This window comes from Paludibacterium yongneupense DSM 18731 (assembly GCF_000422925.1).
GTDB lineage: Bacteria > Pseudomonadota > Gammaproteobacteria > Burkholderiales > Chromobacteriaceae > Paludibacterium > Paludibacterium yongneupense.
On sequence record NZ_AUGZ01000005.1, the window covers coordinates 1 to 113,198 of the forward strand.

The window sequence follows — 113,198 nt, forward strand, 5'->3', positions numbered from 1 at the left end:
TTGGAGTGGTAGTTCAGTTGGTTAGAATACCGGCCTGTCACGCCGGGGGTCGCGGGTTCGAGTCCCGTCCGCTCCGCCAAATTCGATTGTTCAAACAAACCCGTTTCGTGACGGGTTTTTTTGCGTCCGCCGTCCCTCCCCTCAGTCGGAGACACACCGCATGGATATCACCCAGGCTCGCATCGACCGCTTGATCGTGCACCGCGTCGGCAACAAGGCGCGCGACGAGGCCCTGTTTCTGACCGAGGCCGACAGCGCGCTCGACACCGATGCTGCCGTCATGATTTTGCACGGCTATCTGAAAGGCATCGTGGCCGAACGCCGCAAGTACCGCTTCCGTCACGACTCGGACATCAATCTGAATGAAGTCTTTCATTATTCGCGCCAGTTTTTCGGCGGCCAATGCGATTTCATCGAATTATCGCAGCGCGTCGCCCGCCACCTGTATTCGAAAACCCAGCACCCCAATATCGGGGCCGGCGATTTATTCGTCATTCTGTTTGCCGATCTCGACGGTCCGGGGTCGCGTGCCATCGGCATTTTCAAGTCCGAAGTGCGCGAAGAGTTTCTGACTCTGGATGAGAGCGGCGGCAGCTTCAAGCTCGGGCATGCCTCGGGCATCAACCCGAAAATGATAGACAAGGGCGCCTTGCTGCTGGAAAGCGACAATCTCGTCTACGCGCTGGACCGTGCCGGACGCGAAACCAAGTATTGGCAAGAGGATTTCCTGCAGGCCGAGCGCCTGCCCGATCCCGCCAGCAGCGGGCGCATGATGGCGCAGATACTGGAGTCGCTCGCGCAGGACATCGAAGATCCGCTGTCCCAGCTCAAGTTCAAGGAAAACCTGCGCACCTTATGCGACAGCACGCCCGAATTGTCGACTTCGCAAGTCACGGCGCTGGCCGACGACTATCTGGCGCCGCAGCATATCGCCGCGACGGTCAGCGAGGCCGCCGACCGCTCGGGCTTCGCCCTGGACCGGGAGGCGCGCCTGCCAAGCGAAGGACTGTATAAACGCATAGAGCGCAGTTTGAACAAGAGCACTCTCGGCCATGGCATCAGTTTGCTGTTGCCCTCGCAGTTCAGCCTGCAGCATATTCATTCGCTCGACCAGGGCGAAGACGGCATGGTCCTGACGCTGACGCTGAAGCGGCGCGAGTAAGCCGTTCGCAGACATCCATTTGATTTGACGGCAAATTGGCGCCGTCATTTTTTTTCTGTGCAATATAATAATCAATAAGGATACGCCTGATAAATTAGGTATTACACGCCACCGGCGCGCCCATCGTCAGGCACACGAAAGGCACGGACTTCATGGATCGCACCACCGCTGGCATGCCTTTTCTTGCGACCTACCCCGCCGATCACAAGGGTCGGCGGCTGGCGGCCATTGTGGTTACGATCTCGCTGGCCCTGTTTCTGGCCGCGGTCCCCTTTGCACGCGTGCAACTGCCGGCCGCCCCGGCCTTCATCCTGATCTATCAGTCCGCGCTGATCACCACCGATCTGATCACCGCCATCCTGCTCTTCAGTCAGGCCGGCATACTCAAATCGGGTCCGCTGCGCGTGCTCGCCTGCGGCTACCTCTACACATCCAGCCTCGCCGCCCTGCATGTATTGAGCTTTCCCGGCGTCTTTGCGCAGACGGGACTGATCGGAGGCGGAAAGCAAACCACAGCCTGGCTGTATATGTTCTGGCACGCCGGCTTCCCGCTGTATGTCATGACCTACGCACGCTTGAGAGCGGGCGCGGGGCGCGCACGGATGTGGACGCACTCCTCGCCGCCGCTGGCCGCGGCGACCCTGCTCTTCGCCGCCTCGTTCGCGCTGCTTGCAACGCACAGCGATGCGCTGCTGCCTCCCTTGATGCTTGGCAACCATTATTTCCTCGCCGAGACGATCGCCTCGGCCTGCGTCGTGATCGCCTCGCTGTTCGCCTTGCTCATGCTCGCGCTGCGGCGCGACAAGTCGGTGCTCGACATCTGGCTGATGGTGGTCTGTTCGGCCTGGGCCTTCGACTCGTCCTTGTCTGCGCTGCTCAATGCCGGGCGTTTCGACCTTGGCTTCTACCTGGGGCGCGGCTATGGCATGGTGGCGGCGACCTTCGTTCTACTGATGATCCTGCTGGAAAACAACACACTGTACACGCGCCTGGTGCAGCTACACATAAGCGAACAGCGCAAGACAGAAGAACTCACGCGCGCCCGCGACCAGCAGGCGCTTGCGCGCGATGCCGCCGAAGCATCCAACCGCACCAAGAGCGAGTTCCTGGCCAATATGAGTCACGAGATCCGCACTCCCATGAATGCGGTGCTCGGGCTCGCCTATCTGATCGAGCAGCGCCCCCTCGATGCCGAAAGTCTGAGTCTGGTGCGCAAGATCAGAAACGCCGGCAATCTGCTGCAAGCCATCATCAATGACATTCTGGACTTTTCCAAAATCGAGGCCGGGCGCCTGGAAATCGAGAACGCCCCATTCTGCCTGGCCGATGTCCTGAGTAATCTGGCCACCATCATGGCCAATAATGTCGGCGAAAAGGCGGTCGAACTCGCAATCTCGCCCCCGCCCGAGAACGCGCAGTATTTGATCGGCGACGCACTGCGGCTGGGCCAGGTCTTGATCAACCTGACCAGCAATGCGATCAAGTTCACGGAACGCGGCGCCGTCACCGTGGACGTACAAGAACAGGAGCAAGACGGCCATAGCCTGCTGCGCTTCACGATCAAGGACACGGGAATAGGAATAAGCAAAGAGCAGCAGGCGCATATTTTTTCGGCCTTCACCCAAGCCGACAGTTCGACTACGCGCCGCTTCGGCGGCAGCGGGCTCGGATTGGCCATCAGTCGGCAGCTGGTTGCAGGCATGGGCGGCGAAATCGGGGTCGAAAGCAGCCCGGGGCAAGGCAGCGAGTTCTGGTTCACCGTGAAATTGCAGCGCGCCCCTCCGCCGCGTTACGCTGCGCCACACCTGGTCGGTCTGCGCATACTGATTGCCTCTTCCAGCGCCATGCTGCGCGACAATCTGGCACAGACGGCACGCGCGCTGGGCTGGCACCCCACGACGGTGGATTCCGACCATCTGGCGGTCGATTACGTGCACGACAGTCTCGAACGGCATCATGGCTACGATGTCGTGGTACTCGACTGGCAGATGCCGTGGATGGACGGGCTGGCCGCGGCCCTGGAAATACGCCGCGCCGATCTCCACCATGGCGCCCTGCCGACCACCATCATCTTGTGCAGCGCCTTTGCCCGCGAAGAATTGCTGAGGCGGCCGGGAAGCGAAGCGCTGCACACGATACTGAACAAGCCGGTCACCGGGTCCACCCTGTACGATGCCGTCGCCGCCGCACGGATGGGGACAAACAGCGACCGGTCCAGCGTCAGGCTCCCGCGTCTGCCCGGCATCCGCATCCTGGTCGTGGACGACAGCGAGATCAACCGCGAAGTCGCACAACGCATACTGGAGGGCGAAGGTGCGCAGGTCTCGCTCGCCAGCAACGGCAAAGCCGCCATCGACGGCCTTCTGGCCGCGCCCGGCACGATCGATTTGGTGCTGATGGATGCCCAGATGCCGGTCATGGACGGCTACGAAGCAACGCGCGCCATTCGCCGACATCCGATTCTGGCGGATTTGCCGGTGGTCGCACTGACGGCAGGCGCCTTTCGCGAACAACAGGAGCAGGCGCGCGCGGCAGGCATGGACGATTTTGTCGCCAAACCCTTCTCGGTCGAGCAACTATTGCAAACCATATTGCGCCTGACCGGCCGGGTGCAGCCGGCGGCCAGTGGCGCCCGGCAGTCCCCCGCCCCCGAACAGGTTCCGCCGGCTCCTGGCCTGGCCCTGCCCGGCATCGATCAGGAGCAAGGCCTGCGTGCATGGCGCGACATCGAGGTCTACCACCGCTTCCTGCAAAAATTTGCTGCCGATTACGCGGACAGTGCGCAGACCCTGGATACGCTACAGCAGCAGGGCGATGTCGCCGCCGCCCGCGCACTGGCGCACAAACTCAAGGGGGCCGCCGGCAACCTGGCACTGAACGCGGTGGCGCAAGCCGCGGGAGAACTGGAGCTCGCGTTCGGGCGCGGCGAAGCGACCGAGACACCGTCATGGACACTGGCGGCGGCGCTGGCCGAAGTTTGCGACAGCATCGCCCGACTGTCGGGGCAAGCCGAAGCCCCGCCGCCCCCCGCCGTCACGACGCCACCGCTGGCGAACTTGCTGCGCGACTTGCAAACGGCCCTCGACAGCGACAGCCCGGAGCGGATCGATCCGGCGCTGGCGCCGTTGCATGCCGTTCTTGCCCCCGCTTCGCTGGCAAGCCTCCGCAGCCGCATCGACAATTTCGACTACCGCGGCGCCGAAGCCGTCGTGGCCGCTCTGATCGAAGGTCTCGATCCGGAACACGGAAAGGTAGGGGGAACATGATCCACGGCCCGATACTTCTCGTCGATGATGAACCCAATAATCTGGCGCTATTGCGCCAGATACTCGGCGACCACTATCCGCTCGTCTTTGCCCGCAACGGCATGGATGCGCTGGCGGCAGCGGCCAAGCATCGCCCCGCACTGATATTGCTCGACATCCAGATGCCCGACATGAACGGTTTCGATGTATGTCGCCGCTTGAAGAGCGATCCGCAAACCGAAGCCACACCCGTCATTTTCATCAGCTCGATGGCGGAAGTCGGCGACGAAACAGCTGGATTCGCTGCGGGTTGCGTCGACTATATCGTCAAGCCGGTGTCGCCCGCGCTCGTCCTCGCCCGCGTACGTACCCATTTGTCGCTGGTCAGGGCGACCGAGCTCGAACAGAGCCATCGTGACGCGATTCATATGCTTGGTGTCGCCGGCCACTATAACGACAACGACACAGGCATGCATATCTGGCGCATGGCCGCTTACTCGCGCGCGCTGGCCGAAGCCACGGGCTGGCGCACGGAGGACGCCATTCTACTGGAGCTGGCGGCGCCCATGCACGACACGGGCAAGCTGGGCACACCGGACGCCATATTGCGCAAACCTGGCCCCTTGACGGAGTGCGAGTGGGACGTCATGCGCATGCACTCCCGCATCGGCTACGATATTCTGGCGCAAAGCTCGGCCCCTGTGTTCCGGCTGGCCGCCACCGTCGCGCTCCACCACCACGAAAAATGGAACGGCAGCGGCTACCCGGCAGGGCTCGCCGGGGGGGCGATCCCCGAGTCGGCGCGCATTGTCGCCATCGCCGACGTCTTCGACGCATTGACGATGAAACGGCCTTACAAGGACGCCTGGCCGCTGGAAAAAGTCTGGGACACCATCGCCGCCGGTGCCGGCCTCCACTTCGAACCGCGACTGGTCGAGCACTTCATGGCCATACAGCCGCTCATCCTGGAAATCAAACAGCGCTGGGACCGCCTCGAGTAGCGGCCTCTCAGCGCAGACGGCGCATTTGCAACAGCACAAAGGCGATGACGGCAATGAAGAACATCAACACCCAGAACGGCAGCGCCATGCCGAGAAACGTCCAGTCGACTACCGCGCACTCGCCGCTGCCCTTGAAAACATTGACGACCACATCGTGCAAGGGAAAGGCGCCAAGCATGTATTCGAGCCCCGGGCCGCAGGATGGAACCTGATCGGCCGGCAAACTCTGCAGCCACAGCTGGCGTAAAGACACGCTGCCGCCGGCCAGCGCGGCCAGGACGATCAAGCCGTCCGCCACTTTCGCAGCGCCGCGCGCCGGGTTGAGCAGAGCGGCCAGCAAGGCCAGCAGGCCGACCATGATCACGCCTACGCGTTGAAAGATGCACAGCGGGCACGGCTCCAGACCTTGCACATGCTGCAGATACAAGGCCGCCCCCATCGCACCGGCACACGCGGCCGCAATCAGAAAATAGCCTTGTCGTCGGCTCGGAAATCGCATGTCGCTCCTTTCGTTCAAATCGGGTAAATCTAGTAGAAACCGGTATGCGCTCAAAGTTCCAGGAACGCGCGGATGCGCTCTCCCTGGTCCATCGCATCGCGGAAGCCCAGCGCAATGAGCTCGCGGCAGTAGCCGGGTTCGAACAGCAGATAGCTGGCCAGCGCCGAGCCGCGGCGATTGGTGCCGCCGGCCCCGTGCAGGATAAAGCGCAACACGGGCGGAAACAAGCGGAGATGGCGAAAGGCGATCGACTCCAGCGAGCGGCTGGGGTTCAAGGTCAGAACATCCACTCGCCGCAGATGGCTCTCCCCGACCTCGGCGCGCGCGCGACCGCTCCCGGCGAGGGTTTCGTTGATCCGCTCCAGACGCTCGAGGTCGAGCGCCAGGCTGTCCAGAAAGACACTATTGAGCAAATGGCCGAGCATTTGCGCCGGCGTCGGGTAGCGGTCGGAGAATCGCCTCTCTTCCTTGCTCGTGCGCTGGTTGCCAAGGCCGATGATGAATAGCTTGTCGGCCCCGAGATGCAGCGGCGGCGACAGCGGCGACAATTGGCGCACCGCCCCGTCGCAATAAAAACGCTGCGCCACGTCGACGGCGGGAAACAACAGCGGAATCGCACAGCTGGCCATCAGGTGATCGATGCCGAGCCGGTCGCGCACCCCTTGCCGCAGTTGCCGCGACCAGCCGTCCAGTTCCGGCCGCCCCTGGAAGAACGACACCGACAATCCGGTGCTATAGCAGGACGCGGTCAGGGCGAGAGCGTCGAGGGCTCCGGCTTGCAGCGCGAGGTCAATATCCGCCAGCGCCACCGTGCGTTCGAGAAAATCGCGCAACGGCGCGTTATCGAGCACACTGGGCGGGTTTTTCCACAGTCTGCCGCCGCTGAGCAGCGCCACGCCGAAATGGAGAAACGTCTTGAGAAAATAGGCGGGGCTCGATCGATAAACGTCCGAAATGTGCAACTGGCGCCAGGAGCGGGCCAGATCGACCGTGGCGGCGCGAAAATCACGGGCCCCGGCAGCCAGTCCGGCGGCATTGATGGCGCCGCCCGACGTGCCGCTGATAATGGCAAAGGGATTGCGGTGCGGATCGGGCAGCAGGCGCGCCACGGCAAGCAGTACGCCGACCTGATAGGCGGCGCGCGCCCCGCCTCCGGCCAGCACCAGTCCGATCTTAGTCTCGGCCGCCATGTTTCCTTTCGCGCATTCCGCTCGCTCCCTGCGGCAGCGGGTCCTTGCCGGGCGGGTGCCGGACAGGACCCGTAGCGCAGAGACCCGACGTGGCGGCGGCCCCTCGGCCGCCAGCCTCCAGATGAACAGAACAGCCGGTGCCGGCGAGCGGACTCAGGCCTCGCCCGCAACCATCAGTGCATCCACCCAGACCGAACCGATATGGGTCGCGCCACGGACCTGGGTATCGTTACCGATGGCGACGATACCCTTGAATAGCGCGTTCAGATGGCCGGCGATGGTGATTTCTTCGACCGGGAAGGCTATCTCGCCATTCTCCACCCAGAAACCGGCCGCACCACGCGAATAGTCGCCGGTAACGGTATTGACGCCCTGCCCCATCACCTCGGTCACCAGCAGGCCGCTGCCCATCCCGGCCAGCATCTGGGCGAGCGTATGGCCGGTGGAATGCACCATGAGGTTATGCGCGCCACCGGCGTTGCCGGTGGTCTTCATGCCGAGTTTGCGCGCCGAGTAGCTGCCCAGCATATAGCCGTTGAGCACGCCGGCGTCGACCAGGCGCCGCCCGCGGGTCGCGACGCCCTCGTTGTCGAAGGCGCTGCTGGCCAGCCCGCGCGGCAGGAACGGATCTTCGTCTATCGTTACGATGGGCGAGAAAATCGTCTTGCCGAGCGAATCGAGCAAGAAGCTGCTCTGGCGGTACAGGCTGCCGCCGCTGATGGCCGATACCAGATGGCCGATCAGGGACGAAGCGACATTGGCCTCGAAAATCACGGGATAGCTGCCGGTCTTGATGCGGCGGCCACCGAGGCGGCGCACCGCGCGCTCGCCTGCGATACGCCCCACCGTTTCCGCATCGAGCAGATCATCAGGATGCCGCGCGGCGCTATACCAATAATCGCGCTGCATCGCCGTGCCGTCGTCAGCCACCACCGCCGCCGAAACGCTATGTCGCGAGCTGGCGAATCCGCCGAGGAAACCGTTGCTGTTGCCGTAGATGAATTGACTGGCCTGAGCCGAAACGGTCGCGCCTTCGGAGTTCGAAATGCGCGCATCGACGCCGCGCGCGGCGCGCTCGCAGCGGCAGGCGATCGCGATGGCGTCTTCTACCGACAGGTTCCAGGCGTGATAGAGATCGAGATCCGGGCAATCGCGGGCCAACAATTCGGGTTCGGCCAGGCCCGAACAATCGTCGGGAGCGGTGTAACGCGCGATGTTGACGGCGGCGGCCACGGTGTCCACCAGTGCGGAGTCCGAAAAATCGGACGTGCTTGCATGCCCTTTTTTCTGTCCGAAATAGACAGTGACGCCAATGCCCTTGTCCTGGTTGTATTCGATGGTTTCCACTTGCTCCAGGCGCACGGAAACCGACTGACCCAAGCCTTCCGACACATCGACCTCGCTGGCCGTGGCACCGCTGCTCTTCGCCAGATCCAGCACCCGGGCCGCCAGAGTCTCCAGCGTTGAAACGCTATAACTGAAAGTATTCGCTGACATCGTGCCTCACGCTTTGGTGTTAAACACCCGGACTAATATTCGGGCTTTTCCGGTATCATACCAGCGTTGGAAACGAGATGAGACCGAGAGCAATGACGGATTACACACAAGATAGCCCAGACGACGAAATTATCAGCAAATCGCAACGCAAAAGAGATATGGATTCGCTGCAGGATCTGGGCAAGGAACTGGTCGAACTCCCCAATGACAAACTCAAGCGCATGGAGCTGCCCGAGGATCTGCTGACCGCCCTCCTCGACCATAAGCGTTTCACCTCGCACGGAGCGAAAAAGCGGCAGGAGCAATATATCGGCAAGCTGATGCGCGATGTCGACCCCGAACCTATCAGGCGGCAGGTCGCCGTCATCAAAGGGGATTCGGCCGAACATAATGCCTGGCTGCATCTGGTCGAACGCCTGCGCGAGCGGCTGCTCGCCGACGACGCGGCGCTTGCACCCTTCCTCGTCGACTACCCGGCGACCGACGTGCAGACCCTGCGTACGCAGATTCGCAACGCGCGCAAGGAACAACTGGAGAGCAAGCCCCCGAAGAATTTCCGCCTGCTGTTCCAGACATTGAAAGGCATCATTCCGGAACCCGGCCATTCCGCACCGGAAGAGGAACAGGAGTAAACACCATGTTCAGGATAGGATTGGTTTCGGTTTCGGATCGCGCCACGAGCGGTGTCTATCAGGACCGGGGCATCCCCTCGCTGCTCGCATGGCTGGAAACCGCGCTGGCGTCGCCGTACGAGGTGGAAACCCGCCTGGTACCCGACGAGCAGCCCTTGATCGAAGACGCCTTATGTACGCTGGTCGACACTCTGGCTTGCCATCTGGTACTGACCACGGGGGGCACCGGGCCCGCACTGCGCGACGTGACGCCGGAAGCGACGCTGGCCGTGGCCGACCGCGTCATGCCCGGTTTCGGCGAGCAGATGCGGCAGATCAGCCTGCATTTCGTGCCGACCGCCATTCTGTCGCGCCAGGTCGCGGTCATTCGCAAACAAACCCTCATCGTCAACTTGCCGGGGCAGCCCAAGGCGATCGAAGAGATCCTGCAAGGCATCAAGGATGAGTTCGGTGCCGCGGTGGTACCCGGCATCTTTGCGGCCATCCCCTACTGCATCGACCTGCTGGAAGGCCCGTATGTCGAGACAGTGGAATCGGTGATCAAGTCCTTCCGCCCCAAGTCGGCGCAGCGCCCCCCGCGACCGGCATGAGCTACCGCGCGCCGCCATGGCTGATCGGGGGGCACGCGCAGACCCTCTGGCCGGCTCTGCTGGTTCCGGTGCGCCGCCCCGGCTACCGGCGCGAAGAGTGGGACACGCCGGACGGCGCCCGCATCGCGGTCGATCGTATCGACGGCCGTGCCGACGCACCGCTGGTCGTCCTGTTCCACGGGCTGGAAGGCAGCAGCGACAGCCATTATGCGCGCGCCTTGATGAGCGCGGTCCAGGACCGTGGCTGGAACGGCGCGGTTCCGCATTTTCGCGGCTGCGGCGGCATGGATAATCCCTTGTCGCGCGCCTATCATGCGGGCGATGCCGCCGAAATCGAGTGGATCGTACGACGGCTGGCCGGCGAGCGCGAAGTGCCGCTGCTGGCCGCCGCCGTATCGCTCGGCGGCAGCATGCTGCTCAACTATCTTGCGCAGGCCGGCACGCGCGCCCTCCCGCATGCGGCCGTCGCCGTGTCGACGCCGCTGGACATGATCGCCGCCTCGACCCGACTCAATCGCGGACTCACGCGCATGATCTACACGCGCATGTTCCTCGCCACACTCAAACCCAAGGCACTGCGCCAGCTTGAGCGCCATCCGGGCCTGTTCGACGGCGAACGCATACGCCATGCAAGTACCTTCCGTGAGTTCGACGATCTGTTCACCGCGCCGCTGCACGGTTTTGCCGATGCAATGCAGTACTGGACGCAGACCAGCAGCAAGCAGAGGCTCGGCCATATCGCCCGCCCGACGCTGATCATCAATGCCCGCAACGACCCCTTTCTGCCCGAGCATGCCTTGCCGCGCCAGGATGAGGTCTCGCCGATGGTCGAGCTCGACTTTCCGCCTCACGGCGGCCATGTCGGCTTTGCCACCGGCCCATTCCCCGGCCGCATAGACTGGCTGCCGCGCCGTATCCTCGATTTTTTCGAGCGCCACCTGGCGCCCGACGGCGACGAGACGACGCCCAGAGCGCCCCACAGCGGCGAAGGTTGTCAAAGAGGATAGAGTTCTGCATGATTGTTCATTTGAAGCGCGAGCGCGAGCATGTCCGACATCCTTAACGCCATCCTGGCCACCAAGCGCGACGAAGTCGCTGCGCAACTGAGCAAGCGCTCGCTGTCATCCATACGCGGCGATGCGGAAGACCGCCATGGAGACCGCCGCGACTTTGCCGCCTCCATCCGGGCGCGCCATGCGCAAGGTCTGGCAGGCGTCATCGCCGAAGTGAAAAAAGCGAGTCCGAGCAAGGGCGTCATCCGCCCCGACTTCGATCCCGCCGCCATTGCGGAAAGTTACGCCGAACACGGCGCCGCCTGCCTGTCGGTACTGACCGACCGCAACTATTTCCAGGGCGATGCCAGCTTCCTGCAGGCCGCGCGCGCCGCCTGCCCGCTGCCCGTCCTGCGCAAGGACTTCATGGTCGACGCCTATCAGATCTATGAAGCGCGCGCACTCGGCGCCGACTGCATTCTGCTGATCGTGGCAGCGCTCGACGATGCGCGTCTTCGCGACTTCGCCGACTTGTCGCGCGAACTGGGCATGGCCACCCTGGTCGAAGTGCACGACGCGGCCGAACTCGATCGCGCGCTGCCGCTGGACTGCGAACTCATAGGCATCAACAACCGCAATTTGCGCACCTTCGAGGTCAATCTTTCCACGACGCTCACGCTGGCGCAGCGCCTTTCGGACGACCGCCTCATCGTCACCGAGAGCGGCATCGCCAGTCGCGACGATGTGCGCCTGATGCAAAGCCAGGGCATCAACACTTTCCTGATAGGCGAGACCTTCATGCGCGACCCGGTGCCCGGCGCCGCACTCGAACGCTTATTCGCTCCCGTCTGAGCGTTCCGCGCCCAGACGCAGGCGCTCGCGCGCAGAGAAGTGCTGCTGCGCCCAGGCCTCTGCCTGCCCGGGAGCCACGGACAACAGGCGATGATAGCGCTCGACCCGTTGCCGCCAGTTCGCGCGTTGGACATCCAGTTCGAACAGGCGCTGAGCGGCAGCGGACCCAAGCTGTGCCACGCGCAGCCGCCGGATTCCTTCGGCATCGGCTCCGCGTCGGCGCGCGAACGCCTCGGCCTCCGGCAACTCCACCGCCAGCAAAGGTTCGTGGCGCGCACGGCGCAGATCGTCGGGCAATGACGCTTCCAGCGCCTGCAGCCGACTCCTGTACTGTCCGTCGGGCAAGCCGCGGTCGCGCAGCGCGAGGCGCGCCGCCGTAAACGCGTCGTAGCGGTCGTCGCGGCTGAACAGCTCCGCACATTCCTCGACCGAAAAAAACACGCGTCTCAATGCATACCGTCGCTGCACGGCCCCCGCCACCGTCGCGCCTTCGAGCCGTGTCGCTGCCAGCGTCTGGCGATAAGCGCGATAGCGCTGGAGCAGTTCGCGCGAAACCGGCTCGGGCGGGGCGCCGCCGGCCAGCGCAATATCGAGCGACGCGTGTCCTGCGCCAGCGGCCGCTAGTGCGGGACACGCATGTGCGACTCCGGCAATGAAGCAGGCGACCAGAAGCCCGACCCTCATAGCCCGGCCTGCTGCAAACGGTTGGCATGCATGAGGTACAGCGCCACCGGGTCGATTTCGGATGGCGAGACCAGACCGAACATCTGGTTGACCTCGTTGGCGTGGTTCATGCGGTAGTCATCCCGGATGACTTCGCCCAGATGGGATGCGCAGCGCCCAACCAGCCCATCCGAGTCGTCGCTGCCAAAGGCCGCGGACGCCAGCCACAACAAGGGCAGATCGATGGGATCCAGCGGATTGGTCGCGATCTGGCTGCCGCTCCAGGAGTAGTAGCGGACGCCGTCGACCAGATAGTCGCCTTCGCCGCACGGCGTCGCAGGCAGGGCCTGAGGGAAAAGACGATTGAAGCGCGCGGCGCCGGCGCTCGTCATATCGGCCAGCGCCGCACGCCCCCGGGCCGTCTGCAGGGGTGAACCGAAAAACAGGTTTCCGAGTCCGAACAGCGTTCGACCGGAAAACGCCGCCAGCCGCGTCAACCAGGACGAGGCAGACGGGCCCGTAAGCAAGTCGGCGACTGCCGAGCCTTTATTGACGCCGCCGACCGAGGTTACCGAGGCGACGAGATCCGGACGCACCGCCGCCACATAGCGCGCGGTAGGCGCGCCCTGGCTGTGGCCGATCAGATTGACCTTGTCCGCCCCGCTGATCGCGATGATTTCCTCGACCTGGGCGAGCAGCTGCTCGCCCCTGATCTCGCTGGTATTGACCGGGTCGACACGCGCGACGTAGACCGTCGCGCCCTCGCGTCGCAAGGCGGCGGGAACCCCATAGAAATAATCGACGCCCAGTTCGCGATCGAATCCGAACAGCCCGTGCACCAGCACGATGGGGTAACGGGTCTCGGTATAGCCGCGCGCGTAAAGCGGCGGCGACGACAAAACTAGCACACACAGCAGCCAACGCATGCGCAACTCCGCCGGATTGATCTGCCGTCAACTTACCCCAACCACCATGCGCTGCAACTGTCCGCATGGGCAGCCGGGCGGCGGCCCGCAGCGCGGGCCCGCTATCTTCAGGCGAGCGCCACCATCTCGAAATCGCTTTTCGATATTCCGCAGTCCGGACAGCACCAGTCGTCGGGAATATCTTCCCACAGGGTTCCCGGCGGTATGCCCTCATCCGGCAAGCCCGATGCTTCGTCGTAGGTAAAACCGCACATGATGCAACGCCATTTCTGGAAATAAACCATGGTCCCGCCCTTTACTTGTCCGTCGTCGAGTTGGTGGCCGCCAGGGCGGCGCGGTAATGCTCGCAATGGCGCCGTTCGACGCCGGTCAGCGCAGCGAAGCGTTTGGCGGCAAGAGCGAGCAGCTTGCGGAAGTCTTCGGAGCGAGTGTCGGATTCATCCTGCCGGCTGTCCGTCCCGGCGGCGGCAAGGGCTTCGCCCTCGGCCAGCGCGGCGTCGCGAAACGAGGGGTACATCGTGCTGTACTCATGCGCCTCGCCCTCGATCGCCATTTCCAGTACATGCTGCGGCGTCAGCTGCGAACGCGGATAGAGCAGCTCGACATGCGCAAGCGCATGCTTGAGTTCCTGTTTGGCCGTTTCCTCAAACAGGCGGGCGGTTTCTTCGTCGCCCTGCTCGCGACAGAGGGTGGCGAAATGCAGGTATTTGACGTGGCTGGCCGCTTCGTCGGCAAACGCAGCGCCAAGGTTGGCCAGCGTGGGCGAGTCGCTGTGATGGGGATGCAGCGTCATGGCAATCTCCGGGTAGATTTGGAATGATTGGAACCGGGTCAGGCGTGCGCCGATCCGGTTTAATTTTTCTATATACTTCCCGTACATGATATCGCCAGACTATATTCGCATCAAGCCCAGGCCAGCGGCTCAAGCCGCTCAGGGTTCGCCTTCCCAATAGTCCAGATCGTCGGCCTGACGCTGCACGCGTCGAAACCCCACCCCCGTATCGTCGGTCGCCTTGGCCAGAAACTTGCCCGAATCCGGGTACACGACGATGTCGGGAAGCTCGGTGGTAGCGACCGACAGGTACTTGAGCGGCGAATCGGAGGTATTGATGATCTGGTGCGGATAGGCGGCGCCCGGGGGGATGAAAACCACATCGCCGCTCTTGAGCGGCAGCATCTCACCGGCAACGCGCAAGCTGCCGCTGCCGGCAAGGACGACGAATAGTTCTTCCTGGGCGTAATGATAATGATACGGGCAGGAGCGCATGCCGGGAGCGACGATATCAATCGACGCGCCAAGCTTGCCTGCCGCCGTTCCCGGCGCGAGACGCGCGCTCAACGCATCATAGAGCGGAGGCCGCTGCTCGCGCTCCAGCACCACGTCGTCGATATTCCGTATGAGCTTGCCGGCAAGCTCGCTTGCAGTCTGTTGCATGATGACTCCCGTCGCGATCGGCGCATTCCCGCGAAAAAACCGCGCAGGCCGCCTCTCGCCTCAATAATCCACACCGAGGAACATATAGCCGGTCAGCGTACCGCCGCGCGCGTTGCCCAGCCCGACGAACAACGGCCCGATCAAGGTATCGGCGCCGACGAAAACCGAGCCGCCGAGCAGCCATGGGCTGTTGCCGCGAGTGAGCCCGCGATCCCATACCTTGCCGCTTTCCAGCGAACCGCCGACATAGAGGCCGCTGCCGAGCGCGGAAGGTAGCGAGGCCGCCCGCCAGTAAGTCATCAAGCGTCCGAGCGCTACGCGCGAACCATACAACTCATTTTGCTGGTAACCGGACAAATTGAGAAAACCGCCAAGGAACTGCGGGTAGAAATCATGCCCGCTCCCCAAACCGTTCAGATTGCCATTCATCTTGACGGTCATGCGCACGCTCACGTCCTGGAAGGTCGTCACCTTGTCGGCGGTCAAGGCATAGTAGCGGGTATCTATCCCGCTACCCAGCGACGGCTCTGCAACATTGACCGCACTATTGAACAGATAGCCGCTGCGCGGCCAGCGCGGGTTGTCGAACTGGTCGACCACCAGCCGCCAGCGCATGCCGCGCTCGTTGATGTCCTCGCGCGGGACGGGATCGGTGGGCAGCGGCGTGCCGAGCGTATTCTGCGGGACATAATGCGACCAGTACGGTCCGGCGCGCATCTCGCCATATTTGCCGAGCGCGAGCCCGGCGTCGACGCCGGCCGACGTCCCATCCATCGTGACTTGCGCGTATTTCTTGTGGGCGGCGTCGAACAGCGGCCAGTTCTGCTCCTGATAACCGCCATAGGCCGCGACAAAGAAGGGGCTGGTGGCCGACATGGGCTGATAGAACTCGCTATGCAGCAAACGGGTGCCGCCGACCTCGATGTCATTGCGCCAGGATGCGCCGGCCGAGTTGATCCATGTCCGCAGGTGCGAAGCCATGAAGGTATAGTTCGACTCGCCCGGCGTACTGCTGTTCAGGCTGAGGCCGAAGCGCAGATAGTTGGGGCCGACCGACCGCTCGACCGGGTAGACTTCGAGCACATTGCGCCCGTCCTTGGGAGCGATGGAATACGTGAGGCTGTCGAAATCGCCCTGATCGAACACTTCATCCAGTTGTCGACGCGCGTCGTCCAGACTGATGCCGCGGGCGTCGCCCAGCAACTGTTCGAGAGCCGTCTTGTCGACGTACTTCGTCGGCGCCGCCACCCGGACCACATCGATATGCGGCTCGGCCGGCGCGACCAGCGCCGCCTTCCAGGCCGCATAGGCCTCCGGGGACAGCGACAGCGTGGCCAGCTGCGCCTTGAGCGGGGCCACGGCCGCTGCCCCGCGCTCGATGATGGCCTGATTGTCGGCGAAGGACGATGTCGAAAAGCCGTTCAGATCGGGGCGGATCAGGATATCGTCGCTGCCGAGCAGCGCCAGTTGCTCGCGCACATTGCGCGCGATGATCAGATTGCTGCTTTGCTCCAGCACGTCGAGCCAGGAGCGGATTTCATCCTTTTTCAGCAGTGGAGTGCCCACATCGACCACGATGACGCGATCGGCACAGCGTCCCTTGATGTCTTCGATCGGCAGATTGCGCGCAAGGCCGCCGTCGACGAGCAAGCGCTTATCGTCCTGCACCAGGTCGAACAGCCCGGGAACCGCCATGCTCGCGCGCAGCGCGGTGGCCAGCGATCCGTGATCGAAGACGACGGCATCCCCGTTGGACAGGTCGGTCGCAATCGCGCGAAACGGAATCGGCAAGTGATCGAATGAGTCGATACTGCGCTCATGCGTGAGTTTGCGGATGTATAGATCGATCAGTTGGGCGTTGATCGCGCTGAGCGGCAAACGCAACTCGCCATCGCGCGCTCCGACCGTGAAATCGAACAGGTTGCGATAATCTTCGCGCTTGCGGTTATACGGCACGCTGCTGCGAGGCGGGCGCCCCGACAACATGAGATCCCAGTCCGCCTCGCGAAACTCGCGCTGCATCGTATCCAGAGACTCGCCGTTGGCGTAAATCCCCCCGATCAGCGCACCCGCGCTGGTTCCGGCGATGCAGGATATCGGAATGCGGAGTTTCTCCAGTTCGCGCAGCACGCCCAGGTGGGCGAAGCCGCGTGCACCGCCCCCGCCAAGAACCAGACCGATGCGCGGCACGGGAGCACGCGGGCTGTCGCCGGCGAGAGCCGGCGTCGCGACCGCAAAGGCGCACAGCGCCAGGATAAGTATCTTTCTCGTCAGCCCCATGCTTCCGGCCCGCCACCAGAAAAGTGACGATTCTGACATCATCCATCGACAAAGGACAGCCCACCCTCGCCCCGGGTGGCCACCGCTCGCGGCCGCCCGGGGGCGCAGGCTAGAGTATTTCCAGAATACCGGCAGCGCCCATGCCGGTGCCGATGCACATGGTCACCATGCCGTAGCCCTTCTGCCCGCGGTTGCGCATGCCATGCACGAGGGTCGCGGTGCGGATCGCACCGGTCGCGCCCAGCGGATGGCCGAGCGCAATCGCACCGCCATTCGGATTCACCCGCGCCGGATCCAGTTCGAGATCGCGCATCACGGCCAGCGCCTGCGCGGCGAACGCTTCGTTCAACTCTATCCAGCCGAGATCGCCGAGGGCGATGCCTGCTTGCGCGCACGCCAGCGGCATCGCCACTTTGGGGCCTATGCCCATGATTTCGGGCGCAACGCCCTTGACGGCGAACGTCACATAGCGCGCGAGCGGCGTCAGCGCGAACTGCCTGAGGATGCGTTCCGACACCAGAACAACGGCCCCCGCTCCATCCGACATCTGCGAGCTGTTGCCGGCGGTGACAGAGCCTTTGGCATCGAATACCGTCTTCAGACGCGACAGGCCATCGAGCGTGGTGTCGCGGCGCGGGCCTTCGTCGGTGGTCAGCGTCCTGCGCTGCACCTGCACTTCGCCACGCTCGAGGTCGGGTCGACGGTATTCCACCTCCAGCGGCGCAATTTCACCGGTGAAGGCGCCTGACTCGATCGCCGCCAGCGCGCGCCGGTGCGATTCGAGAGCGAACGCATCCTGATCCTCGCGCGACACGCTCCATTGCTGCGCGACTTTTTCCGCAGTCAGACCCATGCCGTAAGCGATGCCGTAGTTCTCGTCTCCGGCGAAAATGGCCGGGTTGAGCGAGACTTTATTGCCCATCATCGGCACCATGGACATCGATTCCGAGCCGCCTGCGATCACGATGTCGGCCTCGCCCAGACGGATGCGGTCGGCCGCGATCTGCACCGCATTGATGCCGGAAGAGCAGTAGCGGTTGATGGTGATGCCCCCGACCGTGTCAGGCAGGCCGGCCAGCATTGCGCCGATGCGCGCCATGTTCAGGCCCTGCTGCGCTTCGGGAAAGGCGCAGCCGACCACGACATCGGAAATCTCCGCCGGGTCGAGCCCCGGCACCTGGGCGAGCGCGCGGCGGATCACATGCGCGAGCATGTCATCGGGACGAACGTGCCGCATCATCCCGCGCGGGGCCTTGCCGACCGGGGTGCGGGTCGCGGCTACGATATAAGCGTCTTGTACTTGCTTGACCATTTTCAGTCTCCTGCTCCGCGCGTTACGGCGCGAAAGAATGTGGCGCCGTTCAGTTGCGCAGCGGTTTGCCGGTCGTCAGCATATTGGCGATACGGTCCTGGGTCTTGCCGGTCTGCAACAGCTGCATGAACGCTTTGCGTTCCAGGTCGAGTATCCACTGCTCGTCGACCTCGGTTCCCTCGTCCACATCGCCGCCGGTCATCACCTCCGCGATCAGCGAGGCGATGGTGAAGTCGTGCTGGCTGATGAACTTGCCCTCCAGCATATTGACCAGTTGCCCCTTGATGGTGGCGGCGCCGCTGCGGCCCGCAACCGGGAACCGCTGCACGCGCAATGGCGCGCGGTAGCCGGACTCGGCCAGCGCGAGCGCTTGTGCCCTTGCCACGTGCAGCAGTTCGAAGGCATTGAATATCACGGTGTCGCTCGCGCGCAGGAAACCGATTTCCCGTGCCTCGAGTGCGCTCGTGCCGACCTTGGCGGCCGCGATGGCCATGAAGCTGTCCTTCAGCGCCGCCAGCACGTCGCCCTGGGCCGCCCGCGCCGCACGCAGGGCGAATTCCTTGCAGCCGCCACCGGCCGGCAGCAGGCCGACGCCGACTTCGACCAGGCCGACATAGGATTCGAGCGCCGCAACCACATGATCGCAATGCATCGCGAACTCGCAGCCGCCGCCGAAGGCATACCCCTGGATCGCCGCCACGGTGGGTACCTGACTGTAGCGCAAGCGCATGGCGGTATCCTGGAAGCGGCGAACGGCGCTGGAAATCGACTCCCAGTCGCCACCGAGGAAGGCCGGCAGCATCGACTGCAGGTCCGCTCCCACCGAGAACGGTTCTTCGGTCTGCCAGATCACGAGCGCCTTGAAACGGGCTTCGGCCAGATCGAGCGCCCTGTTCAGGCCTTCGATCACATCGGGGCCGATCGCATGCGCCTTGCTCTTGAAGGAAACGACCAGCACCTCGTCGCCACTGGTGAACGCGCGCACCCCTTCGTTCTCGAACACGGTCTCGCCGAGCGCCTCGACGCGCTCGCCGATGACGCGCGCCGGCGCCGGCTGGCGCCGGTAGACGTCGAGCGAAGAGCGCTGCGCGAGCGTCCCGTTGGCCGCATCGTAGGAGCCGCTGGCGAAATGCACGCCGGCGCGATCGCTCTCCAGCGCCCAGGCAGGGAGTCCGACCGCCGCCAGCGACTCTCCGGCAGCGATATCGGCGGCAACCCATTGCGCCACGTCTTGCCAGCCTGCCGCCTGCCAGCTTTCGAACGGTCCGACCGACCAGCCGAAGCCCCAGCGGATGGCGAGATCGACATCGCGCGCGCAGTGGGCAATATCGGCCAGATGGAAGGCGGTGTAATGGAATACATCGCGCGACAGCGCCCACAGGAAGCGAGCCTGCGGATGGGCGGACTCGCGCAAGGCCTTGAAACGCGCGGCGGGATCGGCCATTTTGAGGATGTCCTTGACCGCATCGTCCGCCTTCTCGCCGGCGCCGACATAGTCGCCGCTGACCGGATCGAGCACCCGCATCTGGCGCCCCTCCTTCTTGTAGATGCCGGCGCCGCTCTTGGCTCCGAGCGCGCCCGCCGCGAGCAGGCGCTCTAGCCATTCAGGAGTCTGGAACAGGCCATGCCAGGGATCGTCGGGCAAGGTGTCCCGCATGGTCTTCACCACATGGGCGAAAGTGTCGAGGCCGACCACGTCGGCGGTGCGGAAGGTGGCCGACTTGGGGCGGCCGATGCGGGGCCCCGTCAAATCGTCGACCACGTCGAAGCGCAGACCGTACTTGGCCGCGTTGGCCACCGTCGCCAGCATGGAGAACACGCCGATGCGGTTGGCGACAAAGTTGGGGGTGTCGCGTGCGCGGATCACGCCCTTGCCCAGGGTGGTGACCAGGAAGGTCTCGAGCAGGTCCAGCATGGCCGGGTCGCTGCCCGTGGCGGGGATCAGCTCGACCAGATGCATGTAGCGCGGCGGGTTGAAGAAATGCACGCCGCAGAAACGCGGCAGCAGCGCGGCGGGCAGAGCGGCGGCCAGCGCATTGATGGACAGACCCGAGGTATTGCTGGCAAACAGGCAATGTTCGCCCAGATGGGGGGCCACATTCCGGTACAGATCCGTTTTCCAGTCCATGCGCTCGGCGATGGCTTCGATCACCAGATCGCAGTCCTTGAGCAGATGCAGGTGTTCTTCATAGTTGGCCGGCCGGATATGCTCGACGACACCGGCGCAGGCCAGCGGCGAGGGCTTGAGCTTTCTCAGCCCGTCGATCGCTTTCTGTGCGATCGCGCTCTTGTCGCTCCCGTCCGACGCCAGGTCGAACAGCACGGTCGGCACACGGGCATTCGCCAGATGCGCGGCGATCTGCGCTCCCATCACGCCGGCGCCGAGCACGGCCGCCTTGCGTACGATGAATTTGGTTTGTGACATGGTTTCCTCGTTCTCTTGTGTATGCACACTCATCGGGGTGGCGGCGCCGTCCGCGGGGGTCTCCCGCTCCGGCGCCGCCCACGGCTCTTGCGGCCGCTACGCGTTCATGCTTCAGAAACGATAGTTGTAAGCCAGGCCCACCAATTGCAGGTGGGTCTTGTACGAGCCTCTGGTGGTTTCGCCGTTGCCGGTACAGTTGCTCGAAACAGGGGTGCAGTTGTCGCTGTAGTTCACCGTCGCGTTCTTGAAGAAGACATAGCTGTAGGCCACGTCGATCGAAGACTGCCTGGTGAACTTGTAGTTAGCGCCGAAAGACAGCCAGTAGCGGTCGCTGTCCGGCAAGGCCGGATGGCGCAGGCTGTCGCTAGGCACCGGCGACTGCTCATAGGCCACGCCGCTGCGCAACAGCAGCTTGTCGTTGTATTTGTAGTTGGCGCCCAAGGCGAACATGAAGGTGTTCTTCCATTTCTGGTCCACCGTCATATCGCCTTCGCTGGTACCCGGAAAGCGGACGTCGATCGTATTCATGTCCGAGTGGCCGGTCCAGGTCACGTCGGCCATCACCGCCCACTTGCTGTTCAGATCGTGATAGAAACTGGCCGACGCCGACTCTGGCGTCTCGACCGTCAGCGAGGCGTTCGATGTCTTGTGGGTGGCCGCCGCCTTCACCCCGGCGACCACCGCTGCGCTGGAGCTCACGTTGGAGTAGTCCCAGGTCGCGTTGCCGTCCAGCCGCTGGATCACCTTGGAGCGATAGGACAGGCCGAAGCGCGTGTGCTCGTCCAGCGAATACATATAGCCGAGGTTGTAACCGAAGCCCCAGCCGCTGGCAGACATATCGACCTGCCCGTCGCCGGTAATGAAACTGGCCAGGCCGCTGCCGGCCAGAATCAGACCCGATTTCACATCGACCGCCTTGGTCAGGTCGGCCTTCATGTATTGCGCCGACACGCCGAAGCCGAAGCTGTGGTGTTCGTCGAGCTTGTACGAGATGGACGGGTTGAAGTTGATCGTCTGCAGGTTCACGCTCTCCAGCGCGTAGCGGCCGGCCCAGGTGGTGCCGTAGTTGAGCTTGGCGCCGTAGGGCACGAAGATGCCGAGCCCTACGTGAATCTTGTCGTCGATCTGATGCGAATAATAGAGATTCGGGGCCACCACGGCCGACGGCGCGAAGGAGCCGCCGTTGCCGCCGCTGGTCGTCGTCCCGACCACGGTGGTGGAGCCGTTGTTGGTGAAACTGGAGCTCGGAATGACCAGCGTGCTGCCGACGGTGATCTGATCGCCGTCGAGGAAGGTCATCCCGGCCGGGTTGTAATAGAGGGTAGAGGCGTCGGCGGCTTCGGCGGCGTTGGCGTGGGCCGTGCCCTGTGCCGACACGCTCTGCGAGCCGAAATTGTAGCCGGATGCGAGGGCCGCAGGCGCGCCGCAGACGCCAAGCGCGCCGCCGATGGTCATGACAGACAGGCTGATGTGCTTCAGTTTCATGGTACCCCTCCAACATATCGTTTTATGTGTTAACCACGGTAAACCGGCGTTAAACGCCCGTTTCACCGGATACTACCAGAGAACGCAAGCCCGTCCATCAGAAAATCGAGCATTCGTTCCAAACGATCGTTTGACGCATGCCGCGATACAACAGCGCTCATGTCAAACGCTCGTTTTTTTCGAAAACCATCATGAAAACATCGAATTACAACAAATCGCCATACCGTGCGGATTGGAATGACGCCACCGCGGCGGCGTCCGCGCTCAGAAGATGAAGCGGTCGAGCAGTTTTTCGTCGTGGCTGGCCAGTGCCATGTCGAAATCGTCGACCATGATGACGTCTCGTTTGAGCTTGCGCGCGCGGGTGACGGCGTCGAACTCGTGCTGATCCACGTGCCCGTCCGCCAGCGCACCGGCCAGACGATCAAACTGGGTCAGCCCACGCAAGCGCCCTTCGCGCTGCAATTTGCGCAAGCGCAGCTCCATCGGCTCGGTCTGCAGGGTGGCGGCCAGCGCATGCGGCAGCACGCCCAGCGCATCGTTTGCATCGTCTGGCACATACATGCCGTGGGTCAGGCGATCGCGCGCGCCGCCGGGCTCCATCATGGCCCGCGCCACTTGCGTGCCGAGCCGGTCGGAAGGCGGGCTCAGGGTCAGGCCCCACGGAAAGATAATGCGGCGCAGCACCCAGGCCAGCGGGCGGTTCGGCAAATTCGACAGAAAGCCGTGCATGGCCTGCTGCACATCGTACAGCGCCTGCTCGGTCGCCCACGCCACCAGCGGCACATCGGCGGCGTGCCCCCCTTCCCGATGGAATCGCTTGAGCGCGGCGCTGGCCAGGAAAAGTCCCGACAGCATATCGCCGAGACGGGCCGACAATTTTTCGCGGAATTTGAGCGAACCGCCCAGGCTGAACATCGCCATGTCGGACAAGAGCGCGAACGCGCTGGCCTGCCGTGTCATGCGCCTGAAATAGCGGGCGGTCGGCCCGCCGACAGGCGCTTTGGCGAAACGCGAACCACTCAGGCCCAGCCACAGCGAACGCACCAGATTGCTGATCACGAAGTTGATGTGACCGGTCATCGCCGCATCAAAGGCCTTGCCGTCGTTTTCGCCGGCCGCGCGCATTTCCGCGAGGACGAAGGGATGGCAGCGGATCGCACCCTGTCCATAGATGATCATCGATCGCGTCAGGATGTTGGCCCCTTCGACGGTGATTGCGATCGGAATGGCCTGGTAGGCGCTTGCCAGATAGTTGCGCGGCCCGAGCACGACGGTCTTGCCGCCGTGCACGTCCATCGCATCGTTGATGACGCGACGCATGCGCTCGGTATTGTGATACTTGAGAATGGCCGACAGCACCGATGGCTTCTCGCCGTTATCGAGCGCCGACAGCGCCAGGTCCTGTGCCGCCTCCATTTGATACGTATTGCCGCCGATGCGCGCCATCGCTTCATCGACTCCTTCGAAACGGCCGATGGGCAGGCCGAACTGGTCGCGGATACGCGCATAGGCCCCCGTCGCGAAGCTGGCCATCTTGCCCGATGCCACCGACATCGCCGGCAGCGAAATGCAGCGTCCGACCGACAGGCACTCGACCAGCATGCGCCAGCCCTGACCGCAGTATTCGCGCCCGCCTATCACCCATTCGAGCGGAATGAAGACATCGCGCCCCCAGGTCGGTCCATTCATGAAGGCCGAACCGCCCGGATAATGGCGGCGCCCGATGTTGACCCCGACGTGCGAGGTCGGCACCAGCGCGCACGTTATGCCGATGTCTTCGCGCTCTCCCAGCAGATGATCGGGATCGAACAACTTGAATGCCAGGCCGAGGAGGGTTGCCACCGGCGCCAGCGTGATCCAGCGCTTCTCCCAGCTCACACGAATGCCGAGCACGTCGCGATGGGTCTCGCCGCTCAACGGATCGACATAGTCGCCGCGACAGATGCGACCGTAATCGGGGATGCTGCCGGCGTCGGAGCCGGCATGGGGACTCGTCAGCGCGAAGCACGGGATTTCTTCGCCGCGTGCCAGACGCGGCAGGTAGTAGTCTTTCTGCGCCTCGGTACCGTAGTGCTGCAGCAGTTCCCCCGGACCGAGCGAATTGGGAACCATGACAGACACCGCCGCCGAGCCGCCGCGCGTCGCGATCTTGGTCACGACTTTGGCGTGGGCATAGTTGGAAAACTCAAGACCGCCGTAGCGTTTCTTGACGATCATGCCGAGAAAGCCCTGCTCCTTGATATAGCGCCAGACGTCGGGCGGCAGGTCCTTGAGTTCGTGGGTGATCTGCCAGTCGTCTATCATCGAGCACAGCACTTCGGTCGGCCCGTCGATGAAAGCCTGTTCCTCGGCGCTCAGCTTCGGATCGGCGAAGCCCAGCAGGCGCTTCCAGTCGGGACGCCCCGAGAACAGATCGCGATCCCACCAGACGGTACCGGCGTTGATCGCCTCCTGCTCGGTCGACGACATCGTCGGCGTGATTTTCTTGAATACGGTGAACACCGGCCCGGTAAGGAAGGTGCGGCGCAGAAACGGAAAATTGAGAAGTGCGGCGACGGCGACGAACGCGCCCCATGCCGCCGGCGAAACGGCCTGGCCGCTCAGCCTGGGTAAAACGGCGAGCCAGACCGCGGCAGATGCGGTCCAGGCCCCGATCGGCGCACGAACGTACGCCAGCGCGCCCAACAGCAGCACAAGTACGAAGACTGCGAACATGTGTTGACCCCTCGTGTTGACCTCTTGTCAGCCATGGTCGGGCGCCACCAGTCCTGCCACCACAAAAGGAACGAGATGCTTGACGATCAGATCCGGATCGCGCGCCGTCACCACATGGCTGCGTCCGAAGATCTTGAGAACGTCGTTGCCGGCGAAAGCATTGAACATGACGCTGAACGCGAAATGCATCCGCCAGGCCAGTTCTTCCTCTTCGAGCTGCGGCAGCGCCTGATGAAAGGCGTGCGCGTAGCGCTGGACGAAGACACTGTACTGTTGCGAAATCGTTTCGCGCAGCAGGCGGTGGTTTTCCACCAGCGTGCGCGACAGAAGACGGACGAACAATGCGCCCCCGCGCGACGGGTCCTTGGACAAAGCCAGGCACGGACGAATGAACGTCATGACCAGCAATGCCACATCGCTAACCCGCCCGTCCGCTTCCACGGCATCCAGCTCGGACAGACAGGCCGCGATCAGCGGCGCCAGCCGGCGCATGAATACCGATTCGAACAGTGCATCCTTGGAACCGAAGTGATAGTTCACAGCGGCGAGATTGACCTCGGCCTGCTGGGTGATCATGCGAAGCGAGGTGGCTTCGAAGCCGTGCTCGACAAACAAGCGCTCGGAAACATCGAGAATCCGGGTCGAGGTATCGGGGCGGCTCGCTTCCATGGTCTCTTCCACTTTATGCGATTTGAGTAATGGTTTTGCCTTGTCCATTTTAGCTTTCGAACATGCGTTTCAAACTTACGTTTTAACTTGATTCATGTCAAGCGTTGCACACTGACAGATCGATGAATGCGTCATTTTCAACAGCACAAACGAGCAATATACCCCATTGAATTTAGCCGGGAGCGCAAGTGTGCACTGCGGCAAGCAATGCACGCACCCCCGGCAGGGGCACAGCCGGGCTCAGAGGCCCAGGCCGCGTTCCAGATCAAGCTGCAGATCGTCCGGATGCTCGAGGCCGACGGCCAGTCGCAACAGGCCCTCGCCGATGCCGGCCCGTTCGCGCGCCTCTGCACTCACGCGCGCATGGGTCGTCGATGCCGGATGGGTAATGGTCGACTTGACATCGCCGAGGTTCGCCGTGCGCGAGATGACCTCGACCCGGTCGACCACACGCCAGGCCGCCTCGCGCCCGCCCCGGACCACGAAAGACAGGACGGCGCCGCCCGCGCTCTGCTGGCGTTGCGCCAGCGCATGCTGGGGATGGCTCTCCAGCCCGGGGTAGAACACGCGCTCGACTTCGGGGCGCGACTCCAGCCAGCGGGCGACCTGCAAAGCGTTCGCGCATTGTTTTTCCATGCGCAGATACAGGGTTTCCAGACCGGACAGCAGCACCCAGGCATTGAACGGGGACAGCGATGGACCGGCCGTACGCACGTGCAGATAGACCGGTTCGACCAGCGCGTCGCTGCCGACGACGGCGCCACCCAGCACGCGTCCATGCCCGTCAAGATATTTGGTGGCCGAGTGCACCACCAGATCGGCGCCCAGCTCGAGCGGCCGTTGCAAGGCCGGCGAGCAAAAGCAGTTATCGACCACGAGAATCGCACCATGCTCGTGCGCGATGGCAGCCACCGCGGCAATGTCCGCCACTTCGGTCAGGGGGTTTGACGGCGTTTCCAGAAACAGCAGCTTTGTTTCGGGCCGCAGCGCAGCGCGCCAGGCGCCGGAATCCTTGGGGTCGACAAAGGTGGTTTCGATACCGAACTTCGAGAGCGTTCCGGCGAAGAGATTCAGTGTGGAACCGAACAGACTCTGCGACGAGACGATATGGTCGCCCGACTTCAGCTGACTCATCATCACCGCCTGTATTGCCGCCATGCCGCTGGCGGTGGCAATCGCGCGCTCGCCGCCCTCGAGTGCGGCCAGGCGCTGCTGGAATGCCGATACCGTCGGATTGGTGAAGCGCGAGTAGGTATACCCTTCGCGCTCGCCGAGAAACAGCGCCGCCGCGTCGGCGGCCGTGTCGAAGGTAAAACTGGACGTCAGAAACAGACTCTGACTGTGCTCGCCGAAACCGCTATGCTCGCGTCCGGCGCGAATCGCCAGGGTTTCCGGATGTAATGTTTTCGTGTCGCTCATGGCCTTGTCCCTGTACCGGTTGACCTCCCGGGTCCCGGCACTGTCGTTGTCAACCCGCCGCCGAACGGCATGCCCGGCGGCGGGACAAGGCCATTGTGCTCACATCAGGTTCTGTTCGGCAACGTTCAGGTTATGATCGATCAGTTGCGAAGTCGACTCCTCGTCGCGCGTCTTGGCACCAAGACGCGCGCTTTCGATCGCGTCGAGATAGGCGGCATCGATGTCGCCGGTGATGTATTGGCCGTCGAAGCACGAGGTTTCGAATTCGCGCAATTCGGGGTTCACACTGCTGACAGCCGCCATCAGCGCCTCGAGGTCCTGGTAGATCACGGCGTCGGCGCCGATTTCCTGCGCGATCTGCTCCTCGCTGCGGCCGGTGGCCAGCAATTCGGCGCGGGTCGGCATATCGATGCCGTAGACATTGGGAAACCGCACGGCGGGCGCTGCCGATGCGAAGTAAACCTTGCGCGCACCCGCATCGCGGGCCATCTGCACGATCTCGCGCGAGGTCGTGCCGCGCACGATCGAGTCGTCGACCAGCAGCACATTGCGGCCACGAAATTCGCTTGCGACCGGATTCAGTTTCTGCCGCACCGATTTCTTGCGCACGGCCTGCCCCGGCATGATGAAGGTACGGCCGATATAGCGGTTCTTGATGAAACCCTCGCGATAAGGCAGTCCGAGGTGATTCGCCAGTTGCAAGGCGCTCGGGCGGCTGGTATCCGGGATCGGCATCACCACGTCGATATCGATCTCGGGCAGCGTGCGCAGCACCTTCTCCGCGAGCTGGTCTCCCATGCGGATGCGCGCTTGATACACCGATGCGCCATCGATCACGGAATCGGGACGGGCAAAATAGACGTATTCGAACAGACAGGGCGCGTGCCGGATGTGTTCGGCGCACTGGCGCGCATGCAAATCGCCGCCGAAGGTGATGAACACGCCCTCGCCGGGTTCGATATCCCGCAGCAGGGTAAAGCCGGAGCAATCGAGCGCCACCGACTCGGAGGCCAGCATGAACTCGGTCTGGCCGGCGGGCGATTGCAGGCTGCCGAGTACCAGCGGGCGAATGCCGTTCGGATCGCGGAAGGCGACCAGGCCGTAGCCGGCAATCATCGCCACCACCGCATAGGCGCCGCGCACGCGGCGATGCACGGCGGCGATCGCGCTGAAAACGGCATCGACCGACAGCTCGAAGCCTTCGACCCGCTGCGCCAGCTCATGCGCGAAGACATTGAGCAGCACTTCCGAATCGGAGTTGGTATTGATATGGCGCAGATCGTGCCGGAACATGTCCGCCTGCAACTCATCGGTGTTTGTCAGATTGCCGTTATGGGCGAGTACGATGCCAAACGGCGAATTGACATAAAAAGGCTGAGCCTCGGCCAGACTCGACGCCGAGCCGGCAGTCGGGTAACGCACATGGGCGATGCCGGCGCAACCGAGCAGCGAGCGCATATTGCGGGTGCGAAACACGTCGCGCACCATGCCGCTGCCCTTGTGCATATGGAAGGTCTCGCCTTCGGCGGTCACGATGCCGGCCGCATCCTGCCCCCGGTGCTGCAGCACCTGCAACCCGTCGTACAACAACTGGTTGACCGGAGACTGCCCAACCACACCTAAAATTCCACACATCTCTGGCTCTCTTTCCAACTTCGCGTTACAGACAAAATAAAAGGCGGAAATCTTGAAGTGAAGCTATCAAGATATTCCGCCTGTGCACTACCCCGGATAACTGATGTGCTCGGCTAGAAGCGGGGGTAGCCATGGCCTCAATGACAAGGCCGCCGTCTCCAAGGGGTGCGCTAACAGCGCATTCCTCCATACGTCTTTTTCCGGCATGTGGGTAAGACCTCCGAGCAGGACCAACACCGTCGCCAGCACCAGGCCGCGCGCCAGACCGAAAGCGGCACCGAGCATGCGATTGATGCCGCCCAGGCCGGTCGAATCGAGAACCCCGGTCAGCGTGACGCGCGCAAGCGCCGTCGCCAGCCAGACCAGGAAGAAAACCAGGATGAACGATGCGACAACGCGCACGCCCTCGCTCGACAACGAGGCGGGCAGCCAGTCGGACACCGCAGGGGCAAACTGCTTCGCACACCAGAAAGCGATCAGCCACGAGCCCAGCGACAGCACCTCGGCGACGAGGCCGCGCATCACGGCCACGATGATGGAGCCCAATACGATAGCGATGACAATATAGTCGAAAACCGTCATGGCCGGCTCACAATAATGCCGGTCACGCCAGCGCGGGCCAGCTTGCGCAACACCGCGTCGGCTTCGGCACGCGAGGCGAACGGACCGACGCGGACGCGCGTCACCGGCCCCTTGCTGGTATCGACCTTGCTGAAGCGCGCATTCACGCCAAGCGCGGACAACTTGGCGCGCAGCGCATCGGCCTTGTCCTGGTCCGACAGGGCAGCCAGCTGAATCATCATGTGCTCGCCAGCCGGGGCGGCGGCCGCGCCTGGCGCGGCATCGGTCGCACCGCTGTCTCGACCTTCGAGAATCGCGGCCGGATCGGCATGGCGCACGGCTGCCGGGGCCGGCGCTTCAGCGCGCGGCGGATGCGCGGCGCGCCCGCTCGAGGCTTCGCGGGCCGGCTTCTTCGTATGGACGACAACGGGTTCGGTCTCGACCGCCGGCGCGGGCTTGACCGGTATCGGCGCCGCGCGCGTCGTCGGGGGCGCCGAAGCCTCGCCTTCGTCGGCCGCCATCGTCGACAAGGATTCAGGCAAGGCGGTCGCCGCGGCCGGGCGGGCAGCGGCGAGCGCGGTACCGGCGGAAGCCGGCAGCGGCGCCGACGCCGCTGCCGCCGGAGCGGAAGAAGCGGCGGCACCGAGGATTTCAACGGATTCGGGTTTCATCTGCTGCGCCGGCACCCTGCCGACCACGCGCCACAACACGGCCGTCGCAACCAGCACGAGCACGACCGCACCCACCAGGCGGCGGCGCGCGCGCTTCTTGAGCACGATCAGTTCTTCTTGGGCGGACAAACCTGCCATGCCTTCCTCAGCGGTGGGGTTCCCGGGCCAGCATGACCTCGGCAACCGTATGGAACGATCCGAAAACGACGATTCTATCATTCTCGGACGCTTGCGATAAGGCATCCTTCCAGGCGGACGCGACCGAAGCACAGACATGGACGCCGGGCACGCCATGCGCGGCCAGCCGCGCGGCCAGCGCCTGCGCACTCTGCCCGCGCGGCAAGTCGAGACCCGCGACATACCAGATGTCAAAGGCTTCGCGTGCCAGCTCGATCACGGCATCGACATCCTTGTCGGCGAGCATGGAAAATACGGCGATACGCCGTTCGGCATAGGGCAATACCCGCATATTGGTGACCAGGGCGCGCACCGCATGCGGATTATGTCCGACATCGAGCACGACGAGCGGTCGACCGGGCAAGACCTGGAACCGCCCGGGCCAATCGACCTCGGACAGGCCGCGCTTGATCGCCCCCAGCCCGACCGGCAGGCGTTCGTGCAGCACCGCGAGTACTGCCAGCGCCGCCGAAGCGTTGTCCAGCTGGTAGTCGCCACGCAGGGCCGGCAGGGGCAAGGCATGGCGATCGAATCCGGGCATGCGGAAAGACCATTGCTTGTCGAAACGGGCCGGCCCGAAATCGCGGCCGATCAGCCTCAGGTCGGCGCCGATGGCAGCCGCATGGTCGAGCAGGCTCTGCGGCGGGTTGGCATCGGCACAGATGGCCGGCCTGCCGGCGCGGAAAATGCCGGCTTTTTCAAAGCCGATCGCTTCGCGCGTATCCCCGAGATAAGCCTGGTGATCGAGGTCGACGCTGACCACGACCGACACATCGGGGTCGAAGATATTGACCGCATCGAGGCGGCCGCCGAGGCCGACTTCGAGCACGGCGACATCCACCCCCTGCTCGATGAAGACATGCATCGCCGCCAGCGTCCCGAATTCGAAATAGCTGAGCGAGACATCGGCGCGTGCGGTTTCGATCGCCGCGAATGCCGCCGTGACGGCGGAATCGGCCACCGGCTGCATGTCGATGGCTATGCGCTCGTTGTAGCGCAGGATATGCGGCGAAGTATAGGTTCCGACCTTGAAGCCCGCGCATCGCAGCATGGTCGACAACATGGCGCTGACCGAGCCCTTGCCGTTGGTGCCGCCGACCATGACCACGGGAAAGGCCGGCGCAAGCCCCATCCCGGCACGCACGCGCTCCACGCGCGCGAGCCCGAGATCGATTTCGGTCAGGTGCAGATTTTCAAGATAGGCGAGCCATTCGTCGAGGCTCGCGGATTGCATCATTGTCATTGCTGGATCAACCGCAAAAATATCGCTACGCCGGCTCAAGGAAACAGCGCAGATAAACAGCCAGTTGCCGTTGCGCCTCGCGTCCGGCCGAATCCGGCCACAAAACCAGGGTCATGCGCCGCCCGGCGCCGCGGACAGCCAGCACGATCAGCCAGGGCAGCACCAGACTGTCGTCCGCGACCTGCACTGCGAACCTCGTCCCGCCCCGCCAGAATACGACGTGGCCTCCGCCGTCCACCGTCACGCGCTCGGCCGCACGGCGCCCGCCCAGCCACCCGTCGCACCGCAACAGATAGCCGACGTAGAACGGCAGCGGCAACAGACAGATGGCGGCAGCGGACGCAAACGTCAAGAGCAGGCCGCACGCCAGCGCAGACACCGCCAGCACCAGCGCCAGGCAATAACGCGAAGGCACGGGCAGAAGATCGAAAGCCGCCATCCGCTGCCGCCGCATCCCCTTACTCCCCGACGGCAGGCATATTGGTGATGTCGCCTTCGACGCTGTCTATCACGGTCGAATGGATCTCGACATCGAACCACTCCCAGAAGGCCTTGAGCGAACGGTCGGCAGGCCACAGGCTTTCGTCCTCGTACCAGCTCGCAAGTTCCATCTTGAACAGGGTTTCATGCATGTCGTCGATACGGGACACGCCTTCTTCCGGATCGACGAACTCGGGCAGCAGAACGATGGTGCAATCGCTGCGCAGGCTGTCGAGCGTCAGATCCGCATCGTTTTCGGGCACCGCATTGAGCCAGTCGAGAAAAGGCTGCTTCGGCTTGATCACCGCCGCCGAACGATCGACAAAATACATGGTTATCCTTTCACTTCTCAATACTGTTGGCGTCGCATTGTAACAGCACGCCTGCCGCGACGCGAAGCCGCCCCGGCCTCTCATGCTACAATCGCCCTCATCGGATTTACTTGGCAATTCCAGCAATGGCACTCATCACAGTCGAAAAAGGCAGTCTCGCCTTCGGTCACCACACCCTGCTCGATCGCGTCGATTTCGCTCTCGAAAGCGGCGAAGTCGTCGGTCTGATCGGCCGCAACGGCGCCGGAAAATCATCCCTGCTCAAGGCCATCGCCGGCGTCATCGCTCTCGACGACGGCCGGATCAACCGCCAGGGCGAGATCCGTGTCGCCTATGTGGCGCAAGAGCCCGAGTTCGACAGCGGGCACACGGTTTTCGAAGCGGTGGCGGAAGGACTGGGCGACCTGAAAACGCTGCTGGCGCGCTACCACGAGCTGAGCCTGCGCCTCGAACACGACACGGACGGGGCCCTGCTCGACGAATTCGAGCATATCCAGCATGAGCTGGAAGCCCGCGACGGCTGGCAATTCGACGCCCTGATCCAGACCACGCTCAGCCACCTCGATCTGCCCGCCGACCAGCGCATCGATGCGCTCTCGGGCGGGTGGAAAAAGCGGGTGGCGCTCGCGCGGGCGCTGGCGTCCAAGCCGGATGTCCTGCTGCTGGACGAACCGACCAACCACCTCGACGTGGCCGCCATCGAATGGCTGGAAGGCCTGTTCAAAAACTACGCCGGCAGCGTGCTGCTGATCACTCACGACCGGCGCTTTCTCGACCACACCGCATCGCGCATCGTCGAACTCGATCGCGGCCTGATGCGCAGCTACCCAGGCAGTTTCGCCGCCTACCAGACACGCAAGGCGGAAGAGCTGGCCAGCGAAGAAGAGCAGAACCGTGTTTTCGACAAATTCCATGCCCAGGAAGAAGTCTGGATCCGCCGCGGGATCGAGGCGCGGCGCACGCGCAACATGGGCCGCGTGCGTCGGCTGGAACAACTGCGGCAACAGCGTAGCGCGCGGCGCGAACGCGTGGGCCAGGTCAACTTCCAGCTGGCGCCGGGCGAACGCTCCGGCAAACTGGTGGCCGAACTCGAGCATGTAAAGAAAGCGTACGACGGCCGCGTGCTGGTGCGCGATTTCACCACGCGCATTCTGCGCGGTGACAAAATCGGGTTGATCGGCCCCAACGGCATAGGCAAAACCACGCTGCTGAAACTGATCCTCGGTGAAATCCAGCCCGACAGCGGTACGGTTCATCTCGGCAGCAAGTTGCAGATCGCCTATTTCGACCAGTTTCGCGAACAATTGGACGAAAACGCGAGCGTGGTCGACGTCATCAGCCAGGGTAACGAATTCCTAGACATCGGCGGCAACCGCAAGCATGTCATGAGTTATCTGGAAGACTTCCTGTTTTCCCCCGAGCGCGCGCGCAGTCCGGTGCGATCCCTGTCAGGCGGGGAACGCAACCGCCTGTTGCTCGCTCGCCTGTTCACACGACCGGCGAATGTTCTGGTGCTGGACGAGCCGACCAACGACCTCGACATCGACACCCTGGAGCTGCTCGAAGAACTGATCGACGCCTATGACGGCACCGTGTTCCTGGTCAGCCATGACCGGACCTTCCTCGACAACGTGGTGACGCAGGTCATCGCCTTCGAAGGCGACGGCCGGCTCGAAGAGTCGCCGGGCGGCTATCAGGACTGGATCGACACCAAAGCCCGCATGGCACGGCAACAGGTGGCCGCGGCGCCGGTCGCCGCGCGCGACGAGGCCGCGAAAAAAGACAAACCGCGGCAAAACGTCGCCAAACTTTCCTACAATGAAACGCGTGAGCTGGCTGCGCTTCCCGACCACATCGCCGCACTGGAGACCGAGCAACAGGCCTTGAACGCCAGGCTGCTCGATCCGGCCTGCTATCGCGACACGCCGCTGGAAGCGCACGCCTGGCAGCAGCGCATCGAGGCGATCGAACTGGAACTGATCGAGAAGCTGTCGCGCTGGGAAGAACTGGAATCCAGACAAAAATGAAAGCCTCCATCGGTCTGTATCTCGCCGCCGCCGCCCTGCTCGCCTCGTGCGCGAGCCCGCCACCGCTCAAGACCGGCCATGCCGTACGGCCGCGTCCGAGTGCGAACGGCAATCTGTCCACCCTGAAGGCCGACGGCGCCGGTCGCGAGATCCTGATCTACACCCTGAGCCTGCTCGATCTCGACTACCGCTTCGGCGGCAGCAACCCCGAGGCAGGGCTCGACTGCAGCGGCATGGTCGACTACATCTATCGCAACGCGGTCGGCGTGAAACTGCCGCACAACGCGGCGCAGATCGCCGGCATCGCGCGACCGATCCCGACCGGGGACATGCAGGTCGGCGACCTGGTGTTTTTCAACACGCTGAACCGTTCTTTTTCGCATATGGGCATCTATATCGGCGACGGCAAATTCGTGCATGCCCCACACACGAACAGCCCGATTCGGGTCGACCGCCTCGATAACCGCTACTTCGCCGCCCGCTTCGAGGGCGCACGCACGCTGTTCAACTGAAAACGGCGGCGCCCGCCGTTTTCAGTCCTGCGAGAAAAAACAAGAAAACACTTGACCGCCCGTCGCGGAGTGCGTATAACTTACCTCAGCAAGATTTCAAGCAGCAGCTCCGAAGTTCATCGTCAGTCCCTCTTTTCAGCGGTACTTCCATTGCACAGTCCGGTTGTTCTTGATTATTTCGCCACCGAGCAAATGCTCAGCCCAGTCAATATTTACAAGGAATGAAAAATGGAACAAGGTACCGTTAAGTGGTTCAATGATGCTAAAGGCTTCGGCTTCATCACCCCGGATGCAGGCGGCGACGATCTGTTCGCTCACTTCTCCGAAATTCGCGCCGATGGCTTCAAGAGCCTGGCCGAAGGTCAAAAAGTGACCTACACCTCCGGCATGGGCCAAAAAGGCCCGCAGGCTACGAACATCCAGCCCGCTTAATCCGGTTGTCCGGCAAAGCTCCGGTTTGCGGAGCTTTGCCCGTGCGCAACGCGCACATTGATGGTTATCTTCGGCAGTACTCTGACTATCCCTGGTTGTCCATCAAGCCCCCACGCAGCACCGAGTGTCCCACCAAGCGATGCCCGCCCCGAACGGAGCAGCGCCCGAGCACGCCATTCGCAATGCAAAAATGAATATATATCAGATTTTGGAAAACATAATGATAATGAAAATTAGCCAGCTTAAACCCGGTTTTTTGATCAACGAACACAAGAATAACGGCGACGTCGAATGCTTCGAGGTCGTCAAGGTCAAACCCTTCGGCCGCAAGGTCGAAGTGACGTTCCGCTCGCTGTTCGGACTGGAAAGCGCGCTCTATCCGGCCGACGCTTACCTCAACGCCGCCGTCTGACCGCAACCCGCGCCGTCCGGCGCGGGGCTCGCCTTTCCCTCTCTGCCCTCCGCCGCGCAACACGCGCTGCCTTCCCGTACGGCACCCCCGCTCCATTGCCACCGGCAACCTGACACGAGCCGCACACGCCCGCGCAATGGGCCATAATCATGACAGGCAGCCTTTCGCCACGCCCGCGCCATGTCGCTCACGCGAGTGGTCGCGCGGTCCCGTGCTACAGCCAGGACAAGGAACGCCGCATGAACCCCATTACCTTTGCCATCGTCATCGCGCTCGCCGCGACAGGGGCCGTGTTCCAGCACGGCGCCAACCTTCCGCTCGCCATCGGCTTCTGGTTCGCCGCGGCCATCGTTTCCCAATCGCTGAAGATGGCGAATACCTGGCAGAAATTCGTCGTCCTGCGCGCAGGCCGTCTGCATGGCGTCAAGGGCCCGGGCTTGTTCCTGATCATTCCGGTCATCGACAATGTCGTCGCCGTCATCGACGAGCGCATCCAGACGACGGCGTTCAACGCCGAACAGGCGCTCACCCGCGACACGGTGCCGGTCAATGTCGACGCGATCATTTTCTGGCATGTGCACGACGCGCAAAAGGCGGCACTGGCAATCACCGACTACCGTCAGGCCATAGACCGTGTGGCGCAGACTTCGCTGCGCGAGATGATAGGGGCATCGATGCTGACGGCGCTGCTATCGGAGCGGCAAAAGGCCGACCTCGCCTTGCGCGAAAAAATAGGACAGCAAACCGTCGAATGGGGCATTACCGTACGCTCGGTCGAAATCCGCGACGTGGCCATTCCCGAGGCGCTGCAAGATGCCATGTCGCGCCAGGCCCAGGCCGAGCGCGAAAAGCAGGCACGCATCATACTGGGGTCGGCCGAAGCCGAAATCGCCAACAAATTCGTCGAAGCGGCGCGGGTCTATGCCGACCAGCCGATGGCACTGCAACTGCGCGCAATGAACATCATCTATGAAACGACGAAGGAACGCGGCACCACGATACTGATACCGAGCTCCATGGTCGACAGCATGAATCCCGGAGCCGCGCTGGCGCTGGCGCTCGACGGGCGCGCCACGCCTCCCGCGGCAACGGCCCCCAGTGCGCCGGTCGCATCCGGCAGCGAAAAGGGCTAGCCGGCGCCCCGGCGCCGCAGATGCGAACGCAAGGAATCGATCTCGTCGATCAAATCGAGCGCGAGCGCCACGCCGGGCGGGTTGATTTCCAGATCCTCCGACAGACGCCGCGCCAGATGCGCGCGCCGCAACGATGCGCCGCCGAAGCGCCAGTCGGCGGGAGCGCCCCCTGACGGGTCGAGCACCCCCTCCAGCACCCATTCGACAAGCTGGGACTCATCGGCCCCGCTCGCGCGGGCCAACTCGGACAAGCTCAGGCCGACATCCTCCTCGACCACCACTCCCACCAGGAGAGTCATTCGCGAAGACGTCATGGTCATCATCCTTTCAAACGGGCCCGGGGGTCGAAATCGAAGGCGCGCGCAAACGCCTGGTAAGCCTGGCGCTCGCTTTCGCGCGCGGCGGGAGGGAGCACGATGGTCAATACGGCGTACAGGTCGCCGACCGTTGCAGCGGGAATCCCGCGCCCCTTCAGCCGCAGACGCTTTCCCGCCTCCGAGCCAGGCGGTATCGTCAGCCGCACGGTACCCGTCGGAGTAGGAACATCCACTGCCGCACCCAGTGCGGCCTCCCATGGAGCGAGCGGCAGATCGAGAAAGACATCGGCGCCGTCCGCACGAAACAGCGGGTGCTCGGCAAAGTCGATTTCCAGATACAGGTCACCGGCCGCGCCTCCGCCTGCACCGGGCTCGCCCTGCCCCGCCAGCCGCAGATGCTGTCCGGCACGAACACCCCGCGGGATGGCTACATCGAGCGTGCGCTCATGCAACTGCACCCGGCCTTGCGCGTTGCGTTGCGGCACTTGCATGACGATACTGCGCTGCGCGCCGCGATAGGCATCGGCCAGGTCGATCACGACTTTGGCGTGCCGGTCGCGCCCTTTTGCATGCGTGCCGCGGCCAGCCCCGGCGCGGCCGAACAGCGCTTCGAAAAAATCGCTGTATTCGCCGCTGCCCGCCGTTTCGAAACCGCTCCCGCTGAACTCGAAGCCGGCATCCCAACCGGGCGGCGGTCTGAAATCCTGCCCCGTTTTCCACTCGCTCCCCATCTGGTCGTAAGCGGCCCGCTTCTCGGGGTCCTTCAATACCGCATACGCCTCGCCCAGCGCCTTGAAGCGGACTTCTGCGTCGGCCTCTTTGCTGACATCGGGGTGAAACTTGCGCGCCAGCTTGCGGTATGCGCGTTTGATATCGTCCTGCGTCGCATCGCGCGCGACGCCTAGCGTCTGATAGTAGTCCTGGAATTGCATGATGCGGGCCTCGTCATATTGACTGCCGGACGTCAGATGATATGTCCGGGAAACTCCCACACAGAATAGTCATACGAAGCAATCGCCCCTGCGACAGCGATACACCACGTGGACAGCGTCCTCCTATAGTGCACCCCTTGCGCCTTTTTCTCTAGAAACAGGGAGGCCATTTTCGCGACAAACACCCTGGTCGAGCCAGGTGCGGCATTTTGTCGCAGCCTGCCGTATGGGCCGGCACCGACCCGCGCCGCTGCCCGGCTCGCCGGCACTCGCTCCTGCGCCGCCGATTCGCCGTCCGCGTTTGCGCTGAGTCAAGTCAAGGGGCCATTGGGCAGCGTCAGAGGCTGGTTCTTCCTCACGCGACATGTTAGATTGCGAACGATTCCCATTCCCCCGGAGCTTACATGTACCTGTCTGACTTGCCAAAAGGAGCCGCGGCGACGGTCGAACACGTCGAAGACGCCACGGCATCCGATGCCATCGCCCAGCGTCTGCGCGACCTGGGTTTTGTCCACGGCGAGCCCGTCCGCATCGTGACGCACGCTCCCTGGGGAGGCGATCCGCTGCTCGTGCAAATCGGCTCGACACGCTTCGCGTTGCGGCGACGCGAAGCGCGTCGCATCGTCGTCAGCAAGGAGGCCGCATGAGCACCGCCAGTTTGCGCGTCGCGCTGGTTGGCAACCCCAACTGCGGCAAGACGGCACTGTTCAACCAGCTGACCGGCGGTCGGCAGAAGGTCGCCAACTACGCAGGCGTGACCGTGGAACGCAAGGAAGGCCGCTTCACCTCGCACTCGGGGCGGCAGGTGCAACTCCTCGACCTTCCCGGCGCCTACAGCCTGGAGGCAACGAGCCCGGACGAAAGAATCACGCGCGATGTGCTGCTCGGCCGCTACCCTGGCGAAGCGGTTCCCGACCTGATCGTCTGCGTCGCCGACGCCACCAATCTGCGGCTGCATCTGCGTTTTGTACTGGAAGTCTGCCGTCAGGGGCGGCCGGTCGTACTGGCCTTGAACATGATGGACGCCGCGCGCAAGCGCGGCATCGCGATCGACATCCCCGCGCTGCAGCAGCGGCTGGGACTGCCGGTGGTACAAACCGTCGCGGTCAAGCGCGGCGGCGCACAGGCTCTGATCGAGCTGGTGGACGGGTATGTCATACCCGCAGCGATACCGCATGAAAGCCCCGCCCCCGCCTCCGATCTGCATGCCGAAGTCCGAAGCCTGCTGGCCGCGACGGTGACGATGCCGCGCGCCACCGACTCGACCGACGATGCGATCGATCGCTGGGCGCTGCACCCGGTGTTCGGACTGGCGATCCTGGCACTGGTCATGTTTCTGGTATTTCAGGCCGTGTACTCGATAGGCAAGCCGATGACAGATGCGATAGGCGACGGGGTAGGCTGGATAGGCGGCCTGGCAGGCGGCGTGCTGCCGGACGGCCCCTTGCGCGGCCTCGTCAGCGACGGACTGTTCGGCGGCCTGGGCACGGTACTCGGCTTTCTACCGGAAATCCTCGTGCTGTTCCTGTTCATCATTGTTCTGGAAGAGTCCGGCTACCTGCCTCGCGCCGCCTTCCTGCTCGACCGCCTGATGGTGTCCGTCGGCCTCACCGGCCGTTCGTTCATTCCGCTGCTATCAAGCTTCGCCTGCGCGATTCCCGGCGTCATGGGCACCCGCAGCATCACCGACCCGCGCGACAGGCTGGTGACCATGATGGTGGCCCCGCTGATGACCTGCTCTGCCCGGTTGCCGGTCTATGCCTTGCTGATCGGCGCCTTCATCCCGGCACACCGCCAGATCATGGGACTGTTCAATCTTCAGGGCCTGGTACTGTTTCTGCTGTACGCGCTGGGCATCGTCGGAGCGATGGCCGTCGGCTGGGTGCTGAAGCGCAGCCACCGCGACAAGACCGAACACGCGCTGATGATGGAATTACCCTCCTACCGCTTGCCGAAAGCACGCGACATCGCGATCGGACTATGGGAACGCGGCACGATCTTCCTCAAACGCCTGACCGGCGTGATTCTGGCCCTGACCGTGCTGATGTGGGTGCTGTCGACCTTTCCGGCTCCGCCGGCAGGCGCGGTCGGCCCCGCCATCGACTACAGTTTTGCCGGCTATATCGGTCGTGCACTGCAGCACCTGTTCGCCCCGCTCGGTTTCAACTGGCAGATCAGCCTGTCGTTGATCCCCGCCTTTGCCGCCAGGGAAACCGCCGTCGCCGCACTCGCCACGGTATACGCCGTCAGCGGAGGCGATGCCAACACGGCCGGGCTCGGCCAGGCGCTGACCGCCCATATCACGCTGGCGAGTTCGATCTCCCTGATGGTCTGGTTCGCCTTTGCTCCGCAATGCATGTCGACCCTGGCCGTCATTCGCCGCGAAACGCAGTCCTGGCGCACGGTCGCGCTGTCCTTCTCTTACATGTTCGTCCTGGCCTATGCGGCGTCTTTGCTGACCTACCATCTCGTGGAGTGGTTCTCATGAAATCCGGCCTGCTACTGCAATATGTCCTGCTGGCGCTGCTCGTCATCGCGTGCACGCTCCAACTGGTGCGCAAGCTGGCGCCAGGCGCAACGCAACGCTGGCTGCGCACGGCCGCCAGCGCCTGCGCACGCCGGGGCCATGTCCGCGCGGCGCGCATGCTCGAGCATCTGCGGCGCGGCGGAGAATCGGGTGGACACTGCGGCGACGGCTGCAGCAGCTGCGGCAGCTGCGGCTCCGGCAAAGCCGAACAGACGCAAAGGATAGCGGCACCTGCTGCGCGCCCGCGCCCTTGATGGCCGCCGCCTGGCCAAGCCGGGGCGCACTCGTTCTGGGGTGCGCCTGGTACCAAAGTGCAGTATTCATTTTCGATAAGATATGTAAAATGTTGTTCGAAGACCTGTAAAAGAACATCATCAACTAACAAATCGAAAAGGAAAACCATGCGCCTTTTTCCGGCACTGGCGGCTGCGCTATCGGCCCTGACCGTACTCCCCGCATCGGCAACCGTTTTTGGCGGCAACTCCGTGAACCTCGTCGGTTCGGCCGCCCTGCTCGGCAACGGCAATCTGCAACTGGTCAACGATGCGAATTACGAAGCCGGCGCCGCGTGGATCACGGCACCGCTATCGACGGCAAGCTCGTTTACCAGCACGTATTCTTTCAGCCTCAGCAGCCCTTTCGCCGGCAGCCGAAGCATGGCTGACGGCTTTGCCTTCGCCTTGCAGGGCATCGGCAACACGGTCGTAGGCGGCAACGGGGGCAATATCGGCTACACCGGGCTGCACGCGGTGGGCTCGGTCATTCAGAGCTGGGGCAACAATACCGCCGGCATCAATACCGACGGCAATGCCTATGACACCAAAGCCGCGCCGGCCAATCTCGGGCATGCGAGCCTGGTTACCGGCACCGAAACGGTCAGCTACAATGCCGTGAGCCACCTGCTGAGCATGAATGGCGTTCTGACCGTCGACGGCGTCAGCTACACCATCAGCGACAACGCCTCGATCAATCTGGCGACCCGCTTCGGCTCGTTCATGTACGCGGGCTTCACCGCCGCCACCGGCGGCAGCTTCGCCGACGAACGGATCACCAGCTTTTCCATCTCGCCGGTTCCCGAACCCGAGACCTATGCACTGATGATGAGCAGCATGGGCATGATAGGCGCACTGGCCCGTCTACGTTCGCGCAAGAAAAAACAGCAGGCCTGACCGCCACCGGGCCGGCCGGGTCTCAGGGCGCGCCCTGAGGCCCGTTCGCGACGAAGCCCGGCCGCGCATGCAGGCGCTGGTAATAATCCCGCACCGCGCCGAACTCCGGTTTGTCGAATGGCGTCTGGTACCAGCGGTGGACCGAAAGGCCGAGCACGATATCGGCCAGGGTAAAAGCCGCACCGACGGCATGGGCGCCCGTCGCCGCCAACTGTGCATCCAGAATCGCCATCGCCTCTTGCCAGCGCGCGAGGCTCGATGCGATCTGTGCCTCATCCCTATGATCGGGACTTTGCCGCACCAGGGCATGAAAAGCATAACTGGCGGCAGCCCCCAGTGTTCCGGCCTGCCAGTCCATCCACTGTTCGACCAGGGCTCCCTGCCGCCAATCGACGGGCAACAGATCATCGCGGCCGCGCGAACGGGCGAGATACCGGCAGATCGCATTGGATTCCCATAGCACGAAATCCCCGTCGACAAGAACGGGGATCAGCCCGTTCGGATTCAAGCGCAAGAATTCCGCCTCCCGCGTCGAACGATAGCCGCGCCCCCAGTCTTCCCTCACATGCTCGATGCCGATTTCGGCGCAGGTCCACAGAACCTTGCGCACATTGATCGATGTCGCCCTGCCCAATATCCTGAGCATTCCTTCCCCTTTCGCCTTTAATGGCGCGCATGCACGCCCTCGATTCTGCTTCAGGATGCCTTCGCCTCGGCGCGCAGCCGGTATACGGACTCGCTGGCCGAATCATGGAATACGCGGCAATCATCCGAGGCCGACGTTCAAACCCGGATCGTCCCGTCAATCACCGTCACGCTATGGCCGCCGATCCAGGGTTGCCCGTCGACGTATTCGACCGATAGCCGCCCATCGCGCTGCAAGCACGTGCCCTGGCGCACCCGGTAGCCGCCAGCCAACGGGCCGTCCCGGGCCAGCAACACCCTGGCAATGCAGGCATTGGCACTGCCGGTCACCGGGTCTTCGACCCCCTGTCCGTCTTCGACATACAGCGCCCGGACTTCATAGTCTGCCGGACCGCCGCCGGCATGCCTGCCGTAGAGGGCGAGGCCATCGACGCCCGCCCCCGCGCACAGCGCGTCGAGCGCGTTGACGTCGACCCGGGCCCCGAGGCAGGCGGTGGCCGATTCCAGCGCGACAGCCAGCCAGCGAATGCCCATGTCGACCACAGCGGCCTCGCCCGCCCCGGGCAGCGCGGCATCGAGCAACGCCCGCCCGCCTGCCGACAGCCCGGACTGATGGCCGGGCGGCGCCAGAAAGGCCAGCGAACCGTCACCGGGCCGGTCGACCGCGACCAGGCCGACTCCGCACTGCTGCACGAGCCGGCCCGGGTTCCTCGGCTGCAAGCCGGACTCGAGCAAGGCATGAGCGGTGCCCAGTGTCGGATGCCCGGCAAAAGGGAATTCCCGGGACGGGGTAAAGATCCGCACCCGGTAGTCTGCCGCAGGATCGGTCGGGGGCAGGACGAACGTCGTCTCGGACAAATGCGTCCACCGTGCAATCGCTTGCATCTGTGCATCGTCCAGCCCCTCGGCATCGAGGACGACGGCCAGCGGATTGCCGAGCAGCGGCACACGCGTAAAAACATCGACCTGCTTAAAATGCCGGGATGGCGGCATGACATGCTCCTGAATTTAGCCGTCGCGTGCAAGGCGACCAGCAACAATGGCAAACCCATGCAAGAATGACGGGATAGCGCCGTCCCCGGGCCGACAGTGGCCCGGCCATGCCCCATCGTAGCGCAACCCTGTCCGGGCGGGAACCGCCACGGCGCATGCGGGGAGGCCAGGCACAATGCCCCCCCATCCGGGCCGTCACGCTTGGTGCTGCGCGTACCGCAGGCCGACGATGTGAATAGCCTGTTCGCCATTTTCGGCGACCCGCGAACTCTTCTGTTCAACCCGGCGGGGCCATGCCGCACGCGCGCCGATGCCGAAGCGCGACTCATGGCCTGGCTCGCGCACTGGTCGGCCCACGGCTTCGGTCCCTGGGCGCTCGCGCTCGAGGAGGCCTCTCCTTCAAGACTCTCGACAGGCAGCAGAGGATCAATCCCGGCTATCGGCCCGCGCCTGACGCATGGGGCCGGGAGCTGGCGGCGGAACAAGCGGCGGCAAGCCTCCGTTTCGGCTTCTTCACGTTGCAGCGGCCGGAAATATGGGCCACGGTACGCGAAAACCGTCTGGCTTCGCGCCGCCTGCTGGAAAAAGCCGGCTTCATACGAGTGGATAGAGGCGGCGACAGTCGCGAGGGGCCGGCCAGCCTTCTCTACCGGATACGGCCCCCTCTGCCGCCGCCCCACAGGAGCCCTGCCTTCGCTTGCCGTTTGCGACGCCGCCGTCAGGCACGAACGCACCGCCGTGACCGTAGGAATGCCGGAGAGCTGAATCCGGCTTGGGCATGACTCCCCATCCGCGTTATGATTGATACTCCGATTCGCGTAACCGTGACTCAAGGGGCACAAAAGTGGAATTATCCAAGCGTGTATTGTCCATCAATGAATCTCCGACCCTCGCCATCAACGCCAAGGCGCAGAAGCTGAAAGCCGATGGCCGAGACGTTATCATCCTGGCGGCAGGGGAACCCGATTTCGATACCCCGCAGCACATCAAGGATGCCGCCATCGGCGCCATCAACCGCGGCTTCACCAAATACACCCCCGTTTCCGGCACCCCCTCGCTCAAGCAGGCCGTGATCGCGAAATTCAAACGCGACAACGGCGTCGAGTTCACCGCCCGTCAGATACTGGTGTCGGTCGGCGGCAAGCAGAGTTTCTTCAATCTGTGCATGGCCTTCATCAACGAAGGCGACGAAGTCATCATCCCCGCCCCCTACTGGGTTTCCTACCCGGACATCGTCCTGCTCGCCGAAGGCCGTCCCGTCATCGTCGAGTGCGGTATCGAGCAGGGTTTCAAACTCGACGCCGCCCAGCTCGAAGCCGCGATCACGCCACAGACGCGCCTGCTGGTACTCAACAGCCCGTCCAATCCGACCGGAGCGGTGTATACGCTGGCCGAGCTGCAAGCGCTTGCCACCGTCCTCAAGCGCCACCCGCAGGTGTTTGTGGCCTCCGACGACATGTACGAGCACGTACTGCTCGGCGACACCCGCTTCTACAACATTCTCAATGCTGCGCCCGAGCTTGCCGAACGCGTGATTTTGCTCAATGGCGTCTCCAAGGCCTACTCGATGACGGGCTGGCGCATCGGTTACGCCGGCGGTCCGGAATGGCTGATCAAGGCGATGGAGAATATCCAGTCGCAATCGACCTCGAACCCGACGTCGATTTCGCAAGTCGCAGCTGAAGCCGCCCTCAATGGCGACCAGGGGTGTATCGCCCCCATGCTCGAGGCCTTCAACCAGCGCCACGATTTCGTCGTCTCCCGTTTCAATGCGATTCGCGGTCTGAAATGTCTGAGCGCAGGGGGGGCTTTTTACGCTTTTGTCGATGCGCGCGGCGCCATTGCAAACCTGTTGGCGGAAGGAAAAATAAGTGCCGGCACCGATATGGCACTGGCCGCCTATCTGCTGGAAACGCGCGATGTGGCGGTAGTCCCGGGCTCGGCCTTCGGCGCCGAAGGCTATTTCCGCATCAGCTTCGCCACCAGCATGGCCAATCTGGAAAAAGCACTGGACCGCATCGAACAGGCTCTGGCCTGACCAGGCAGGTCGCGTGCGCGGCAAGCCGCGCGGCCTTTCTTCCCCACTTTCCGGCAGGGGGATACAATCATGCGCAAATCGATCTTGCTGTTATGGCCGTCTTTTCTGATCGCGCTTCTGGCCAGCGTGGCATTTTTCTCCGTGTTCGACCCCCATGAATTAAGCCGTCACGGCGTCGTCCTTTTCAACGACGCCGTGACGGCCTATTCCTGCTTCATGCTGATTGCCTGGGGCTTCGGCGCCCTGAACAGCGCGATCGTCCTGTTCCTGATCAAGTCACGCCAGGACATCAACGGTTTCCCGCCGCTGGACCCGCCCCAGATTGCAGACGACGACGCAGGTCCGTGACAGGGGGGACGCTCCCCCTTGCATCAGAAAACCTTCAACCCCTTGAGCATCACCACCAGAATCAACAGCGGCGATACATAGCGCAGCAGAAAAACCAGCAAGCGGCACAAGCCCTGGTTGTTGAGCGCACCCTGATTGCTCAAGGCCAGCCGGGTGCGGTCGAGTCCCCAAACCCAGCCGGTGAAGATGCACAGCAGAATCCCGCCCAGAGGCAGCAAGACATTGGAGGTACAGAAGTCGAACAGGTCGAACAGGGTCATGCCGAACACCTTGAATCCGGCCATGCTGCTATTGGACAAGGCGCAGCCCGACCCTACAACCAGGAGTAGCAGCAAGGTCAGGATCGTGGCTTTCACCCGGCTCATGTGAAAACGCCCGCTAATCACCGAAACCGGCACTTCCAGCAAGGACAGCATCGCGCCGACGGCCGAGATCGCGGTCAGGAAAAAGAATACGACCATGAACAGATGCCCGAGCGGCATGCTGGCGAATACCGCCGGAATCGTGATGAACAGCAGCGACGGACCGGCAGCCGGCTCGAAGCCGAAAGCGAACACGGCGGGGAAAATAGCGAGACCGGCCAGCATGGACACAAACAGATCGGCGCACATCACGCGCAAGGTGGTGGCGGGAATGTTCTGATCGTCGCGGAAGTAGCTGCCATACGTCATCATGGTGCCCATGCCGATCGACAGCTTGAAGAAGGCGAGCCCGACAGCCGTCAGGACCACCCCAGCGCTGATCTTGCTGAAGTCGGGGTGGAACAGGAAACCGACCCCGGCCGAGGCTCCCGGCAGCATCAGGCTGCGGGCACCGACGACAAGCAGGAGCAGAAACAGCAAGGGCATCAGTTTTTTGGCGACCGCTTCTATCCCCTTTGCCACCCCCATCAGCAGAATGCCGGCGATCAGGGCCAGTACCAGCCATTGCCATAGCAAAGACTGCAGCGGGTCCGAAATCAGCTGCCCGAAGGCGGCCGAGGTCACTTTCGGGTCGTGCGTGACGATGCTGCTACCCATGGCCTTGAACACATAAGCGAAGACCCAGGCGGCAACTTCGGAGTAAAACGCCATGATCAGAAAGGCGGCTGCCACACCCATGACACTGATGACCCACCACGGCTGGCCGGCAGGCGCCAGCGTCTTGAGCGTGGTGAAGGCATCGGCCTTGGCCTTGCGGCCAAGCATGATCTCCGCGATCATGACCGGCAGGCCGACGACCAGCGTGGCCAGCACATACACGATCAGAAAACCGGCGCCGCCGTTGGTTCCGGTCAGATATGGAAACTTCCAGATATTGCCGAGCCCGACGGCCGAGCCCAATGTCGCGGCAAGGACGCCGAAACTGGAAGTAAAGCCATCGCGCGACTTGCCGGCGACAGCGGCTTTGTTTTTGTTCATGTCCCTCTATCCCGATAAAAACAGCCTGCCAGCGTCAGCGCGGGCAGGCCTTTTCCAAATTCAGGACAGATTCTGAAGGTTTTTTCGCTGGAGCGCAAAGCGGGGGTGGTCATTTCCGGCCCCCCCCTCCGTCACTCCCCCCGTCCCGACAGCAGGCGCGTCAGCGTCTGCAGCCAGCGGCAGCAGGTTTCGATCTGCTCGCCCTCGATATATTCGTCGGCGCGGTGCGCCTGTTCGATCGCGCCGGGCCCGCAGACCACGCAGGGGATTCCGGCCTCGTGAAAGCGGCCGGCTTCTGTCGTATAGGCCACGCCCTGCCCCTCAACCCCGCCACACAACGTATCGACCAGGGCCATCACCCGGCTCGCTGCATCGGCTTCGAACGGGGGGCAGTCGACCAGGGCTTCGAGTTCGATATCCGCTTCCGGGGCAACCTCGCGCATCTCGCCGAGCACGGTGGCAGCGTAGTCGCGCAAGGAGTCGACATAGCGCTGGTGCCGGTCGCCGGGCAGCCAGCGGCACTCGAACACGAATTCGCATTCCCCCGGAACAATATTGGCTGCCGTGCCGCCACGGACCATCCCGGTCTGCAAGGTCGCGAACGGCACGTCGTACAGGGCGTGCCGACGGCCGAATTGCGCCTCGGCATCGGCTAGGCGGCGGATATGGGCGATCAGCCGGGCCGCGTACTCGATGGCGTTGACGCCGCGCGGCGTCAGCGAGGAGTGAGCGGCACGTCCGGTGACGCGGCAGCGGTAGTGCGCGATGCCCTTGTGAGCGACGACGGGTACCATCGATGTCGGCTCGCCGATGATGCAACCGGCGACCTCGATGCCGCCAGCCTTCAAATCATCGATCAGGCCAGCCACACCCAGGCAACCGACTTCTTCGTCATAGGACAGCGCTATACCCAGCGGCTGTTCCAGCAAGCCGTTGCGCGCGAGTTCGACCCAGTCCGGCACCGATGCCAGCACGCAGGCGATGAAGCCCTTCATGTCCGCCGCGCCACGCCCATAGTAGCGCCCTTCGCGTTCCGACAGCACGAAGGGGTCGCTTTGCCAGACCTGCCCGTCGACCGGCACGACATCGCTATGCCCCGACAGCAGCAACACCGGCCTTCCTTCCGGACCGATACGCGCGAACAGGTTGGCCTTGCTGCGGTCGTCGTTGTAGGAGAAGCGGCTGGCTACGCCATGGCGCTGCAGATAGGCGGCGACCCATTCGATCAATGCCAGATTCGAATGCCGGCTGGTCGTATCGAACGCCACCAGGCGTTCCAGCAGTTCAAACGTAATGCGACTCATGCGCGATTCCCGAAAAAACAACAGACTCGAAGCATAAAACGAAGCGGTGCCTTGTGACAAAAAACCCTGCGTCAAAAATACGCGAGCGAGGCGTCGAACGCCTCCCTGATGTCGCGCCCGGCATCGTCGCGGCGAAAGCAGACATGCAGCGTTTTGTTCTCAAGTATCTTTTCGCCGAAGTCGACACGGCTGCGCTCGGCTCGCAGCGGCGGCGTGTTATTGAGCAGATACGCCATCACGTTGCGGTCGATGATCGCCGCATCGACCTGCCCGGCGAGCAAGGCATTCAGGTTGGCGTAATCGCTGACGGCGGAACGCACCGTCTGCCGGTGCGTGACAATGCGCTTGTCGAGAGCCTCGGTATTCGCATAGCCGGCAACGACGCCGAGCGTCAGGCGCGACAGGGACTCGGCGCTGCTCCAGTGCACGGGATGGTCCTTGCGGATGGCAAGACCGACCTGGCTGCTGCCCAGCTCGCCGCTGAACAGGCACGTCCCGGCACGCGATCGGGCGCGGTAGGCGGGAAAATAGCCGACGAAGCCCGCCTCTTTCATCCCGGCCCATTGCGCTTTCTGCCAAGGCAGAAATTCGACTCTCAGATCGTAGCCGGCACGCGCGAGCACATGCCGCACCAGGGCGACCGTTTCGCCCTGCCCCGGCAGCGAAGCCCCGCTATAAGGCGGCCAGTCCGTCGATGCCAGTCGCACGACGGGCTGGGCGGCGAGGGCGGCGCGCCCGGCCAGGACGAGAAAGGCAAGCATGTACCCTGCACGCGGCAGGGACGAACAGGAACGGCTAGCGGATCGAAACATGGTCGCTCCCCCCATGCATGGAGCTGGTCTGAAATATGACTTGGCAAATCGCAATGACGCCATTATAATTCGTCTTCTATGGCGGGTCTCCCCGCATTGTGCAACAGCCAACCTGGTCAGGTCCGGAAGGAAGCAGCCAAAGCTGTACCGTACAAGTGCCGGGGGTCGGGCTCGCCACCCCTTCTTTTTCGTCGTGGTTTGCGCCGCGTCAAATCATCCCATTGTCCTTACGAATTAGAAGCTGCTAACATCTTGCAACGTTAGTGCCACCTATAATAGCCCCGATGGGGCTAAATTTTTTTAAAATAAATATACCATTGAATTATTTTGCTATTTTTAAATTGTCGGACACACGCCGATAACCAATTAGAAGAGCAATTGCTTTAAGAGAGGAACACTCATGAAACTTTTCGAAAAAATTGCAAACCCGCGCGAGATCCGCCGCAAGCTCGGCCTCAACCAACAGGAGTTCTGGAGCCGAATCGGCGTCACCCAGTCCGGTGGCTCCCGCTACGAGAGCGGTCGCAACATGCCCAAGCCGGTGCGCGAACTGCTGCGCCTGGTCCATGTCGAACAGATCGACCTGTCCAAGGTACGCCGCGAAGACTTCGAAATCGTGGAATACCTAAAGGAAACCCATCCCGACCTGTACAAGAGCCTGCGCAAAGCCGTTCGCGCAAAACTCGAAGCCCAGGAAGGCGGCGCCGAAGCCATCGCCGGCTGATGGCCGTCTGTCGGCGCGGACCCCCGTCCGCGCCGGCGGGTTTTACTCTTCTCCCGAACTCCGCACCAGCAATACCGGAATATCGGCCTGTTTCATCACCCCTTCGGCCACGCTGCCCATCAGTATGTGCATGAGCCCGCTCCAGCCGTGGGTGCCCATCACCAGCAGGTCCGCCCCCCATTCGTTGGCATCTTCCATCAGCACCGTCGCGATCTTGTCGCCCCAGCTTTCCAGAATCTTGATCTGCGGCGTCAAACCCTCTTCGCGCGCATGCGCCTCGGCCTGGGCCAGCACCAGTTCTCCTGCCGCTTTGATCGACTTCTGCAGTTCGCTGGCATCGAGAAACTCGGTCCCCCCCCAGCCAAACTGCGCAAGATCGACCACATGAACCAGGCGCAAGGAGGCACCGCTTTCCCGCGCCAGCTTGCAGGCTTCCTGCAACGCCAGATTCGAAGTCTGACTGTCGTCCACCGGCACAAATATACGTTGATACATACGCGACTCCTTGTGTGTACTCCGCTCGCGCGCCACCCGGACGCATGCGGTTATTTGTCTTGTCGCTTCCAGTTTAGCAAAACCCCACTAGATGTGGGGCTTTCAAGTGCATGATGCCCCTCCCCCGGAACACCACCACATACTCCTACACTGCGCACCAAACTGCTAGACTGCGAGCCATTACACGGAGAGCCCACGTCATGGCACGAGTCCAGATCGATCTGCCCGAGAACCTGCCATTCGAAACCGTCCTCGATATCCGCATCGGCGACATAAATTATGGCAATCACATGGCAAATGATGCAATCTTAAGACTTGCACATGAAGCCAGATTACGACTTCTGAAGACGCTTGGCTACAGCGAGCTCGATATCGAGGGTGTCGGCATCATCATGAGCGACGCGGCCATCAGCTACCGTGCCGAGGCTTTTCACGGTGACCGCTTGCGCTTCAGGCTCGGAGCTGGCGACAGCGGACGTCATGGTTTCGATCTCGTCTATCACGTCGTCGATGACAGCAGTGGACGTGAAGTGGCAAGATTGAAAACAGGGATCGTGTTCTACAACTATTCGACCAAAAAAATCGCAGCGATGCCCGAGCGTTTTCTAGAACGACTCGCCGACGCAAAACAGGAGAAGGAGTCGATCAATGCGCAACTACCCCACTAACAGCCCCGACGCGATGGCACGCCTTATCGCCATGTTCATGATTACCGACGGCGACATCGATCCGCGCCGCATCGATGTGCTGGAAAAAGTCCGCGCTTACGATCTGCTGGGCATAGACCGCAAGCGATTTACCCAAGTGTTGCGCAATTATTGCGACGACATCAGCGATGAAGCTGAGCAAGACGGCGTCATACATCTGATCGATCGCGCACGCATCGACACGATGCTCGAAGAAGTGGCCGACCATGGCAAGCAGCTGGTCACCTGTGCCCTTGCCATGCATGTCGCCAAATCGGATGGAGAGATCAGCGAAGCGGAAATCACTCTGCTGCGACACATGATGCGCAGCTGGCAGATCACTCTGGACGACATCGGTTCCAGGCTCCTCAAGAAAGCCTGACCGTGTCGCAGCGATTCAGCGGCACAGCCGGGTACATCGCCACGGAAGAGCTGGCGCTCGCGGTCAATGCCGCCGTTACCCTGCAGCGCCCCCTGCTGATCAAGGGCGAGCCCGGCACAGGAAAAACGCTGCTGGCGGAAGAAGTGGCAAAGAGCCTGGGGCGCGAGCTTATCGTATGGCCGATCAAATCGACGACCAAGGCGCAACACGGCCTGTACGAATACGATGCCGTATCGCGCCTGCGCGATTCGCAACTGGGCGACGCCCGGGTGGCCGACATCGGCAACTACATCGTCAAAGGGACGCTGTGGCACGCTTTCGAAGCGGAACGCGCGCCGGTGCTGCTGATCGACGAGATCGACAAGGCCGATATCGAATTCCCCAACGACCTGCTGCGCGAACTCGACCAGATGGAGTTTTTCGTCCACGAGACGCAGCAGTTCGTCCGTGCGCGCCAGCGGCCTGTCATCATCATTACATCGAACAACGAGAAGGAATTGCCGGACGCATTTTTGCGACGCTGCTTTTTCCATTACATCCGCTTTCCCGACCGCGACACCATGCAGGCCATTGTCGACGTCCACTTTCCCGGCATCGACGCCGCCTTGATCAAACAGGCGCTCGAGGTTTTTTTCGGCTTGCGCGACGCACCGGGACTGAAAAAAAAGCCCAGCACCTCCGAGTTGCTCGACTGGATCCACCTGCTGCACAGCGAGCACATCCCCCCGGAGGAGCTGGCACGCCGCCACGGCAAGACCGAACCGCCCCCCCTGGCTGGCGCCCTGCTGAAAAACGAACACGATCTGCACATGCTGGAAAGGCTGGCGCAGGCGGCACGCACGCATTGGGACTGAGTATGCAATGGGATCTGACCGCGTTCGCACGCCATCTCGAAGAGCGGGGCAAAAGCCGCCTGACCATCAAGGCCTATCTGCGCGACGTCGCAGAACTAGAGCGCCAGTCGCGCGGGCGCGCCGCGCACGACATCACGCGCCAGGATGTCGCGCACGGACTCGCGGCTCGGCACGCGCAGGGGCTGTCCGCGCGCAGCCTGGCTCGCATGCTGTCGGCCTGGCGCATGTTCTGCGACTGGCTGGTCGAACGAGGCGAGCGCACGAGCAATCCCTGCCTCGGCCTGCACGCTCCCAAACAGGGAAGGCGCTTGCCCGGCGCGCTACCGGTCGATGCCACCAGCGCGATTCTGGATGCGCTCCCGACCGGCACGGCGCTCGAATTGCGCGACAAGGCCATGTTCGAATTACTCTATGCCTCGGGCCTGCGCCTGACGGAACTCACGGCGCTCGACCTCGCGGATGTCGATCTGGAGCAGGAATTGGTCACCGTACGCCACGGCAAGGGCGACAAGATGCGCATCGTTCCGCTCGGGCGCGCCGCGGCCACGGCGATCGCCGCCTGGCTTGCCGTGCGCCGCAGCCGCGACGCGGCCATGTTCACCACCCTGTCGGGCGGGCGCCTCGGCGCGCGCCAGGTCGAAAAACGGCTCGCACGCTGCGGCGAACGCCTGGGCGCAGACCGGCATCTGCATCCCCATATGCTGCGCCACTCCTTCGCCTCGCATCTGCTGCAGTCGTCCGGCGACTTGCGCGCGGTACAGGAACTGCTCGGCCACTCGAATCTATCCACCACACAGATCTACACCAGCCTCGACTTCCAGCATCTGGCGCTCGTCTACGATGCGGCGCACCCGCGCGCGAAAAAAAACGGCGACTAGACACGCCCTGCTACGCCGTCGTTTTCACGTCGTTGCGCACGCCGCCGGGCAGCCCGGCTTTCTGGGCGTCGGATCGGCACGCGACGATGTCGGCATCACGGTTTCCTGCTGGAGCGATCCGGAATCGATACGCAACTGGAAAAACATCGCAGAGCCCCTGATGGCATTCCGCTTGCACGGCACGGCTCGCGCATGTCGAGCGCGACCACGCGATGGCAGTGCGCACCTGAGCCGTGCGGGGCCGGGCATCAGGCCATCGCCACGTCTTCGTCCAGCCATTCGATCAGCGCGGCGAGAGCGCACTGGACGGTCTGCTCGCGCACGGCCGCACGATCGCCCTCGAAACGGCGCAGGAAGGCCCGACTCTCGCCCCCGGCTCGGGCGAGACCGAACCAGACGGTGCCGACCGGTTTCTCGGCACTACCGCCGCCGGGGCCGGCGATACCCGATACGGCCAGCGACCAGTCGGCGCCCGAAACAGCCAGCGCGCCGGCACTCATTTCACGCACCGTGCGCTCGCTGACCGCTCCGGCGGCCGCCAGCGTGGACGCGCTGACACCGAGCAACTTTTGCTTGGCCTCGTTGCTGTAGGTAACGAAACCGAAGCCGAACCAGTCGGAACTGCCGGCAATATCGGTCAGCGCCGCGGCGATCAACCCGCCGCTGCAGGATTCGGCCGTGGCGACGCTCTCGCCGCGCGCGATCAGGCGCCGCCCGAGGCTGGCGGCGATATCGGAATGAGTCATGCGATGTTCCTGTGTTGCACTGGGCAAAACCCGATTCTACCCATCCCTGTCAGCCGGCGACAGCCGGAACAGGGACCGCGGCCTCATGCCCCCTCTACCCGACAGCCGTCCGCGCCGACATCAGGCCCGGGCGCGCGCTTCGCAGGCGACGGATGCCCTTCGTCCGTCGGCGAGAGCCGCCAGAACAAACAGCAGCGCCAGCCCCCACAGCACCGTCACCATGAACGGGGGGCCGAAGCGATGCATGACCAGGCCGGTGGCGGCGCCGCCCGCACAACTGCCCACGTTCCAGGCCAGGGCGATCAGCCCCGAGGCGCGCAGCAGCGCCTTGCCGCTGAAATAATCGCCGCAAGCGACCAAGGCAAGAGTGTAAACGCCCCCGGCCACGCCTCCCAAGACAAACAGATAGATCTCCCAGGCCGGCGACCAGCCGATCAGAGCGGGTAGCAGAGGCAGCAGCAGGCACAAGGCAAGGCCGCAGCAAAGATGGGTACGGCGGCGCCCATAGCGATCAGCCAGGCAACCGACCGCGAACTGCAAGGTGGCATCCCCCAGAAACACCAACGAGGCCGCCGCCAGCGCTTGCCCCTGCCCCAGACCGGCGGCAAGGGCCGCCAGGGGCAGAAAGCTGAACGTCACCGTATCGAAAGCGGCAAAAAAAAGCGTTGCGACGATGATGACCGGGGCCATCCATACAATGCCCGACCAGGAAACGGCATGTTCTTTCGCGCCCGGTGCGACCGCGGCATCCGCCAGGCCGGTTCCGCGAGGCTCGTCCCGCGCGACCAGAATACCGGGTGCACCCAGCAGGAAGACAAGGCCGCACAATACGAAAGCGCGCTGGGGGTAAGCGGCAAGCCAGTCGGTCAGAATGGGGCCGAGAACCTGGCAGGAGGTGAAACAGGTGGTATAGATGGCGACGATCCGTCCGCGCACGGCGTCGCCCGGCAACAGGTTGATCCACGCCTCTCCGAGTACGAACAAGGGGGCCATCGCCATCCCGAACGCGAAGCGCAGGCCGAACCAGGCCACAAGCGACGACGTGTACTGCAAAGGCACGACCGAGGCCGCCGCCAGCAGCAGACACGCCAGCATGACGCGACGCCGCCCCAGAGCCTGCGTCAACGACGGGGCAGCGAAGGTGGCGAGCGCGCCGCCAAGTGCCGTCGCTGCCGCCATCCAGCCGATGATATCCGGCCCGTAGCCGCGTGCGCTCAGCACGAGCGCAGTCAATGGCATCGTGCTGCCCAGCCCCAGTCCCAACAAGGCAACGCTAAATGTCACGGCCAGAAAATCCAGCCAAACCCTGCGCTCCAGCATTCCTATCTCCTGTCCTTGCCAAGCTGGCGCAACCGCCCGCGCGTGAGGGGACGAACACCGATCTTACGGTCTGGCGGCCACCGTGGACAGCCTTGCCTTCGCGCATTGCACGCCTCGCTCGACATGCGTGTCATAATACAGACAGGTACCCCAATATAAGTCATCCATGGCGAAATGGTTGCCACGCCCATGTCGCCACGCGAGGGAGCCCCATGCCAGAAGTGCGTCCGTCTACCCTTCTCATTCTGCTTGCCACCGCGCTCTGTGCCTGTGCGACGCCGCCGCGCCCGCTCCCGGCAGCCGATACGTTCGCCTTCGCCAATCGTCTCAGCTGGGGGGCGAACAGCGCGAGCCTGCGTCAGCTAGAAACCGAAGGCGCCGACGCTTACCTTGGGCACCAACTGCGCCCCTCGCCGGATGCCGAATTGCCCCCCGCCGTACAAAGCCAGGTCGCGGCACTGGAGATCAGCCGCAAACCGATGACCGTGCTGGCGAGCGAACTGGAAGAGCAACGCAAAACGGCCGACGCGATGGGCGACGAAGGACAGAAAAAGGCGGCACAGCAAGCTTACCAGCAACATATGAACCAACTCGCGCGCGAGACCGCCACTCGTTCGCTGTTGCGCGACCTCTACTCGCCGCAGCAGTTGCAAGAACAGATGACATGGTTCTGGTTGAATCATTTTTCCGTCCATCAATATAAAGGCCCTTTGCGCTTCATGCTGGCGGACTACGAAGACAGGATCCGCTCGCATGCGCTCGGTCGGTTCCGCGATCTGCTGGAACTGAGTTCGCACCACCCGGCCATGCTGGTCTATCTGGACAACAACCAGAATGCGCTCGGCCATCTCAACGAGAATTACGCACGCGAGTTGATGGAACTGCATACGCTGGGAGTCAACGGCGGCTATAGCCAGCACGATGTCCAGGAACTGGCGCGCATCCTTACCGGACTCGGCGTCAATCTTGCCGGGCAGCCACCGCACCTCAAACGCGACTGGCAGAGTCAGTACTGGTCCCGCAACCTGGTCGAATTCAATCCCGCCCGTCACGACTATGGCGACAAGATATTTCTCGGCCATCCGATACGCGGCCGCGGCAGCGACGAGCTGGAAGAGGTTCTGGACCGACTCGCACGCCATCCGGCCACGGCCCGCTTCCTCAGCCGCAAGCTCGCGCTGTATTTCACCGGCAACGCCCCGTCCCCTGTTCTGCTCGACCGGCTCGCACAACGCTACCTGAGCAGCGACGGTCAGATCGGCGCCGTTTTGCAAACGCTGTTCGAGTCGGCCGAGTTTCGCGCTTCGCTAGGCAAGGATTTCAAGGATCCGGTCCACTATGTGGTGTCGGCGGTGCGCCTTGCCTATGACGGCAAGACCATTCTCAACGCCGACCCCATGCTCGGCTGGTTGAACCGGATGGGGGAAGCGTTCTACGGCCACACCACCCCTGAAGGATATCCTCTGACCGCATCGGGCTGGGCCAGCCCGGGGCAGATGAACACCCGCATCGAAATTGCCAAAACCATAGGCAGCGGCAACGCCGGACTGTTCCGCAGCGCCGGGCCGGCACCCGTCGAGCGCGCGGCGTTTCCACAGTTGTCCAACGCCCTCTACTACCGCTACTGGCAAGCCTCGCTCGGACCGGCAACGCGCGCCGCGCTGGAGCAGGCGCAAACGCCACAGGAGTGGAACACCTTTTTGCTGGCCTCCCCGGAATTCATGTACCGCTGAAGGAGCCCCGCCATGAACCGACGTCAACTCTTACAGACGCTGAGCGCCGTACCGCTCGCACTCTGCTGCGGCCGTCTAATGGCAGCAAGCGCACAAGCCCCGCGCTTCTTGCTTGTTTTTCTGCGCGGCGGCTACGATTCGAGCAATCTGCTGGTGCCGGTGACGAGCGATTTCTATTACGAATCGCGCCCCACCATCGCCATTCCGAGACCGGGGAGCGAACCGCTCGGCGCACTGCCGCTGGATTCGGACTGGGGACTGCACCCGGTTCTGGGCGAAACCATGCTCCCCCTGTTCAGGGCAGGGCAACTCGCCTTCCTGCCCTTCGCCGGCAACGACGACCTCTCGCGCAGCCATTTCGAGACCCAGGACAGCATGGAATCGGGGCAAGCGCTCTCCGGAGCGCGCCACTATCAATCCGGATTTCTCAATCGCCTGGCCATGCTATTGCGAGGCCGCGAGGCCATGTCGTTCACGGACCAGTTGCCGCTGATTTTTCAGGGTGCCCGGCAAATCCCGAATATGGCTTTGCGCGAGATAGGGAAACCGGGGCTGGATCCGCGCCAAAGCCGTATCATCGCCGACATGTATCGGTCTACCCCCCTGGCCGGGCCGGTGCTCGCCGGTTTCGCCGTCAGGGACGAAGTCGCGCGCGACATGAGCGCGGAAATGGCAGCGGCCAGCCGCAACGCCGTCTCTGCCAGGGGCTTCGAACTGGAGGCACGCCGCATCGCGGCCTTGATGCGCGAGCGATACAGCCTGGGTTTCGTCGATATCGGCGGCTGGGACACGCATGTCGGCGAAGGGGGGGCCAGCGGCTACCTGGCGGGACGGCTGGACGAACTGGGACGGGGGCTGGCGGCATACGCCGAGGCGATGGGTCCGGTCTGGCGCGACACCGTCGTCGTCGTGGTCAGCGAATTCGGCCGGACGTTCCGTGAAAACGGGGATCGCGGCACCGATCATGGACATGGCAGCTGCTATTGGATACTCGGCGGCCGGCTCAAAGGCGCGCGCATCGCAGGCGAGCAAACCCGCGTCGCGGCAGCGAATCTGCTGCAAAACCGCGACTATCCGGTTCTCAACGACTACCGGGCGCTGCTCGGCGGGATCTTCTCCCGCCTCTACGAACTTTCCCCGTCGCAGCTGGACAGCGTGTTCCCCGGCGCTAAAGCGCAAGACCTCGCCTTGTTGTAGATCGCTGGTGACGGCAGGCTTGCCATCGCCTCGCGATGGATATATCGTATAGACACATCGATTCGATATATCCATCCGTGAAAATGCTGGAAACACTGATTCTGGGCTTTCTGAACGAAGCCGACATGCACGGCTACGAGCTCAAGCTGCGCCTGTCCGCGCTCGCCTCTCATTACCGCAAGATCAGCGACGGAAGCCTGTATCCGGCCTTGCAGCGCTTGCTTGCCGCCGGCCGTATCGAGCCGGCGCCGTCAGCCGGCGCCGACGCGCGCAAGCGCACGACATATCGCCTCACGGCGGCAGGACGGGAACAGCTGCTCGCCACCCTGGCCCGGCCCGGCGAACACGACATCAGCGACCGCAACCGCTTCTTCGGCCTGCTCAATTTCCTGCACTACCTGCCACTCGGCGCTCAGCGCGCGATTCTCCGCCGGCGCAGGCACTTTCTCGACCATCCGCAGCCTTTCAATCCGCCCGCGCATTCAGTACCCACGCTTTTCCGTGCGGGAATGCTGACAATGGCACACGCTACCCGACGCGCAGAAATCGAGTGGCTGGAGCATGCGCTCTCCACACTGGGCGAAGAACAGGAGACACTGCAATCATGAACCTTGCGACCACCCTCTCCTTCAGCGGAGTCATGCTCGCCGCCACCGCCGCCCCCGGGCCGGCCATGTTCTACGCCCTGGACTGCGGGACGCGGCGCGGCCTGCGCCCGGCGCTGCTCGCCGCCTTCGGCGTGAGCCTGATGGCCGTCGTCTATGCGGCACTCGCTCTGGCCGGCCTGGCCGCCGTGCTCAGGCACTATGGCGAACTGTATGGCTTGCTGCGCTGCGGCGGCGCACTGTATCTACTGTATTGCGGCTACCGCGCGCTCAAGGCGTCCGGTCGGACCGGCCAAGAGCCGCCCGACACCGTACGCCCCGCCCCGGGCACGCAGCGCAGGCTCTTTCTCGATGCCGTGCTGCTTGGCGCATCCAACCCCAAGGGCATCCTGTTTTTCGCCGCGCTCTTCCCCCAGTTCCTGCCGCGCAACCTCGTGCCCACGGACTCGGTTCTGATCCTTGCCATCACCTTTGCGAGCAGCATGGCCGGCATGATGTCGTACGCGGCAGGAGGCGCAAGCTTCGCCCGCGTCTTGCGCCGACCGCAGGTACGCAAGCGGGTCGCGCGCACGACCGCCTTGATCTATGGCGCGTTCGGACTTCGCCTGTTGCTGGACAGAAGCTGAGCCCGGCTGCCGGTGCTGCGCCCGGGTCCATCTAGCGCAACCAGTGTTCGGCGAGCTTGCGGAACTCTCCGCTCGCGCGCGACAGATGCAACCACTGGTCGACATACTCCTTGCTCGCAGCATCGTTGCGCGGCAGCAGGAAAGCATCCTCGCTGTACTGCAGGGGCTTGTCCGGATTGACGGCGCACAGTCCGGGCCGTTGCCGCTGCTGCACGATGGCCTCGGCGGCCTCAGTGACAAAGACATCGGCCTTGCCGGCCAGAATCTGGTCGAAAATCGTCAGGTTTTCGGCATGAACGGTCAAGCGTGCCGTCTTGAAATTAGCGCGGGCGAAGCGCTCGTTGCTCCCTCCCGGATTCGTGATGACCCTGACCCCGGGTTTATCGATATCGGCCACGCTCTGATAGCGTTTGGCATCTGCGCAACGCACCAGCGGGGTTTTGCCGTTGACCATGTACGGCTTGCTGAATGCGGCTTTTTTCTGGCGCTCCAGCGTCACTGAAATGCCGCCGACAGCCATATCGCACTTGCCGGCCGTAAAATCGTCCATCAAGCTGTTCCAGCTCGTCTTGACGAAAACGACCCGAGCCGGCAGCGTCGCCGCCAGGGACTGGACCAGATCGATATCCAGCCCTTCGTAACGGTCGCCGCCGAGGGCGAAGCTGAATGGCTTGTAGTCGCCCGGCGTACAGACCCGAAGCACTCCACTCTTGATGACGTCATCGATCATGCCGGCCTGTGCGTACGTACTGCAGACAAGCGCCGACAGCAAGGAAAGTGTCAAACCCCATTTCATGGTACGGTCCCGTAAAATTGATGAAAACGGGCTAGCAAAATCCGCTCCAGCGAACCTGGCACCCTATCGATCGAACGGCCGCGACAGCCAGCCGTCGCCGCAGCCACGACTATAGCAGCCGTGCACCGCAGTGTGACGCCGACAATACAGAAAAGGCGCCTTCACTATGTGCGCATACCCGAATCGAAGAAGGAGGCTGCAGCGGGGTCATGATATTATTGCCGCGTTTCGCGGGTTCAGGCCGCTTCGCCCCCCCGCCGACCGACCGGGAGAAATCGATGGAAGACGAATTGCACTGGACCGACCTGCAGCCCGGCACGGGCAAGGCGGTCGTCAAAGGCGCGCTGATCACCACCCACTATCGGGGCTTCCTGCAGGATGGCACCGAGTTCGATTCATCGCACGCACATGGCAAACCGTTTCAGTGCGTCATCGGCAGCGGGCGCGTGATCAAGGGCTGGGATCTCGGACTGATGGGCATGCGGGTCGGCGGCAAGCGTAAATTATGGGTACCGGCCCGGCTGGCCTATGCCGACAGGCAGGTCGGAGCCCTGATCAAGCCGGGATCGGACCTCCTGTTCGAGATCGAACTGCTGGAAGTCCTGACCCGCGACGATTGAGCCTTCCACCGCGCCCGACGCCCGGGTGCAATCAGATACAGAGCGGAGCCGCTGTGCCGCTGCCCGCGCCCCCATAGCCAGACCGGGCTCCGGCGTCGACAGCCCCTCGCCACGGCAAGGCGTCGCCCCCGCCGCGCAGAGGGTTTCAGGAATTGACGCCGTGCGCCCCGCAGGACGGCCCCTTTGATTCTTGTCCTGGCATTAGTAGACGGCAGGGGCTTCAGGGCACATCGAACGACACCGATCGTCATCGTGGGCTGTCACGATGACACCGACAGGAGCAGACCATGAATGATGTACACATGCCCACGCGTTGCGCCTGGGCGGGCCAGGATGCGCAAATGCAGGCCTATCACGACAAGGAGTGGGGACTCCCGCTGCGCGACTCGCGCGCGCTGTGGGAGATGCTGATGCTGGAAGGTTTCCAGGCCGGTCTGGCCTGGATCACCGTGCTGCGCAAGCGAGCGGCCTTGCAACAAGCGTTTGCCGGTTTCGATCCGGACAGGGTGGCGGCTTTCGACGAAGACGATGTACTGCGTCTACTGCAAGACGCGGGCATCATCCGCTCGCGTGCCAAGATAGAGGCCACCATTGCCGGGGCCCGCATCTACTGTGCGATGCGCGATCGCGGCGAAGATTTCAGCGATTTCTGCTGGGCTTTCAGCGGGGGGAAAGCCCTTACCGGCGATGGCCAGACGGTGCTGGCGCAAAGCGCGCTTTCCACGCAGATATCGAAAGAACTCAAGCGGCGGGGCTTCAAATTCGTCGGCCCGACCATCGTCCATGCCTGGCTGCAGGCGGTAGGCATCATCAACGACCATGCCGTCGCTTGTTTCCGCCGCGATGAGATTCGCCATTCGAATATCGACCCGCCGTGCGCCGATGGAAACTGAAACGATAACGGCGCCGCCAGTAAATGCCATACTGACGGCGCCGCTGCGGCGATACCATCGCACAGGCTTGCAACACCCTTAAGCCAATAATCAAAATCCGGAATCGACGGGTATCGCATTGCCCGGTTGCCGGTCGCTCCAATAGTCACGATAAAAACTGACAAGAAGGCTGCTAAGAGGAGAAACCATGCGTCCGGGCGGATAAAGTGCAAACACTCCACCATGGGGCAAACTCCACTCTGGCAGCACCTTGCACAAACGCCCGGCAGCAAGATCTGCCACGACACTCAATTCGTCGAGAACCGAAATTCCCATGCCCTGACGCAACAAGGCACACAAGCCCTGAGTGGAGTCGGTTCGCATTTTCTGACTCATCTGCACCACCCTGCGCCCTTCCAGCGGATGAGAAAACGTCCAGGTCAGCGAATGAGGAAGAATCGACAGATTAATCCACTCATACCTCGTCAGCGCCTCAGGCGAGTCGGGCACCCCCACTTCATCCAGATAAGCGGGCGCAGCCACCAGATACTGGGCAAAATCTTCGAGCTTGACCGCTCGTGACGAGGAATCCTGCAAGCGGCCCAGACGAAAGGACAGGTCGATCGCCCCTTTGACCATGTCGCGGGCCTGATCGGAGACTTGGACGTCGAGCGCCACCCGCGGATAGCGTCGCGTGAATGCCGCCAGCACTGGAGCCAGCCGGTGCTCGAGAAATTCGATGGTTGCACTGATGCGTAGGCGTCCGTTGGTCTCGTCGAAGCGAGTGCACACGGCACGCAGCGTGTCCTGCAGGGCCTGCAGCAGAGGCAGTGCCTCTGCGTACAAGCGGTGACTCTCGGGCGTCGGAGCAACAAGACGGGTCGTGCGCCGGAACAAGGTCACTTGCAACTGCTGCTCCAGTCGCGAAATGGCAATACTGACACTCGCCTTGCTCGCATTCAGTCGTTCCGAAGCGCCGGTAAAGCTTCCCGCTTCATAAACTGCGGCAAACACATGCAACAGATTGATATCAGGAAGGCTCATGCTGCCCCCCGCATAGACTGACGCGGACGGATTGTTTGCAATTGCATAAAAGTGATTTTCGTTTTATGTGGTTTATCTATTCTTAAATCATATTTATGATGACAGATAAATCTCAAATTTTTAAATATAAATCTGTAAAAAAATAAGCACAGAAAACGAACGCCATCGAGGCATTGTCATTTTATGGTCTAACCACAGTTAAATCCTTATACCCTCGGTGTAATTGACAGGCAAGGGATACAAACGTCGCCAGCGCAGATATTACCGGGGCACCCGCACGCGCCTGCAAATATGGCATTGCCATTCATAATTTCGGATGTGATTATCATTTTCCATATCCAAAACAATCATTAACGGCTTGCACGGCACTTTGGCGAAGACCATAAAAGCAGGGCTTAATCAAAGCCATTCCACTTTCGACAAATCCTGACAATGATTAAGTGCATCAACGTTTCCGACCTCAGACCGGGCATGTACATTCACGATCTGAATTGCGGCTGGATGGCGCATCCCTTTTTGTGGACGCGTTTTTTGTTGCGGGCTGAAAAAACAATTGGGCTAATCGTCGCGGCGGGAATACAAGAAGTCTATATCGATACCAGGAAAGGTCTGGATGAACCTCATGCGCCGACGATGCATGAGATCAGTAGAAAGCAGGACAGCGAAATCATCGACTTCGCGCGCGCGCATCCCCCTCTGGAACGCAAGGTGGAAATCAGCGGCGAGATGGTGCATGCACGGCGCATTCACAGCGAGGCCAGGCTGGTCGTGCACGGCATTTTGCAGGACGTCCGCATGGGGCGGCAGGTGAAGCTGGAAAAAATCCACCCTTCGATCGAGCATCTCACCGACTCCATCTTGCGCAACAGCGGTGCCCTGCTCTCGCTATGCCGCATCAAGAACAAGGACAATTACACCTTCTTGCACTCGGTCAGCGTCGGCGCGCTGATGGTCAGCTTTTGTCACGCACAGGGCATGGAGCGGGAAGCGATGCATCAGGCGGGCATCGGCGGCATGCTGCACGATATCGGCAAGATGATGATTCCGGACGATATCCTCAACAAGCCGGGCAAACTCAGCACGATGGAGTTCTCGCTGATGAAATGCCATGTCGTGGAAAGCCGGCGCATTCTGGAGGCGACCGAAGGCATTTCCGCAACGGCGGTGGATGTGGCGGCCCAGCATCACGAGCGCCATGACGGCAGCGGCTACCCGTTGGGCCTGAAAGGCGGCGAAATCTCGCCACTGGGGCAGATGGCGGCTATTGTCGACGTCTACGACGCCCTGACCTCCGATCGCTGTTATCACCAGGCGATTGCACCCACCGATGCCTTGCGCAAGATTCTCGAATGGTCCCGCTTCTACTTCGACCCGGCGCTGGTGCACGTCTTCATGCGCTACATCGGCATCTATCCGGTCGGTACGTTGGTGAGGCTGGAAAGCGGCAGGCTGGGCGTGGTGGTCGAACAGAACGACAGCGACCTGATCTCACCCAAGGTCAGGGTGTTTTTCAGCAGCAAGAGCAATACCCATATCCGTCCGGAAGTCATCGACCTCGCCCACGGGATGGGCTCGGGGGGAGGCGACAGAATCGTTCGCCACGAATCGCCGAAGAAATGGAATCTGAACCCCGGCTCTTTCCTGTAGGCCATGCCCGAAGCAACGTCGTCAAGACCCGGAAACCGCATCGATCGCGGTCGCCATGTCCACGGCCGCCGTCACCTGTCGCGGTCAAGCAGCCATTCGACCCCGATGAATGCCAGAATGACGTATTTGAGTTTCCACACGAGCCAGAGTACGGCGGCCACGATGAGGGCGAGGACGACGGGCAGATGCAGGAACAGGTGCAGGACGCCGGCAAGGACGGCCAGTATGATAATCGAGAACATAAGGTCTGTCGGTTTGTGCCGCATGGCAGCGTAAAGCGCCGGTGTGTGATCCTGGCGCAAGAAGGGCGTCGCGGCATGCCGCGACGCCACAACCGGCACCGGGCGGGCGGCGTACCGCACCCGGCCCGGTGACCGCTTCCCGCCGTTATGTCCGACAGGACGCGGATAGTCAGAACGGGGCGTCGATGTCGACCACGGCGATAAGCTTGTGGTTGACGAACTCCTTGATCCCGAGCCCGATCAGTTCGCGCCCGTAACCGGAACGGCGAACTCCGCCGAACGGCAGGTCAGCCTTGACCATCGTCGGGTGGTTCACATACACCATCCCGGTGGAGATCCTGGCCGCCACTTGCGCACCATGCCGTTCGTCGGCAGTAAACACCGAGCCGCCGAGTCCGAATGGCGAATCATTGGCGATGCGTACGGCCTCGTTTTCGTCTGCGGCACGGAACAGCATGGATACCGGTCCGAAGAACTCCCAATGGTAGGCCGGATTTTCCGGCGTAACATCGGTGAGAATGGTGGGCTGCACGAAGGCGCCACGAACCGGCACCCGCGGGCCGACTTCAAGCGCCGTCGCCCCATGCTCGACCGCCAGCCGGATTTTCACCTTGACTTCATCCGCCGCTTCCTGCGACGACAAGGGCGCCAGGGTCGTGGCCGGATCGAGGGGATCCCCCGCGCGCAGGGCGGCCACACCGTCGACGTAGCGCTTGAGAAATTCGTCATAGACGGCATCGACAATGATCATGCGCTTGGAAGACACGCACACCTGGCCGCCATTCCAATGACGACCAAACACCGCCCATTTGACCGTTTTTTCAAGCTCGGCGTCGGCCAGCACCACGAAAGCATCGGCACCGCCGAGCTCCAGCGTGGATTTCTTCAAGGCCTTGGCCGCCTGCTGCGCGACCAGCGCGCCCGCGCCCTCGGAACCCGTCAGCGCCACGCCGTGTACGCGCGGGTCGCCGAGAATCTGCTCGATCTGTGCACGCGTGGCATACAGATTTTTGAAGCCGCCGGCAGGCAAGCCGGCGTCGCGCATCAGACCGTCGAAGGTCGCGGCGCTCTGCGGGACATTCGACGCGTGCTTGAGCAATATCGTATTCCCGGCCGAAAGCTGCGGCGCGATGATGCGCGCGATCTGATAATACGGGAAGTTCCAGGGCTCGATGGCAAGCAGCACGCCCAGCGGTTCGTGCACGACGCGAGCATTGCCGATGCCGGCATCCGCGACCGGCAGCGTCTCGGGCTCGAGCAGACGCTCCGCATTGCGCGCGTAGTATTCGAAGATTTGCGCCGACAGCTCCACCTCGGCCTCGGCTTCGCCGATCAGCTTCCCCATTTCCAGCGTCAGCTTCTTGGCATACTCAAGCTTGTTCTGGCGCAGGATATCGGCAGCGTTTTGCATGACGCGGGCGCGTTCGGCAAACGAAGTTTCTCTCCACTGCTGAAAAGCGGCATCGGCACTGGCGATTGCGGCCGCCACTTCCTGGTCCGTTGCATCAGGAAACGACTTGACGTGCTCGCCGGTATAAGGATTGGTTGTTGCATAACTCATGGATATACCCCTTCCTGCGACGAACGCGCGACTGGGCTCGCCACAGGTGAAATTGCACGGAATCATCGATCGCAGCTACCTGCCGACCGACACTATTCGTAGACAGCTATCCCAAAATACTAACGTCATATTTTTTATTGTATCAATCCCCTGCTCCCGCACGGCACACACTTCAGCGCCGCCCGGGCTGCGGTGCCTTTGACATCGCGCACTCGCCGCCCGCCAGACGATTCCTTCCGCATGACAAAACGATCATATCATTGCATAAGCAAAGAAACTAGAACGAACGACTTAGGGCGTGATGCGCTTCAGAACATTTTCCCTGTGCTGCGCCCAATGCGCGAGGCCGCCGACAAGGTGCATGCCCAGCAATACCACGAAAAGCGTGGCAGCGAGCGAATGCGCGCCCCCGAGCAGGTGCGACAGCCCGCGGTTGTGGCTCAGCAGGACGGGAAGGTCGAACAAGCCAAAGAAACTGGCGCTCTGGCCGGCCGCATTCGTTTTCAGCCAACCCAGCAGCGGAACACCCAGCATGCACAGATACAGCAGGCCATGGACAGCCTGTTCCGCCCGCTGCTTGAGCGACCCGGCCGGATTGACCGACGGCGGCAGCACCTTGCGTGTGCGAAGCCGGTTGACGATGCGCAGCAGCACCGCCAGCAGAACGGCAATGCCGAGCGAGCGATGCAGTGCCATCAGACCTTCGTTGTCATCCAGCAACCAGCCCACGATCAGCGTCGAGATCATCAAGCCGGCCACCAGCCAGTGGAGAAGAGACACCGACAGCGGGTACTTTTGCCTGGCCGCATTTTCCATTGTTGTCACCCCTGAGCAGAAAAATCGTTGCATGAAGACTAGTTGAGAAGGTCGTGGTAATGTTTCTTGGTCGAATTCATCTGGCGCAATGCGTTTTTGGCCGCAGCCAGATCATTCGCCTTTAGCGCGAGATCAACACGGGCAAGCCCCTGCTCGAGCTCCTGCATCCCCTGCTGGTAAGTGGCGGGGTCGCTGCTGAAATTGATATGGCTCGCGCTGCCCACGCTCGCATGCAAGCTCGCCATGTTTTTCCCGAACTCGGCGATCGTGGTGCTGGCCATGGCCGCATTGTACTCACGCCTCATGTCTTTCATCACCTGCTTGACCTCGTTCCCCAGCACAGTGGGGCTTAGCGCGGCCATGCCCAGACCGAACACGCAGGATGCGATGATAAAGCGGCGTTTCAGAACAACGGCTCCTGTACTCATTTGCCTACTCCTTCGTTTCATTCAATACGGCCTCAAGTCTGCCGCCGCCTGGCGACGCAGGGCAGAGACAGCTCGGCACTCCTGTGTCGGCAGAGTCGGCACCGCCTCTCAGTCACCGCCACGTGGCACAGGATGCGGCAGACAACTTAGCCCAGACTTAGCCCGCCGATAAAAAGCAGTCCGCAAGCCGGGGGATGAGCCCGCAATAGAGAAACAGGCACAGCAGGATGAAGGGACAGGCACAGCAGAATGAGGGGGCGCATCATCTGACGAGCGCCCCGATCCGGGCAGGGGAATGCGCGGGGGGGATACGACGGGCGCCGGGCGCCCCCCGAGGCAAACGCGACTCAGTTTTCGATATAAGCGGACATTTCCGGTGCGACGGCACGCGCCTGAAATTCGACGATGGAATAACTGGCGAGTCCGTGCAATGCAAACGGATCCTGCGCCAGCAGGGTCTGAAGATCCTCGCGCGACAGGCCTCGCGCCAGGATGACGCCGCCGGCACGCGGAATCTGCGGACCGGATGCAATGAAGACACCGGCCTGATACTGACGTTCGAGAAAAGCGCGATGCGCGCTCAATTGTTCATCCACCTGGTCAAGACTCCGGGTATACGTCAGCAAAACGACAAACATCGAATCCTCCTATCGTGATGGCAAAGGCCGCCGCCTGGTGTGGCGACGGCGTGCACCGTGCGTGCGGCACGGCGGAACGCACGGATAGCTTAGGTGCAACGCCTGAGGCTCGCATTGTAAAAATGCGACGCCATGCGCTGCGAGGCAAAAAAGCGGGAGGGGCTCTCGCCGACGAAGGACTCGAACTCGCGGATGAAGTGCGCCTGGTCGTAGAACCCGTGAGCGAGCGCCACGTCCAGATAGCGGCAGCCTCCGCTCAGCGTCAGCTCGCGCAGGGTGTGCTGAAAGCGGGCGGTTCGCTGAAACGCTTTGGGGCTGCAACCGATTGCACTCTTGAAAAGGCGTTCTAACTGCCGACGCCCGAGTCCCAGCGCGGCGCTCACCTCTTCGATGCGAATCGCGGCATGATCGTAATACAAGCGTTCGACCGCATGATCGATCACGGGGTCGTGACGAGCGAAACGCTCCAGACAGGCGAGCAGCCAGGTATCGAGCAAGGCGGCCTGCTCATTCAGCGTCGGCGCGGCCATCAAGCGGTAGCCGATATCGGCGGCGTTGCGCCCCCAGACGTCTTCGACGGACAGGGGATAGTCGATTCCGCAAGCGGGCAGCACAGGGCACAGATGCCGCAGGCCGCCGGAACGAACCCGTACCGACAGAAAAGAAAAATCCGAGTCGGCCCGCACTGTCAGCGGACGGGAGCGCAGGTAGCCCAGATGGGCAGACGGGGCATCCTGTGCACCGCCGTTTACGGGCGACACCACGAAGGGACGGCCGAGGTGAAAAAACACTTCGACCCCCGTTCCCGGAAACAGGGACGGCAAGGCCATCCCCGCCGGGCCGGATGAAATCCAGTAGCGATCGATATGTTTGCGCAACAGCGGGTGAGGCAAAACCCATGCCTGCACAAGGCTCATGGCCATATCGGAGCTCCGTCGCGAGCTGGCCTTCCCACACCGTTCATCGTGCCTCCCGGTTGGCGATCGGTTTGCGCGAGACCGCTAAGGCAGACTCAAACCGGACAAGACATCGAGCACCCACTGCGTCGGGCGCCCGATATTCTCCGCGCGGCAAGCGATGCCGAGTTCGCGCCAGAGCGCGGGTTGCAAGGGGCGAACCGCGATTCGCTCGTCGTTCAGCGGGGCGGACGCCTCGTGCGGCAGCAAGGTCGCACCGTAACCGGCGGCCACCAGACTCTTGATCGCATCATTGTAGTTCAGCTGGATGCGCGGCAACGGATGCTGATCGGCGGCGGCAAACCAGCGCGAGGTCAGTTGCGTGAGCCGGGTGCTGCCATCGTTGAGAATCAGCGCTTGCGCGGCAAGCCATTGCGGCGTGACCTGTGCCGGACACTGCCAGTGCGCGGGAAGGAAGGCAAGTACCGGGTCGCGCCGCCACGGCACGATGGTTAGACCGGCCAGCGCAGGCTGCGGCAGCGCGACCAACCCGACATCCAGCGTTCCCGCCGCGAGGCGCGCGAGCGTTTCCTGTGACGTGAGTACCGCGACCTGGACATCGATGGCCGGATGGCGCTGCCCGAGGACTTCCAGGGCTTGCGGCAACAGATGCGCGATCGCCCCGGTCGAGGCGCCGATACGTACCCGCCCGGCCAGGCCCTGCACCTGTCGTCGAACATCCTCCAGCGCCTGTCCGGCCTCATCCAGCAGGTGGCGCGCGCGCTCGATCAGGGTTTCGCCTATGGCCGTAGCGTGCACCTGTCCGCGTTTGCGCGACAGCAGCGCAGCCCCGATGCGGTTTTCCAGCTCTGCGATGTGCAGACTGACGGTCGGCGGCGCCAGGTGCAAATCGCGTGCCGCAGCGGCAAAGGAACCGTGGTCGGCGATGGCGACCAGCGTACGCAATCGATCCAGGCTGATTTCGCGCATAAGGCTTCCTGATTCAGAAATTCTGAACGTAATGGTCACGAAACTAAACTTTTCATATTCTACCCATACCGGCAAGCTGGAGGCCAGTTCTCTCACCGCAGCAAGCTCGGAAGGAGCCGTAAGCATGACCTCCCCCCTCGTTTTCATCGATGGCGATCAAGGCACTACCGGATTGCAAATCCACGCCCGGCTGCAAGCTCGCCGCGATTTGCGCCTGCTCACCTTGCCGGCTGCCGAGCGCAAGGACCCGCGCCGCCGGGCACAAGCCATCAACACGTGCGACATCGCCATTTTGTGCCTGCCCGATGAGGCGGCACGCGAAGCCGTGGCTGCCATCGCCAACCCGGCGGTCAGAGTGATAGACGCGAGCTCTGCCCACCGCACGCAGCCGGACTGGGTCTATGGCTTTGCCGAGCTGAATCCGCGACAGGCCGAACGCATCGCCGGCGCACGCCGGGTCAGCAATCCCGGCTGCTATCCCACCGGAGCGATAGCGTTGCTCCACCCGCTTCTCCAGGCCGGGCTGCTGCCGCACGACATCCGGCTTTGCATTCATGCGGTATCCGGTTACTCCGGACGCGGGCGCAGCGGCGTAGAGGAGCACGAAGGCAAGGATGCCGGCCAGGCCTGTGCCTTCCAGGTCTATGGCCTGGGCCTCGCGCACAAGCACACGCCGGAAATCCGCTTGCATGCAGGACTCTCGCGGCGCCCGCTATTCGTCCCGGCCTATGGTTCTTTCCGTCAGGGCATCGTATTGACGATCCCTCTGGATCGGGAACAGCCGGGAGCCACCCTGGACGGCGCACAGTTGCATGCCGCCCTCACGCACTACTATGCCGCAGCGGACAGCGTCCATGTCATCGCGCAGAACGAGGCACGGGCCATGACCCGTCTCGACCCGCAGGCACTCAACGGCAGCAACGACTTGCAACTGGGCGTATTCATCAATGAGGAACATGGACAATTTCTTCTGTCGGCGGTATTCGACAATCTCGGCAAGGGAGCCTCCGGCGCGGCGGTACAAAACCTCGATTTGATGCTGACGCAATGGAAAAATTGACGGGCTCCTTGCCAGGATGACGGACAAGCAGCCATTCTGACGTTATATTCACACCGTCGGCCTGCTCCCGAGGGGCCGGTGGATTGCCGCCAGAACGCAAAGAGTCCCCCATGACAGGAATAATGCGCAGGGCCGCACTGGCGGCCTGCTTGGTGCTGGCCGCCAGTGCGGCCCTGCCGCTACCGTCGCTCGCCATGACGACCGGCACTCGCCCGCGCCCCCTGCCCATCACCCCGATGCCGGCAAGCCGCGGCGATGGCGATGTGACCGGCATCACCCGCCTGGATGCCGTTGCCGGTGTGGACCGCTACCGACTGCGCTATCGCAGCGACGGGCTGGCCATACAGGGCTATCTGGTCATCCCCAGGGAAATCGCGGGCCGGGCCGCCGTCATCCTGTTCGCGCATGGCGGAAGCGACGATCCCGGCAGGCCCGGCCTGCCCTTGCTCGACTACCTGACCCGACTCGCCGCGAGCGGACCCTTCGTGGTATTGGCCACCGACTACCGCGGCAGCGCGGGCAGCGAGGGGCACGACGAATTCGGCGGCGCAGACGTCAACGATGTCGTGAATCTGCTCCCGATCGCGAGACGCCTGGCAATGGCCGATGCCGACAGGGTCGGCATGCTCGGCTTTTCGCGCGGCGCGATAGACACCTATGTCGCCATCCGCCGCGGTGCCCCCTTGCAAGCGGCCGCGGTGGTCAGCGGCCCGACCGACCTCGCTCGGACATACGAACAAACCGGGCTGCGGGTACGCACACAAATCAGCGGCATGCTGGGCGGAACGCCGGAGCAAAGACCGGAAGCCTACCGTCTGCGCTCCGCGCTCGACTGGCCGGAGAAAATCGGCATTCCCCTGCTTATCCTGCATGGCGACAAGGACGACAGGGTCGCGCTGACCGGGGTCCAGAGGCTGGATGCCGAACTTACCGCATTGAACAAGCCGCACCGCCTGCTCGTCTTCCCTGGCGGCAAACACATGCTGCACAATTTCGGCGCGCAGCGCGATCAGGCCATCGCAGCGTGGTTCAAACAACAGTTGAGGATAGACCCGTCCCCTCGTTCCGATCGACTCGCCTCAGGAAAGGCTGGCGATCAGGGGAAGGGTCACGACCGAGATCAGAGTCGTGATGGCGACGCCGCGCGAGCAGAGAGCGTCGTTACCGCCGTACTCGATGGCCAGTAGCGAAGGCATGTTTCCGATCGGCATTGCGAGCAGCAGCACCACCAGTTTCGGCAAGGGCGATTCCCAGCCCAGAGAATCAAAGACCCACAGTGCCAATAGCGGGAAAGCAATCATCTTGAAAAAGCAAAAAATCCATAGTTTCACATCGCTCAGCAGCGAGGCGATCCTCAACGTTCCGAGCGACATACCGATCAGCATCATGGCCAGGGCCACCGCGCAGGAGCCGAAATACTCGGTCGAACTCAGCACGACCGGAGATATCCGGATATTGGACAGCAGCAGCACAATGGCAAGCAGGCAGGAAAATGTGCCGGGGTTGAACATCTTGCGGACCACAGCCCAGCGCAGGAGCCCCCTCAGCCCCTCCTTTCCGCCCTGGATCACATTGACGCCATAGGTGTAAATCAGCAGGTTATATATCACGATGAAAATGGCGACATAAGAAACCATCAGCGGTCCGAACACGGACTCGACCACTGGGATGCCGATGAAACCGATATTGGAGAAGACGAACATCAGGGAATAGACCGGAGCATCCCGCTTCGCCCCCGCCAGGGCGGTATAGAGCCGGGATACCGCAATCAGGGCGGCATAGGTCAGAACCGCGACCAATAGCACATGAAAAAAAGCGAGCAGCGAGGTCCCGCCCCCGCTTTTCAGGGGGCCGAGAATGATCAAGGCCGGATTGAACAGATAGATGATCAGGCGTGAAATCTGACTGATGCCGTCTTTGTTGACCAGATTCTTCCTGGCGCAGACATAGCCGGAAAAAACCAGAATCATCAGAACGAACATTTTATTCAATATGACGTGCAAATCCATTTTAAACCCTGATCATCCTCGTTCGTGTCGGCATCGGAAATGATAGCCGAAAACTCCCTGTTTTCAGCCGGTCCGGCCACCAGACAGGTCTAACGGTATACTGTACACGATCTTTTCCGCCCGGATTCACTTTGTTGCAAGCACGGTCGATCCGCGCCCGATACGGAACAAGCGCACATCGCCCGGGCCGCGATCATAGCGGGTGCGCGAGGGTCTGCCCAAGCTGCTGCCACAGGTAGGATGCGGCCGGCGACAAGCGTCGTCCGACGCGACAGAGCAGCTGATTCGGCAAACCGGTCGCCATCGGATGATCGATTGGCACCGCGCACAACAGATGGGTGGACGATAACGGACGCGAAGCATCCGACGACATGAATGCGACCCCGAGCCCCGAAGCCGCAATGGAGCGTGCCGCCGAAAACAGATTACAGCGATACGAGGCCGCCAGATGCACCCGCTCGGCATGAGCAAGGGTATTCAAGTAACGCTGTGCGCCAAAATGATCCGGCATGAAAATCAGACGCTGCTGAGCGAGTTCGGCGATGGTCACGCTGTGGCGGCCCGCCAGTGGATGATCCTGGCTGACGACCGCGCAAAACGGCGAGCCGCGGAATGACTTGACCTTGAGTACCGGATCGAATTCGTTGACCCCGGTACACAGCCCCATATCCACGATGTCGTCGCGCACCATGGCGGTGATGTCGGCGGTCGAACCGCATTTCAACTCCAGCACGATATCGGGATAGCGCGCGCCGAAAGCCGTCAGCGCCTTGCCCATCAACCGGTCGAGAAAGCCCTCCCCGACGCCGATGGCCAGGTGTCCGCGCTTGAGCTGGCGAAACGCCTGCAACTGGACGGCCAGTTCCTGTTGCCGTTTCTGACGGTCGCGATAGAAGCCGACCAGATGCTCGCCGATTTCGGTCAGGGCAACCCCGCGCCCGCGCCGCTCTATCAGCGGCATGGCCAGCTCACGCTCCATCTGCGCGATCTGGCGACTGATGACGGAGGCATTGATTCCCAGCTTGTCTGCGGCAGCGCGAATACCGCCATGGCAGGCCACTTCGTACAGGTAGCGGATCTGCCTTTCGTCCACCTCGTCCGGTGCGTTTTTCAAGCGCATGCCAGCTCCCCACTGTTGACTTATAAGCAATTAAAACCGTGCGTATACGTCATGTAAAGGTCTATTTGCCGAATGATAGACTCGAAATCGTTACCACTATCCAAGGGCTAGCCCCATGAATAATCAAAGAAATTTCTGTTCACTTGAAGATGTTTCCGATCTCGCCGACGGGTTGGCCCTGATTCGTCACAGCTTGCACCGCTACCCCGAGCTGTCGAACCAGGAGCAGGAAACGGCCGAGCTGGTGGCCGACAAGTTGCGCGAATGGGGTTACCAGGTCAGCCGCGGCATCGGCGGCTATGGCGTGGTCGGCACCTTGAAACATGGCAATGGCGCGCGTCGGGTCGGGATCCGTGCCGACATGGATGCCCTGCCGATTCAAGAACTCACCGGTCTGCCCTACAGCAGCCAGCGCGACGGCTGCATGCACGCGTGCGGCCACGATGGCCACACGGCGGTATTGCTCGGGGCAGCCTGGCAGCTGGCCCGCACCCGGCGCTTCTCCGGAACGGTCAACCTGATATTCCAGCCGGCCGAAGAAACAGGCTTCAATAGCGGCGCCGAACGCATGATCGCCGACGGCTTGTTCGAACGCTTTCCTTGCGATGCCATTTTCGGTCTGCACAACCACCCCGGCTATCCATCGGGAACCTTCATGTTCCGCCCCGGCCCGTTCATGGCCGCCTGCGATACGGTCACGCTGACGATATACGGCAAGGGCGGGCATGCCGCGCGCCCGCATCTGGCCGTCGACCCCATCGTGGTGGCCAGCAGCCTGGTCATGGCCTTGCAGACCCTGATTTCACGCAATACCGACCCGACCGAAGCGGTGGTGCTCACCGTCGGCGCCTTTCATGCCGGCCATGCCGCCAATGTCATCCCCGAATCCGCCCGCCTCGAACTGAGCGTACGCTCATTCGCCCCCGACGTGCGGCGCATGCTGGAAACCCGGATCCGTGCACTGGCCACGCGTCATGCCGAGAGCTTCGATGCCCGCGTCGAGATCGACTATGTACCCGGCTACCCGGTATTGGTGAACGACGCGGACGAAACCGAGTTTGCGCGCCAGGTGGCCGAAGAACTGGTCGGCGCCGAGCATGTGGTGGCCCCGTTCCCGGCCATTGCCGGCAGCGAAGATTTCGCCTATTTCCTTCAACAGCGGCCCGGGTGCTTCGTGCGCATGGGCAACGGCGACAGTGCGATGCTGCACAACGCGGCTTATGACTTCAACGATGCCAACCTGGCGATCGGAGCCGCTTACTGGACCCGCCTGGTCGAGCGTTATCTGGCTCGCTGACGCCTTCATATTCATCAGGAGTATTACATGCAAGCAAAAGGGGTCTCTCAGCGCAAAATCATTGTCGCCGCCGTTTTCGGCAATCTGCTGGAATTTTACGATTTCACGGTATATAGCTATTTTGCGCTGGCAATCAGCAAGTTGTTTTTCCCGTCCAAAGACGCCGTCGTATCGATGTTGCTGGCTTTTTCCGCCTTTGCCATCGGCTTTGTCGCGCGCCCCCTCGGCGGCTTCGTGCTCGGGCATTACGCCGACCGACACGGTCGCCGCGCCGCGCTGACGCTGACCATCATGCTGATGGCCGCGGGTGCCGCCATGATAGGTCTTGCGCCGACCTACCACAGCATTGGGCTGGCCGCTCCGATCACCATCATTCTGGCGCGGCTGGTACAGGGCTTTGCCCAGGGCGGCGAATTTGGCGCCGCCACCGCCACCCTGTTGGAAACCGGTGCCGATAGCAGCCGCGGCTTCCGTGCAAGCTGGCAATTGGCGAGTCAGGGAGCGGCCGCACTGCTCGGCTCGAGCGTTGCCGCGATCCTGTCGTTCTGTCTGTCGGCCGACGACCTGGCGGCCTGGGGCTGGCGCGTCCCCTTCCTGCTTGGCACCTTGATCGTTCCGGTGGGTATTTATCTGCGCCGCCACATTGTCGATGAACCGGTTCAACCCAGCGTCGCGAACAAGCCGGCTTTGCAACTCAGGCATCTGCGCAACTGGCTGCTAACCGTGTTCTCCATCATGGGCATGACGGTTTCCAGCTATATCATGATGTACTACATGCCAATCTATAGCATCCAGCAGCTAGGGCTGTCGCCCAAGCTGTCCATTCTGGTCGCCATCGCCGCCAGTATCATTTCGCTGGTGATGTGCCCGGTTTATGGGGCCTGGTCTGACCGGCTGAAAAAGCGCAAACCGCTGGCCATCATCGGACGCAGCATGCTGTTGCTATTGCTGTACCCGGCATTCTGGGTCATGAATCAGTTTCCGTCCCTGCCGGCGGTCATGGCGGTCATGGTCGTGCTGATGCTGTTCTACACCATGGGTTCGGCGCCGGCCTACGCCTTGATGCCGGAGAGCTTTCCCAAGTCGATCCGCGCCGGCTATATGGCCAGCGCCTACGCCATTGCGGTATCCGTATTCGGCGGGACGTCGCAATTGGTCGCAGGATGGCTGTTGCATATCACCGGAAACAAGATGGCGCCGGCCTGGTATATGATCGGTTCGGTATTGATTTCACTGCTGGCGGTCAGTCTGTTCGACGAGACCGGTGACCGTCCGCTGGACTAGCCCGAAGGATGCGTAGCCACGCCTCCCGCCGCACCAAGGTGCGGCGGGAGGACGCACCGGGGGCTTTCAGTGGCGTTGAACGTCCTCGATTTTCAGCATTTCACACAGCTTCATCGAGAGTTTCTGCGGATCGAACTTCGGAACGTAGGCATCCACGCCCATCGCCTCGCCATGCCGCTGATTGGAGTCGCCGGACAAGGACGAGTGCATGAGTACCGGGATACCGGCAAAGCGCGCATCCGACTTGATGTGCTTGGTCAGCATATAGCCATCCATTTCCGGCATTTCGACGTCGGTCAAAACCAGTTGCAGCGTGTCGACGAGTTTGCGGCCATTCATCTCGGCCTGGGCGGCCATTTGCTGCAGATCTTCCCAGGCGTTCATGCCGTTGATGGCTTGGGCATATTTGATATTCATCGCGTCCAGCGTGCGCTCGATCTGCTTGCGTGCGACGATGGAGTCGTCGGCAAAATACACCATCCGGTGTTCTTTGGTCGGCGCCAGATTGGCGAACAAATACGCATCGTCCATCGGCGATGTTTCGGCCAGGATTTTTTCGACGTCTATCATCATCGCCAGCGTATTGGGCTTCACCTCGGTCACCGCCGTCACCAGACCTCCCATGCGGTTGGTTATCATATCGGGCGGCATTCGCATCGCGGACCAGTCCAGCCGCAATATGGTGTCGACCGACTGCACCAGGAAGCCCTGAGTATGACGGTTGTACTCGGTCACGATCATGATGTCGGGGCGGCCGTCGGTCACGATGCCGGTATACTTGGCCAGATCGATTACCGGCACGAGAGTGCCGCGCAGACTGACCATGCCTTCGACTGAAGACGGCATCTCCGGAGCGGCCGTAATTTCGGGAGTACGCATCACTTCGCGCACCTTGAATACATTGATGCCGAAAATTTCCTCGCGCCCCGTTCTTTGATCCTTGCCCAGCGAAAACAACAGCACTTCAAGTTTATTGGTACCGGCAAGCTTGGTACGGGCATCTATTCTTTTAAGCAGCTCCGACACAGCACCCTCCGCGACGTCTTTTTAAAATACCGGCGATTCCCAGGCAAGCAGCGGGAACATGATTGCAATCATAACAAGCAAAAACGTCAACCAGAATACATGCAGGGTTAAATAACGGCCCGACTTGATTTACCTCTCCGTTTCAATGCGATTCTGTACGAACTCCATCCCTGAAAGCAGGGCACAGTCCCTGGAATACCCGCCCGGAACAGGCGACATCCGCGCAGGGGTTTCTGCGCGGTAAGGATAGGGTAAGTCGCTGCCCCCTAACATTACCCCGGAGTCCCGCCATCGCGAGCGAGAGCAGTGGGACGCCACCCCGCATGGCAGATACCAGAGGCAGAAGGGAGCGTACCGTGGACTATGCCGTCACCCCCCGGGTCCCGGGGCAGATCAGGCAGGATCGACAGTATGGGCGCAGGGCGAACTCAGCCTGAACGTCCTTATCGTTGCCCTGCATGCAGGTAACGAGGAAGCGGCACGACAGGCCTATGCCGACATAAAATTCGAAGCCATGGGGATCAACAGCCCGGCTCTCGATGACCTGGGCAGGGCTCTGCAAACCGGCAATATCGAACAGGCAAAAACCCTGCTGCAGAACATCATGCAAACACGGACCGCCTCCCCGCCCTATCGGCAGGTGCAGCAAGACGCGGCAGGAACGGCATCAAGCGTTCCCACCCTGATCGGCACCCGAATCGACACATCGGCATGAAAATCGGGGCGCTGCGGTGCTCATCCGGCTGCTGCCTGCTGCTCCAGCCAGCGATCGAAATGCGCGAGCTGCTCTTCGAACACGGGTAACAAGCCTTTCGATTTGTCCGGATGGCCGGATTTGGCCGCCATCTCGATCGCCTCGGCCGAAGCGCCGAGCGCAACCGCCCCCACCATGCGGCTAGCACCCTTGATCCTGTGCGCGGCCCACGTGATTTTTGCGGAGTCGAGGCTCTCCAGCGCATGGCGCAAGACATCCACGTCGTCCCGGTTCGCCTGCTGAAAGTCGCACAATATCGCGTATTCGATGGACAGGTCCCCGTTGCTGTACACCTCGAGCATGGAGCGGTCGACCGGCGATTCGGGGGCGGCGTTCACGTGTCCGGAAATGGCTTCGGCTTCGGCTTCGGCAGCCGGATCACCGGCGCAACCGGCTACGTGCGGTTCGCTCAACCACTTGTCCAGCATGGCGGCCAGAGTCGTGATCGCCAGCGGCTTGGTCAGGAAATCATCCATTCCGGCCAGGAGGGTCTTTTCCCTTTCCTCGGCACCGGCATTCGCCGTACAGGCAACAATGGGAATCCGACCGCGCTCGGGATGTGTGGCCTCGTGCCCGCGCACCATCCGCGCAAGCTGGTAGCCGTCAACGTCGGGCATATGACAATCCGTCAGCAACAGACAATACTTCCCGCTCAGCCATTTCTCGAAAGCCTGTTTCCCGTCCACGGCCAGATCGACCGGATAGCCGAGTTTTGCCAGTTGCAAAGCGGCCAATTTGCGGTTGGTCGCATTGTCTTCGGCAAACAGCACCGGCTGCTGTTTGCGCTGCGCCATCCGTGCGCTATCCGTCTCGGCAAGAACCGGCGGCAGCGCATCCACCGTATCGCCGTCGAGCGCGATATCCGCGACAAGAGTCAAAGAAGCCCGTGTTCCAACCCCGGGATCGCTTTCCAGTTCCACCCGCCCCCCCATCAATCCGGCAAGGCGACGACTGATGGCAAGACCCAGCCCCGTGCCGCCGAAACGGCGCGTCGTATCGGACTCGGCCTGGGTAAACGGCTCGAAGAGACGGGCGAGATTGTCCTTGGAAATACCGATGCCCTCGTCGATGACATCGAAACGAAGCGTTTGTGCCGTACTGCCCTGCTGTTGCACGCTCACTCCCAGGATAATTTCGCCTTCATTGCTGAATTTGACCGCATTACTGATGAAGTTGCGCAAAATCTGGCTCAGCCGCAACGGGTCGATCCGGTGCGCCGCCGCCAACTGCGGCGCGACGCGCAAGCCGAGTTGCAAGCCCTTCTGCTCAGCGGCCTGAACGAACAGTTCGCGCACCTGCTTGAGCAGCGGCAAGATGGCCGTGGGCCGTTGCACGATTTCCAGCTTGCCGGCTTCGATCTTGGTAAAATCCAGAATATCGTCGATCAGGCGCAGCAGTGACTGCGCCGACTCCTGGATGGTGGCGACAACGTCGCTCTGTCTGGCGTCGAGAGCACTCAGCGACAGCAACTCCAGCATTCCCATCACCCCGTTCATCGGGGTGCGGATTTCATGGCTCATCGTCGCCAGAAACAGGCTCTTTGCACGATTGGCCGCCTCGGCCAGGTCGCGCGCCTGCAGCAGGTCGAATTCGGCCAGCTTGCGCTCGGTACTGTCCAGGCAAGCCAGAATGGAACCTTCCTGCGGCCGGCCGGGAAATAGCAACACGCCCTCGACCTGTATCCACAAAGGATGGCCGCAACGGCTCGAGCAATCGAGCTCGCAACGCAAGCGGCATCCCGAGTGAGCCATGGCTTCCAGCTGCCCGGCCATCTCGGCCCATGCGCCAGTGGATGCCATCAATTCCTCCAGCCGCATGCCAGGCAAGCCCTCCCGCTCCGCGGACCAGATATGCTCCGCCATCGCGTTGGCGCGGATGATGCGCCATTCGGCGTCAAGTCGAAGCAAGCCGACCGGCGAGGCGGCATAAATGGCTTCTTCCTGTTGCAAAACCAGACGCAGTTGCGACTCCGACTGCCTGCGGCGGAGTTCTTCCTCGAAAAATCCGTGAATGCTTTCGTAACTGCGCAAGGATGCAATCACGGTGGTAAACAAGCGCTGCGCGGTCAACTCGGTCTTGGTTTTGTAGTCGTTGATATCGTAATCAAGGATGACGCTACGCTCAGGGGCCTGGCCGGGCTGCCCGGTACGCAGAACGATGCGCGTGCTGTGATTATCCAGCTCCTCGCGAATACGGCGCACGAGCAACAGGCCGGCATCTTCGGACTCCATCACGACATCCAGCAGAATCAGCGCGGTGTCGGCATGCTCGGCCATGCAGGCAAAGCCTTCGTCAGCCGAATACGCGCTCCGGAAGCTCAGCGGACGGTTCTTGTAGCAAACATCCCTGAGCGCGAGGCGGGTCGCATGATGGATATCGGGTTCGTCATCGACGATCAGGATCTTCCAGGCGGGCATATCCCCCGCGAGGGCCTGTGTGGGCTCGTCCTCGCTGATCAGCCATTCCGGCTCGTCCTCATCCCGGCTTTGCCCGCCCCTACCCGCCTCATCCGTCATCAATGCTCCCCCAGCCATTGCTGCCAGGGCCGTGTTCAGCCCCAACCCGCTCGACAGCCGTCGCCCCAAATCGGCGCGGCGATCCGGTTATGATGTTCAATTTCCCATTACATTGTAAGCAAGACCGAGCAGGATTGTGGTATCACAATAGCAAGGCACCCGTCCGGACGCTCGATGCTGGCGGCGCGGCAATACCCGAACAGCCCCGTTGCCTTATAATTCGGGGGCACAACCGCAACCGCCAAAAACAGAACGTGAACGTCGCCCCCCCAACTGGAGGCAGGAAAGGCCTCAAACGGATCATGCGAATAAAAGCAACGCTTATCGGCGGCATACTGGCATCCGGGCTTCTCGCACAGCACCCGGCAAACGCTGCCGGCCCCGCCTGCCCACGAACCTTCACCCTCGCATTGCACGAGCATGGCCTGCTTTATGACGACACCACGCATACCGGCATCGACACGGATGTCGCGGAGGAGTTGATACGGCGCAGCGGTTGTCATTTCGCGGTCAGCGTGATGCCGCGCGCCCGCATCTGGAAATTGCTGGAAACCGGAGCCCTCGACTTTAGCCTCTCCGGCATCGCCGATGCCGAGCGCGATCAGTACGCGAGCTTCGCCTGGTATTTCGCCGACAAATTCACCCTGATCGTCCGCAAGGATGCCAATGTGCACAGCGTGGCCGATTTCGAGAACAACCCTGCGCTCAAACTGGGCGTGATTCCGAGCTTCCGATACAGCGCGGCCATCAACCGCGTGGTCGACAGGCTGAATGCCCGAAGCCGCGTACTCGACACAAAAACCTATGACGCCTTGTACAAAAACCTGGCCTTGGGGCGGATTCAGGGCCTGATCATAGAACCGTTCGATTTTTCCGATCTCGACCAGTATCGGGTCCGCCATCTGGTGCATATCGTCGAGACGGACGATACGCCGACGCCACATGGAGTCATCATGTCGAAGAAAACGATTGCCCCGGATCAAGTGGCTCAATGGCGGATGCTGGTGGACGCTATGCGCGCCGACGGCACCTTGCTGCGGATATTCCGCAAATATTTCACCCGCGAACAGGCTGAGGCCATGGTAAATAACTGACATTTTCCGCCCCTTGCCCGGCGCGGTTCGGTTCTCCCCCATCCCGGACAGGGGGCACGCTTTCAGGAGCGCCAACGCACGCACACACCATGCGACAATGCCCGGCGCACTTTCAACGACCGGGCGCCGCCTCATCGCGCAGCGGCCCGTCATGACCCCATGATCGAACATCGACCCAATGCTTGAAATACCCAAAAACATGTGCCGCCATATGTTCGATGGCATGTCGCGCAATGTTCAATATTTCGAATCGCGATTCTTTCCGTTCGGACTGGTTGCCGTCATCGGCTTCCCCCTGTACTACTTCATCTGGCATGACGCGTTTCCGCAGCCTTACGAGAACCTTCCGCTGCGTCTGCTGGGCAGTGCGTTGTTTGTTCCGGTGATGCTGACCAAATACTGGCCCGAGCGGCTGCGGCGCTATCTGCCGTTGTATTGGTCCCTGGCGACGTTCTATGCTCTCCCCTTCTTTTTTACATTCATGCTGCTGAAAAACAATGGCAGTGTGCCCTGGCTGCTATCGGCACTGACCGCCGTTTTCTTGATGGTCTTGCTGATGGACTGGATCAGTCTATTTATCCAGTTTATCGGCGGCGTCGGCTGCGCCTGGCTGGCCTTCAGGCTGAGCGGGCCATCGGTGGATTCGGTTTTTTTGAATCTGGATTACCTGCCAGTCTATCTATTCGTTCTTGTTCTTGGCGCGGTTGCCAACTACAGCTCCGAAGTGGTCAAGCAAGAACGTCTGCGCGCGATGCAGAGCACGGCGAGCATGATCGCTCACGAACTCCGTACGCCGCTGCTGGGCATCAAGGCCGGCGCCAGCGGCGTCAGACAGCATCTGCCGGCCCTCTTGGCCGGTTACCGCCAGGCCAGGGACGCGGGACAAGCGGTGGAACCGATTCGCGAGATACATCTCGAAGCGATGCGCAGCGTGATGGAACGCATTGAAGGAGAAGTCAATTACTCCAACATTGTCATCGATATGTTGCTGGCGAATTCAAAACCCTTTTCTTTCAAAAACATCCCCCATGGCACCTACTCGGTGAGCGAATGCATAGAGCTGGCGCTGAGTCGCTATCCGTTTTCCTCCGAAAAAGAAAGGAGGCTGGTGACGTGGGAAAGGGTCCAGGACTTTTCGTTCAAGGGCAATGAGCTTTTGCTGGTGCATGTGTTTTTCAATCTGATAAAAAACTCTTTGCGCCATATCGCCATGGCAGGAAAAGGCTCGATTATTATCCGCACGGAAGTCGAAAACGGCACGGGAAAAATTCTGTTCATGGATAGCGGGCCAGGTATTCCGGCCCATGTGCTGCCGCATATATTCACCCGGTTTTATTCTTGGTCCTATGGCCACGACGATGGCTCTGGCGCAGGAATTGGGCTAGCATACTGCCGAAGCGTCATGCAGTCTCTTGGAGGCAACATTACGTGCAGATCGATGCAGGGCAAATACAGTGAGTTCACCTTAACCTTTCCTGCGATAACAGATTGATGCTAAGAAACGAGATTCTCCCTTTTTATTTTCCGTCGACGGTGGCCTTCGTCGACGACAGTCACGATTTTCTCGTCAACCTGAGCCTGCAGCTTGACGGCAGACTTGCGTTCCGGCTCTTCGACTCCCCCGTCGATGCTTTGCTGGCACTGAACGGTAAACCGGATCGTAAATCCCTGGTCGAACGTTTTTTCTCCCCTTCGCATCAGAGCGACGATAGCTCGATGTCGCATCAGGTCCTCGACATGAATCTGGACAATATCGTGCGCGAGGTACATAACCAGCGACGATTCGAACAGATTTCGGTCGTCGTGGTCGATTACGACATGCCTGAAATCGATGGACTGGAATTCTGTCGCAACATCAAGGATCCCGGGGTAAAGAAAATACTTCTGACCGGCAAAGCCGATGAAAAAATCGCCGTACAAGCGTTCAATCAGGGCATGATCGACCGTTTTTTCTTGAAACAGGATTCCGATGTCATCCCCATGCTCAACCGCTCCATCGTCGAGTTGCAGCAGGCCTATTTCGCGAGCATGGCCCGCACGGTGGCAGAAACCCTGTACCTGGGGCCGCATCCGTTTTTACGCGACGAGTGCTTCGCGGACGAATTCCACCGCCTCTGCAAGCGCCTCGGTATCATTGAGTTTTATCTGACCGCGACGCCGGACGGCTTTCTGCTGCTGGATGCGGAGGGTGCGGCAACGCTACTCATCGTCAAGACGGAGGAAGGGCTGCGCAGCCATTTTGAAATTGCCTGCGATCAGTCTGCGCCGATCGAGCTGCTCGATCGCCTGAGCAGCAACAGCGTCGTACCCTATTTTCCGAATCCGGAGGGCGAGTACCTGCCCGACTGCGGCGACTGGGAATCCTGCCTTTATCCCGCCACGCGACTGCAAGGCAAAGAATGCTATTACTACGCCGTCGTACCGGCTCCGGCCGGAGCCCGGCTGACAGATATTCTTTCCTATAACGCCTTTCTGCGATGGGCGGACGGACAAGGGGGGGGACAACAGCCCCCCTCTCGACACGCCTGACGACTAGGCTACAGCTACCTGCGGCATGGTTTCGGCATCCTGCGCATTTTTACGCCGCGTCGAAGCCCATGAAGACAGGGCGACGTCTTCACGGATATCCGCGCACACATCGATGATGCGCTCCAGTTCTTCCGGGGACAGGGTGCAGTTGATCGACAACCTGATCATCGCCCGGTTTTTCGGGGTGGCCGGAGCGCAGAACACTGAGCCGAATATCCCCCGCGCCTCCAACGCATCCCGCAGCACGATGGTCTGGCGCTCGGTTCCCGATTCCAGCGCGATGATCTGCGACTGGCTGCCATTGAGGTTATACCCGAGCGCGTCCAACTCCCGGCGCAAGTGTGCCGACTTGGCATGCAGCTCTCTGCGACGCCAGTGCTCGCGCCGGATCACGGCCAGGGTTGCCTCCAGCCCGGCGACTTCGTGCGGCAGCAGGGTCGAACTGAAAATAGCGGGGTTGGACTCGAACTTGAAATATTCGCTGAAGGACTCGGAACACGCAATGAAGCCGGCACGACCGGCAAACGCCTTGGCCAGACTCGCCGTGCGAAAGTGCACCTTGTCGCACAATCCCAGTTCCGCCACCATGCCCTCGCCTTGCCGGCCATGCGTACCGAGCGAATGCGATTCGTCGACCACCAGCACGCAGCCGTGGCGAGAGCCTGTCGCGACCAGATCCGGCAATGGGCACACACTGCCGTTCGTACTGTAGACGGAATCGACCATAACGACGCCGCAGCCATTTTTCAGTATCTGACGCTCCAGGTGTCCGATATCGTTGTGGTGAAACGGCACGGCGCGAGCGCCGGCACTGCGTATTCCTTCCCACAAGGACATATGCGCCATCATGTCGATATAGACGGGCGTATTTTCGTCGGCGATGGACTGCACCAGCCCGGTATTGGCAGCAAAGCCCGATTGGCAGAGCACGCCGGCCGGCGCTTGCATGAAGTTTGCCAGGCGAGCCTCCAGATCGAGAAGCGGGTTGCTCCCGTGCAGGAAGATGCCCGACATCAACAGTCCATTGCCGTTGTTCATCAAGCACTCCGCCGTCGCCCGCAAAATCTCGGGATGCCGGGCCAGCGACAAGTAATCATTACTACTGAGGTGCAAGGCATCGTCCCCCGGGCATCGACCACGCATGATGTGGCCGCCATCCCAGGTGTTCTGGACACGGTCGCGGTAATAGCCCTGCATGCGGCGGGCGAGAAATTCGGGCTCCGGAGCACTGCGCACAGGCTGGGGACGAAGAAAAGGGGTGACGTGATTATTCATGACTGGCGTCCTTGAGAAAGAAGCGGTTGCCGTTACCCCGTGTGCGGATGCGGCACGGGGGAAGCGAAGACGGCGTGCGTTGGCGCCGTCGTGCTCCCTGAATAATCTATCCCAAGTTTCCTGCCATTCGTCGTACGGTCGGACAAACCTGGGGCCGTCGACACCACAACCCGATGCTCACGCTCTCCCGGCCAAGGGCCTGGCGCGGCCGCCGCACACGGCACCGGCCAGGCCCGCATGAAGAATGGCGGCGACCCGCCTTGCGGCATCTCGAGCTCCGCCCCGCCCCCAGCGACGGCCATACCCGATTTACCCTGCCGTTCGCCATGCAGCCTGTTTTGTCGCGCTTATTACACATCTTTAATATTATTAAAATATTTTAATTGAGTATTTTTTGTATACACGTTTAAACTGAACCGTAAATTTATGAATTCTGCCTTTTATATAATCCGATGCCCCGTACAGGGCGGCGAATAAAACGGCACGCATATGGGGACAGGCAGCGCATGACTGAATCCGGATACGGGATTGAAGATTTTTACCATGTCGCAGCCGGTGCGGCCGTACTCGCGAGCGGAGGGGGCGGCAGCTATCACGATGCACGGCAGATCCTCGACGCCTTCGCCGCCACCGGCTGGCAAGGCACGGTTCCGGTAGGCGATTACGACGGCGCCAGCGCTTGCGCCGTCCTGGCCGTCATGGGATCTCCCGATGCGGCGCAGAGCATGACGCTGGCCGATATCACGTACTCGATCACCAATACCGTCAATCGTTTCGAACAGGCAACCGCCACCGCCCTCGACTGCGTGATTCCGGTTGAAATCGGCCCGATCAACTCCATCGTGCCGCTGATCGCCGCCGCCCGCAGCGACAACACCATAGCCTGGGTGGTTGACGGCGATGGTGCGGGCCGCGCCGTCCCGCAACTGCCGCAGACAACCTATGCCGGGCGGCAGGACTGGGACCCCAGTCCCTGCGCGCTCGCCAACGATGCCGACACGGCAGGGGACGTCGAATCGGCGGTACTGAACGCCGACAGCGCCGCCCGCGTCGAGACGCTGGCCGGCGGTGTCGTCAGCGCCTTTGGCAGTTTCGCCGGTATTGCGCTATGGCCATCGAATGCCGGTAACAATTATGCCTTGACCGGAAATTACCTGGCCGGAACGCTCGGGCAGGCGCGCGAGCTAGGCCGCTTCATGAGCCGCTTGCCGCAGACACAGGCACTGGCGGACAAAATCGTCGAGCTGACCGGACGCCATGCCGTGCCCCTGCTGACCAATTTCTATATCACGTCCATCACGCAATCGACGACGGGAGCGTCGCTGGACACGGGCACCATCCGTCTGGACAACACCGCCGACCCGCAAGCCAGCAGCGAAACCCACTACCTGTACAACCTCAACGAAAGCCTGATCCTGTATTCGAGCCAGAGTACGACTCCGGACGCGCTGGCGCCAGACTCGATCTGCTATTATTGCGAGAGCACTGGACAGGGCTTTTCCAACGCCAGCGACGATCTGGCGCCCTATTTCGACTCGAAAACCGGCAACAGCACAGGTGTACCCATCAGCGTGATAAAAGTGGCAGCCGCCCCCCGGTTTTATACTGCTCCCGGCGTACTGGCTTCGTTCGCCGGCCTGCTTCGCGATATGGGATATGCCGGAGCACTCCCCTATTCGGTGTGACACGGTGTAAAGGGCAGGAGATGGGCAATTCGGATGTCAACGAGAAGCGGCTGTTGCTTGCGCTAGAAGCCGCCGGGCTGGACCTGTGGGAAAACGATCTGATCAGCGGGCATGTCAGTTGCCGGGCGACCAAGACGTTCGCCGAGCTCGGATACGATGCCGCCGAGTCCTGCGCCTATGTGGACCAGATGTTCACCATCATTCACCCCGACGACATAGAAGTCGTCAAATCGGCAGTGCACGCGCACCGTTCAGGCTCGACCCCGAGTTACCGCTGCGAGTTTCGCTTGCGGGCCAAGGATGGCAGCTGGGTATGGTACGCCAATTACGGCCGGATCATGGATGAGGCGGATGATGAACTCGGCATGCGCTTCATCGGAGTCACCTTCAACATCCACGACAGAAAGCGCCGCGAAGACGAACTCAGGCAGATCAACGAGCAGTTGCAACGGCAAAACCGCGAGCTCGACCAACTGAACAGCCGTCTCAAGACCCTGTCGAGCACGGACTTGCTCACCCAATTGCCGAATCGCCACCCGCTGCTGGAGCGCATGCAGGAGATGCTTGACGCGCGCCAGCATGGCAGCGGCACCGGGGCGTTGCTATTCATCGACATCGACAACTTCAAGACCATCAACGACATGCTGGGGCACGATATCGGCGATATCCTGTTGCGGCAGGTCGCGACGCGCCTGCAACGGTGCGTGCCGGCCAACGCGACGATCGCCCGCTTCGGTGGCGACGAATTTCTTGTGCTGCTGGAGTATCCCTGCGTTCGCCGGACCGATGCGCAGCAGCATGGCAAAGTCGTGAGCGACAACATCATGCGGATCTTGTGCGAGCCCTTTCACCTCGGCGCGCACCAGTTCCAGACATCGGTCAGCATCGGGATTTCGGTCATCTTCGAGGAAGCCCAAACGCAGGAAGACATTCTCAAACAAGCCGACATCGCGCTGTACCAGGCCAAGAAAGCCGGACGCGGAACGGTGCGTTTTTTCGATCCGGAGATGTTGCAGGCAATCGCCTCTCGCGCGACGCTCGAGAATGATCTGCGCATTGCGATCGAACAGGGTCAGTTCCAGCTCTACTACCAGGTCAAGGTCGACACCAGCGGGCGCCCCCTGGGCGCCGAAGGCCTGATCCGCTGGCAACATCCGACACGCGGACTGGTGCTGCCTGCGCATTTCATTCCGCAGGCGGAAGAAACCGGATTGATCCTGCCTATCGGAGACTGGGTGCTGGAGACCGCCTGCGCGCGCCTCGCCGCCTGGCGCGGCGAGGCGCTGACGCGCGACCTGATATTGTCGGTCAACGTCAGCGCCCGGCAATTTCGCCACACGGATTTTGTCGACAATGTCCTGAAATGCATCGAACGCCACGGCATCGACCCCCGGCTGCTCAGACTGGAGCTGACGGAAAGCGTACTGCTCGAGAATGCCGAGCAGGCGATCGCCTCCATGCGTCGCTTGAACGCCCTCGGCGTCCTTTTCTCGCTCGATGACTTCGGCACCGGCTATTCGTCGCTGCAGTACTTGAAACAACTGCCTCTCGACCAGATAAAAATAGACAAATCCTTCGTGCACGATCTGCGCGACAACAGCAGCGACAAGACCATCGTACGCGCCATCGTCGACATGGCACGTACTCTCGAAATCGATGTCATTGCCGAGGGCGTCGAGACATGGGCGCAGTTCGATTTACTGCTGCGCCATGGCTGCAATAAATTTCAGGGGTGCCTTTTCGGAGAACCGGCTCCGCTGCAGCACTTCGAAACGTCGCTGCGTGGCGCGGTGCACAGCAACGCAGAGTAAGGAAGAGCAGAAGTCTTATCGGATGTCGCAAAAAGGCCACCTGGACAGGTGGCCTTTTTGCCGTTCGAAAACGTTCCTCAAACTGGATCTTTTTTTTCTGCACGCGCAGAACCGGTCTGCGACGGTGCTTGCAGGGCACATATCAATGATTGAAGTATGAGCCTGCCTATCAAAACTATATGACATCTTGACATTAATTACAAATGAATATCACTATCTGCACACACCCGCAAGCCGGACACCGGCCCATGCCCTACTCCATCCTGATCGACCCCAGCAAGGTCGGGGTCAACACCCTGCGCGTTCCCGGCCCGTTGATCAGGCTCCACACGGCAGCCTGTTCTTCGTACAGACTCGCACCCGGCATGCAATCAACAGGCAAGACGATCCGATAACCGTTCAGGGCTGCCGCCGTTGCCGTGTGCAGCACCGCGCCGATGGAGGTGGTTCCGCACACGATGACGGTCGTGACGGCCCGTGCCTGCAAGGCCTGGTTCAGTCCACTGCCGAAGAATTTGTCGACGCCGGCCTTGACCAGCACCTCATCTTCGCGCGGCGCCACGGCAGCCAGGATCGTTGCTCGCGATCCCCCCACGGTAGTGCTGTAGAACACAGGGAGGTGTGCGGTGCGGGCCATTGCGAGAAATGCCGCCATGGCGGGCACGGCATCGATACAGCGCGGGCGTAGTTCCCGGTTGCAGGTTGCCTGTTCGATATCCAGTAGCAGCAAGGCACTGGCGCCGGTTGTTACGGTCACGGCGGCCAGAGCGGGCGCCGGCGGGGGTACGACAGCATTCCAGGCATCGATGATGCTGGCGGCCTGGACGCCATGAACGGCAAGGGTCAGCGCCATGATGGCGGGCAAGCGGCGAAGCAGAGGCATGATTTGACTCCGGCATGGGCAAGGCCGGGGGCGCCGCCCCCGGGACGCCTGCGAGACGCAGGAGGCAGGTCGGGCACGACGCAGGAAATACCGCCCCGACCTGCCGGGCATGCAGCATGCCCCCTCCTTTTACAGACGAGCCCCGTTGTCCTTGATGACCTGCTGGTACCAGTAGAAACTATCCTTGCGGACTCGGCGCAAGTCCTTCACATCATTTTCGTCGCGGTTCACATACACAAAGCCGTAGCGCTTCTGATAACCGTTCAACCAGCTCAGAATATCGGTAAACGACCACGCGCAATAGCCGATCAACTCGACGCCATCCGTGATCGCCTGCTTGCAGGCGCTAACATGGCTTTCGAGATAAGCCACCCGCCCCGCGTCATGAACGCGGTCGCCCTCCTCAAGCCGGTCGAACTCGCCCAGTCCGTTTTCAGTAATCATCAGCGGCAAGGCATAGCGCGAGGCCAGACGCCGCAGACCGATGCGCAGCCCGGTCGGATCGATTGCCCAGTCCCAGTTCGATGTTTCCAGATTCGGATTGGGGTGGGTCTTGTACAAACCGGGAACACCACTGGCCGGGGTGCTGCCTTTCTTCCCGGTGGTATTGATACGCTGCAAGGTCTGCCCGTCGAGCCCATTATCGGTATAGGTCAGCGTCTGGTAATAGTTGACCCCGATAAAGTCCGGCACGCCCCGCTGCAGGATCTCGAGATCGCCGGCGGCAATGTCCGGCGCTTGCCCTGTCGCCTGCAGGCAAGCGAGCGCCGCCGACGGATAGCGCCCGAAGCAGTAGCTGTCCAGCCACCAATGGTTGGTGAATTCCTCGGCATTTTCGAAGGCCAGCATATCGGCCGGGGCGCACGATGCCGGATAGGCAGGGGAATACGCAAAGCTCGGCCCGATCAAGCCGGCGGGCACATGGCGGCGAAAAGCGGCGATCACCGTCGCATTGGCAAGAAAAGCAATATGATTCGCGGCGAAAAAGCGCTTGCGGTCCTGCACGGCAGGCGGATGGGTTCCGAGCAGGTAGGCATTTGTCAGATTGTAGTTCTGCTCATTCAGCGATACCCAGTACTTCACCTTGCCGGCAAAGCGTTTGAACAGGGTGACGCAGTAGTTTTCAAAATCGGCGATGATGCGCCTATCTTCCCAGCCGCCATATTCATCCTGCAAAGCCTGCGGCAAGTCCCAGTGGTACAAGGTCAGCACGGGCTCGATATCATGTTCAAGCAGACAATCGATCAGCGCCTCGTAAAAGGCAAGGCCGGCCTCGTTGACCTCGCCGCGCCCGGCGGGGAAGATCCGCGGCCAGCTGACCGAGAAACGATAGGCTTTCAAGCCCATTTCTGCCATCAGGGCGATATCGTCCTTGAAGCGGTGGTAGTGGTCGACGGCCACGTCACCATTGCTGTTCTGGAAGGTATTCCCCGGCTGCTGGCTGAAACGGTCCCATACCGACGGTCCCTTGCCATCCTCGTTCCATGCGCCTTCGACCTGATAGGCGGCGGACGCGGCCCCCCACAGAAAGCCTGCGGGAAATGCTTTCAGCTGCTGATGGTGCATTGTTTCTGACTCCTTCCATGGCCTGTCGGTTCGCGCGGCGTCCCAACGGCCGGATACGAAATTATAGAATTCGCAGCATGCATCAGCGTTAGAATTCCCGCCAATGATTCATATTCCAATATACAAGTCCCAGGAGGAATAATGGAATTACGTGATCTGAGGGCCTTTGTCACCTTGGGCGAAGTACTGCACTTCAGCCAGGCCGCGTTGCGCCAGCATGTGACCCAGTCGGCCTTGAGCAAGCAGATTCGCAGACTGGAGCTGGAGCTGGGCGGACATCTGTTCGAACGATCCGCCAACTCGACCCGCCTGACCGAACTCGGTCGCGCGCTATATCAGGACGCGCGCAGCGTGATCGAAAAGAGCGATCAGTTATTGCGCAGCGCGCGCGACATCCAGGCAGGGATCAGCGGCACCTTGCGTATCGGATTCGGTGTCGCGACCAAGACACTGGTCCCGGCGGCCATCGCCCGTTTCCGGGAGAAACGGCCACTGGTCAAGATCGAACTGTGCGACCTGTCGACCCACCATCAGATGGTCGCATTGAACGATGGCGTGCTCGATCTCGGCTTTTGCCGCCTGCCGCCGCCGCAGGGCTGGTCGGCGCTGCCGGTACTCACGGCCCGGTTTGTCGCGGTACTGCCGGCCTCTTATCGCGACATAAGCAGTCTGAGCGATCTCGCCGCCAGACCCCTGGCGCTTATCCAGCGCGCAAAGGCACCCTCCTTCTACGACCACTTCATGAATCACGCCGCCTGCGAGGGGCTGCGTTTCAGCGACATCCAGCCGGTCAGCGACTTTGCCGCCGCCGTCGCGCTGGCCGCAGCCGAAGTCGCGTGGGCCATCGTTCCCTCTTCGACAGCGATAGAACACGACAGGGTCAGAACGCTGACGCTGGACGCGCCGGGAGCATCCTGGACGATAGGCCTGATACGCCCCCCCGGTCGCGACAGCCCGCTGCTCGATGCGTTCTGGGCGATTGTGGCCGGGATGCGCACGAGCTGAGGGCCGCCGTGAGCACGCCGCTCGCCGCTGCGGACTCTCATCGGGCATCCATTCGTTGCCGGCATCGCTCGCATAAGGCCGCGCCCCTCTCCACACGGACAAGCTAAGCGCAAACCAGTTGCACGAAATGGTCGCGGACCCGGTCGTCCAGGGCCGGGTTCCAGGCGAGCCCCAACTGCCAGCTCGTGTCCGCCGCATCGAGAGGACGCAGCCGGACCTGCTGCGGCGCAATGCTCTGCGCACTCATCGGCACAATGGCCTTGCCGACGCCGGCCGCCACCAACGCGAGCACCGTCTGGATATCGCCCGCATAGTGATCAACCTTCTGCGGCTCCGCACAACACTGCTCATGATAGTGGGCGATCTGCCTGGCCAGCCCCGGCCCCCTCTGCGGCAACAGGGCAATCAAGGCCCCGTCCGTCCACTCCGCCTTGTCGTCGGGGGTAGACGCCGGCAGCGCGAGGGCCAGCCGGTCGGTCTGCAAGGCGACGCAACGCAGCGCCGCCGGCACAGGCAACCGTACAAAGCCCAGTTGCAGCTCGCCGGACAGCAGAGCGGCCACCTGTTCCGCCGACGACATATCGTCCAGTCCGATCACGATGTCGGGATAACGGGAGCGAAAAGCCGCGACCCACTTGGGGGCCAGCTCGATCGACGATAGCCCGAATCCGATCGCCAAACGCCCGATGCGTCCTTGCGCGGCCTGCCGTGCCCGCAGCCAGAACGCATCGGATTGCCGCAGCAGCCCTCCGGCCTCGGCGTGCAGATAACGGCCGAAAGCGGTGAGGGTCGTGCCGTGCCGCCCGCGTTCGAACAAGGGGGCGCCGAGGGAATCCTCCAGCAAGCGGATCTGCTTGCTCAGCGCCGGCTGGCTCAGGCATAGCCGTTGCGCCGCGGTGCCGAAATGCAGGCATTCCGCCAGCGTGTCGAACGTCTTGAGCAGTTTGAGGTTCATTCCATAAGGTTATCACAAATGGAAAACAGATCATTTTACGCAATGATGCCGACGCGATGTAATGACGGTTCCCTCTTCCATGAAAGACAGACCATGACCAGCCCAAGCCTCTGCGCCGCGACGGTGCAGTTCGAAGCCAGGCCAGGCGACAAAGCCTACAACCTGCAACGCATCCATCATTTCATCCGCGAGGCCGCAGACAGGAGGGTGCAGATGCTGGTTTTTCCCGAGATGTGCATCACGGGCTACTGGTTCATTCGCAAGCTTGCGCGTCACCAGCTCGACGACTTGGCCGAACCCGTGCCGTCCGGCCCCTCGCTGGGCGAGATCAGACGCCTGGCCAGACACCATCAGATGCTGATCGGAGTCGGCCTGCTGGAAGCGGGCAGCGATGGCAGACTATATAATGCCTACGCCGTATGCATGCCGGACGGCGACGTCCATTGCCATCGCAAGCTGCACGCGTTCGAGCACGAGGACATTGCGAGCGGCGATCGCTTCACGGTGTTCGACACGCCGTGGGGCATCCGGGCCGGCGTGCTGATCTGCTGGGACAACAATCTGATCGAAAACGTACGCGCCACGGCGCTGCTGGGCGCCTCGGTCCTGCTGGCCCCGCACCAGACCGGCGGCACAAACTCGCGCAGTCCGCACGCGATGAAACCGATTGCGCTGGAGAAATGGGAAAACCGCCAGCAGGATCCGGCGGCGATGGAAAGGGAGATACTCGGCCCATCCGGCCGACAATGGCTACTGCGCTGGCTGCCCGCACGTGCGCACGATAACGGAATGTTCGTGATTTTCAGCAATGGCATCGGGCGCGACGACGATGAAGTCCGCACCGGCAATGCAATGCTGCTCGACCCCTATGGCCGGATTCTGGCCGAGACCCGGGCGGCCGCCGATCGCATGGTCACGGCCCGGCTCGATACCGGGCTGCTGCCCCTGTGCACCGGCCGTCGCTGGCTGAGGGGGCGGCGGCCCGAGCTCTATGGATTGCTGGCCGAACGGCGCGGCGACGAGCGCGACGCCCGCGCGGCGCGCTTTTCCGTCGACCCCGCCGCCATCGATCCCGGATCGGCGACGACCGGGTCCCGATAGGCAGCGGGTGCCGGATCACGCAGGCAGGACATAGGCGCGGACGAAGACGTCGAGCGCCCGCCCCACGATCGGCGCCACCTCGACATCCGTATCGACGTCCAGCACCCCGAGCAGTATGGGCAGGCGGACCTCCGCTTCCAGCAAGGCGATCAATTGCTTGGCGACGACGACTGGATCCGCCTCGCGCAGTTTGCCCTCCCGCATCCAGCTTTCAAGGATGGCAGCCAGCCGTTTCAACACTTTGAGCGGGCCGCGCTCGTAGAACACGCGCCCGATATCGCTGGTCCCGGCTTCCGCCAGCACATTGCGGTTGATGGTGACAAACTCGGAGCTGAACATCACGCACAGTATTTTTTCGCCCAGGGTGCGCAAGGTGTCGGCCACATCCGCGCCATCCATCGACTGCGACAGGATGTCGTTCATATAGGCATCGGCGCGCTGGGTGACCACTTCTCCGAAAAGATCTTCCTTGGAGCGGAAATAGCTGTAGAGCGTCCCCTTCGATCCGCCAAGCCGGGTGGCGATCTCCGACATGGAGGTCCGTTCAAACCCGTTTTCCCGAAAAATCTGCGCGGCGGTCTCGATTATTTTTTGGCGGCGTGTCTCTTTTTTCGTTCTCATCACTGACCTTTATTCGACCCTGTTCTTCATTTTACTTGACAAGGGCAAGCTGTCAATCAAATATATAACCGTACAGTATGGTACGATTTATAAGAATGGCAGCCACCCCACTGCCGCAAACAACAGGAGAAACGCGATGCTGACGACCATTCACGCTCCCCCGCCGCAGAGGGCGCGGTCTGCCACCCTTGCTCCAGCGTGGGCCCATGGCAGCCTGCCGGACGGAAAAACCCATGCCCCCCATGCAGTACCTGCGCATGAGCCGCAAAACAGGGAGGGATGGCGATGATAAACGACAGCGTCAACCCCAGCGCTGGACAGGACTACTGCGCCGCGCCGGCATCGGACGAGCTGAGCCTGAATGTCCTGATCTTTGCCATGCAGTCGGACACCCCGTTACCCGCACGGCAGACCCTGGCCGACATCAATGCACGGACCGACAGATTGCGCCGCTCCGCTTTTGATGGACTGAGCAAGGCTCTGCAGGAAGGAAATATCGAGCGCGCGCGACAGTCGCTGGACGCACTGGCCGGCCCGGGACAGCGGCGGCGCGCGGCCTCCGGACAGGACGCCCCCCAGGCTCCCAGGCCATTCGGCCCGCTCGGTACGCAGATCGACACCACAGCCTGAGGCAGGCGAGGCGAACGCATTCGCCGCAGTGGCGCGCAAGACCGGAACGAAACCCCACCAGCCGTCATTGACAGCGGATGTTTCGTTTCAAAAAACGACCATACTGTACGGTCTAAAAGTACCGATAGCAACCGGGCTGACCATGCATTGGTCGGCAGTTAGCGGCTATCATGAAAGGAAACACAAATGGCATTACTTATACTATTCGGGTTCGCCATCGCCTACGATGAGGCCTATCAGTGCTGGCTCCGCTTCCGTGCACACAAGGACACGGCGGTCAGCCTGCAATCGACGCGATGACGATCTTTGCGGCGAGGACAGGCCGGCAGAAGGCGGGCCGTCCGCTGCGCCGGTTTCCCGTTGTCGGTCTTGCACATAAAGACGATACGCAAGTGTTCAGTAAGTATTACTGGCCTAAAGTGATGAATGACGTCACAGGCATGCGGAACGCCAGCCTCTCGCATTAAGGCGGCCAAGCCCAACCTCCGCATGTGGATGACAATCGAGTCGCGCGTGAACCGGCCCTCTACGGGCAAGCCTGCGGATCGGCGCTCACGTGGACGACGGGACACACTCAAGCACGGGACGAACCATGAAGACAGCACACAACAACAGACAAGACATATGGGGCGTAACGGCTATGGCTGCGCTACTGACCCTCGCCGGCGCCGCCCGCGCCGATGCGGGCGACACGGGGGACACGGGCGACGCCTCCGCGCTGAGTGTCAGCATCGGTCTCGGTGTCGGCTACGCCCCCAAATTCCCCGGCAGCGATCGCAGCAAGGGCAAGGTTCTGCCGATGCTCAAGCTCGACTATGGTCGTTTCTTCGTAGGCGGCGAAGAGTCGGGCAGCCCCGGCTTCGGCGTAAAACTACTCGACAATCCGCACTGGAAGGCCGGCATCGCCTACTCTTTCGATTTCAGCAAGCCACGCCAGGAATCCGATGACGAGCGCCTGAGCGGACTGGGCGATATCGCCAGAACCAGCCATATCAGCGCTTTCGGGGTATATAAACGCGACTGGTATGCTCTGGGCACAAACGTCTCGACCGCCGGACACGGCGAGGGCACGCGCATAGAGGCTTTCGCCAAGGCCAGCTATGACCCCGCCCCCAGGCTGACATTGAGTGCGGGGCCCAAGCTGGTCTGGGCGGACCAGAAGTATAACCAGACATTTTTCGGAGTCGATGCGGGTCAAGCATCGCGATCCGGGCTGGCCGAGTACCATCCCAAATCCGGCATCAATTCGATGGGGCTGGAGTTCGGCGCAGACTACAAGCTAGATAAAAACTGGCTGCTCCTGTCGCACCTGACGCTAACCCGCTTGCAAGGTGATGCCGCGACAAGTCCGATTACCGAGAGAAAAAACCAGCAGTCCATCAATTTCATGGGACTTTACCATTTCTGACCGCAGCAGCGGCAGGGCGGGACCGCGCTGAGCGCGGCGCCCTGAAATAGCGCGACACAGGGCCACTATTTCGCGCCGGCTATGCTAGGCTTGCTATTCTCCCGTCCTTCTCATGCGCCAGCGCTGCCGCAAACAGCCCGACTTCGATGCAAGACCACACCCGATATCAACCTGTCACAGAAATCCCGGGCCTGGTGCTGGGCGAAGCGGTATTCGCGGACTTCGATTTTGGCCGGCATTTTCACCTTGACCTGCATATCGGCCTGGTAAGCACGGGCTGCCAGCGGCAGCGTTTCAATGGCAAGACCTTCTATCTCACCCCCGCCCGCATTTCGGTCATGCCCGCGGGCGAGATCCACGACGGCAGCCGCGCCGGTGACGCCGCCTATGCTCTCAGAACCTTTCGCCTGTCTCCCGATCTGCTGCGCGGCTTGGCGGAGGAGCTCATCGAAACCGGGCGCGAGCCCTGGCCCGCCGGAGCGATGCTGGACAACCCGCGTCTGGCCTGGAATCTGCTGCGCCTGCATCACGCCCTGGGCCAGAAGCGGATGTCTACATCGCTCGAAGTCCAATCCGCATGGCCAACTCTGCTCGGCCACCTGTTCGCCCTGTCGCACGGACTGGCACCGCGCGCGGGCACGGGCCGTCTTCCCTTGCCGCAATGGAGGCAGCTGCATGACTATTGCATTGCAAACATCGGCGAGAAAATTACGCTAGACCACCTAGCCGCCGTATGCGGTCTCGGCCGCTTCCCGTTTCTGCGGCAGTTCAAACACACGGTAGGCATGACGCCGCATGCCTGGCTGCTGCGGCTGCGACTGGAACAGGCATGCATCCTGCTCACTCAGCACCGCCGCACCGTCGCGCAGATTGCGCACTCGGTCGGATTCTACGATCAAAGCCATTTCAATCGCGCGTTCCGGCTGGCTTTCGGCGTGCCCCCTTCACGGTACGCCGCGACCTGAACCACGTCAGCGCACGCACCCGGGCTGCGGCGCGTCAATTTTTTACAAGGCACAGGCCGGTGGCGTCGCTATCATGGCGGCAATCCGAAAACGGAAAGGATGCCGGTCCGCTGTCATGGCGGCCGGCACAGACGTCCCCGCTCGCCAAACAAGGAAGCCCCATGCCGCAGAATGCCATCCCCGTGATTCTGACCATCCACGCTTTTGCCCTGATCTCGCCGGGCCCGGATTTTGCCGTCGTCACCCGCCTGGCTATCGTTTCGGGTCGAAAAACCGGACTGTGGTGTGCGGCCGGGGTCGCCGCGGCCATCGGCGTCTATGTCCTGCTCTGTGCGCTGGGCATGTCGCTGGTCGTTTCGGCTCTGCCGGGCCTATCGAAAGCCCTGTCCGTTGTCGGTGCGCTGTATCTGGCCTGGCTCGGCATGCAATGCCTGCGCTCGGAAGGAAAACTGCCCGACACCCGGACAGGCTCGCAAGGCGGCAAAGCTTTCGTCACCGGTTTTCTGACCAATCTGCTCAACCCGAAAGCCATGCTGTACTTCAGTTCCATCCTGTCGCAGATCCTGTCACCCAAGCTGGGGGCGACGGATATCGCCCTCATCTGCGGCCTGCTACTCGGCGAGTCATTGCTATGGTTCGGCCTGGTGGCATGCCTGTTTTCCGCACCGGCCGTTCTCGAGTACTTGCGCACCCGACTGGTCTGGCTCGAGCGCAGCATCGGCGTGGCATTGCTGATCCTGGCGGCGAAAGTTGCGACGCTCGCAAGCCGGTAAACCCGCGCGCCTAGCCGGTCGGCAGGCAATGCAAGCCGCGCAGCGTCTGTTCGACGGCAAGGTCCAGCGGGGTGAAGGGTTCGGTGCCGAGCGTCGCCACCAAACGTGCGTTGTCCAACCGCACCGGTTCCTGCCACAAGTAACGCATCTCCATCATCTCGCGTACGGTTTCGTTGAAGGGGGCCACGAAACGCAGCAACCACCACGGGAACGGCGCGACCCGCGGCACTCCTCCGCCCAGTTTGCCGACCACGCGGCGGATGGCCTCGACCATCTGCGTACCGCTGGCATCCCAATGTCCTTGCATATGGAAGGTGGCGAACGCATCGAGGGAGTCGGCTCTTTTCAGCAGCTCGACGACCGTGCGCGCCACATCGGGAAGGTAAGACCATTGATGGCCGACGCCGGCACGGCCCGGGTTATAAATCGTGCGCACCGCCCGGTCGGGTTTGATCAAGCCCTGCGCAAACCAGTTGTTGGCGGCCTGCGGCCCGAAGAAATCTCCGGCGCGCACGATGACCACCCGCCCATCCTGACGGGAAAACGCCTGCAAGCGCCGCTCCATTTCGACCCGTATTCCCCCCTTCCGTGTCAACGGGCGCTGCGCCGCTCCCTCGGCAACAAAGGGGAAAGCGTCCGGCCCATAGTTATAGACCGTGCCCGGCAGCACGATGCTCGCGTGAACCTGCCGCGCGGCGGCAATCGTACTGTCCAGCATCGGCAACACCCGCTCGGACCACCGGCGATAGCCGGGTGGATTGACCGCGTGCACGATCACGGCGCAGCCCTCGGCGGCGGCCAGAACCTCCGCGGGATTCATGGCATCGCCGCGCACGCGGACGATACCGTCGTTCGCCTGCGCGGGAGCGATTTCTCGCTGCATGGCCCGAACCTGCCACCCGGCAGCATGCAGCTGCCGTGCCGTTTCGCCCCCCACCCCGCCGCCAAGTCCAAGCACCAGCACTGTCTGTTTCATCGCCATGACCCTCTCCATTCATTCGTTGAGCACGATGATAAGGCGGGGGCCAAACAAAATGAATTGACGAAAACAAGCCACAGGCTATACATTTTTGTATGACTTCGCCGATAGACTGGACTTACTACCGCACCTTCCTCGCCGTCGCGGACGAGGGCTCGCTCTCGGGTGCCGCGCGCGCGCTCGGTATCACCCAGCCGACGGTCGGCCGCCATGTCGCAGCGCTTGAGCACGCGCTCGGACTTGCCCTGTTCACCCGTTCCCACGCCGGCCTGATGCCGACTGAAGCGGCGATAGGCCTGCAGGTGCAAGCCCGCGAAATGGCAAGCTCCGCCGCGGCCATGGAGCGGCTGGCATCCGGCCAGGGCCTTGGCGTGCGCGGTGTGGTGCGTGTCACCGCGAGCGAAGTCATAGGCGTGGAAGTATTGCCTCCCATCATCGCCGCCCTGCGCGAGCACTACCCCGATCTCAAGGTGGAGCTGGCCGTGTCAAATCGCATCCAGAACGTACTGCACCGCGAAGCCGACATCGCGGTGCGCATGGTGCGACCGCAACAAGAACAGTTGCTGGCCCGCCATGTCGGCGGGATCGAGATCGGCTTGCATGCGACGGCCGGCTACATCGCACGGCACGGCAAGCCCGAGCGATACGAGGACCTGCCCGGTTACGCGTTGATCGGCTTTGATCAAAGCAATGACTTCATCCGCAGCGCAAGTCAATCGCAGCCGCTGTTCCGTCGCGAGCATTTCGCGCTGCGTGCGGACAGCGACCTGGCCCAGCTCGCGCTGCTACGCGCGGGCGCGGGTTTTGGCGCATGCCAGGTACGGCTGGCGCAACGCGATGCGGCACTGGTCAGGGTTCTCCCCTCCGAATTTTCGCTCATGCTCGACACCTGGGTCGCCATGCATGAAGATTTGCGCAACAGCCCGCGCTGCCGGGTTACCTTCGATGCCCTGGCGGAAGGCCTGAAGCGCTATATCGCCGCTTGATGCGGCATGGCTCAGGCATCGGCCCCCAATGATGATTCGTGCTTGCTTTTACGCTTGCAGGCTGAGAAGCTGAACGTGTTGTCCCGCCCCACCAAGGAGCCGCACATGCAAGGCAAACACGCGATTCTCGCCCTTCTCAACGAACTGCTGGCCGGCGAGTTGACCGCCATCGACCAATACCTGCTGCACGGAGAGACTTATGCCGACCTGGGACTCAAGCGGCTGGCAGAAAAAGCGCTGCACGAGTCCGCTCATGAGCGCGAGCATGCGCAGGCCATCATCCAGCGCATCCTGTTCCTGGAAGGCAAACCCGATCTGACCCGGCGTGAAGCACTCATCAGCGGTGCCGATGTTCCCGCCATGCTCCAGGCCGATCTGGATGTCGAATACCGGGTCGCATCCGGACTCAGGAAAGGCATCCTCCTGTGCGAGCAGCACCAGGACTTCGTCACGCGCGAGATGCTGGTGCGACAGTTGGACGACACCGAGATGGACCATGCCTACTTTCTGGAGAAGCAGCTGCGGCTGATAGGGCTGACGGGGCTTCCCAACTATTTGCAAAGCCAGCTATGAGGCGCTTGTACCCGCATATGGCAAGGAAACCGTCTTGACCGGAGAAACCCCGCGCGCGCTGATCATCGGCGCCTCTCGCGGACTCGGACTCGGGCTGGCAGAAGAACTGGGGCGGGCGGGCTGGCATGTTACCGCCACGCGAAGAAGCGGCACGGCCCCCGACGGCCCGATTTGCTGGCTCATGCTCGATATCGACAGCCAGGATCAGGTGCTCGAATTCGAACGGCAACTGGCCGGGGCACGCTTCGATCTGATCTTCATCAATGCCGGCGTATCCGCCCCCGCCGGCCAGACTATTTCGACGGCGGCCCCCGAAGAGCTCGCGCAGTTGATACTGACGAATGCCGTTTCTCCTGTCCGGCTGGCAGCCCGGCTATTCCCCTGCTTCGGCGGCAAACCGGGCACCCTGGCGTTCATGAGTTCGCGGCTCGGCAGCCTGAATGAAAATCCGCACGCAGAGCTGCCGCTCTACGCCGCAAGCAAGGCTGCGCTCAATATGCTGGTACGCTCCTTGCTCGAGCCGGCAAGCGCCGCCGGTATCACGCTGCTGTCGTTCCATCCCGGCTGGGTACAGACGGATATGGGCGGGGAAGGCGCGCCGCTCACCATCGCAGACAGCGTCACCGGCATCGTCAGGCAATTGGAGCGCTTTGCGAAACAGGGCGGCCACCACTTCATCGACTACGCCGGCAAACGTCTCGAATGGTAGTTGCCATGCATCCAAGGCATGCCCGTTTCGCACACCCGAATGCGCCCGGCTTGGGTCAGGGCTTTCGGGATTGAATCAACACGGCCCCGGATAGGCAGGAAGCGCAACGTCCATGGCAACCTCAGCCCGCTGCACCCTCCCCGGTTTGACAGCCCTGCTTGCGGCGGCACATGCCTGCGCCGCAACGTGCACCCCGCAATGGAGCCATTCGATCGCGGCCAATACCCGGCACTTGCAAACCGCCATCGATCAGTGTTCTGCCGCCGGAGGCGGACTGGTAGACCTCACCGTCAACAACGGGATATCGTCGGCGACGATAACGACAGTCCATCTCGGCAGCAATATCGTCCTGAAACTGGAACAAGGATTCACCTTGCAAGGCGCCAGCGACGTGCCCGCCGGGAGCGCGCTCCTGATCGGCAACTCTGTCCACAATGTCACCATCACGGGAACGGGTATCATCGATGGCAACGGAGCGGCCTACTGGGCGTCCTCGGTCGGCAAGAACAACACGCCGCACCCCAAGTTGATCAAGATAAAAGGCAGCGCTATCCGGATTGGCTCGAATTTCGCCGATGACGGCACCCCGCGGCCCCTGGTCCGTTTTCCAAGTCCCGACAACGATGCCGCCCTTACCCTTAAAATTCGGAACGCCCCCAAAGAACAGGTGGTCTTCGAGTCCGGCTCGCAGGATGTGACCGTCGACGGAGTATGGATTTACGCCAATCCGGACAAGAATGGCGAGGGCAAAAACCTGGCCCCCAACACCGATGCGATCGACATCATCGGAACCACGACGGCAACCATCCGGAACTGCGTACTGGACACCGGCGACGACGATATCGCGATCAAGTCCAATGCGGGAGGCCCAGCGACGACAGGGGTCGTTATCGATAGCTGCGTGATCGGCGGAGGCCACGGCATATCCATCGGCGGCCAGGAGGCGGCCGGGCACACGTTATCGCGGCCCGGAGTATCCGGCGTCAGCATACGCTCGATACTGTTCAAGGGCACCGACTACGGCTTCCGCATCAAGACCGACCAAACCGCCGCCGACAGCGGGGCCACCAACGGCGTCAGCTATTCGGACACCTGCATGCAAGATGTCGGCGAACCCTTCTTGTTCACCTACACCTACGCCGCCGGCAGCGGCGGCAGCCTGCCCGTCATTGCCAATGTCTCGATCGACAATGTGCTAGCCACGGCGACCAAGACCCAGGGGGCCATCATCGGTCTGGCCACGACTCCGCTTGGCATCCCGTCCTCGGGCGACGCCGGCATTCGCATGCGCAATACGCAAATTTCCGGCGGGTCAGCTTTCAGTATCCGCAATGGCGCATTGCTGCTTGGCGCGAACAGCCGCGTCGACACGGCAAACCGGGGCAATGCTCAAGTGATCAGAATCCCGGATTCGGGCGCCACGATCACCTGCCCTGCCCGCATCGTGATTCCGAAGCCGCTCTGATCCCGGGCAGAAGCGGACCCGAGGCTGTCGTATCCTGGCGCAGAGTCGGCAAGTACACGACAGCCCCCCTGCCGACGAGCGGATGCGCGAGGATCAGTCGCGCGCGGGCCCCGCGTGTTCTCTTACCCTGCGTGCGACATCCCCGGCTGCCAACGGCAGCACCAGCTCGCCGGAGTCGGCCTCGAACGGCGGCAGCGCGTCCTCGTCCACGGAGTCACGGCGAATGGCGCTGTCTGCGAGATTGATTTCGCAACGACGGCCAAGCCAGGTCCGGCACCGTTCGGCCTGTGCCGGCGCAAACGGAGCAAAAGCCGGCCCGGGTTGCCGTGGATCGGACAACACGGGATAGGTGACATGCTCGAACACATTGCCTTCGATCAGCAAATCAGACAGCGCTGTCCGCGACATCGCCGCACCTTCGCCACTGATATCGTGAAAGTAGTTGTTGACGATCTGGACCCTGACGCGGGCCTCGTGCATCCCGCCGCTGTGGGGCCCGCGCCCCGACGTGTCGTGGATGTCGTTACCAACGAGCGTGATGCTGTCGTCGGAGCCGAGAAACAGCCACAACCAATAATGGTGCCCGTCGCACGTCGATGAATACGCGGTCCGGCCGTCGAATTCGCTATTGGAGACCGTGACATGCCGGGCGGCCGAGAAGCCCGTAACCAGCATTTGTCGTCCTATCTGCGCGACGCGCAGGTGGTCGAGCCAGACATGATCGACACCGTCGAGGGTGATGGCATCTCCGCCCCAGACCGCCTGCGGGTTGATATCGCTGATTGTCAGCCGCTGCACGATGACATTGCTGGCCGAGCGCAGCATCAAGCCGGTACCGACGATGCCGGCATCGGCACCGATGCCGCGCAGAGTCTTGTTCGAGCCTATCGTCAGCAAGGCACGGACCCCGGCTCTGTCCACCTCGACCGGTGTGGACTCGCGGCCATGACAGAAATCGACGCGATCCAAGGCCAACTGCCCCGCCCCGTCGGGACACGCCCGTACCCGGCAACCGGTTTCATGCAGCAACGCCGTTCCGTCTTGCACAAGGCTGCCCCGAAAGTCGAACACCCGATCAATCAGCACCACGCGCGGAGACGAATCCGTGCACACACCGTGCGCGTCATGGCTCATGCACAGCGCATCCTCCAGCTCGCGCAGCGTGCGCGGATGGACGATGGGGCCCGCACTGCCGCCAGTCGTGCCATGTGCAAAACCGGGAACCGGATCTGGCGCCATGGCGACAGCCGGGACAGAAAGGCCGGCCAGGAGGGCCGCCAACAGTAAAGTGCGCCACAAGCGGGCCGCACGCGCCACAGCAATCATAGAACGCACCCAAGTCATGGTTATCGCCCACCCCGCCTCGCCCCACCTGCTGCCAGCAGCCGGATCGCTCGGCGCGGGCCTGTCCGGCACGGGGTGAAAATCGGCAGTTTTGATTTATCTTCGCACTGACTCGCAACATTCACATTACAAGGGTAGCCTTATTTTAAATAACGCTTAAACAGACCGGATCAGACAATGACAAATGCATGCATCGAGCGACCCCGTCCCGCAGCCCCGAACATCGACGCTACCCTTCACTCCATACGCATCCCCCCACGGCCCAGCCTGCTTGCCGATCTGCAGCAGGAGATAGACCGGCCCGACCCCAATCTCAAAACACTTGCCCGCGTCGTGGAAAAGGACGTCGCCTTGTCGGGCGCCTTTCTCAAGATGATCAATTCCCCCTTCTATAATCGTGCACGCAAGGCTGAAACGGTAGAGGCGGCCCTGACCGGGCTCGGCTTGAACCAGGTGGCACTGCTGGCCGGAGGCTTTCTCGTGCGCGAATCGTTTCACTGCGAGAGCTACGACCTCACCCGATTCTGGGAAACGTCGAGTCAACGCTCAAGCGCCATGGCCTTCCTCGCGCGCGAACTGCGCGCAGGCTCATCCGCCCTCGCGCGCAGCTTCGGCTTGTTCGCCGATCTCGGCATTCCCCTGCTGATGGAGCGTTTCAGCCACTACCCCGAAACCCTGCGCCAGGCACAGGATTCGCAATGCGCCGCCTTCACCGAGCTTGAAGACAGGCAGCACCACACCAATCATGCGGTCATCGGGTCCATGCTGGCGCGCAACTGGAAACTGCCGGACGATGTGGTGCTCGCCATCGACCGCCACCATGACCGCGATGTGTTCGAGGCGGGTCAAACATCGCTGCCGGTGCGCCGCCTGATCGCACTCGGAGCGATCAGCGATGTCATCATTCACCACTACACGGCCAGGCCACTCAGCGCCGAACTGCAGCGCACCGCCCCACTGGCAATGATCGAGCTGGGGATGGGCAACGACGAGTTCGACGACCTCAGCAATACCATCCACGCTCTTTTCGATCAAGAGACATGATGAGCGGCTCGCTGGCGTCGAGCCCGCCGGCTTACAACAGCGTCATGAACGGTCTGGTTTCCGGATCGAGGCAGAGACGGGGGGCTCATTCGACCCGAGACGAAAATGTCGTTGCGCGACAGCCGTTCCAGGCGAGGCCGAGTGCTTCACGGCACGCCTGTCCTCAGGCCGTGCTCGCGGAAGATAGGCTTTCCGGAAACGCCGCCAGAACCGGCGAAGGATTCGCGCCGGAATAGACGACTCCTACGCCCGCCATCAGCGGCTTGCCCGGGTAGCGCGAAGAATAGGGTGATCCGCAGGCTCGGGAACGATTCGTGGGGCAAAATCGCCACTCCTGAAAATACGACTGGCAATGATCCTAGAAACCCGGATTCAGCGAACGCTTGAACCAGAACATCGTCTGCGCGGACAAGCCGTCGCAGGAGAGCGTTCTTTTCCGTGCCAAAGCATGCGTGGATGCCAGTGCCACATACATGACCTCTTCATGCAGGGCATGCACGGTCAAACCTTTTACGCGGGAGCAGACTGCGGCGCTACGCGTTTGGCACAGCCGGCAACGACAACAGTTGCCGCGGCAGTGTATTCATGTCTTCCACCCCGGTTTCGGTCAGCAGCAGCTGACTCTCGATATTGAAGCCACCGAGTCCGGTGACATAGATCGGCACCTCCAGCGCCATCACCATTCCCGCTTCGAACAGCAGCTCGCTATCCGCCGAAATAAATGGCCATTGCTCCGAGAACAACGACTGCCCGAGGCCGTGCCCGAAATGTCCGCGACTGAACCCGGACAACCCCCCGTTTTCCAGGACCCGGGTGATGGCCCGGTGAACGGCCGCCAGGGGTTGACCCGGGGCCACATGGCTCAGCCCCGCATCGAAAGCCTGCTCGAGCAGGCGGTGAAACCGGGCCTGCGCGCTACTCGGGGAACCAAAGACAAAATTACGTGACGAGTCTGACGAGTAGCCGTCGATCACGCACCCAACATCGACTTTGACAAGGGTGCCAGGCGTGAGCTTCCCCCCCGCCCGCCACGGATCGGGGCCGATCGAAATATAGTCCCAGCTCGGCGGTGGCGCCACGCCCCGGGCAGCGGCTTCATGAGCGACGCCGCTGCGAAATGCCCGCCCCAGGTCCCGTGCAGTCTGATTTTCAGCCGCGGACCGTTGCAGTTCACGAATTCCGGCTTCGGCCAGTTCGACCCCCAGACGCAGGCGCCCGATCTCGGCAGGCGTCTTGACCATGCGCAGGCGATTGAACGCTGGCGAGCCATCCAGCAGCATCGCGCCGGAAAGTGCCGTGCGGATGAGCAACCAATCCGCAGCCGGAACAAAATCCAGATCGAACCCCAGCCTTGCCTTAGCCAAACCACTTTGTGCGAGCAAGACCTTCAGTTCCCCGATCGCGCACCGGAGATCGAACGTGGCCGGACGCTTGAAGCCGGATGGGCGACTAGCCGACCAGTCGTCGGCTATCGCGCGCTCAATCGCCCTTTCCCCCTCTTCGATCCGTGCCGTCTCGACCCAGAGCGGGTGGGAACGAACCCGGAACCCAGAGGCCGCATGCTTGAAAGCCTCCTCATTCAGATCCCCCACGACGACAGCGATGGGTTCGGCAGGATCGGCGGGGATCAGGGCAAATCCCGCGCCGGCGCGGCGAAAACTTCCCGCCACCCCTTGGCTCATTCCCGTGACATAGCGAAAACCTTCCGGCTCGCTGATCACCAGGGCATCCAGCCCAGCCTCTTGCAATAGCGCTTGTGCGCGTAATCGGTCTACACATCCTTGGCTCATTACGGGCTCCAATGCACAAAACGGACACTGTCCGATAGCCGGCCTCTGGCCCAGAGGTCGCTCTCAAATGACATCTGGATCAATGAAAATCGCCTCCTCGTCGAAACGACCGAGCCGGAAGGCATGGGGATCGACTAGCGGCGGCGCATGCGTGATCAAATCAGCCGCCAACCGGCCGGCACCGGGTCCGATACCGAAGCCATGCCCGCTGAAGCCGGTCGCGACGACCAGTCCTTCAACCGTTGATACCGCCGAAATAACGGGCAGCAGGTCCGGCGTCATATCGATGCGGCCGGCCCATATCTCCGCGGCAACGACTCCGCCCAGTTCTGGGCGCCCCTGGTTCAAACGCTTCAGCGCGAGCTGGGCGGCGCCGGCATCGGGTGCAGGATCGTTGATACGGATACGCTCGAACAGCGAGACACGGTCGGGGGAACGCGTGCCCCCGTGGACAAGCGAAGACAGAAAGGGGGCTCCCAGGCACAGTTTCAGATCGCGGAAATGCCGTCGCCACAGCGGCAGAAAAGCGAAGAAATAGCGGAAACTGTCCAAGACAAGATCGCTGGTCTCATGTCCGCGCAGGGTCAAGGTCAAGCCACCATCAAGCCGGTTGCGCAGGCAAAAATCGCTGGAGCAGAAGGTCGATGCGATCAGAGGCGGGGTCGGCGGCGTACGCACGACGGTCGAACGGACATCCAGCTGCGGAAGGCGGATGCCGTACGGCCTCAGCAAGCGCGAGCTCCACGCTCCGGCAGCGACCAGCACCGAGGACGCACGGACGGGGCCATGCTCAGTGAATACACCACGGACACGACCGCTTGATATATCGAGTCCACGGACCGCCGTTCGCTGGTGCAGGGTGACGCCCGCATTGCGCGCCGCCTCTGCTAGCAGAACGACGGCGACCGACGGTTCGGCCTGAGCATCATCGGGCGTCGCAATACCGCCCACCCAGGGGCGGCCCCGGCTCGGCAAGGCCCGCTCCGCGGCCACGGCATCCAGTAACTCGACTCGGATCCCCGCCGCACGGCCACGCTCGGCCCACCGCTGCCAGCGCGCGAGCTCCTTGCGGCTGCGCGTCAGGCTGGTCAAGCCCGTGCGCCGAAATCCGATATCGCCGCTCAATCCGGCTTGCAGACTTTCCCAGATCGCCACACTCTTCACGATCAGGGGCAATTCGCGCCGATCGCGCCCTTGCTGGCGAATCCAGCCCCAGTTACGGCTCGATTGTTCAGCCGCGATCTCTCCCTTTTCGACAACGGCAACCCTTAAGCCGCGGCGGGCCAGATCGAGAGCGGCGCAAATCCCGATGATGCCCCCGCCGACGACAAGCACGTCGACCGCTGCGGGGAGAGCCTCATCGCTGGCAATGGCCGCCAGTGGATGTGACATGGTGACTCTTTCTTCAAAACGGAAACGACGGCCTTTGATGACCGCTGCGAGCAGGGCTCACCAGGCAGGAACAGCCGTGCCATGGTATTGCTGAGCGAGCGACTGCTTAGTGGCATCAGTCTGATAGGCGGCCGCAAGCGTCTTCACCCAAGAAGCATTGGCATCGCCGGTCCTGACCGCGATGAAGTTGGCATAGGGATTGCCTCGGATCGGTTCCTGAGCAATCTTTTCCTTATTGACATCGATTCTGGACTTGAGTGCCCAGTCAGTATTGACCACCGCCGCATCCAGTTCGTCGATTTCGCGACCGACGATGCCGGCATCGAACTCTTTGATGACGACGCCTCTCGGATTGCTCACGATATCGGATACCGTGGCGAGGATGGTCGCCCCCGGCTTGAGCTTGATCAGCCCCTGCGCCTGCAGCAGGAATAGGGCACGCCCTTCGTTCGAGGGATCATTCGGCACCCCGATTTTTGCGCCCTTGGGCAAGGCCGCGACCGACGGGTGTCGACGCGAGTACAACCCTATCGGCCAGATCGCGGTATAAGCAACGGGAACAATATGATAACCGCGGGTTTTCACCTGGTTGTCGAGATACGGTTTGTGCTGAAAAGCATTGGCGTCGAGTTCATGGCGCTCGAGCGCCTCATTGGGCAGCACATAGTCCGAAAACGGAACCGCCTCGATTTTCAGGCCATGTCTGCGCGCCTCGGCAGCCACGCCCTTCCATATCTCTACATCCTCATCGCCCACAATCCCGACCCGTATCGTTTTCGTGACGGGCGGTTCCGCGCCCAGTACGGGCACCGTGACCAGGGTCAGCGCCGTGATCAGGGCCAGCAGACGACCGGAGTGCGGTCCGCTCCGGAGAAAAAAACGAATCGGTGACATTGCCATTGTGAAGACCTTCTTGTCGGAATCTGATCGAATCAGCCACTACGATAAATCCGATAGAACATTCACAAAAGTAATTAAAATTGATTGGATTATATATTTTAAATATATTAGCCACATGGATGCCCCCTGGAGCCCGAAAGGCAGAACATCGGCTCACACACTGAGCCGCGACGGCGCCCGACTCGTGATAAATCGCGCAGGGAAGACACCGTCACTGCTGGATCACACGAAATGGCCGGCATTCCTGTCTGACCGCGGCTAAATCGAAGCGATATGGCCGGGCGAAGGACACGCTGCGGCGGGCAAAAGGCCGCGCTGGCACAGCAGAACGGCATCGGTAAACGCCCAAGTAGCATCAAACAACGTGTGCTTTGCCATGCAATGGCAGACCATACGCTTTTCGGCCACGCACTGAAAAAACAGAACATGATGCGCCTCTACCGCCGGGCCAGCCGCCCACTTGCCGCGCGTCCCCGAAATGGGGCGCAAAAAGGGCATCGGTGTGGGGGACGCACCTCGGCCAATCCGAACAGCCGCCGGCACACCTGCTACTCGGAAAAGATGCCATCTCGCGCGTGAAGGAAAAGCTCGCACTGCTCGACGAAGAAATCGCAGCCAGGGAAGCGGTATCGCTCAGCACCGATTTCGAGTGAGCCCCCTTGCCCCACGGCCGGTCGCGAACGCCTCGGCCTCACTCGCCGAGAAGGCTCGCCGGGTCGACGATAAAAACCGCCCCGTCGTCGTGCAGGGCCAGCGCGCGGACGCCGCGCAGGCTGAGCCGGGCCGCAAGAAGCGGCGGCAAGGCGAAAATGCGCGAGGCCGGCAAGGCCGAGAGTTCGACCGGGCCGCCGACGGCGACACGACGTCCCTCGACACCGATATGCAGAATACGGCGTTCGCCCGCCACCTCCGGCAGCCCGATCAGCCGCCCGGCGTCGGCGTCGCCCTCTTCTGTCGTGCGACTCATGCCGCGCACATGTCTGGCTTCCATGGCGAAGCGGAATCCTCCCGCGGTAAAACTCACCATCTCCAGCGCCGTCGCCTCCATGACTAATGCAGACCGTTCCGGTAGTCGGCGAACACCGTTTCCAGATCGATCAGATGAACTGCGTGCCCACGGAAAGTGACAATGCCCAGCGCCATATCGCGCAATGGAACGGGCAAGGTCGACAACGGCGGCTGGATCGCGCTCGCCGGCATATCGAGCACGTCCTCGACCCTATCGACACGCAGCCCGCTTTGCATGCCCGCCGCACGCGCGAGCAGAATCCGCGAATCGGCGACGGTATCCGATTCCGGCAGGCCGAGAACAGGACGCAGCTGTATGACCGATTCGATATCCCCGCGGACATTGATCACGCCTTCGAGCGACTCCGGGCAGCCCGGCAGAAAGTAAACCGGGCAATCGGCCAGTATCTCGACGATTTTGTCGCCATGGAAGGCAAACCAGTGCTCGCCCAGCGACACGATCACCAGTTTGAGCATGGCTTCGTCGACATCGACGACCGGGCCGGAGTGCGCCTGGCGTCGGGCCAGGATCTGATCGAGCGATACCGGATTTGCGCTCATTGCTTCTCCCCGGCGATCGCGTCGGCGGCGGCATCGGCGATCACACGATTGCGCCCGCCGCGTTTGGCCGCGTACAGCGCCTGATCGGCGGCATAGACCAGCCCTTCCGCGGTTTCATAGTCGGGAAAACCGGCAATGCCGCAGCTGAACGAACAGGAAAAGCGCTTGTCGCCAGCCTTGAAGGTCAGCGCAGCGAAATCCTCGCGAATCGCATCGACGAAACGGACGGCCTCGCTCACCCCCACTCCCTGGAGCACGGCGGCGAACTCTTCGCCGCCATACCGTCCTATCATGTCGGAGTTGCGCAAGCGCTGCTTCAGCACCCGCGCGAGCGCCATCAGCACCTGATCGCCGGCCTGGTGCCCGTAGGTGTCGTTGACGACCTTGAACCTGTCTACGTCCAGCATCATGAAACAGAGCGGCACGCCCTGCCGTTGCGCCGCGGCCAGCGAGGTTTCCAGAAACTGGGACAGCGTCGTGTGGTTGAGCAGCCCGGTCAGACTGTCGCGCATCATCAGCGAACGCAGCACACGCGTGCGCTCGGCACGCACGGCGACGGCGGTAATCAGATCCTGGGGCGGTATCGGCTTGGTCAGAAAACCGTCGGCGCCCACCTGCAAGGCCGATACCTGTTCCATCTTGTCGGTCTCGCTCGACAGAAAGAGGATGGGCAAACCCACAAACTGGGGGATCTGCCGAACGACGCGGGAAAGCTCCCGCCCCGAAGCGATCGGCATATAGACATCCATCAGCAACAAATCGGGCTGAAATTCGTCCAGTTCCTCCAGGATGCGGGCAGGCTCGTTGAGGCGGCGAGCGCTCATGCCGACCGACTCCAGTATCGAAGCGTGGTAATCCGCCATCTCCGGCTCGTCATCGACGATCAGCACCCGATACGGAGCGGGTTCGAGCTGTGTCGTCGCCATGTCCAGCGCCTCGACGAGTTCGTGACCCGCGATCGGTTTCTGGAAATAGGCAACCGCTCCCGCCTTGACCGCCGCAAGCCGCGTCGCAAAATCGCCGTCATCGCCGACGATCAGCAAAGGCGTGTCGCTGCGGTTCTCGTACCCGGCCAAACCCGTCGCCATCGAAGCCTGGACGACGATGGCATCGGGGCACTCGGCAGCGGCGGCTCGCAACAGGCTTGCGGTATCGCAAAAACTCGTGAGCGTGTAACCGAAACAAAGCAGCG

General features: G+C 62.2%; 110 protein-coding genes, 1 tRNA gene, 1 other RNA gene and 1 pseudogene (1 of these 113 running past the window's edge). 55 read left to right on the top strand and 58 right to left on the bottom strand.

What is annotated here, in order from left to right; translation table 11 throughout:
- The first annotated feature begins 2 nt into the window (after positions 1 to 2).
- The 4 genes from G520_RS0102225 (at position 3) to G520_RS0102240 (ending at position 5,408) form a co-directional block, all read left to right on the top strand.
- Positions 3 to 79: transfer RNA gene (locus G520_RS0102225), tRNA-Asp, on the top strand.
- A gap of 81 nt (positions 80 to 160) precedes the next feature.
- The gene (locus tag G520_RS0102230; protein ID WP_028534244.1) at positions 161 to 1,162 is read left to right on the top strand and encodes a nucleoid-associated protein; all 1,002 of its coding nucleotides are present in this window, start codon (positions 161 to 163) and stop codon (positions 1,160 to 1,162) included.
- Between the two features lie 152 nt (positions 1,163 to 1,314).
- Positions 1,315 to 4,428, top strand: coding sequence for a hybrid sensor histidine kinase/response regulator (locus G520_RS21185; RefSeq protein WP_051228865.1), 3,114 nt, complete (start codon positions 1,315 to 1,317; stop codon positions 4,426 to 4,428).
- Positions 4,425 to 5,408, top strand: coding sequence for a response regulator (locus G520_RS0102240; RefSeq protein ID WP_028534245.1), 984 nt, complete (start codon positions 4,425 to 4,427; stop codon positions 5,406 to 5,408). The genes G520_RS21185 and G520_RS0102240 overlap by 4 nt, the downstream gene beginning before the upstream one ends.
- 7 nt (positions 5,409 to 5,415) lie before the next feature.
- On the opposite strand, the gene G520_RS0102245 is transcribed toward G520_RS0102240, so the two are convergent.
- The 3 genes from G520_RS0102245 to pmbA form a co-directional block, all read right to left on the bottom strand.
- Positions 5,416 to 5,907 (bottom strand): disulfide bond formation protein B, encoded by a 492-nt coding sequence (locus G520_RS0102245; RefSeq protein ID WP_028534246.1) that lies wholly within the window; start codon positions 5,905 to 5,907, stop codon positions 5,416 to 5,418.
- A 50-nt stretch (positions 5,908 to 5,957) separates the two neighbouring features.
- A complete protein-coding gene (locus G520_RS0102250) occupies positions 5,958 to 7,097 on the bottom strand; it encodes a patatin-like phospholipase family protein (RefSeq protein WP_028534247.1) in 1,140 nt (379 codons plus the stop codon).
- Between the two features lie 153 nt (positions 7,098 to 7,250).
- Positions 7,251 to 8,594 carry a metalloprotease PmbA gene (gene pmbA / locus G520_RS0102255; RefSeq protein ID WP_028534248.1) on the bottom strand — a complete coding sequence of 448 codons (1,344 nt, stop codon included), beginning with the start codon at positions 8,592 to 8,594 and terminating at the stop codon, positions 7,251 to 7,253.
- A 92-nt stretch (positions 8,595 to 8,686) separates the two neighbouring features.
- Between pmbA and yjgA the strand changes: the two genes are divergently transcribed.
- The 4 genes from yjgA to trpC are packed head-to-tail and all read left to right on the top strand — an operon-like array spanning position 8,687 to position 11,660.
- Entirely contained in the window at positions 8,687 to 9,226 is a 540-nt protein-coding gene (gene yjgA, locus G520_RS0102260) for a ribosome biogenesis factor YjgA (RefSeq protein WP_028534249.1), read from the top strand.
- Between the two features lie 5 nt (positions 9,227 to 9,231).
- Complete coding sequence (mog, locus tag G520_RS0102265) at positions 9,232 to 9,816, top strand: molybdopterin adenylyltransferase (protein WP_028534250.1); 585 nt, start codon at positions 9,232 to 9,234, stop codon at positions 9,814 to 9,816.
- Positions 9,813 to 10,823: a YheT family hydrolase gene (locus G520_RS21190; protein WP_051228867.1), complete on the top strand. Its 1,011-nt coding sequence runs from the start codon at positions 9,813 to 9,815 to the stop codon at positions 10,821 to 10,823. The genes mog and G520_RS21190 overlap by 4 nt, the downstream gene beginning before the upstream one ends.
- A gap of 39 nt (positions 10,824 to 10,862) precedes the next feature.
- Positions 10,863 to 11,660: an indole-3-glycerol phosphate synthase TrpC gene (gene trpC, locus G520_RS0102275; protein ID WP_028534251.1), complete on the top strand. Its 798-nt coding sequence runs from the start codon at positions 10,863 to 10,865 to the stop codon at positions 11,658 to 11,660.
- Here trpC and G520_RS0102280 read toward each other — a convergent pair.
- From G520_RS0102280 to G520_RS0102365, 18 genes are all read right to left on the bottom strand, one after another.
- Complete coding sequence (locus G520_RS0102280; RefSeq protein WP_028534252.1) at positions 11,643 to 12,344, bottom strand: lipase secretion chaperone; 702 nt, start codon at positions 12,342 to 12,344, stop codon at positions 11,643 to 11,645. The two genes, trpC and G520_RS0102280, sit on opposite strands and share 18 nt — an antisense overlap.
- Positions 12,341 to 13,249, bottom strand: a complete 909-nt coding sequence (locus G520_RS0102285) for a lipase family alpha/beta hydrolase (RefSeq protein WP_028534253.1) — start codon at positions 13,247 to 13,249, stop codon at positions 12,341 to 12,343. The genes G520_RS0102280 and G520_RS0102285 overlap by 4 nt, the downstream gene beginning before the upstream one ends.
- Positions 13,250 to 13,356: 107 nt before the next feature.
- Positions 13,357 to 13,533: a rubredoxin gene (locus G520_RS0102290; RefSeq protein ID WP_028534254.1), complete on the bottom strand. Its 177-nt coding sequence runs from the start codon at positions 13,531 to 13,533 to the stop codon at positions 13,357 to 13,359.
- A gap of 11 nt (positions 13,534 to 13,544) precedes the next feature.
- Positions 13,545 to 14,042 carry a ferritin family protein gene (locus tag G520_RS0102295; RefSeq protein WP_028534255.1) on the bottom strand — a complete coding sequence of 166 codons (498 nt, stop codon included), beginning with the start codon at positions 14,040 to 14,042 and terminating at the stop codon, positions 13,545 to 13,547.
- Between the two features lie 138 nt (positions 14,043 to 14,180).
- Positions 14,181 to 14,684 carry a cupin domain-containing protein gene (locus G520_RS0102300; protein ID WP_028534256.1) on the bottom strand — a complete coding sequence of 168 codons (504 nt, stop codon included), beginning with the start codon at positions 14,682 to 14,684 and terminating at the stop codon, positions 14,181 to 14,183.
- Between the two features lie 60 nt (positions 14,685 to 14,744).
- Positions 14,745 to 16,964: a patatin-like phospholipase family protein gene (locus G520_RS25640; protein WP_028534257.1), complete on the bottom strand. Its 2,220-nt coding sequence runs from the start codon at positions 16,962 to 16,964 to the stop codon at positions 14,745 to 14,747.
- A gap of 109 nt (positions 16,965 to 17,073) precedes the next feature.
- Positions 17,074 to 18,276: an acetyl-CoA C-acyltransferase gene (locus G520_RS0102310; protein ID WP_028534258.1), complete on the bottom strand. Its 1,203-nt coding sequence runs from the start codon at positions 18,274 to 18,276 to the stop codon at positions 17,074 to 17,076.
- Positions 18,277 to 18,325: 49 nt separating this feature from the next.
- Positions 18,326 to 20,701, bottom strand: a complete 2,376-nt coding sequence (locus G520_RS0102315; RefSeq protein ID WP_028534259.1) for a 3-hydroxyacyl-CoA dehydrogenase/enoyl-CoA hydratase family protein — start codon at positions 20,699 to 20,701, stop codon at positions 18,326 to 18,328.
- 111 nt (positions 20,702 to 20,812) lie between these two features.
- A complete protein-coding gene (locus G520_RS0102320; protein WP_028534260.1) occupies positions 20,813 to 22,186 on the bottom strand; it encodes an OmpP1/FadL family transporter in 1,374 nt (457 codons plus the stop codon).
- Between the two features lie 264 nt (positions 22,187 to 22,450).
- On the bottom strand, positions 22,451 to 24,904 hold the full coding sequence (locus tag G520_RS0102325) for an acyl-CoA dehydrogenase (RefSeq protein WP_028534261.1): 2,454 nt from the start codon (positions 24,902 to 24,904) through the stop codon (positions 22,451 to 22,453).
- 27 nt (positions 24,905 to 24,931) lie between these two features.
- Positions 24,932 to 25,573: a TetR/AcrR family transcriptional regulator gene (locus G520_RS0102330; RefSeq protein ID WP_028534262.1), complete on the bottom strand. Its 642-nt coding sequence runs from the start codon at positions 25,571 to 25,573 to the stop codon at positions 24,932 to 24,934.
- Between the two features lie 240 nt (positions 25,574 to 25,813).
- On the bottom strand, positions 25,814 to 26,992 hold the full coding sequence (locus G520_RS0102335; RefSeq protein WP_028534263.1) for an O-succinylhomoserine sulfhydrylase: 1,179 nt from the start codon (positions 26,990 to 26,992) through the stop codon (positions 25,814 to 25,816).
- A gap of 99 nt (positions 26,993 to 27,091) precedes the next feature.
- The gene (purF, locus tag G520_RS0102340) at positions 27,092 to 28,627 is read right to left on the bottom strand and encodes an amidophosphoribosyltransferase (RefSeq protein WP_028534264.1); all 1,536 of its coding nucleotides are present in this window, start codon (positions 28,625 to 28,627) and stop codon (positions 27,092 to 27,094) included.
- Between the two features lie 87 nt (positions 28,628 to 28,714).
- Positions 28,715 to 29,209: a CvpA family protein gene (locus G520_RS0102345; RefSeq protein WP_028534265.1), complete on the bottom strand. Its 495-nt coding sequence runs from the start codon at positions 29,207 to 29,209 to the stop codon at positions 28,715 to 28,717.
- Positions 29,206 to 29,997: an SPOR domain-containing protein gene (locus G520_RS0102350; RefSeq protein ID WP_028534266.1), complete on the bottom strand. Its 792-nt coding sequence runs from the start codon at positions 29,995 to 29,997 to the stop codon at positions 29,206 to 29,208. The genes G520_RS0102345 and G520_RS0102350 overlap by 4 nt, the downstream gene beginning before the upstream one ends.
- 7 nt (positions 29,998 to 30,004) lie before the next feature.
- Positions 30,005 to 31,273 (bottom strand): bifunctional tetrahydrofolate synthase/dihydrofolate synthase, encoded by a 1,269-nt coding sequence (gene folC / locus G520_RS0102355; RefSeq protein ID WP_036665114.1) that lies wholly within the window; start codon positions 31,271 to 31,273, stop codon positions 30,005 to 30,007.
- A 31-nt stretch (positions 31,274 to 31,304) separates the two neighbouring features.
- Positions 31,305 to 31,733 (bottom strand): protein YgfX, encoded by a 429-nt coding sequence (locus tag G520_RS0102360; protein WP_036665116.1) that lies wholly within the window; start codon positions 31,731 to 31,733, stop codon positions 31,305 to 31,307.
- A gap of 4 nt (positions 31,734 to 31,737) precedes the next feature.
- A complete protein-coding gene (locus G520_RS0102365) occupies positions 31,738 to 32,091 on the bottom strand; it encodes a hypothetical protein (protein WP_028534269.1) in 354 nt (117 codons plus the stop codon).
- A gap of 125 nt (positions 32,092 to 32,216) precedes the next feature.
- Between G520_RS0102365 and G520_RS0102370 the strand changes: the two genes are divergently transcribed.
- The 5 genes from G520_RS0102370 to G520_RS0102390 all read left to right on the top strand — a co-directional run bounded on the left by G520_RS0102370 (position 32,217) and on the right by G520_RS0102390 (position 36,607).
- Entirely contained in the window at positions 32,217 to 34,118 is a 1,902-nt protein-coding gene (locus tag G520_RS0102370) for an ATP-binding cassette domain-containing protein (RefSeq protein ID WP_028534270.1), read from the top strand.
- Positions 34,115 to 34,630 carry a C40 family peptidase gene (locus tag G520_RS0102375; protein ID WP_028534271.1) on the top strand — a complete coding sequence of 172 codons (516 nt, stop codon included), beginning with the start codon at positions 34,115 to 34,117 and terminating at the stop codon, positions 34,628 to 34,630. The genes G520_RS0102370 and G520_RS0102375 overlap by 4 nt, the downstream gene beginning before the upstream one ends.
- Positions 34,631 to 34,858: 228 nt before the next feature.
- Entirely contained in the window at positions 34,859 to 35,062 is a 204-nt protein-coding gene (locus G520_RS0102380) for a cold-shock protein (RefSeq protein WP_028534272.1), read from the top strand.
- Positions 35,063 to 35,282: 220 nt separating this feature from the next.
- Positions 35,283 to 35,474 carry a hypothetical protein gene (locus tag G520_RS0102385; RefSeq protein ID WP_246542653.1) on the top strand — a complete coding sequence of 64 codons (192 nt, stop codon included), beginning with the start codon at positions 35,283 to 35,285 and terminating at the stop codon, positions 35,472 to 35,474.
- 239 nt (positions 35,475 to 35,713) lie between these two features.
- Positions 35,714 to 36,607, top strand: coding sequence for a slipin family protein (locus G520_RS0102390; protein WP_028534274.1), 894 nt, complete (start codon positions 35,714 to 35,716; stop codon positions 36,605 to 36,607).
- On the opposite strand, the gene G520_RS0102395 is transcribed toward G520_RS0102390, so the two are convergent.
- Positions 36,604 to 36,921 (bottom strand): chaperone modulator CbpM, encoded by a 318-nt coding sequence (locus tag G520_RS0102395; protein WP_028534275.1) that lies wholly within the window; start codon positions 36,919 to 36,921, stop codon positions 36,604 to 36,606. The genes G520_RS0102390 and G520_RS0102395 overlap by 4 nt on opposite strands.
- Before the next feature lie 5 nt (positions 36,922 to 36,926).
- Positions 36,927 to 37,856: a DnaJ C-terminal domain-containing protein gene (locus G520_RS0102400; protein WP_028534276.1), complete on the bottom strand. Its 930-nt coding sequence runs from the start codon at positions 37,854 to 37,856 to the stop codon at positions 36,927 to 36,929.
- Between the two features lie 404 nt (positions 37,857 to 38,260).
- Here G520_RS0102400 and G520_RS0102405 point away from each other — a divergent pair, with 404 nt between their 5' ends.
- The 4 genes from G520_RS0102405 to G520_RS0102425 all read left to right on the top strand — a co-directional run bounded on the left by G520_RS0102405 (position 38,261) and on the right by G520_RS0102425 (position 41,552).
- Entirely contained in the window at positions 38,261 to 38,503 is a 243-nt protein-coding gene (locus G520_RS0102405; RefSeq protein ID WP_028534277.1) for a FeoA family protein, read from the top strand.
- A complete protein-coding gene (gene feoB, locus G520_RS0102410) occupies positions 38,500 to 40,344 on the top strand; it encodes a ferrous iron transporter B (protein ID WP_028534278.1) in 1,845 nt (614 codons plus the stop codon). The genes G520_RS0102405 and feoB overlap by 4 nt, the downstream gene beginning before the upstream one ends.
- Positions 40,341 to 40,637 (top strand): DUF6587 family protein, encoded by a 297-nt coding sequence (locus G520_RS0102415; protein ID WP_028534279.1) that lies wholly within the window; start codon positions 40,341 to 40,343, stop codon positions 40,635 to 40,637. Before feoB ends, G520_RS0102415 begins: the two co-directional genes overlap by 4 nt.
- Before the next feature lie 147 nt (positions 40,638 to 40,784).
- Positions 40,785 to 41,552 carry a PEP-CTERM sorting domain-containing protein gene (locus tag G520_RS0102425; protein ID WP_028534280.1) on the top strand — a complete coding sequence of 256 codons (768 nt, stop codon included), beginning with the start codon at positions 40,785 to 40,787 and terminating at the stop codon, positions 41,550 to 41,552.
- Between the two features lie 22 nt (positions 41,553 to 41,574).
- Here G520_RS0102425 and G520_RS0102430 read toward each other — a convergent pair whose 3' ends face one another.
- Both G520_RS0102430 and G520_RS0102435 read right to left on the bottom strand, forming a co-directional pair.
- Positions 41,575 to 42,198 (bottom strand): glutathione S-transferase family protein, encoded by a 624-nt coding sequence (locus G520_RS0102430; protein ID WP_028534281.1) that lies wholly within the window; start codon positions 42,196 to 42,198, stop codon positions 41,575 to 41,577.
- A 137-nt stretch (positions 42,199 to 42,335) separates the two neighbouring features.
- Complete coding sequence (locus tag G520_RS0102435; protein ID WP_028534282.1) at positions 42,336 to 43,190, bottom strand: PhzF family phenazine biosynthesis protein; 855 nt, start codon at positions 43,188 to 43,190, stop codon at positions 42,336 to 42,338.
- 204 nt (positions 43,191 to 43,394) lie between these two features.
- On the opposite strand from G520_RS0102435, the pseudogene G520_RS25780 reads away from it, so the two are divergent.
- From G520_RS25780 to G520_RS0102450, 3 genes and pseudogenes are all read left to right on the top strand, one after another.
- Positions 43,395 to 43,972: pseudogene (locus G520_RS25780) on the top strand (GNAT family N-acetyltransferase).
- A 62-nt stretch (positions 43,973 to 44,034) separates the two neighbouring features.
- Positions 44,035 to 45,228 (top strand): pyridoxal phosphate-dependent aminotransferase, encoded by a 1,194-nt coding sequence (locus G520_RS0102445; RefSeq protein ID WP_028534283.1) that lies wholly within the window; start codon positions 44,035 to 44,037, stop codon positions 45,226 to 45,228.
- 69 nt (positions 45,229 to 45,297) lie between these two features.
- Positions 45,298 to 45,576 (top strand): hypothetical protein, encoded by a 279-nt coding sequence (locus G520_RS0102450; RefSeq protein WP_028534284.1) that lies wholly within the window; start codon positions 45,298 to 45,300, stop codon positions 45,574 to 45,576.
- 23 nt (positions 45,577 to 45,599) lie between these two features.
- Here the strand turns inward: G520_RS0102450 and G520_RS0102455 are convergent, their stop codons facing one another.
- The 3 genes from G520_RS0102455 to G520_RS0102465 all read right to left on the bottom strand — a co-directional run bounded on the left by G520_RS0102455 (position 45,600) and on the right by G520_RS0102465 (position 49,092).
- Positions 45,600 to 46,976: a sodium-dependent transporter gene (locus G520_RS0102455; protein ID WP_028534285.1), complete on the bottom strand. Its 1,377-nt coding sequence runs from the start codon at positions 46,974 to 46,976 to the stop codon at positions 45,600 to 45,602.
- Between the two features lie 131 nt (positions 46,977 to 47,107).
- Positions 47,108 to 48,280 (bottom strand): acetylornithine deacetylase, encoded by a 1,173-nt coding sequence (gene argE / locus G520_RS0102460; RefSeq protein ID WP_028534286.1) that lies wholly within the window; start codon positions 48,278 to 48,280, stop codon positions 47,108 to 47,110.
- A 71-nt stretch (positions 48,281 to 48,351) separates the two neighbouring features.
- Entirely contained in the window at positions 48,352 to 49,092 is a 741-nt protein-coding gene (locus G520_RS0102465) for a substrate-binding periplasmic protein (RefSeq protein ID WP_169449805.1), read from the bottom strand.
- Positions 49,093 to 49,172: 80 nt separating this feature from the next.
- On the opposite strand from G520_RS0102465, the gene ffs reads away from it, so the two are divergent.
- An RNA gene (ffs, locus tag G520_RS24225) (signal recognition particle sRNA small type) lies at positions 49,173 to 49,271 on the top strand.
- Positions 49,272 to 49,492: 221 nt separating this feature from the next.
- On the top strand, positions 49,493 to 49,816 hold the full coding sequence (locus tag G520_RS0102470; RefSeq protein ID WP_028534288.1) for a helix-turn-helix domain-containing protein: 324 nt from the start codon (positions 49,493 to 49,495) through the stop codon (positions 49,814 to 49,816).
- A 42-nt stretch (positions 49,817 to 49,858) separates the two neighbouring features.
- On the opposite strand, the gene G520_RS0102475 is transcribed toward G520_RS0102470, so the two are convergent.
- On the bottom strand, positions 49,859 to 50,311 hold the full coding sequence (locus G520_RS0102475; RefSeq protein WP_028534289.1) for a universal stress protein: 453 nt from the start codon (positions 50,309 to 50,311) through the stop codon (positions 49,859 to 49,861).
- Positions 50,312 to 50,511: 200 nt separating this feature from the next.
- On the opposite strand from G520_RS0102475, the gene G520_RS0102480 reads away from it, so the two are divergent.
- Genes G520_RS0102480 through G520_RS0102495 form a run of 4 tightly spaced genes read left to right on the top strand, consistent with a single transcriptional unit; the run spans position 50,512 to position 53,111 of the window.
- Positions 50,512 to 50,979 carry an acyl-CoA thioesterase gene (locus tag G520_RS0102480; protein WP_028534290.1) on the top strand — a complete coding sequence of 156 codons (468 nt, stop codon included), beginning with the start codon at positions 50,512 to 50,514 and terminating at the stop codon, positions 50,977 to 50,979.
- A complete protein-coding gene (locus G520_RS0102485; protein ID WP_028534291.1) occupies positions 50,960 to 51,379 on the top strand; it encodes a tellurite resistance TerB family protein in 420 nt (139 codons plus the stop codon). Before G520_RS0102480 ends, G520_RS0102485 begins: the two co-directional genes overlap by 20 nt.
- 2 nt (positions 51,380 to 51,381) lie before the next feature.
- Positions 51,382 to 52,233 carry an AAA family ATPase gene (locus G520_RS0102490; protein ID WP_028534292.1) on the top strand — a complete coding sequence of 284 codons (852 nt, stop codon included), beginning with the start codon at positions 51,382 to 51,384 and terminating at the stop codon, positions 52,231 to 52,233.
- A gap of 2 nt (positions 52,234 to 52,235) precedes the next feature.
- Positions 52,236 to 53,111, top strand: a complete 876-nt coding sequence (locus tag G520_RS0102495; RefSeq protein WP_028534293.1) for a tyrosine-type recombinase/integrase — start codon at positions 52,236 to 52,238, stop codon at positions 53,109 to 53,111.
- 248 nt (positions 53,112 to 53,359) lie between these two features.
- Here the strand turns inward: G520_RS0102495 and G520_RS0102500 are convergent, their stop codons facing one another.
- Together G520_RS0102500 and G520_RS0102505 are read right to left on the bottom strand one after the other, a co-directional pair.
- Positions 53,360 to 53,857 (bottom strand): CinA family protein, encoded by a 498-nt coding sequence (locus G520_RS0102500; RefSeq protein ID WP_028534294.1) that lies wholly within the window; start codon positions 53,855 to 53,857, stop codon positions 53,360 to 53,362.
- 120 nt (positions 53,858 to 53,977) lie between these two features.
- Positions 53,978 to 55,177 carry an MFS transporter gene (locus G520_RS0102505; protein WP_051228869.1) on the bottom strand — a complete coding sequence of 400 codons (1,200 nt, stop codon included), beginning with the start codon at positions 55,175 to 55,177 and terminating at the stop codon, positions 53,978 to 53,980.
- A 212-nt stretch (positions 55,178 to 55,389) separates the two neighbouring features.
- On the opposite strand from G520_RS0102505, the gene G520_RS0102510 reads away from it, so the two are divergent.
- From G520_RS0102510 to G520_RS0102525, 4 genes are all read left to right on the top strand, one after another.
- Positions 55,390 to 56,910, top strand: a complete 1,521-nt coding sequence (locus G520_RS0102510; protein WP_084637421.1) for a DUF1800 domain-containing protein — start codon at positions 55,390 to 55,392, stop codon at positions 56,908 to 56,910.
- Positions 56,911 to 56,922: 12 nt separating this feature from the next.
- The gene (locus G520_RS0102515; protein WP_028534297.1) at positions 56,923 to 58,107 is read left to right on the top strand and encodes a DUF1501 domain-containing protein; all 1,185 of its coding nucleotides are present in this window, start codon (positions 56,923 to 56,925) and stop codon (positions 58,105 to 58,107) included.
- Positions 58,108 to 58,190: 83 nt separating this feature from the next.
- On the top strand, positions 58,191 to 58,715 hold the full coding sequence (locus G520_RS0102520; protein WP_028534298.1) for a PadR family transcriptional regulator: 525 nt from the start codon (positions 58,191 to 58,193) through the stop codon (positions 58,713 to 58,715).
- Entirely contained in the window at positions 58,712 to 59,338 is a 627-nt protein-coding gene (locus G520_RS0102525; protein WP_028534299.1) for a LysE family translocator, read from the top strand. The genes G520_RS0102520 and G520_RS0102525 overlap by 4 nt, the downstream gene beginning before the upstream one ends.
- A 31-nt stretch (positions 59,339 to 59,369) precedes the next feature.
- Here G520_RS0102525 and G520_RS0102530 read toward each other — a convergent pair whose 3' ends face one another.
- A complete protein-coding gene (locus tag G520_RS0102530; protein WP_036665124.1) occupies positions 59,370 to 60,134 on the bottom strand; it encodes a transporter substrate-binding domain-containing protein in 765 nt (254 codons plus the stop codon).
- A 278-nt stretch (positions 60,135 to 60,412) separates the two neighbouring features.
- Between G520_RS0102530 and G520_RS0102535 the strand changes: the two genes are divergently transcribed.
- A complete protein-coding gene (locus tag G520_RS0102535; RefSeq protein ID WP_028534301.1) occupies positions 60,413 to 60,754 on the top strand; it encodes an FKBP-type peptidyl-prolyl cis-trans isomerase in 342 nt (113 codons plus the stop codon).
- Positions 60,755 to 61,041: 287 nt separating this feature from the next.
- Positions 61,042 to 61,647, top strand: a complete 606-nt coding sequence (locus G520_RS21195) for a DNA-3-methyladenine glycosylase I (protein WP_051228872.1) — start codon at positions 61,042 to 61,044, stop codon at positions 61,645 to 61,647.
- Between the two features lie 90 nt (positions 61,648 to 61,737).
- Here the strand turns inward: G520_RS21195 and G520_RS21200 are convergent, their stop codons facing one another.
- Positions 61,738 to 62,670 carry a LysR family transcriptional regulator gene (locus G520_RS21200; RefSeq protein ID WP_051228874.1) on the bottom strand — a complete coding sequence of 311 codons (933 nt, stop codon included), beginning with the start codon at positions 62,668 to 62,670 and terminating at the stop codon, positions 61,738 to 61,740.
- 432 nt (positions 62,671 to 63,102) lie between these two features.
- Between G520_RS21200 and G520_RS0102550 the strand changes: the two genes are divergently transcribed.
- Positions 63,103 to 64,317: an HD-GYP domain-containing protein gene (locus G520_RS0102550; protein ID WP_028534302.1), complete on the top strand. Its 1,215-nt coding sequence runs from the start codon at positions 63,103 to 63,105 to the stop codon at positions 64,315 to 64,317.
- Positions 64,318 to 64,388: 71 nt separating this feature from the next.
- Here the strand turns inward: G520_RS0102550 and G520_RS0102555 are convergent, their stop codons facing one another.
- The 7 genes from G520_RS0102555 to G520_RS0102585 all read right to left on the bottom strand — a co-directional run bounded on the left by G520_RS0102555 (position 64,389) and on the right by G520_RS0102585 (position 69,888).
- Positions 64,389 to 64,559 carry a hypothetical protein gene (locus G520_RS0102555; RefSeq protein WP_156876844.1) on the bottom strand — a complete coding sequence of 57 codons (171 nt, stop codon included), beginning with the start codon at positions 64,557 to 64,559 and terminating at the stop codon, positions 64,389 to 64,391.
- A 169-nt stretch (positions 64,560 to 64,728) separates the two neighbouring features.
- Entirely contained in the window at positions 64,729 to 66,120 is a 1,392-nt protein-coding gene (locus G520_RS0102560; protein WP_028534304.1) for an NAD-dependent succinate-semialdehyde dehydrogenase, read from the bottom strand.
- 291 nt (positions 66,121 to 66,411) lie between these two features.
- Positions 66,412 to 66,900, bottom strand: coding sequence for a cytochrome b (locus tag G520_RS0102565; protein WP_248620847.1), 489 nt, complete (start codon positions 66,898 to 66,900; stop codon positions 66,412 to 66,414).
- 74 nt (positions 66,901 to 66,974) lie between these two features.
- Positions 66,975 to 67,364: a cytochrome b562 gene (locus G520_RS0102570; protein ID WP_028534306.1), complete on the bottom strand. Its 390-nt coding sequence runs from the start codon at positions 67,362 to 67,364 to the stop codon at positions 66,975 to 66,977.
- Positions 67,365 to 67,711: 347 nt separating this feature from the next.
- Positions 67,712 to 68,002: a YciI family protein gene (locus G520_RS0102575; protein ID WP_028534307.1), complete on the bottom strand. Its 291-nt coding sequence runs from the start codon at positions 68,000 to 68,002 to the stop codon at positions 67,712 to 67,714.
- A gap of 89 nt (positions 68,003 to 68,091) precedes the next feature.
- Positions 68,092 to 68,925, bottom strand: coding sequence for an AraC family transcriptional regulator (locus G520_RS23815; RefSeq protein ID WP_028534308.1), 834 nt, complete (start codon positions 68,923 to 68,925; stop codon positions 68,092 to 68,094).
- Positions 68,926 to 69,003: 78 nt separating this feature from the next.
- A complete protein-coding gene (locus G520_RS0102585; RefSeq protein ID WP_028534309.1) occupies positions 69,004 to 69,888 on the bottom strand; it encodes a LysR family transcriptional regulator in 885 nt (294 codons plus the stop codon).
- Between the two features lie 124 nt (positions 69,889 to 70,012).
- Here G520_RS0102585 and argC point away from each other — a divergent pair, with 124 nt between their 5' ends.
- Positions 70,013 to 70,948, top strand: coding sequence for an N-acetyl-gamma-glutamyl-phosphate reductase (gene argC / locus G520_RS0102590; protein WP_028534310.1), 936 nt, complete (start codon positions 70,013 to 70,015; stop codon positions 70,946 to 70,948).
- A 110-nt stretch (positions 70,949 to 71,058) separates the two neighbouring features.
- A complete protein-coding gene (locus tag G520_RS0102595; RefSeq protein WP_084637423.1) occupies positions 71,059 to 72,135 on the top strand; it encodes an alpha/beta hydrolase family protein in 1,077 nt (358 codons plus the stop codon).
- Here G520_RS0102595 and G520_RS0102600 read toward each other — a convergent pair.
- Together G520_RS0102600 and G520_RS0102605 are read right to left on the bottom strand one after the other, a co-directional pair.
- Positions 72,028 to 72,930 carry an AEC family transporter gene (locus tag G520_RS0102600; protein ID WP_211222740.1) on the bottom strand — a complete coding sequence of 301 codons (903 nt, stop codon included), beginning with the start codon at positions 72,928 to 72,930 and terminating at the stop codon, positions 72,028 to 72,030. The two genes, G520_RS0102595 and G520_RS0102600, sit on opposite strands and share 108 nt — an antisense overlap.
- 220 nt (positions 72,931 to 73,150) lie before the next feature.
- Complete coding sequence (locus G520_RS0102605; RefSeq protein WP_028534313.1) at positions 73,151 to 74,077, bottom strand: LysR family transcriptional regulator; 927 nt, start codon at positions 74,075 to 74,077, stop codon at positions 73,151 to 73,153.
- Positions 74,078 to 74,192: 115 nt separating this feature from the next.
- On the opposite strand from G520_RS0102605, the gene G520_RS0102610 reads away from it, so the two are divergent.
- Positions 74,193 to 75,374: a M20 aminoacylase family protein gene (locus tag G520_RS0102610; RefSeq protein ID WP_028534314.1), complete on the top strand. Its 1,182-nt coding sequence runs from the start codon at positions 74,193 to 74,195 to the stop codon at positions 75,372 to 75,374.
- 27 nt (positions 75,375 to 75,401) lie between these two features.
- Positions 75,402 to 76,658: an MFS transporter gene (locus G520_RS0102615; protein WP_028534315.1), complete on the top strand. Its 1,257-nt coding sequence runs from the start codon at positions 75,402 to 75,404 to the stop codon at positions 76,656 to 76,658.
- 66 nt (positions 76,659 to 76,724) lie between these two features.
- Here G520_RS0102615 and G520_RS0102620 read toward each other — a convergent pair whose 3' ends face one another.
- Positions 76,725 to 77,684, bottom strand: a complete 960-nt coding sequence (locus G520_RS0102620; protein WP_028534316.1) for a chemotaxis protein — start codon at positions 77,682 to 77,684, stop codon at positions 76,725 to 76,727.
- Between the two features lie 514 nt (positions 77,685 to 78,198).
- Between G520_RS0102620 and G520_RS0102625 the strand changes: the two genes are divergently transcribed.
- Positions 78,199 to 78,399, top strand: coding sequence for a hypothetical protein (locus G520_RS0102625; RefSeq protein WP_028534317.1), 201 nt, complete (start codon positions 78,199 to 78,201; stop codon positions 78,397 to 78,399).
- Between the two features lie 20 nt (positions 78,400 to 78,419).
- On the opposite strand, the gene G520_RS21210 is transcribed toward G520_RS0102625, so the two are convergent.
- Positions 78,420 to 80,954: a hybrid sensor histidine kinase/response regulator gene (locus tag G520_RS21210; protein WP_051228876.1), complete on the bottom strand. Its 2,535-nt coding sequence runs from the start codon at positions 80,952 to 80,954 to the stop codon at positions 78,420 to 78,422.
- Between the two features lie 89 nt (positions 80,955 to 81,043).
- Here G520_RS21210 and G520_RS0102635 point away from each other — a divergent pair, with 89 nt between their 5' ends.
- The 3 genes from G520_RS0102635 (at position 81,044) to G520_RS21215 (ending at position 84,577) form a co-directional block, all read left to right on the top strand.
- Positions 81,044 to 82,048, top strand: a complete 1,005-nt coding sequence (locus G520_RS0102635) for a substrate-binding periplasmic protein (protein ID WP_211222741.1) — start codon at positions 81,044 to 81,046, stop codon at positions 82,046 to 82,048.
- Between the two features lie 178 nt (positions 82,049 to 82,226).
- Positions 82,227 to 83,540: a sensor histidine kinase gene (locus G520_RS0102640; protein ID WP_036665129.1), complete on the top strand. Its 1,314-nt coding sequence runs from the start codon at positions 82,227 to 82,229 to the stop codon at positions 83,538 to 83,540.
- Positions 83,540 to 84,577, top strand: a complete 1,038-nt coding sequence (locus G520_RS21215) for a response regulator (protein WP_051228878.1) — start codon at positions 83,540 to 83,542, stop codon at positions 84,575 to 84,577. The genes G520_RS0102640 and G520_RS21215 overlap by 1 nt, the downstream gene beginning before the upstream one ends.
- Positions 84,578 to 84,580: 3 nt before the next feature.
- On the opposite strand, the gene cqsA is transcribed toward G520_RS21215, so the two are convergent.
- On the bottom strand, positions 84,581 to 85,852 hold the full coding sequence (gene cqsA / locus G520_RS0102650) for an alpha-hydroxyketone-type quorum-sensing autoinducer synthase (RefSeq protein ID WP_036665131.1): 1,272 nt from the start codon (positions 85,850 to 85,852) through the stop codon (positions 84,581 to 84,583).
- A 506-nt stretch (positions 85,853 to 86,358) separates the two neighbouring features.
- Here cqsA and G520_RS0102655 point away from each other — a divergent pair.
- Both G520_RS0102655 and G520_RS0102660 read left to right on the top strand, forming a co-directional pair.
- Positions 86,359 to 87,537, top strand: a complete 1,179-nt coding sequence (locus G520_RS0102655; RefSeq protein WP_028534321.1) for an S-methyl thiohydantoin desulfurase domain-containing protein — start codon at positions 86,359 to 86,361, stop codon at positions 87,535 to 87,537.
- 20 nt (positions 87,538 to 87,557) lie between these two features.
- Positions 87,558 to 89,348, top strand: coding sequence for a bifunctional diguanylate cyclase/phosphodiesterase (locus G520_RS0102660; protein ID WP_028534322.1), 1,791 nt, complete (start codon positions 87,558 to 87,560; stop codon positions 89,346 to 89,348).
- 253 nt (positions 89,349 to 89,601) lie between these two features.
- Here G520_RS0102660 and G520_RS21220 read toward each other — a convergent pair whose 3' ends face one another.
- Both G520_RS21220 and G520_RS0102670 read right to left on the bottom strand, forming a co-directional pair.
- Positions 89,602 to 90,231, bottom strand: coding sequence for an isochorismatase family protein (locus tag G520_RS21220; RefSeq protein WP_051228879.1), 630 nt, complete (start codon positions 90,229 to 90,231; stop codon positions 89,602 to 89,604).
- Positions 90,232 to 90,360: 129 nt separating this feature from the next.
- On the bottom strand, positions 90,361 to 91,797 hold the full coding sequence (locus tag G520_RS0102670; RefSeq protein WP_028534323.1) for a glycoside hydrolase family 1 protein: 1,437 nt from the start codon (positions 91,795 to 91,797) through the stop codon (positions 90,361 to 90,363).
- A gap of 141 nt (positions 91,798 to 91,938) precedes the next feature.
- Between G520_RS0102670 and G520_RS0102675 the strand changes: the two genes are divergently transcribed.
- Complete coding sequence (locus G520_RS0102675) at positions 91,939 to 92,802, top strand: LysR family transcriptional regulator (RefSeq protein ID WP_028534324.1); 864 nt, start codon at positions 91,939 to 91,941, stop codon at positions 92,800 to 92,802.
- Positions 92,803 to 92,905: 103 nt separating this feature from the next.
- Here the strand turns inward: G520_RS0102675 and G520_RS0102680 are convergent, their stop codons facing one another.
- Complete coding sequence (locus G520_RS0102680; protein WP_028534325.1) at positions 92,906 to 93,757, bottom strand: LysR family transcriptional regulator; 852 nt, start codon at positions 93,755 to 93,757, stop codon at positions 92,906 to 92,908.
- Between the two features lie 93 nt (positions 93,758 to 93,850).
- On the opposite strand from G520_RS0102680, the gene G520_RS21225 reads away from it, so the two are divergent.
- Positions 93,851 to 94,858, top strand: a complete 1,008-nt coding sequence (locus G520_RS21225) for a nitrilase family protein (protein ID WP_036665133.1) — start codon at positions 93,851 to 93,853, stop codon at positions 94,856 to 94,858.
- 15 nt (positions 94,859 to 94,873) lie between these two features.
- On the opposite strand, the gene G520_RS0102690 is transcribed toward G520_RS21225, so the two are convergent.
- A complete protein-coding gene (locus G520_RS0102690) occupies positions 94,874 to 95,479 on the bottom strand; it encodes a TetR/AcrR family transcriptional regulator (RefSeq protein WP_028534326.1) in 606 nt (201 codons plus the stop codon).
- 285 nt (positions 95,480 to 95,764) lie between these two features.
- Here G520_RS0102690 and G520_RS0102695 point away from each other — a divergent pair, with 285 nt between their 5' ends.
- From G520_RS0102695 to G520_RS0102720, 4 genes are all read left to right on the top strand, one after another.
- Positions 95,765 to 96,109, top strand: coding sequence for a hypothetical protein (locus tag G520_RS0102695; protein WP_156876845.1), 345 nt, complete (start codon positions 95,765 to 95,767; stop codon positions 96,107 to 96,109).
- 592 nt (positions 96,110 to 96,701) lie between these two features.
- Positions 96,702 to 97,517 carry a MipA/OmpV family protein gene (locus G520_RS0102710; protein ID WP_084637425.1) on the top strand — a complete coding sequence of 272 codons (816 nt, stop codon included), beginning with the start codon at positions 96,702 to 96,704 and terminating at the stop codon, positions 97,515 to 97,517.
- Between the two features lie 146 nt (positions 97,518 to 97,663).
- Positions 97,664 to 98,482 (top strand): helix-turn-helix transcriptional regulator, encoded by an 819-nt coding sequence (locus tag G520_RS0102715; protein WP_028534329.1) that lies wholly within the window; start codon positions 97,664 to 97,666, stop codon positions 98,480 to 98,482.
- Positions 98,483 to 98,643: 161 nt separating this feature from the next.
- Positions 98,644 to 99,255, top strand: a complete 612-nt coding sequence (locus G520_RS0102720; RefSeq protein ID WP_028534330.1) for a LysE family translocator — start codon at positions 98,644 to 98,646, stop codon at positions 99,253 to 99,255.
- 10 nt (positions 99,256 to 99,265) lie between these two features.
- Here G520_RS0102720 and G520_RS0102725 read toward each other — a convergent pair whose 3' ends face one another.
- Entirely contained in the window at positions 99,266 to 100,237 is a 972-nt protein-coding gene (locus G520_RS0102725; protein WP_051228881.1) for an NAD-dependent epimerase/dehydratase family protein, read from the bottom strand.
- A 92-nt stretch (positions 100,238 to 100,329) separates the two neighbouring features.
- On the opposite strand from G520_RS0102725, the gene G520_RS0102730 reads away from it, so the two are divergent.
- The 4 genes from G520_RS0102730 (at position 100,330) to G520_RS0102745 (ending at position 103,967) form a co-directional block, all read left to right on the top strand.
- The gene (locus G520_RS0102730; protein ID WP_028534332.1) at positions 100,330 to 101,220 is read left to right on the top strand and encodes a LysR family transcriptional regulator; all 891 of its coding nucleotides are present in this window, start codon (positions 100,330 to 100,332) and stop codon (positions 101,218 to 101,220) included.
- Positions 101,221 to 101,325: 105 nt separating this feature from the next.
- The gene (bfr, locus tag G520_RS0102735; protein ID WP_028534333.1) at positions 101,326 to 101,793 is read left to right on the top strand and encodes a bacterioferritin; all 468 of its coding nucleotides are present in this window, start codon (positions 101,326 to 101,328) and stop codon (positions 101,791 to 101,793) included.
- 34 nt (positions 101,794 to 101,827) lie between these two features.
- Entirely contained in the window at positions 101,828 to 102,502 is a 675-nt protein-coding gene (locus G520_RS0102740) for an SDR family oxidoreductase (RefSeq protein ID WP_028534334.1), read from the top strand.
- Positions 102,503 to 102,614: 112 nt separating this feature from the next.
- Entirely contained in the window at positions 102,615 to 103,967 is a 1,353-nt protein-coding gene (locus G520_RS0102745) for a glycoside hydrolase family 28 protein (RefSeq protein WP_028534335.1), read from the top strand.
- 93 nt (positions 103,968 to 104,060) lie between these two features.
- Here the strand turns inward: G520_RS0102745 and G520_RS0102750 are convergent, their stop codons facing one another.
- The gene (locus G520_RS0102750; RefSeq protein ID WP_169449806.1) at positions 104,061 to 105,206 is read right to left on the bottom strand and encodes a pectate lyase family protein; all 1,146 of its coding nucleotides are present in this window, start codon (positions 105,204 to 105,206) and stop codon (positions 104,061 to 104,063) included.
- Positions 105,207 to 105,488: 282 nt separating this feature from the next.
- Between G520_RS0102750 and G520_RS0102755 the strand changes: the two genes are divergently transcribed.
- Positions 105,489 to 106,355 carry an HDOD domain-containing protein gene (locus G520_RS0102755; protein ID WP_051228884.1) on the top strand — a complete coding sequence of 289 codons (867 nt, stop codon included), beginning with the start codon at positions 105,489 to 105,491 and terminating at the stop codon, positions 106,353 to 106,355.
- A 358-nt stretch (positions 106,356 to 106,713) separates the two neighbouring features.
- Here G520_RS0102755 and G520_RS24750 read toward each other — a convergent pair whose 3' ends face one another.
- From G520_RS24750 to G520_RS0102775, 4 genes are all read right to left on the bottom strand, one after another.
- On the bottom strand, positions 106,714 to 106,854 hold the full coding sequence (locus tag G520_RS24750) for a type 2 periplasmic-binding domain-containing protein (protein WP_156876846.1): 141 nt from the start codon (positions 106,852 to 106,854) through the stop codon (positions 106,714 to 106,716).
- A gap of 34 nt (positions 106,855 to 106,888) precedes the next feature.
- Positions 106,889 to 108,145 carry a M24 family metallopeptidase gene (locus tag G520_RS0102765; RefSeq protein ID WP_036665135.1) on the bottom strand — a complete coding sequence of 419 codons (1,257 nt, stop codon included), beginning with the start codon at positions 108,143 to 108,145 and terminating at the stop codon, positions 106,889 to 106,891.
- A gap of 63 nt (positions 108,146 to 108,208) precedes the next feature.
- Complete coding sequence (locus G520_RS0102770) at positions 108,209 to 109,537, bottom strand: NAD(P)/FAD-dependent oxidoreductase (protein ID WP_028534339.1); 1,329 nt, start codon at positions 109,535 to 109,537, stop codon at positions 108,209 to 108,211.
- A 57-nt stretch (positions 109,538 to 109,594) separates the two neighbouring features.
- Complete coding sequence (locus G520_RS0102775) at positions 109,595 to 110,437, bottom strand: MetQ/NlpA family ABC transporter substrate-binding protein (RefSeq protein ID WP_028534340.1); 843 nt, start codon at positions 110,435 to 110,437, stop codon at positions 109,595 to 109,597.
- A gap of 500 nt (positions 110,438 to 110,937) precedes the next feature.
- Between G520_RS0102775 and G520_RS24235 the strand changes: the two genes are divergently transcribed.
- On the top strand, positions 110,938 to 111,090 hold the full coding sequence (locus tag G520_RS24235) for a hypothetical protein (protein WP_211222742.1): 153 nt from the start codon (positions 110,938 to 110,940) through the stop codon (positions 111,088 to 111,090).
- Positions 111,091 to 111,128: 38 nt separating this feature from the next.
- Here G520_RS24235 and G520_RS0102790 read toward each other — a convergent pair whose 3' ends face one another.
- The 3 genes in view from G520_RS0102790 to G520_RS0102800 are tightly spaced (at most 23 nt apart) and all read right to left on the bottom strand, a layout consistent with a single transcriptional unit that may run on beyond the window.
- Entirely contained in the window at positions 111,129 to 111,464 is a 336-nt protein-coding gene (locus tag G520_RS0102790) for a hypothetical protein (protein ID WP_156876847.1), read from the bottom strand.
- Between the two features lie 23 nt (positions 111,465 to 111,487).
- Complete coding sequence (locus tag G520_RS0102795; protein ID WP_028534343.1) at positions 111,488 to 112,006, bottom strand: chemotaxis protein CheW; 519 nt, start codon at positions 112,004 to 112,006, stop codon at positions 111,488 to 111,490.
- Positions 112,003 to 113,198, bottom strand: the 3' portion of a protein-coding gene (locus G520_RS0102800) for a GGDEF domain-containing protein (protein WP_028534344.1). 487 nt of this gene lie beyond the right edge of the window; the window shows 1,196 of its 1,683 coding nt (coding positions 488-1,683); its start codon lies off the right edge, out of view; the stop codon is at positions 112,003 to 112,005. Before G520_RS0102800 ends, G520_RS0102795 begins: the two co-directional genes overlap by 4 nt.

Coding starts and splice junctions, on each gene's coding strand:
- G520_RS0102230 (WP_028534244.1), top strand. CDS start 161: ATGGATATCACCCAGGCTCGCATCGACCGCTTGATCGTGCACCGCGTC.
- G520_RS21185 (WP_051228865.1), top strand. CDS start 1,315: ATGGATCGCACCACCGCTGGCATGCCTTTTCTTGCGACCTACCCCGCC.
- G520_RS0102240 (WP_028534245.1), top strand. CDS start 4,425: ATGATCCACGGCCCGATACTTCTCGTCGATGATGAACCCAATAATCTG.
- G520_RS0102245 (WP_028534246.1), bottom strand. CDS start 5,907: ATGCGATTTCCGAGCCGACGACAAGGCTATTTTCTGATTGCGGCCGCG.
- G520_RS0102250 (WP_028534247.1), bottom strand. CDS start 7,097: ATGGCGGCCGAGACTAAGATCGGACTGGTGCTGGCCGGAGGCGGGGCG.
- pmbA (WP_028534248.1), bottom strand. CDS start 8,594: ATGTCAGCGAATACTTTCAGTTATAGCGTTTCAACGCTGGAGACTCTG.
- yjgA (WP_028534249.1), top strand. CDS start 8,687: ATGACGGATTACACACAAGATAGCCCAGACGACGAAATTATCAGCAAA.
- mog (WP_028534250.1), top strand. CDS start 9,232: ATGTTCAGGATAGGATTGGTTTCGGTTTCGGATCGCGCCACGAGCGGT.
- G520_RS21190 (WP_051228867.1), top strand. CDS start 9,813: ATGAGCTACCGCGCGCCGCCATGGCTGATCGGGGGGCACGCGCAGACC.
- trpC (WP_028534251.1), top strand. CDS start 10,863: ATGTCCGACATCCTTAACGCCATCCTGGCCACCAAGCGCGACGAAGTC.
- G520_RS0102280 (WP_028534252.1), bottom strand. CDS start 12,344: ATGAGGGTCGGGCTTCTGGTCGCCTGCTTCATTGCCGGAGTCGCACAT.
- G520_RS0102285 (WP_028534253.1), bottom strand. CDS start 13,249: ATGCGTTGGCTGCTGTGTGTGCTAGTTTTGTCGTCGCCGCCGCTTTAC.
- G520_RS0102290 (WP_028534254.1), bottom strand. CDS start 13,533: ATGGTTTATTTCCAGAAATGGCGTTGCATCATGTGCGGTTTTACCTAC.
- G520_RS0102295 (WP_028534255.1), bottom strand. CDS start 14,042: ATGACGCTGCATCCCCATCACAGCGACTCGCCCACGCTGGCCAACCTT.
- G520_RS0102300 (WP_028534256.1), bottom strand. CDS start 14,684: ATGCAACAGACTGCAAGCGAGCTTGCCGGCAAGCTCATACGGAATATC.
- G520_RS25640 (WP_028534257.1), bottom strand. CDS start 16,964: ATGGGGCTGACGAGAAAGATACTTATCCTGGCGCTGTGCGCCTTTGCG.
- G520_RS0102310 (WP_028534258.1), bottom strand. CDS start 18,276: ATGGTCAAGCAAGTACAAGACGCTTATATCGTAGCCGCGACCCGCACC.
- G520_RS0102315 (WP_028534259.1), bottom strand. CDS start 20,701: ATGTCACAAACCAAATTCATCGTACGCAAGGCGGCCGTGCTCGGCGCC.
- G520_RS0102320 (WP_028534260.1), bottom strand. CDS start 22,186: ATGAAACTGAAGCACATCAGCCTGTCTGTCATGACCATCGGCGGCGCG.
- G520_RS0102325 (WP_028534261.1), bottom strand. CDS start 24,904: ATGTTCGCAGTCTTCGTACTTGTGCTGCTGTTGGGCGCGCTGGCGTAC.
- G520_RS0102330 (WP_028534262.1), bottom strand. CDS start 25,573: ATGGAAGCGAGCCGCCCCGATACCTCGACCCGGATTCTCGATGTTTCC.
- G520_RS0102335 (WP_028534263.1), bottom strand. CDS start 26,992: ATGAGCGACACGAAAACATTACATCCGGAAACCCTGGCGATTCGCGCC.
- purF (WP_028534264.1), bottom strand. CDS start 28,627: ATGTGTGGAATTTTAGGTGTGGTTGGGCAGTCTCCGGTCAACCAGTTG.
- G520_RS0102345 (WP_028534265.1), bottom strand. CDS start 29,209: ATGACGGTTTTCGACTATATTGTCATCGCTATCGTATTGGGCTCCATC.
- G520_RS0102350 (WP_028534266.1), bottom strand. CDS start 29,997: ATGGCAGGTTTGTCCGCCCAAGAAGAACTGATCGTGCTCAAGAAGCGC.
- folC (WP_036665114.1), bottom strand. CDS start 31,273: ATGATGCAATCCGCGAGCCTCGACGAATGGCTCGCCTATCTTGAAAAT.
- G520_RS0102360 (WP_036665116.1), bottom strand. CDS start 31,733: ATGCGGCGGCAGCGGATGGCGGCTTTCGATCTTCTGCCCGTGCCTTCG.
- G520_RS0102365 (WP_028534269.1), bottom strand. CDS start 32,091: ATGTATTTTGTCGATCGTTCGGCGGCGGTGATCAAGCCGAAGCAGCCT.
- G520_RS0102370 (WP_028534270.1), top strand. CDS start 32,217: ATGGCACTCATCACAGTCGAAAAAGGCAGTCTCGCCTTCGGTCACCAC.
- G520_RS0102375 (WP_028534271.1), top strand. CDS start 34,115: ATGAAAGCCTCCATCGGTCTGTATCTCGCCGCCGCCGCCCTGCTCGCC.
- G520_RS0102380 (WP_028534272.1), top strand. CDS start 34,859: ATGGAACAAGGTACCGTTAAGTGGTTCAATGATGCTAAAGGCTTCGGC.
- G520_RS0102385 (WP_246542653.1), top strand. CDS start 35,283: ATGATAATGAAAATTAGCCAGCTTAAACCCGGTTTTTTGATCAACGAA.
- G520_RS0102390 (WP_028534274.1), top strand. CDS start 35,714: ATGAACCCCATTACCTTTGCCATCGTCATCGCGCTCGCCGCGACAGGG.
- G520_RS0102395 (WP_028534275.1), bottom strand. CDS start 36,921: ATGACGTCTTCGCGAATGACTCTCCTGGTGGGAGTGGTGGTCGAGGAG.
- G520_RS0102400 (WP_028534276.1), bottom strand. CDS start 37,856: ATGCAATTCCAGGACTACTATCAGACGCTAGGCGTCGCGCGCGATGCG.
- G520_RS0102405 (WP_028534277.1), top strand. CDS start 38,261: ATGTACCTGTCTGACTTGCCAAAAGGAGCCGCGGCGACGGTCGAACAC.
- feoB (WP_028534278.1), top strand. CDS start 38,500: ATGAGCACCGCCAGTTTGCGCGTCGCGCTGGTTGGCAACCCCAACTGC.
- G520_RS0102415 (WP_028534279.1), top strand. CDS start 40,341: ATGAAATCCGGCCTGCTACTGCAATATGTCCTGCTGGCGCTGCTCGTC.
- G520_RS0102425 (WP_028534280.1), top strand. CDS start 40,785: ATGCGCCTTTTTCCGGCACTGGCGGCTGCGCTATCGGCCCTGACCGTA.
- G520_RS0102430 (WP_028534281.1), bottom strand. CDS start 42,198: ATGCTCAGGATATTGGGCAGGGCGACATCGATCAATGTGCGCAAGGTT.
- G520_RS0102435 (WP_028534282.1), bottom strand. CDS start 43,190: ATGCCGCCATCCCGGCATTTTAAGCAGGTCGATGTTTTTACGCGTGTG.
- G520_RS0102450 (WP_028534284.1), top strand. CDS start 45,298: ATGCGCAAATCGATCTTGCTGTTATGGCCGTCTTTTCTGATCGCGCTT.
- G520_RS0102455 (WP_028534285.1), bottom strand. CDS start 46,976: ATGAACAAAAACAAAGCCGCTGTCGCCGGCAAGTCGCGCGATGGCTTT.
- argE (WP_028534286.1), bottom strand. CDS start 48,280: ATGAGTCGCATTACGTTTGAACTGCTGGAACGCCTGGTGGCGTTCGAT.
- G520_RS0102465 (WP_169449805.1), bottom strand. CDS start 49,092: ATGTTTCGATCCGCTAGCCGTTCCTGTTCGTCCCTGCCGCGTGCAGGG.
- G520_RS0102470 (WP_028534288.1), top strand. CDS start 49,493: ATGAAACTTTTCGAAAAAATTGCAAACCCGCGCGAGATCCGCCGCAAG.
- G520_RS0102475 (WP_028534289.1), bottom strand. CDS start 50,311: ATGTATCAACGTATATTTGTGCCGGTGGACGACAGTCAGACTTCGAAT.
- G520_RS0102480 (WP_028534290.1), top strand. CDS start 50,512: ATGGCACGAGTCCAGATCGATCTGCCCGAGAACCTGCCATTCGAAACC.
- G520_RS0102485 (WP_028534291.1), top strand. CDS start 50,960: ATGCGCAACTACCCCACTAACAGCCCCGACGCGATGGCACGCCTTATC.
- G520_RS0102495 (WP_028534293.1), top strand. CDS start 52,236: ATGCAATGGGATCTGACCGCGTTCGCACGCCATCTCGAAGAGCGGGGC.
- G520_RS0102500 (WP_028534294.1), bottom strand. CDS start 53,857: ATGACTCATTCCGATATCGCCGCCAGCCTCGGGCGGCGCCTGATCGCG.
- G520_RS0102505 (WP_051228869.1), bottom strand. CDS start 55,177: ATGCTGGAGCGCAGGGTTTGGCTGGATTTTCTGGCCGTGACATTTAGC.
- G520_RS0102510 (WP_084637421.1), top strand. CDS start 55,390: ATGCCAGAAGTGCGTCCGTCTACCCTTCTCATTCTGCTTGCCACCGCG.
- G520_RS0102515 (WP_028534297.1), top strand. CDS start 56,923: ATGAACCGACGTCAACTCTTACAGACGCTGAGCGCCGTACCGCTCGCA.
- G520_RS0102520 (WP_028534298.1), top strand. CDS start 58,191: ATGCTGGAAACACTGATTCTGGGCTTTCTGAACGAAGCCGACATGCAC.
- G520_RS0102525 (WP_028534299.1), top strand. CDS start 58,712: ATGAACCTTGCGACCACCCTCTCCTTCAGCGGAGTCATGCTCGCCGCC.
- G520_RS0102530 (WP_036665124.1), bottom strand. CDS start 60,134: ATGAAATGGGGTTTGACACTTTCCTTGCTGTCGGCGCTTGTCTGCAGT.
- G520_RS0102535 (WP_028534301.1), top strand. CDS start 60,413: ATGGAAGACGAATTGCACTGGACCGACCTGCAGCCCGGCACGGGCAAG.
- G520_RS21195 (WP_051228872.1), top strand. CDS start 61,042: ATGAATGATGTACACATGCCCACGCGTTGCGCCTGGGCGGGCCAGGAT.
- G520_RS21200 (WP_051228874.1), bottom strand. CDS start 62,670: ATGAGCCTTCCTGATATCAATCTGTTGCATGTGTTTGCCGCAGTTTAT.
- G520_RS0102550 (WP_028534302.1), top strand. CDS start 63,103: ATGATTAAGTGCATCAACGTTTCCGACCTCAGACCGGGCATGTACATT.
- G520_RS0102555 (WP_156876844.1), bottom strand. CDS start 64,559: ATGTTCTCGATTATCATACTGGCCGTCCTTGCCGGCGTCCTGCACCTG.
- G520_RS0102560 (WP_028534304.1), bottom strand. CDS start 66,120: ATGAGTTATGCAACAACCAATCCTTATACCGGCGAGCACGTCAAGTCG.
- G520_RS0102570 (WP_028534306.1), bottom strand. CDS start 67,364: ATGAGTACAGGAGCCGTTGTTCTGAAACGCCGCTTTATCATCGCATCC.
- G520_RS0102575 (WP_028534307.1), bottom strand. CDS start 68,002: ATGTTTGTCGTTTTGCTGACGTATACCCGGAGTCTTGACCAGGTGGAT.
- G520_RS23815 (WP_028534308.1), bottom strand. CDS start 68,925: ATGGCCATGAGCCTTGTGCAGGCATGGGTTTTGCCTCACCCGCTGTTG.
- G520_RS0102585 (WP_028534309.1), bottom strand. CDS start 69,888: ATGCGCGAAATCAGCCTGGATCGATTGCGTACGCTGGTCGCCATCGCC.
- argC (WP_028534310.1), top strand. CDS start 70,013: ATGACCTCCCCCCTCGTTTTCATCGATGGCGATCAAGGCACTACCGGA.
- G520_RS0102595 (WP_084637423.1), top strand. CDS start 71,059: ATGACAGGAATAATGCGCAGGGCCGCACTGGCGGCCTGCTTGGTGCTG.
- G520_RS0102600 (WP_211222740.1), bottom strand. CDS start 72,930: ATGTTCGTTCTGATGATTCTGGTTTTTTCCGGCTATGTCTGCGCCAGG.
- G520_RS0102605 (WP_028534313.1), bottom strand. CDS start 74,077: ATGCGCTTGAAAAACGCACCGGACGAGGTGGACGAAAGGCAGATCCGC.
- G520_RS0102610 (WP_028534314.1), top strand. CDS start 74,193: ATGAATAATCAAAGAAATTTCTGTTCACTTGAAGATGTTTCCGATCTC.
- G520_RS0102615 (WP_028534315.1), top strand. CDS start 75,402: ATGCAAGCAAAAGGGGTCTCTCAGCGCAAAATCATTGTCGCCGCCGTT.
- G520_RS0102625 (WP_028534317.1), top strand. CDS start 78,199: ATGGGGATCAACAGCCCGGCTCTCGATGACCTGGGCAGGGCTCTGCAA.
- G520_RS21210 (WP_051228876.1), bottom strand. CDS start 80,954: ATGACGGATGAGGCGGGTAGGGGCGGGCAAAGCCGGGATGAGGACGAG.
- G520_RS0102635 (WP_211222741.1), top strand. CDS start 81,044: ATGATGTTCAATTTCCCATTACATTGTAAGCAAGACCGAGCAGGATTG.
- G520_RS0102640 (WP_036665129.1), top strand. CDS start 82,227: ATGCTTGAAATACCCAAAAACATGTGCCGCCATATGTTCGATGGCATG.
- G520_RS21215 (WP_051228878.1), top strand. CDS start 83,540: ATGCTAAGAAACGAGATTCTCCCTTTTTATTTTCCGTCGACGGTGGCC.
- cqsA (WP_036665131.1), bottom strand. CDS start 85,852: ATGAATAATCACGTCACCCCTTTTCTTCGTCCCCAGCCTGTGCGCAGT.
- G520_RS0102655 (WP_028534321.1), top strand. CDS start 86,359: ATGACTGAATCCGGATACGGGATTGAAGATTTTTACCATGTCGCAGCC.
- G520_RS0102660 (WP_028534322.1), top strand. CDS start 87,558: ATGGGCAATTCGGATGTCAACGAGAAGCGGCTGTTGCTTGCGCTAGAA.
- G520_RS21220 (WP_051228879.1), bottom strand. CDS start 90,231: ATGCCTCTGCTTCGCCGCTTGCCCGCCATCATGGCGCTGACCCTTGCC.
- G520_RS0102670 (WP_028534323.1), bottom strand. CDS start 91,797: ATGCACCATCAGCAGCTGAAAGCATTTCCCGCAGGCTTTCTGTGGGGG.
- G520_RS0102675 (WP_028534324.1), top strand. CDS start 91,939: ATGGAATTACGTGATCTGAGGGCCTTTGTCACCTTGGGCGAAGTACTG.
- G520_RS0102680 (WP_028534325.1), bottom strand. CDS start 93,757: ATGAACCTCAAACTGCTCAAGACGTTCGACACGCTGGCGGAATGCCTG.
- G520_RS21225 (WP_036665133.1), top strand. CDS start 93,851: ATGACCAGCCCAAGCCTCTGCGCCGCGACGGTGCAGTTCGAAGCCAGG.
- G520_RS0102690 (WP_028534326.1), bottom strand. CDS start 95,479: ATGAGAACGAAAAAAGAGACACGCCGCCAAAAAATAATCGAGACCGCC.
- G520_RS0102695 (WP_156876845.1), top strand. CDS start 95,765: ATGATAAACGACAGCGTCAACCCCAGCGCTGGACAGGACTACTGCGCC.
- G520_RS0102710 (WP_084637425.1), top strand. CDS start 96,702: ATGAAGACAGCACACAACAACAGACAAGACATATGGGGCGTAACGGCT.
- G520_RS0102715 (WP_028534329.1), top strand. CDS start 97,664: ATGCAAGACCACACCCGATATCAACCTGTCACAGAAATCCCGGGCCTG.
- G520_RS0102720 (WP_028534330.1), top strand. CDS start 98,644: ATGCCGCAGAATGCCATCCCCGTGATTCTGACCATCCACGCTTTTGCC.
- G520_RS0102725 (WP_051228881.1), bottom strand. CDS start 100,237: ATGGCGATGAAACAGACAGTGCTGGTGCTTGGACTTGGCGGCGGGGTG.
- G520_RS0102730 (WP_028534332.1), top strand. CDS start 100,330: ATGACTTCGCCGATAGACTGGACTTACTACCGCACCTTCCTCGCCGTC.
- bfr (WP_028534333.1), top strand. CDS start 101,326: ATGCAAGGCAAACACGCGATTCTCGCCCTTCTCAACGAACTGCTGGCC.
- G520_RS0102745 (WP_028534335.1), top strand. CDS start 102,615: ATGGCAACCTCAGCCCGCTGCACCCTCCCCGGTTTGACAGCCCTGCTT.
- G520_RS0102750 (WP_169449806.1), bottom strand. CDS start 105,206: ATGGCGCCAGATCCGGTTCCCGGTTTTGCACATGGCACGACTGGCGGC.
- G520_RS0102755 (WP_051228884.1), top strand. CDS start 105,489: ATGACAAATGCATGCATCGAGCGACCCCGTCCCGCAGCCCCGAACATC.
- G520_RS0102765 (WP_036665135.1), bottom strand. CDS start 108,145: ATGAGCCAAGGATGTGTAGACCGATTACGCGCACAAGCGCTATTGCAA.
- G520_RS0102770 (WP_028534339.1), bottom strand. CDS start 109,537: ATGTCACATCCACTGGCGGCCATTGCCAGCGATGAGGCTCTCCCCGCA.
- G520_RS0102775 (WP_028534340.1), bottom strand. CDS start 110,437: ATGGCAATGTCACCGATTCGTTTTTTTCTCCGGAGCGGACCGCACTCC.
- G520_RS0102790 (WP_156876847.1), bottom strand. CDS start 111,464: ATGGTGAGTTTTACCGCGGGAGGATTCCGCTTCGCCATGGAAGCCAGA.
- G520_RS0102795 (WP_028534343.1), bottom strand. CDS start 112,006: ATGAGCGCAAATCCGGTATCGCTCGATCAGATCCTGGCCCGACGCCAG.